Origin of the sequence: Saccharothrix violaceirubra, from assembly GCF_014203755.1 — a bacterium.
Lineage (GTDB): Bacteria > Actinomycetota > Actinomycetes > Mycobacteriales > Pseudonocardiaceae > Actinosynnema > Actinosynnema violaceirubrum.
In genome coordinates, this window is the sequence record NZ_JACHJS010000001.1 from 283,059 (window position 1) to 398,401 (window position 115,343).

Annotated in this window: 102 protein-coding genes and 1 pseudogene (2 of these 103 cut by a window edge); 62 read left to right on the forward strand and 41 right to left on the reverse strand. The window is 71.7% G+C overall.

Features of this window, described 5'->3' with window-relative positions:
* A protein-coding gene (locus F4559_RS01475; RefSeq protein WP_184676539.1) for a hypothetical protein crosses the window boundary here: on the forward strand, positions 1-1,709 show its 3' portion. It extends 1,105 nt beyond the left edge of the window; only the last 1,709 of its 2,814 coding nucleotides appear in the window; its start codon lies beyond the left edge, outside the window; its stop codon occupies positions 1,707-1,709.
* A gap of 2 nt (positions 1,710-1,711) precedes the next feature.
* Complete coding sequence (locus F4559_RS01480; RefSeq protein ID WP_184665784.1) at positions 1,712-2,134, forward strand: hypothetical protein; 423 nt, start codon at positions 1,712-1,714, stop codon at positions 2,132-2,134.
* A 106-nt stretch (positions 2,135-2,240) separates the two neighbouring features.
* Here F4559_RS01480 and F4559_RS01485 read toward each other — a convergent pair whose 3' ends face one another.
* Positions 2,241-3,032: a dienelactone hydrolase family protein gene (locus F4559_RS01485; protein WP_312865428.1), complete on the reverse strand. Its 792-nt coding sequence runs from the start codon at positions 3,030-3,032 to the stop codon at positions 2,241-2,243.
* Positions 3,033-3,165: 133 nt separating this feature from the next.
* On the opposite strand from F4559_RS01485, the gene glmS reads away from it, so the two are divergent.
* Genes glmS through tsaE form a run of 5 tightly spaced genes read left to right on the forward strand, consistent with a single transcriptional unit; the run spans position 3,166 to position 9,142 of the window.
* On the forward strand, positions 3,166-5,028 hold the full coding sequence (glmS, locus tag F4559_RS01490) for a glutamine--fructose-6-phosphate transaminase (isomerizing) (protein ID WP_184665786.1): 1,863 nt from the start codon (positions 3,166-3,168) through the stop codon (positions 5,026-5,028).
* A gap of 15 nt (positions 5,029-5,043) precedes the next feature.
* On the forward strand, positions 5,044-6,438 hold the full coding sequence (locus tag F4559_RS01495) for an NAD(P)H-hydrate dehydratase (RefSeq protein WP_184665787.1): 1,395 nt from the start codon (positions 5,044-5,046) through the stop codon (positions 6,436-6,438).
* Between the two features lie 57 nt (positions 6,439-6,495).
* Positions 6,496-7,599 carry an alanine racemase gene (gene alr, locus F4559_RS01500; protein ID WP_184665788.1) on the forward strand — a complete coding sequence of 368 codons (1,104 nt, stop codon included), beginning with the start codon at positions 6,496-6,498 and terminating at the stop codon, positions 7,597-7,599.
* The gene (locus F4559_RS01505) at positions 7,596-8,681 is read left to right on the forward strand and encodes an alpha/beta fold hydrolase (RefSeq protein WP_184665789.1); all 1,086 of its coding nucleotides are present in this window, start codon (positions 7,596-7,598) and stop codon (positions 8,679-8,681) included. Before alr ends, F4559_RS01505 begins: the two co-directional genes overlap by 4 nt.
* The gene (tsaE, locus tag F4559_RS01510) at positions 8,678-9,142 is read left to right on the forward strand and encodes a tRNA (adenosine(37)-N6)-threonylcarbamoyltransferase complex ATPase subunit type 1 TsaE (RefSeq protein WP_184665790.1); all 465 of its coding nucleotides are present in this window, start codon (positions 8,678-8,680) and stop codon (positions 9,140-9,142) included. The genes F4559_RS01505 and tsaE overlap by 4 nt, the downstream gene beginning before the upstream one ends.
* Here the strand turns inward: tsaE and F4559_RS01515 are convergent.
* The 3 genes from F4559_RS01515 to F4559_RS01525 all read right to left on the reverse strand — a co-directional run bounded on the left by F4559_RS01515 (position 9,123) and on the right by F4559_RS01525 (position 11,244).
* Positions 9,123-10,463, reverse strand: a complete 1,341-nt coding sequence (locus tag F4559_RS01515) for an acyl-CoA synthetase (protein WP_184665791.1) — start codon at positions 10,461-10,463, stop codon at positions 9,123-9,125. The two genes, tsaE and F4559_RS01515, sit on opposite strands and share 20 nt — an antisense overlap.
* Before the next feature lie 113 nt (positions 10,464-10,576).
* Complete coding sequence (locus F4559_RS01520; RefSeq protein ID WP_184665792.1) at positions 10,577-10,885, reverse strand: thioredoxin family protein; 309 nt, start codon at positions 10,883-10,885, stop codon at positions 10,577-10,579.
* Positions 10,873-11,244 (reverse strand): MerR family transcriptional regulator, encoded by a 372-nt coding sequence (locus tag F4559_RS01525; RefSeq protein WP_184665793.1) that lies wholly within the window; start codon positions 11,242-11,244, stop codon positions 10,873-10,875. Before F4559_RS01525 ends, F4559_RS01520 begins: the two co-directional genes overlap by 13 nt.
* A gap of 72 nt (positions 11,245-11,316) precedes the next feature.
* Between F4559_RS01525 and tsaB the strand changes: the two genes are divergently transcribed.
* From tsaB to tsaD, 3 genes are read left to right on the forward strand one after another with little or no spacing between them, the layout of a single operon-like run.
* Positions 11,317-11,985, forward strand: coding sequence for a tRNA (adenosine(37)-N6)-threonylcarbamoyltransferase complex dimerization subunit type 1 TsaB (gene tsaB, locus F4559_RS01530; RefSeq protein WP_184665794.1), 669 nt, complete (start codon positions 11,317-11,319; stop codon positions 11,983-11,985).
* The gene (gene rimI / locus F4559_RS01535) at positions 11,982-12,437 is read left to right on the forward strand and encodes a ribosomal protein S18-alanine N-acetyltransferase (protein ID WP_184665795.1); all 456 of its coding nucleotides are present in this window, start codon (positions 11,982-11,984) and stop codon (positions 12,435-12,437) included. Before tsaB ends, rimI begins: the two co-directional genes overlap by 4 nt.
* Positions 12,430-13,482, forward strand: a complete 1,053-nt coding sequence (gene tsaD / locus F4559_RS01540; protein WP_184665796.1) for a tRNA (adenosine(37)-N6)-threonylcarbamoyltransferase complex transferase subunit TsaD — start codon at positions 12,430-12,432, stop codon at positions 13,480-13,482. Before rimI ends, tsaD begins: the two co-directional genes overlap by 8 nt.
* Here the strand turns inward: tsaD and F4559_RS01545 are convergent.
* Complete coding sequence (locus F4559_RS01545; protein ID WP_184665797.1) at positions 13,470-16,313, reverse strand: ATP-binding protein; 2,844 nt, start codon at positions 16,311-16,313, stop codon at positions 13,470-13,472. The two genes, tsaD and F4559_RS01545, sit on opposite strands and share 13 nt — an antisense overlap.
* Before the next feature lie 73 nt (positions 16,314-16,386).
* On the opposite strand from F4559_RS01545, the gene F4559_RS01550 reads away from it, so the two are divergent.
* From F4559_RS01550 to groL, 4 genes are all read left to right on the forward strand, one after another.
* Positions 16,387-17,247, forward strand: coding sequence for an NAD(P)-dependent oxidoreductase (locus F4559_RS01550; protein ID WP_184665798.1), 861 nt, complete (start codon positions 16,387-16,389; stop codon positions 17,245-17,247).
* 138 nt (positions 17,248-17,385) lie between these two features.
* Positions 17,386-19,170, forward strand: coding sequence for a hypothetical protein (locus F4559_RS01555; RefSeq protein ID WP_184665799.1), 1,785 nt, complete (start codon positions 17,386-17,388; stop codon positions 19,168-19,170).
* Between the two features lie 132 nt (positions 19,171-19,302).
* Entirely contained in the window at positions 19,303-19,596 is a 294-nt protein-coding gene (groES, locus tag F4559_RS01560) for a co-chaperone GroES (RefSeq protein ID WP_184665800.1), read from the forward strand.
* 80 nt (positions 19,597-19,676) lie between these two features.
* Complete coding sequence (gene groL / locus F4559_RS01565) at positions 19,677-21,296, forward strand: chaperonin GroEL (protein WP_184665801.1); 1,620 nt, start codon at positions 19,677-19,679, stop codon at positions 21,294-21,296.
* Between the two features lie 273 nt (positions 21,297-21,569).
* Here groL and F4559_RS01570 read toward each other — a convergent pair whose 3' ends face one another.
* On the reverse strand, positions 21,570-21,866 hold the full coding sequence (locus F4559_RS01570; protein ID WP_281386253.1) for a WhiB family transcriptional regulator: 297 nt from the start codon (positions 21,864-21,866) through the stop codon (positions 21,570-21,572).
* Positions 21,867-23,640: 1,774 nt separating this feature from the next.
* On the opposite strand from F4559_RS01570, the gene F4559_RS01575 reads away from it, so the two are divergent.
* From F4559_RS01575 to F4559_RS01585, 3 genes are all read left to right on the forward strand, one after another.
* The gene (locus F4559_RS01575; RefSeq protein WP_015805222.1) at positions 23,641-24,237 is read left to right on the forward strand and encodes a response regulator transcription factor; all 597 of its coding nucleotides are present in this window, start codon (positions 23,641-23,643) and stop codon (positions 24,235-24,237) included.
* A gap of 226 nt (positions 24,238-24,463) precedes the next feature.
* On the forward strand, positions 24,464-25,036 hold the full coding sequence (locus tag F4559_RS01580; protein WP_184665802.1) for a sigma-70 family RNA polymerase sigma factor: 573 nt from the start codon (positions 24,464-24,466) through the stop codon (positions 25,034-25,036).
* A 1-nt stretch (position 25,037) separates the two neighbouring features.
* A complete protein-coding gene (locus F4559_RS01585; RefSeq protein WP_184665803.1) occupies positions 25,038-25,904 on the forward strand; it encodes an anti-sigma-D factor RsdA in 867 nt (288 codons plus the stop codon).
* An 88-nt stretch (positions 25,905-25,992) separates the two neighbouring features.
* Here the strand turns inward: F4559_RS01585 and F4559_RS01590 are convergent, their stop codons facing one another.
* Positions 25,993-26,442, reverse strand: a complete 450-nt coding sequence (locus tag F4559_RS01590) for a DUF5319 domain-containing protein (RefSeq protein WP_184665804.1) — start codon at positions 26,440-26,442, stop codon at positions 25,993-25,995.
* A 66-nt stretch (positions 26,443-26,508) separates the two neighbouring features.
* On the opposite strand from F4559_RS01590, the gene guaB reads away from it, so the two are divergent.
* The 3 genes from guaB (at position 26,509) to F4559_RS01605 (ending at position 30,058) form a co-directional block, all read left to right on the forward strand.
* Positions 26,509-28,023 carry an IMP dehydrogenase gene (guaB, locus tag F4559_RS01595; RefSeq protein ID WP_184665805.1) on the forward strand — a complete coding sequence of 505 codons (1,515 nt, stop codon included), beginning with the start codon at positions 26,509-26,511 and terminating at the stop codon, positions 28,021-28,023.
* Positions 28,024-28,049: 26 nt separating this feature from the next.
* A complete protein-coding gene (locus tag F4559_RS01600; RefSeq protein WP_184665806.1) occupies positions 28,050-29,183 on the forward strand; it encodes a GuaB3 family IMP dehydrogenase-related protein in 1,134 nt (377 codons plus the stop codon).
* Between the two features lie 290 nt (positions 29,184-29,473).
* The gene (locus F4559_RS01605; protein WP_184665807.1) at positions 29,474-30,058 is read left to right on the forward strand and encodes an RICIN domain-containing protein; all 585 of its coding nucleotides are present in this window, start codon (positions 29,474-29,476) and stop codon (positions 30,056-30,058) included.
* A 152-nt stretch (positions 30,059-30,210) separates the two neighbouring features.
* Here F4559_RS01605 and F4559_RS01610 read toward each other — a convergent pair whose 3' ends face one another.
* Entirely contained in the window at positions 30,211-31,656 is a 1,446-nt protein-coding gene (locus F4559_RS01610; RefSeq protein ID WP_184665808.1) for an aldehyde dehydrogenase family protein, read from the reverse strand.
* 130 nt (positions 31,657-31,786) lie between these two features.
* On the opposite strand from F4559_RS01610, the gene guaA reads away from it, so the two are divergent.
* On the forward strand, positions 31,787-33,346 hold the full coding sequence (gene guaA, locus F4559_RS01615) for a glutamine-hydrolyzing GMP synthase (RefSeq protein WP_184665809.1): 1,560 nt from the start codon (positions 31,787-31,789) through the stop codon (positions 33,344-33,346).
* A 70-nt stretch (positions 33,347-33,416) separates the two neighbouring features.
* On the opposite strand, the gene F4559_RS01620 is transcribed toward guaA, so the two are convergent.
* Both F4559_RS01620 and F4559_RS01625 read right to left on the reverse strand, forming a co-directional pair.
* Positions 33,417-33,614: a hypothetical protein gene (locus tag F4559_RS01620; RefSeq protein ID WP_184665810.1), complete on the reverse strand. Its 198-nt coding sequence runs from the start codon at positions 33,612-33,614 to the stop codon at positions 33,417-33,419.
* Entirely contained in the window at positions 33,607-34,836 is a 1,230-nt protein-coding gene (locus F4559_RS01625; protein WP_312865429.1) for a PspC domain-containing protein, read from the reverse strand. Before F4559_RS01625 ends, F4559_RS01620 begins: the two co-directional genes overlap by 8 nt.
* Before the next feature lie 110 nt (positions 34,837-34,946).
* On the opposite strand from F4559_RS01625, the gene F4559_RS01630 reads away from it, so the two are divergent.
* Both F4559_RS01630 and F4559_RS01635 read left to right on the forward strand, forming a co-directional pair.
* Positions 34,947-36,176 (forward strand): ATP-binding protein, encoded by a 1,230-nt coding sequence (locus F4559_RS01630; protein ID WP_312865430.1) that lies wholly within the window; start codon positions 34,947-34,949, stop codon positions 36,174-36,176.
* The gene (locus F4559_RS01635) at positions 36,173-36,823 is read left to right on the forward strand and encodes a response regulator (protein ID WP_184665812.1); all 651 of its coding nucleotides are present in this window, start codon (positions 36,173-36,175) and stop codon (positions 36,821-36,823) included. The genes F4559_RS01630 and F4559_RS01635 overlap by 4 nt, the downstream gene beginning before the upstream one ends.
* Before the next feature lie 54 nt (positions 36,824-36,877).
* Here F4559_RS01635 and F4559_RS01640 read toward each other — a convergent pair whose 3' ends face one another.
* Both F4559_RS01640 and F4559_RS01645 read right to left on the reverse strand, forming a co-directional pair.
* Positions 36,878-37,285: an SsgA family sporulation/cell division regulator gene (locus F4559_RS01640; protein WP_184665813.1), complete on the reverse strand. Its 408-nt coding sequence runs from the start codon at positions 37,283-37,285 to the stop codon at positions 36,878-36,880.
* Positions 37,286-37,468: 183 nt separating this feature from the next.
* A complete protein-coding gene (locus tag F4559_RS01645; protein ID WP_184665814.1) occupies positions 37,469-38,383 on the reverse strand; it encodes a DMT family transporter in 915 nt (304 codons plus the stop codon).
* A gap of 83 nt (positions 38,384-38,466) precedes the next feature.
* Here F4559_RS01645 and F4559_RS01650 point away from each other — a divergent pair, with 83 nt between their 5' ends.
* Together F4559_RS01650 and F4559_RS01655 are read left to right on the forward strand one after the other, a co-directional pair.
* Positions 38,467-39,387: a LysR family transcriptional regulator gene (locus F4559_RS01650; RefSeq protein WP_184665815.1), complete on the forward strand. Its 921-nt coding sequence runs from the start codon at positions 38,467-38,469 to the stop codon at positions 39,385-39,387.
* Positions 39,388-39,493: 106 nt separating this feature from the next.
* Positions 39,494-40,147, forward strand: coding sequence for a hypothetical protein (locus F4559_RS01655; RefSeq protein WP_184665816.1), 654 nt, complete (start codon positions 39,494-39,496; stop codon positions 40,145-40,147).
* Here the strand turns inward: F4559_RS01655 and F4559_RS01660 are convergent, their stop codons facing one another.
* From F4559_RS01660 to F4559_RS01685, 6 genes are all read right to left on the reverse strand, one after another.
* Positions 40,148-41,731 (reverse strand): serine/threonine-protein kinase, encoded by a 1,584-nt coding sequence (locus tag F4559_RS01660; RefSeq protein WP_184665817.1) that lies wholly within the window; start codon positions 41,729-41,731, stop codon positions 40,148-40,150. It lies immediately after the preceding gene.
* 95 nt (positions 41,732-41,826) lie between these two features.
* Positions 41,827-43,176, reverse strand: coding sequence for a serine/threonine-protein kinase (locus F4559_RS01665; protein WP_184665818.1), 1,350 nt, complete (start codon positions 43,174-43,176; stop codon positions 41,827-41,829).
* A gap of 370 nt (positions 43,177-43,546) precedes the next feature.
* Positions 43,547-44,467: a hypothetical protein gene (locus F4559_RS01670; protein ID WP_184665819.1), complete on the reverse strand. Its 921-nt coding sequence runs from the start codon at positions 44,465-44,467 to the stop codon at positions 43,547-43,549.
* 160 nt (positions 44,468-44,627) lie between these two features.
* On the reverse strand, positions 44,628-45,365 hold the full coding sequence (locus F4559_RS01675; protein ID WP_184665820.1) for a hypothetical protein: 738 nt from the start codon (positions 45,363-45,365) through the stop codon (positions 44,628-44,630).
* 155 nt (positions 45,366-45,520) lie between these two features.
* Positions 45,521-46,435, reverse strand: a complete 915-nt coding sequence (locus F4559_RS01680; protein ID WP_184665821.1) for a hypothetical protein — start codon at positions 46,433-46,435, stop codon at positions 45,521-45,523.
* A 918-nt stretch (positions 46,436-47,353) separates the two neighbouring features.
* The gene (locus tag F4559_RS01685; protein ID WP_184665822.1) at positions 47,354-47,674 is read right to left on the reverse strand and encodes a hypothetical protein; all 321 of its coding nucleotides are present in this window, start codon (positions 47,672-47,674) and stop codon (positions 47,354-47,356) included.
* 70 nt (positions 47,675-47,744) lie between these two features.
* Between F4559_RS01685 and F4559_RS01690 the strand changes: the two genes are divergently transcribed.
* Complete coding sequence (locus tag F4559_RS01690) at positions 47,745-48,794, forward strand: arginase family protein (RefSeq protein WP_184675355.1); 1,050 nt, start codon at positions 47,745-47,747, stop codon at positions 48,792-48,794.
* On the opposite strand, the gene F4559_RS01695 is transcribed toward F4559_RS01690, so the two are convergent.
* Positions 48,791-49,096 carry a chorismate mutase gene (locus F4559_RS01695; RefSeq protein WP_312865431.1) on the reverse strand — a complete coding sequence of 102 codons (306 nt, stop codon included), beginning with the start codon at positions 49,094-49,096 and terminating at the stop codon, positions 48,791-48,793. The genes F4559_RS01690 and F4559_RS01695 overlap by 4 nt on opposite strands.
* 170 nt (positions 49,097-49,266) lie before the next feature.
* Between F4559_RS01695 and pcrA the strand changes: the two genes are divergently transcribed.
* On the forward strand, positions 49,267-51,561 hold the full coding sequence (gene pcrA / locus F4559_RS01700; protein ID WP_184665824.1) for a DNA helicase PcrA: 2,295 nt from the start codon (positions 49,267-49,269) through the stop codon (positions 51,559-51,561).
* Between the two features lie 74 nt (positions 51,562-51,635).
* Here pcrA and F4559_RS01705 read toward each other — a convergent pair whose 3' ends face one another.
* Together F4559_RS01705 and F4559_RS01710 are read right to left on the reverse strand one after the other, a co-directional pair.
* On the reverse strand, positions 51,636-52,985 hold the full coding sequence (locus tag F4559_RS01705; RefSeq protein ID WP_184665825.1) for an MFS transporter: 1,350 nt from the start codon (positions 52,983-52,985) through the stop codon (positions 51,636-51,638).
* A gap of 431 nt (positions 52,986-53,416) precedes the next feature.
* Positions 53,417-54,169 (reverse strand): M23 family metallopeptidase, encoded by a 753-nt coding sequence (locus F4559_RS01710; protein WP_312865432.1) that lies wholly within the window; start codon positions 54,167-54,169, stop codon positions 53,417-53,419.
* A 739-nt stretch (positions 54,170-54,908) separates the two neighbouring features.
* Here F4559_RS01710 and F4559_RS01715 point away from each other — a divergent pair.
* The 10 genes from F4559_RS01715 to F4559_RS01755 all read left to right on the forward strand — a co-directional run bounded on the left by F4559_RS01715 (position 54,909) and on the right by F4559_RS01755 (position 69,894).
* A complete protein-coding gene (locus F4559_RS01715; protein WP_184665827.1) occupies positions 54,909-56,513 on the forward strand; it encodes a hypothetical protein in 1,605 nt (534 codons plus the stop codon).
* Positions 56,514-56,961: 448 nt separating this feature from the next.
* On the forward strand, positions 56,962-58,131 hold the full coding sequence (sucC, locus tag F4559_RS01720) for an ADP-forming succinate--CoA ligase subunit beta (RefSeq protein WP_184665828.1): 1,170 nt from the start codon (positions 56,962-56,964) through the stop codon (positions 58,129-58,131).
* Between the two features lie 2 nt (positions 58,132-58,133).
* Complete coding sequence (gene sucD, locus F4559_RS01725) at positions 58,134-59,024, forward strand: succinate--CoA ligase subunit alpha (protein ID WP_184665829.1); 891 nt, start codon at positions 58,134-58,136, stop codon at positions 59,022-59,024.
* Between the two features lie 167 nt (positions 59,025-59,191).
* Entirely contained in the window at positions 59,192-59,863 is a 672-nt protein-coding gene (locus F4559_RS01730; RefSeq protein ID WP_184665830.1) for a DUF5336 domain-containing protein, read from the forward strand.
* 107 nt (positions 59,864-59,970) lie between these two features.
* A complete protein-coding gene (locus tag F4559_RS01735) occupies positions 59,971-61,530 on the forward strand; it encodes a cell division protein PerM (protein ID WP_184665831.1) in 1,560 nt (519 codons plus the stop codon).
* Positions 61,531-61,586: 56 nt separating this feature from the next.
* Positions 61,587-62,222 carry a phosphoribosylglycinamide formyltransferase gene (purN, locus tag F4559_RS01740; protein ID WP_184675357.1) on the forward strand — a complete coding sequence of 212 codons (636 nt, stop codon included), beginning with the start codon at positions 61,587-61,589 and terminating at the stop codon, positions 62,220-62,222.
* On the forward strand, positions 62,219-63,799 hold the full coding sequence (purH, locus tag F4559_RS01745; protein ID WP_184665832.1) for a bifunctional phosphoribosylaminoimidazolecarboxamide formyltransferase/IMP cyclohydrolase: 1,581 nt from the start codon (positions 62,219-62,221) through the stop codon (positions 63,797-63,799). The genes purN and purH overlap by 4 nt, the downstream gene beginning before the upstream one ends.
* 359 nt (positions 63,800-64,158) lie before the next feature.
* Positions 64,159-65,058 carry a DnaE2-dependent mutagenesis accessory factor ImuA' gene (gene imuA', locus F4559_RS36945; RefSeq protein WP_513851360.1) on the forward strand — a complete coding sequence of 300 codons (900 nt, stop codon included), beginning with the start codon at positions 64,159-64,161 and terminating at the stop codon, positions 65,056-65,058.
* A gap of 40 nt (positions 65,059-65,098) precedes the next feature.
* A complete protein-coding gene (locus F4559_RS01750; RefSeq protein ID WP_312865433.1) occupies positions 65,099-66,631 on the forward strand; it encodes a DNA polymerase Y family protein in 1,533 nt (510 codons plus the stop codon).
* Positions 66,631-69,894, forward strand: a complete 3,264-nt coding sequence (locus tag F4559_RS01755; RefSeq protein ID WP_184665834.1) for an error-prone DNA polymerase — start codon at positions 66,631-66,633, stop codon at positions 69,892-69,894. Before F4559_RS01750 ends, F4559_RS01755 begins: the two co-directional genes overlap by 1 nt.
* Here F4559_RS01755 and F4559_RS01760 read toward each other — a convergent pair.
* Positions 69,871-70,446, reverse strand: coding sequence for a dihydrofolate reductase family protein (locus tag F4559_RS01760; RefSeq protein ID WP_184665835.1), 576 nt, complete (start codon positions 70,444-70,446; stop codon positions 69,871-69,873). The genes F4559_RS01755 and F4559_RS01760 overlap by 24 nt on opposite strands.
* Positions 70,447-70,513: 67 nt before the next feature.
* Between F4559_RS01760 and F4559_RS01765 the strand changes: the two genes are divergently transcribed.
* Positions 70,514-71,071 carry a TetR/AcrR family transcriptional regulator gene (locus F4559_RS01765; RefSeq protein ID WP_184665836.1) on the forward strand — a complete coding sequence of 186 codons (558 nt, stop codon included), beginning with the start codon at positions 70,514-70,516 and terminating at the stop codon, positions 71,069-71,071.
* Here the strand turns inward: F4559_RS01765 and F4559_RS01770 are convergent.
* The 3 genes from F4559_RS01770 to F4559_RS01780 form a co-directional block, all read right to left on the reverse strand.
* Positions 71,068-71,352: a DUF3017 domain-containing protein gene (locus F4559_RS01770; RefSeq protein ID WP_184665837.1), complete on the reverse strand. Its 285-nt coding sequence runs from the start codon at positions 71,350-71,352 to the stop codon at positions 71,068-71,070. The two genes, F4559_RS01765 and F4559_RS01770, sit on opposite strands and share 4 nt — an antisense overlap.
* A gap of 5 nt (positions 71,353-71,357) precedes the next feature.
* Positions 71,358-72,212, reverse strand: a complete 855-nt coding sequence (locus F4559_RS01775) for a bifunctional methylenetetrahydrofolate dehydrogenase/methenyltetrahydrofolate cyclohydrolase (RefSeq protein WP_184665838.1) — start codon at positions 72,210-72,212, stop codon at positions 71,358-71,360.
* Positions 72,213-72,485: 273 nt separating this feature from the next.
* Complete coding sequence (locus tag F4559_RS01780) at positions 72,486-73,676, reverse strand: MFS transporter (RefSeq protein ID WP_312865434.1); 1,191 nt, start codon at positions 73,674-73,676, stop codon at positions 72,486-72,488.
* 109 nt (positions 73,677-73,785) lie between these two features.
* On the opposite strand from F4559_RS01780, the gene F4559_RS01785 reads away from it, so the two are divergent.
* The 6 genes from F4559_RS01785 to F4559_RS36170 all read left to right on the forward strand — a co-directional run bounded on the left by F4559_RS01785 (position 73,786) and on the right by F4559_RS36170 (position 87,657).
* On the forward strand, positions 73,786-74,292 hold the full coding sequence (locus F4559_RS01785) for a YbaB/EbfC family nucleoid-associated protein (RefSeq protein WP_184665839.1): 507 nt from the start codon (positions 73,786-73,788) through the stop codon (positions 74,290-74,292).
* On the forward strand, positions 74,289-74,600 hold the full coding sequence (locus tag F4559_RS01790; RefSeq protein ID WP_184665840.1) for a WXG100 family type VII secretion target: 312 nt from the start codon (positions 74,289-74,291) through the stop codon (positions 74,598-74,600). Before F4559_RS01785 ends, F4559_RS01790 begins: the two co-directional genes overlap by 4 nt.
* 14 nt (positions 74,601-74,614) lie before the next feature.
* Positions 74,615-81,307, forward strand: coding sequence for a WXG100-like domain-containing protein (locus F4559_RS34695; protein WP_184665841.1), 6,693 nt, complete (start codon positions 74,615-74,617; stop codon positions 81,305-81,307).
* A 16-nt stretch (positions 81,308-81,323) separates the two neighbouring features.
* A complete protein-coding gene (locus F4559_RS01800) occupies positions 81,324-81,731 on the forward strand; it encodes a hypothetical protein (protein ID WP_246445041.1) in 408 nt (135 codons plus the stop codon).
* Positions 81,728-83,245, forward strand: coding sequence for a TNT domain-containing protein (locus tag F4559_RS01805; protein ID WP_184665843.1), 1,518 nt, complete (start codon positions 81,728-81,730; stop codon positions 83,243-83,245). Before F4559_RS01800 ends, F4559_RS01805 begins: the two co-directional genes overlap by 4 nt.
* 83 nt (positions 83,246-83,328) lie before the next feature.
* On the forward strand, positions 83,329-87,657 hold the full coding sequence (locus tag F4559_RS36170) for a glycohydrolase toxin TNT-related protein (protein ID WP_312865435.1): 4,329 nt from the start codon (positions 83,329-83,331) through the stop codon (positions 87,655-87,657).
* A 197-nt stretch (positions 87,658-87,854) separates the two neighbouring features.
* On the opposite strand, the gene F4559_RS01815 is transcribed toward F4559_RS36170, so the two are convergent.
* A complete protein-coding gene (locus F4559_RS01815; protein WP_312865436.1) occupies positions 87,855-88,469 on the reverse strand; it encodes a pentapeptide repeat-containing protein in 615 nt (204 codons plus the stop codon).
* 156 nt (positions 88,470-88,625) lie between these two features.
* On the opposite strand from F4559_RS01815, the gene F4559_RS01820 reads away from it, so the two are divergent.
* Together F4559_RS01820 and F4559_RS01825 are read left to right on the forward strand one after the other, a co-directional pair.
* A complete protein-coding gene (locus F4559_RS01820) occupies positions 88,626-89,615 on the forward strand; it encodes a malate dehydrogenase (RefSeq protein ID WP_184665844.1) in 990 nt (329 codons plus the stop codon).
* Positions 89,616-89,678: 63 nt separating this feature from the next.
* A complete protein-coding gene (locus tag F4559_RS01825; protein WP_312865437.1) occupies positions 89,679-90,494 on the forward strand; it encodes an inositol monophosphatase family protein in 816 nt (271 codons plus the stop codon).
* Here F4559_RS01825 and F4559_RS01830 read toward each other — a convergent pair.
* Positions 90,475-91,410, reverse strand: coding sequence for an NAD-dependent epimerase/dehydratase family protein (locus F4559_RS01830; protein ID WP_184665845.1), 936 nt, complete (start codon positions 91,408-91,410; stop codon positions 90,475-90,477). The two genes, F4559_RS01825 and F4559_RS01830, sit on opposite strands and share 20 nt — an antisense overlap.
* Positions 91,411-91,486: 76 nt before the next feature.
* On the opposite strand from F4559_RS01830, the gene F4559_RS01835 reads away from it, so the two are divergent.
* On the forward strand, positions 91,487-92,140 hold the full coding sequence (locus F4559_RS01835) for a TetR/AcrR family transcriptional regulator (RefSeq protein WP_184665846.1): 654 nt from the start codon (positions 91,487-91,489) through the stop codon (positions 92,138-92,140).
* Here F4559_RS01835 and F4559_RS01840 read toward each other — a convergent pair.
* The 6 genes from F4559_RS01840 to F4559_RS01865 form a co-directional block, all read right to left on the reverse strand.
* Complete coding sequence (locus F4559_RS01840; protein WP_184665847.1) at positions 92,107-92,334, reverse strand: DUF1918 domain-containing protein; 228 nt, start codon at positions 92,332-92,334, stop codon at positions 92,107-92,109. The two genes, F4559_RS01835 and F4559_RS01840, sit on opposite strands and share 34 nt — an antisense overlap.
* 68 nt (positions 92,335-92,402) lie before the next feature.
* The gene (locus tag F4559_RS01845; protein ID WP_184665848.1) at positions 92,403-92,798 is read right to left on the reverse strand and encodes a bacteriophage spanin2 family protein; all 396 of its coding nucleotides are present in this window, start codon (positions 92,796-92,798) and stop codon (positions 92,403-92,405) included.
* A gap of 64 nt (positions 92,799-92,862) precedes the next feature.
* On the reverse strand, positions 92,863-93,813 hold the full coding sequence (locus tag F4559_RS01850; RefSeq protein WP_184665849.1) for an ABC transporter ATP-binding protein: 951 nt from the start codon (positions 93,811-93,813) through the stop codon (positions 92,863-92,865).
* Positions 93,810-94,607 (reverse strand): ABC transporter permease, encoded by a 798-nt coding sequence (locus tag F4559_RS01855; RefSeq protein WP_184665850.1) that lies wholly within the window; start codon positions 94,605-94,607, stop codon positions 93,810-93,812. Before F4559_RS01855 ends, F4559_RS01850 begins: the two co-directional genes overlap by 4 nt.
* Positions 94,600-95,379 (reverse strand): ABC transporter permease, encoded by a 780-nt coding sequence (locus F4559_RS01860; protein WP_184665851.1) that lies wholly within the window; start codon positions 95,377-95,379, stop codon positions 94,600-94,602. The genes F4559_RS01855 and F4559_RS01860 overlap by 8 nt, the downstream gene beginning before the upstream one ends.
* 31 nt (positions 95,380-95,410) lie before the next feature.
* Positions 95,411-95,725, reverse strand: a complete 315-nt coding sequence (locus F4559_RS01865; RefSeq protein ID WP_376774618.1) for an ArsR/SmtB family transcription factor — start codon at positions 95,723-95,725, stop codon at positions 95,411-95,413.
* Positions 95,726-95,803: 78 nt separating this feature from the next.
* Here F4559_RS01865 and F4559_RS01870 point away from each other — a divergent pair, with 78 nt between their 5' ends.
* The gene (locus F4559_RS01870) at positions 95,804-97,003 is read left to right on the forward strand and encodes an MFS transporter (protein ID WP_184665853.1); all 1,200 of its coding nucleotides are present in this window, start codon (positions 95,804-95,806) and stop codon (positions 97,001-97,003) included.
* On the opposite strand, the gene F4559_RS01875 is transcribed toward F4559_RS01870, so the two are convergent.
* The 3 genes from F4559_RS01875 to F4559_RS01885 all read right to left on the reverse strand — a co-directional run bounded on the left by F4559_RS01875 (position 96,937) and on the right by F4559_RS01885 (position 100,222).
* Positions 96,937-98,532 (reverse strand): serine/threonine-protein kinase, encoded by a 1,596-nt coding sequence (locus F4559_RS01875; RefSeq protein WP_184665854.1) that lies wholly within the window; start codon positions 98,530-98,532, stop codon positions 96,937-96,939. The genes F4559_RS01870 and F4559_RS01875 overlap by 67 nt on opposite strands.
* A 97-nt stretch (positions 98,533-98,629) precedes the next feature.
* Positions 98,630-99,205, reverse strand: coding sequence for an HhH-GPD-type base excision DNA repair protein (locus F4559_RS01880; protein ID WP_184665855.1), 576 nt, complete (start codon positions 99,203-99,205; stop codon positions 98,630-98,632).
* 36 nt (positions 99,206-99,241) lie between these two features.
* The gene (locus tag F4559_RS01885; RefSeq protein ID WP_221447117.1) at positions 99,242-100,222 is read right to left on the reverse strand and encodes a Fic family protein; all 981 of its coding nucleotides are present in this window, start codon (positions 100,220-100,222) and stop codon (positions 99,242-99,244) included.
* Positions 100,223-100,679: 457 nt separating this feature from the next.
* On the opposite strand from F4559_RS01885, the gene F4559_RS01895 reads away from it, so the two are divergent.
* Positions 100,680-101,729: a type IV toxin-antitoxin system AbiEi family antitoxin gene (locus tag F4559_RS01895; protein WP_184665857.1), complete on the forward strand. Its 1,050-nt coding sequence runs from the start codon at positions 100,680-100,682 to the stop codon at positions 101,727-101,729.
* Entirely contained in the window at positions 101,695-102,519 is an 825-nt protein-coding gene (locus tag F4559_RS01900) for a nucleotidyl transferase AbiEii/AbiGii toxin family protein (protein WP_184665858.1), read from the forward strand. Before F4559_RS01895 ends, F4559_RS01900 begins: the two co-directional genes overlap by 35 nt.
* Positions 102,520-102,627: 108 nt before the next feature.
* On the opposite strand, the gene F4559_RS01905 is transcribed toward F4559_RS01900, so the two are convergent.
* Together F4559_RS01905 and F4559_RS01910 are read right to left on the reverse strand one after the other, a co-directional pair.
* Entirely contained in the window at positions 102,628-103,338 is a 711-nt protein-coding gene (locus F4559_RS01905) for an MFS transporter (protein WP_184665859.1), read from the reverse strand.
* Between the two features lie 137 nt (positions 103,339-103,475).
* Positions 103,476-103,622: a hypothetical protein gene (locus F4559_RS01910; protein WP_184665860.1), complete on the reverse strand. Its 147-nt coding sequence runs from the start codon at positions 103,620-103,622 to the stop codon at positions 103,476-103,478.
* 711 nt (positions 103,623-104,333) lie between these two features.
* Between F4559_RS01910 and F4559_RS01915 the strand changes: the two genes are divergently transcribed.
* Positions 104,334-105,146 (forward strand): ParB N-terminal domain-containing protein, encoded by an 813-nt coding sequence (locus F4559_RS01915; protein ID WP_184665861.1) that lies wholly within the window; start codon positions 104,334-104,336, stop codon positions 105,144-105,146.
* A 74-nt stretch (positions 105,147-105,220) separates the two neighbouring features.
* Here F4559_RS01915 and F4559_RS01920 read toward each other — a convergent pair whose 3' ends face one another.
* Positions 105,221-106,312: a J domain-containing protein gene (locus F4559_RS01920; protein ID WP_184665862.1), complete on the reverse strand. Its 1,092-nt coding sequence runs from the start codon at positions 106,310-106,312 to the stop codon at positions 105,221-105,223.
* A 38-nt stretch (positions 106,313-106,350) separates the two neighbouring features.
* Between F4559_RS01920 and F4559_RS01925 the strand changes: the two are divergent.
* Positions 106,351-106,424 (forward strand): annotated as a pseudogene (locus F4559_RS01925).
* Between the two features lie 3 nt (positions 106,425-106,427).
* On the opposite strand, the gene F4559_RS01930 reads toward F4559_RS01925, so the two are convergent.
* Both F4559_RS01930 and F4559_RS01935 read right to left on the reverse strand, forming a co-directional pair.
* Positions 106,428-106,907: a hypothetical protein gene (locus F4559_RS01930; protein WP_184665863.1), complete on the reverse strand. Its 480-nt coding sequence runs from the start codon at positions 106,905-106,907 to the stop codon at positions 106,428-106,430.
* Positions 106,908-107,006: 99 nt separating this feature from the next.
* Positions 107,007-107,813, reverse strand: coding sequence for a metal-dependent hydrolase (locus F4559_RS01935; RefSeq protein ID WP_184665864.1), 807 nt, complete (start codon positions 107,811-107,813; stop codon positions 107,007-107,009).
* A 137-nt stretch (positions 107,814-107,950) separates the two neighbouring features.
* Between F4559_RS01935 and F4559_RS01940 the strand changes: the two genes are divergently transcribed.
* The 10 genes from F4559_RS01940 to trpS all read left to right on the forward strand — a co-directional run.
* Entirely contained in the window at positions 107,951-109,168 is a 1,218-nt protein-coding gene (locus tag F4559_RS01940) for an NADP-dependent isocitrate dehydrogenase (RefSeq protein WP_184665865.1), read from the forward strand.
* Positions 109,169-109,294: 126 nt separating this feature from the next.
* Complete coding sequence (locus F4559_RS01945) at positions 109,295-109,597, forward strand: SH3 domain-containing protein (protein ID WP_184665866.1); 303 nt, start codon at positions 109,295-109,297, stop codon at positions 109,595-109,597.
* Positions 109,598-109,611: 14 nt separating this feature from the next.
* Positions 109,612-109,827 carry a hypothetical protein gene (locus F4559_RS01950; RefSeq protein ID WP_184665867.1) on the forward strand — a complete coding sequence of 72 codons (216 nt, stop codon included), beginning with the start codon at positions 109,612-109,614 and terminating at the stop codon, positions 109,825-109,827.
* Between the two features lie 10 nt (positions 109,828-109,837).
* Entirely contained in the window at positions 109,838-110,632 is a 795-nt protein-coding gene (locus tag F4559_RS01955; RefSeq protein WP_184665868.1) for an exodeoxyribonuclease III, read from the forward strand.
* A 16-nt stretch (positions 110,633-110,648) separates the two neighbouring features.
* Positions 110,649-110,936 (forward strand): nucleotidyltransferase family protein, encoded by a 288-nt coding sequence (locus tag F4559_RS01960; protein WP_184665869.1) that lies wholly within the window; start codon positions 110,649-110,651, stop codon positions 110,934-110,936.
* A 10-nt stretch (positions 110,937-110,946) separates the two neighbouring features.
* Positions 110,947-111,102, forward strand: a complete 156-nt coding sequence (locus F4559_RS01965) for a hypothetical protein (protein ID WP_184676541.1) — start codon at positions 110,947-110,949, stop codon at positions 111,100-111,102.
* Between the two features lie 73 nt (positions 111,103-111,175).
* Positions 111,176-111,292 carry a HepT-like ribonuclease domain-containing protein gene (locus F4559_RS34705; RefSeq protein ID WP_312865974.1) on the forward strand — a complete coding sequence of 39 codons (117 nt, stop codon included), beginning with the start codon at positions 111,176-111,178 and terminating at the stop codon, positions 111,290-111,292.
* Between the two features lie 104 nt (positions 111,293-111,396).
* Positions 111,397-113,931 carry a bifunctional FO biosynthesis protein CofGH gene (locus F4559_RS01975; RefSeq protein WP_184665870.1) on the forward strand — a complete coding sequence of 845 codons (2,535 nt, stop codon included), beginning with the start codon at positions 111,397-111,399 and terminating at the stop codon, positions 113,929-113,931.
* Between the two features lie 613 nt (positions 113,932-114,544).
* Entirely contained in the window at positions 114,545-114,799 is a 255-nt protein-coding gene (locus F4559_RS01980) for a hypothetical protein (RefSeq protein WP_184665871.1), read from the forward strand.
* 13 nt (positions 114,800-114,812) lie between these two features.
* On the forward strand, positions 114,813-115,343 hold the 5' portion of the coding sequence (trpS, locus tag F4559_RS01985) for a tryptophan--tRNA ligase (protein ID WP_184665872.1). 495 nt of this gene lie beyond the right edge of the window; the window shows 531 of its 1,026 coding nt (coding positions 1-531); it begins with the start codon at positions 114,813-114,815; its stop codon lies beyond the right edge, outside the window.

Genomic DNA, 115,343 nt, shown 5'->3' on the forward strand with positions numbered 1-115,343 from the left:
GCGTGCAGGGCACGTACGACACGATGTTCGGCCAGCTCGACGGCCAGCTCACCGACAAGCCGTTCGGGCAGGTCGGCGACCCGCCGTCGTTCACCGGCGAGCAGGGCGGTCGGGACAAGGTCGACCAGCCGGGTGGCACGTCCGGTACGCCCGGCGGCACGTCCGGTACGCCTGGTGGGGGCGGCACTCCGCCCGGTGGCGGCGGGACCCCGCCCGGTGGCGGCGGCACGCCCGAGGTGCCCAAGATCGAGAACCCGTTGGACAAGGACGGGGACGGGAAGCCGGACGTACCCGGTGACACCGATGGCGACGGCAAGCCCGACGACCTCGACGGTGACGGGAAGCCGGACGACCCGAACGCGGGCAAGCCGGACGGGCTCAAGGGCGAGGAAGAGCCGGAGACCGTCAAGATCCGCAGCGGTGAGAACGAGATCACGGTCACCGAGCCGGACGAGAACGGCCACGTCAAGATCACCGTCGACACGCCGACGAGTGAGCCGAAGACCTACGACGTCGACTTCGGCAAGAACCCGGACGCGCTCAACGCGTTGTTGGGGCAGAACGGTGCGGCTCCGTTGACCGGGACCGTGCCGGGTGGGGCCGCGGCCGGTGGGACCGCGCCGACTCCGGCCGGTGGCCCCGCCTCCGCGGGCGACGGGTCGGTGCCGGTGCAGGCGGGTGCGGACGGCAAGGCGTTGATCGAGCTGGAGGGGTTGTCGATCACCGCCGAGGTCGATCCGCTCACCGGTGAGATCAACCTGACGGTCGACGACGGTGACGGGACGCCCGAGGAGTACGGGGTCGGGTTCGGTGCGGACAAGGCGGACGAGAAGCCCGGTGTGCCGGGTGACGTGACGACCTTGCCCGCGCCGGACGAGGGCTTCCGCGCGTTGCCGGTGGACGAAGGTTTCCACGCGTTGCCGGTGGACGGGCCGGTCGACGGCGGTGTCGGGCCGAGTGGGGCGACGCAGGAGGGTTCCGCGTCGGGTGGGTTCGGCTCGCCGGACGGTGTGACGCAGGGCAGTGCGGTGGCGGACGGTGTGGTCCAGGGTGGGCCCGCGCCGGCGGAGGGGGCGACGCAGGGCAGTGCCGTGTCGGGAGGTGTCGGTACGCCTGCCCAGGGCAGTGCTGTCCCGCCCGCCTGGGGTGTGCCCGTGGCGGATGTGAGTGCGCCCGTCCACGGCGATCAGGGTGCCTGGACCGCGCCGACCGGCGATCGACCGGCTCACGGTGACCACAGCTTCGGTGGACCGGCGCATGCCGGTGTGCCTGGTTCGGGGTGGGCCGCGCCCTCGTTCGACGGGGCGTCCAACGAGGGTGTGACCACCGCGTCGGGTGCGTCGATCCTGGGTGGGAACGGCGGGTTCGACGTCGCGGACTCCGTGCTTGGCGGTTCGGGTACGGACACGCCGTGGAGTGGGTCGGCCGGCGATGCGGACCTGGCGGACACCAACGCGTCCCAGGCCGGTGAAGCCGGGTCGGCGACGTTGCCGAGCATGCAGGACGGCCCTCATCAGACCACCGGTACGGCCGGTGGGGGCATGATGGGCGGCGGGATGATGGGTGGCGGCATGGCCGGGGGCGGGCAGCAGCAGAACGGCGAGTCGGAGCGCAGCCCCAGTCAGTGGCGGACCAGCGGGTCGCTGTTCGACGACGACATGAACCTGAGTCGGGTGCAGGGCGTTCTGGGTGACGAGGGAGGTCGTTGACGGTGAGCGTCATCGAGGTCGACCCGGCGGTGAAGGCGGCTTTCGACGAGCGGCTGGAGGCAGCGCGTCGTGCCAATGCGCAGGTGACCGGGGCCCTTCAGGCCGATCGTGAGCGGTTGGCCGCCGAGGCTCGTGAGCGTGAGGCCCGGTTGGTGGCTGATCGTGAGCGGTTGCGCGAGAAGGCCGAGAAGGTTGTCGCGGAGGGGGACAAGGCTTCTCAGCGGCAGTCGCAGTGGGCGCCGGCTCAGCAGCGTGATGGGGAGTTGGCGTTCGGGCCTGAGGAGGAGGACGACGTTCCTCCTGCTCCTGCTCCTGCTCCTGCTCCGGTTTCGGCTGGTGTGCCGTTGCCGCCGGCCACGCCGCGGCGGCGTTCGGCGCCGGTCGAGGACGATGACGATCTGAGCGGGCAGAGCTGGTTGACCTGAGTTCGAACGCGCGAGTTATGCGTTCAGACACTGCGAGTTGTGCGTTCGGACACCGTGAAATGTGCGTTCGGGCCTGAGGGTGTGGCCGTGCTGGTGGTGTCCCGCTTCAGCGGTGGAGGGTCAAGGGGGCGCCCTTGACCGGGGACGTCAGTAGTTCGTCCCAGCGGTTGTCCTTGGTGAGGATGCGCAGGAGGAAGGCTGTCGCCAGGGACTTCGCCAGGCGCTGTGCCGTGCGTTCGCCCTTGCCGTCCAGCAGCAGTTCGCTCCAGTGGCGGCCTTCCGCGAAGCCCAGGTGGGTGGTTTTCGGCAACGTGCGCAACTGCACCGGGCCGGCCCAGGCGGTCACTATCGCCTCGGCGTGTCCCACGGGTGGGGCGATGCGGTCTTCCGCTGCGGCCAGGTGCAGGCCGGGGACGGTGATCTCGCGGGCTGCGTCCAGTGCCGACGGGTGGGTTTCCGTGACTGCCAGGGTGACCACCGCGCGGACGCGGTCGTCCTCTGCCGCCGCCAGCACCGCCGCGCCGCCGCCCATGGAGTGGCCCGCCACGGCGAGACGGGTCGGGTCGACGCTGATCTCGCCGTCGCCCAGGCGCACGCCCGTGCACACGTCGAGGGTGGTGCGCAGGTTCGTCGCCAGTAGGCGTGCCGACATCAGCGGTCGGGTGGCCGGGGCGGCGGCGACGATTCCCCACGAAGCCAGGTGCCTGAGCAACGCCCGGTAGCGGTTCACGGGTTGGAGCAGGCCGTGGCCGAACGCCACGGCGGGCAGTCCCAGGCCGCGTTCGGGGGTGTAGACGACCCCGGGCAGTCCGGCCACGCCCAGGTCGCCGCGCAGCACCCTGTGCGGTCCGGGCCTGCCGAGCGTGTCGAGGACCTGCTTCGCCGAGTCGCCGCTCACCGGATGAACGGTAGTCGATCGTGGTCGGTGGGCGCACCGGACAATTGGTCTACACCATTCTGGGGGTTGACCAGCGAAAACGTGGCCGGCGCCTCTTTTGGGTGACATCACTGGTCTGGCTACGCTGTGCGTCGTGTGCGGAATCGTGGGATACGTGGGACACCGCTCGGCGCTCGACGTCGTGCTGGACGGGCTCCGACGACTGGAGTACCGGGGTTACGACTCGGCCGGGGTCGCCGTGCTCGACGGCGCGGGCGGGCTGGCCGTCGAACGCAAGGCCGGTCGGCTGGCCAACCTCGAAGCCGTGCTCGACGAGGTCGGTCGCGGTGTCTTCGCCGGCACGGTCGGCATGGGGCACACGAGGTGGGCCACGCACGGTGCGCCCGTCGACCGCAACTCCCACCCGCACCGCGACACCACCGGACGGGTCGCGGTCGTGCACAACGGGATCATCGAGAACTTCGCCGTGCTGCGCGCCGAGTTGGAAGCCCTCGGCATCGAGATGGCCAGCGACACCGACACCGAGACGACCGCACACCTCGTCGCCCTCGCGTACGCCGCCGGCGACACGGCCGGTGACCTCGTCGCGAGCGTCCGCACCGTGGTCCGCCGCCTCGAAGGCGCGTTCACCCTGGTCGTGACCCACGCCGACCAGCCGGACGTCGTGGTCGCCGCCCGCCGCTCGTCGCCGCTGGTGGTCGGCGTCGGCGTCGGCGAGACGTTCCTGGCCTCGGACGTGTCCGCGTTCATCGAGCACACCCGCGAAGCCGTCGAACTCGGCCAGGACCAGGTCGTGGTGATCGACCGCGCCGGGTACACCGTGACCGACTTCGCGGGCGAACCCGTCGAGGTCAAGCCGTTCACGGTCGACTGGGACCTGTCCGCCGCCGAGAAGGGCGGCCACGAGTACTTCATGCTCAAGGAGATCGAGGAGCAGCCCGAAGCACTCGCCAACACGCTGCGCGGCCACTTCCGCGACGGCCGGATCGTCCTCGACGAACAGCGCCTGTCCGACCAGGACCTGCGGGACGTGGACAAGGTCTTCGTCGTCGCGTGCGGCTCGGCCTACCACTCGGGCCTGGTCGCGAAGTACGCCATCGAGCACTGGACGCGGCTGCCCGTCGAGGTCGAACTGGCGTCGGAGTTCCGCTACCGCGACCCGGTGCTCGACCGTGACACGCTCGTCGTCGCCGTCTCCCAGTCGGGCGAGACCGCCGACACGCTGGAGGCCGTGCGCCACGCCCGCGCGCAGAAGGCCCGCGTGCTGGCCGTGTGCAACACCAACGGCGCACAGATCCCGCGCGAGTCCGACGCCGTGCTCTACACGCACGCCGGCCCCGAGATCGGCGTCGCCTCGACCAAGGCGTTCCTCGCCCAGATCGCGGCGAACTACCTGGTCGGCCTTGCCCTGGCGCAGGCGCGCGGCACGAAGTACCCCGACGAGGTCGCCCGTGAGTTCCACGAGCTGGAGGCCATGCCCGACGCCGTCGCACGGGTCCTGGAGAAGGTCGAGGACGTGCGCGCGCTGGCCCGGTCGCTGGCCGACTCGAAGGCCGTGCTGTTCCTCGGTCGCCACGTCGGCTACCCGGTCGCCCTCGAAGGCGCGTTGAAGCTGAAGGAACTCGCGTACATGCACGCCGAGGGCTTCGCGGCGGGCGAGCTGAAGCACGGGCCGATCGCGCTGATCGAGCCGGGCCTGCCGGTCGTGGTCGTGATGCCGTCCCCCAGGGGGCGTGCGGTGCTGCACTCCAAGCTGGTCTCGAACATCTCCGAGATCCAGGCCCGGGGCGCGCGCACGATCGTGATCGCCGAGGAGGGCGACGAGACGGTCCGGCCGTTCGCCGACCACCTGATCGAGGTGCCGGCCGTGCCCACGCTGCTCCAGCCGCTGATCTCGACCGTGCCGTTGCAGGTGCTGGCCGCCGAGATCGCCAAGTCGCGCGGGTACGACGTGGACAAGCCGCGCAACCTGGCCAAGTCCGTGACCGTGGAGTAGGGCAGGCTGGCCGGCGTGCGAGGGATGTGGACCGCGGCCGAGGTCAGGGCCGCCGAGGAACGTGCGCCGGTCGCGGAGTCCGTGCTGATGCGGCGTGCCGCGTTCGGCACGGCGACGGTGGCGCTGTCCATGCTGGACGGACGCCGTCGGGTCGGTCTGCTCGTCGGTGCGGGCAACAACGGCGGTGACGCGTTGTGGGCCGGGTACTTCCTGCGCCGACGCGGCGTGCGCGTGTACGCCGTGCTGCTCGCTCCCGAACGCGCGCATCGGGCCGGGTTGGCGGCGTTCCGCCGGGCCGGTGGTCGGGTCGTGGACCTGCTGCCCGAGGTGGACCTGGTCGTCGACGGGATCGTGGGCCTGTCCGGTCGCGGCGGGTTGCGCCCGGACGCCGTGGCGCACGTCGAGCGCGTGACGGCGCCGATCCTGGCCGTGGACCTGCCGAGCGGGCTCGACGCGGACACCGGTGCCGCGTCGGGCCGGCACGTGCGGGCGGCGGTGACCGTGACGTTCGGGTGCCTCAAACCGGTGCACGCCCTGGCCGACTGCGGTGACGTGCGGCTGGTGGACATCGGGCTGTCGGTGGACTCGCCGTACCTGTCGGAACTGACGTCCGCCGAGATCGGTGCGCTGTGGCCGGTGCCGGGGCGGTCGTCGGACAAGTACACGCAGGGCGTGACCGGGGTGGCGGCCGGGTCGTCGGTGTACCCGGGCGCGGCCGTGCTCGCCACGGGCGCCGCCGTGCTCGGCACGTCGGGCATGGTGCGCTACGCCGGTGCCGCCGCCGAGGCCGTGCGGGCGCGGTGGCCGGAGGCGATCTGCACCGGGTCGATCACGGACGCGGGCCGCGTCCAGGCGTGGGTGGTCGGGCCGGGTCTGGGCACCGGGTCGAGTGCCGAGGCCGCGTTGCGGACCGTGCTCGAAGCGGGGGTGCCGGTGTGCGTCGACGCCGACGCGATCACGCTCCTCGCCACGAACCCGTCCCTGTCCGACGCGCGCGACCCCGCGACGCCGCTGGTGCTGACGCCGCACGACCGCGAGTTCGCACGGCTGGCCGGGGCGGTCGGCGACGACCGGGTCGGTGCCGCGCGGCGGGCCGCCGCGCGGTTCGACGCCGTGGTGCTGCTCAAGGGCCACGCGACCGTGATCGCCGCGCCGGACGGGCGCACGCTGGTCAACCGGGCCGGGTCGTCGTGGGCCGCGACGGCGGGGTCGGGGGACGTGCTGTCGGGGTTGATCGGCGCCCTGCTGGCGTCCGGGACGGACCCGCTCCTGGCCGCGGCCGGCGCCGCCCACGTCCACACGCTGGCCGCCGACCTGGCCGCATCGGGTGCTCCGATCCCGGCTTCGAGCCTGCTGGCGGCCGTGCCCGACGCCGTGCGGACGGTGCGCGCCCTCGTGCCTTCGGAGTAGCGGCGGGTGCGCCGTCAGGGCGGTCGAGGGCCCGCGGTGTGCCAACATGAAGGAGTTATGGCTGCTCACCTTCATGCTGAAGTCCGGGTCGACCTCGATGCCCTGCGGCACAACGTGGGCCTGCTCGCCGCCCTCGCGCCCGGCGCCGCGACCATGGCGGTGGTCAAGGCCGACGGGTACGGGCACGGTGCCGTCGAGGTCGCACGGGCGGCGGTGGCGGCCGGGGCGTCCTGGCTGGGCGCCGCGTCGTTGAGCGAAGCGCTGGTGCTGCGGCGGGCCGGGCTCGAGGTGCCCGTGCTGTGCTGGCTCGACCCGGTCTCCGTGGACTACTCGGCCGGGATTTCGGCCGGGATCGACCTGTCCGTGTCCTCCGTGCGCAGGTTGGAGGCCGTCCAGGCCGCCGCACGGGTGGCCAAGCGGCGGGCCCGCGTGCACCTCAAGATCGACACCGGGTTGTCGCGCAACGGCTGCCGGCCCGAGGACTGGGCCGACCTGGTGCGCAGGGCCGCGAAGGCGCCCGAGGTCGAGGTCGTGGCCGTGTGGTCGCACCTGGCCTGCGCGGACGAGCCCGGCCACCCGGCCAACGACCTCCAGGCCGCGCGGTTCGCCGACGCCTACGCGCAGGCGCGCGACGCCGGGCTGGAGCCCTTGCGGCACCTGTGCAACTCGGCCGGCCTGCTGACGCGACCCGACCTGCACTTCGACATCGTCCGGCCCGGCATCGCCCTGTACGGGCTCGACCCCGTGTCCGGTGCCGTCGACCTGCGGCCGGTCATGTCCTTCCACTCGTCGGTGGCGCTCACCAAACGGGTGTCGGCCGGTGATTCGGTCTCCTACGGTTTCACCTGGACCACCAAGACCGATACGACCGTGGCGCTGGTTCCCGTCGGGTACGCCGACGGCGTGCCGCGCGGGCTGTCCAACCGCATGCACGTCCTGCTGCGCGGGCGCCGGCGCCCGGTGGTCGGACGGGTCTGCATGGACCAGATCGTGGTCGACTGCGGTGACGACGTGGTCGAGGAGGGGGACGAGGTCGTGCTGTTCGGGTCGGGTGAGCGGGGCGAACCCACGGCTCGCGAGTGGGCCGACACGCTGGGGACGATCGACTACGAGATCGTCACCGGCATGTACCGGGCACGCGTGCACCGGACGTTCCGGTGAACGCGGTCTGGAAGACGGTCGGCTGGGTCGGGGGGATCGTCGGTGCGGCGGCCACGGGCGTCGCGGTCGGCGTCGCGGCGCACCACAAGCGGGTGAACCACGATCGCGGGATCGCCGATCCGTACGCCGACGAGCCGTTAGGCCGCCTGGTCCCGTCCCGCGAGTCGACGGTCGCGGCCGACGACGGCGTTCCGCTGTCGGTCGAGGAGGTCGACCCGGAGGCGGGCGACGCCGTGCTGACCGTCGTCTACGTGCACGGGTTCGCGCTCGACCGGCGGTGCTGGCACTTCCAGCGGCGAGACCTCGCCGGACTGGTCGACCCGCCGGTCCGCCAGGTGCTGTACGACCAGCGCGGGCACGGCCGGTCCGGGCAGCCGGGCCCCGAGGGCGGCACGATCGAGCAGTGCGCCGCCGACCTCGACGCGGTGTTGCGCTCCGTCGCGCCGGACGGCCCGTTGGTGCTCGTCGGTCACTCCATGGGCGGAATGACGATCATGGCGCTGGCCGAGCGCCGGCCCGAGCTGTTCGCCGAGCGGGTCCGGGGCGTCGCGCTGGTCGGCACGGCGGCCGGCGCGGTCGGCGGCGCGGGCCTGCCGAAGTCGGTGCTGTCCCGGTACAACCCGGTCACGCTCGGCGTCGGGCGGCTGGCGGGGCTGCAGCCCGGGGTCGTCGAGTGGGTGCGGCGGCGGGCGGACCTGCTGACGTGGAGCGGGATCCGGGCGCTCGCGTTCGGCGACCGCGACGTGGGCGCGTCGCTGGTCGACCTCATGGCCGAGATGATCAACGGCGTGTCGGTGCGCGTGCTCACCGGGTTCCTCGAAACGCTCGGCACGCACGACCGGTATAAAGCTCTCGCCGGTCTGAAGCACTGCGAGGTGCTCGTGATCAGCGGTGACGCCGACCGCCTTACGCCGTTCTCGCACGCCGAGCGGATGGCCGAGGAGATGCCGCACGGCGAACTGGTCCGCGTCGAGGGCGCGGGGCACATGGTCATGTTGGAACGGCCCGGACTGGTGGACGAGCACCTGATCGGGCTGGTTCGGCGCAGCGCCGCCGAACGGGTCGAAGGCGGGCTGCGGTGACGACGAGCGTGGAACTGGCGACCGTGGAGGACACCGAGGAGTTCGGGCGGCGACTGGGCGGTGTGGTCGGCGGCGGCGACCTGCTGCTGCTGTCCGGTCCGCTCGGCGCCGGGAAGACCGCGCTGGTGCGCGGGCTGGCGTCCGGGCTCGGCGTCCTCGGGCGGGTCAGCTCGCCCACGTTCGTGATCGCGCGGGTGCACTCGCCGGCGCCCGGGGGCCGCAGCGTGTCGTTGGTGCACGTGGACGCGTACCGGCTCGGCGACCTCGACGAGCTGGACGACCTCGACCTCGACACCGACCTGGTGGACGCGGTCGTGGCCGTGGAGTGGGGCGAGGGCGCCGCGCGGCTGTCCGACGACCACCTGCTGATCGAGTTGGAGCGCCGGGACGACGACGTCCGCGTCGCCCACCTGCACCCGCACGGCACCTGGGTGGACCGGGTCAGCGCAGTTCGCGCTTGAGGACCTTGCCCATGTCGTTGCGGGGCAACGAGTCCACGAACCGGACCACCCTGGGGCGCTTGTGCGGGGTGAGCAGGCCGGCCACGTGGGAGGCCAGCTCGTCGGCCGTGACGTCCGAGTCCGGGACCACCCAGGCGACGATGCGCTCGCCGAGGTCGTCGTCGGGTTCGCCGGTCACCGCGACCTCCCGGACGGCCGGGTGCTCCAGGAGCGCGTTCTCCACCTCGCCCGCGCCGACGCGGTAGCCGCCGGTCTTGATCAGGTCCGTCGCCTGCCGGCCGACCAGGCGCAGGTAGCCGTCGTCTTCGAGGACGCCCAGGTCGCCGGTGCGGAACCAGCCGGCGCGGAACGCCGCGGCCGTCGCGTCGGGGCGGTTCAGGTACTCCAGGAACAGGTTCGGGCCGCGCACCTCGACCTCGCCGAGGGTGTCGCGCGGTGCCGGGACGCCTTCCTCGGTCACCACGCGGACCTCGACGCCGTCCAGCGGCGGGCCGACGGTCCCGGGCCGACGTTCCCCGCCTGCCCGCACACCGGTGTTCATCAACGTCTCGGTCATGCCGTAGCGCTCGACGACCTCCTGCCCGGTCAGTTCGCGCACGCGTGCGTGGACGGTCGCGGGCAGGGCGGCCGAACCGGAGACCAGGAGCCGGGCGTGGCGGAAACCTCCCGCGTCCCCGGCGGTCAGGCGGTGGTACATGGTCGGCACGCCGAAGAAGACCGTGCCGTCGCCGGCCAGCGCCGCCGAAGCCGCGGCGGCGGAGAACGTGCCCAGGTGGTGCACGGTCCCGCCACGCCGCAGCACGCCGATCACCCCGACGACCAGGCCGTGCACGTGGAACAGCGGCAGGCCGTGGACCACGACGTCGTCGGCGGTCCACTCCCAGGCGGACGCCAGCGCGTCCAGGTTGGACGCCAACGCCCGGTGCGGCAGGACGACGCCCTTGGGCGGGCCGGTCGTGCCCGAGGTGTAGACGATCAACGCCGGGGTCTCGCCGTCGACGGTCGGCAGCGCACCGGGCTCGCCCGCCGGCAGCTCGTCGTCGATCACCAGGTCGGGTGAGCTGTCCGCCAGCACGTGGTCCAGCTCGCGCGACCCCAGCTTGGGGTTCAGCGGCACCACGGCCACGCCCGCCAGCAGCGCGCCGACGATCGCCACGCACGTCCGGGAATCCGGCCGGGCCCACACCGCGACCCGGGAGGCCCCGGCCAGTCCCGCCGCCACCGCCGCCGCCTCGGCGGCCAGTCCGGCGTAGGTCAGCGAACGGTCGGGGAAGCGCAGGGCGGTGCGGTCCGGCGGGGCGGCCAGGGCGGGCAGCAGCATGGGCCAACCTTGTCACCCCGGGTGGTGTCGCGGCCACGGCGGCGCGTGGACGGCCACCCCGGGGCGGCACGGCCACGCCGCTTCGGCCGCGGACCCCCGAGGTCCGGACACCGTCACCCCAGGTGCGGCTCCAACCAGGCCAGCAGCTGGGACTTCGGCCGGGCACCCACGATCTGGGCCACGAGTTCGCCGTCGCGCCACAACTGCATCGTCGGCGCGGACATGACCTTCTGGTCCCGTGCGGTCACCGGGCTCTCGTCCGTGTCGATCTTGTACACGTCCAGGCCCGCCAGTTCCCGGTCGATCTCGTCCAGCACGGGCTCGACCATCCGGCACGGCGGGCACCACGTGGCCGAGAACTCGACCAGGACGGCACCGCCGCCCACGGTCTCGCGGAACGTCTCGTCGTTCAACGTGCGCACGGTCTTCCCCTTCGTTCCGCCTGCTCCAGTTGTGCGCGCACCCGGTCGCGGGCGGCCTCGAGCCTGGTCACGCACTCCTCCAGCTCGGCGAGCTTGCGCCGGTACACCGCGACCGACGCGGGGCACGCGTCGCCGCTGGAGTGCCCGTCGCGCAGGCACTCCACGAACGGCCGGGTGTCCTCCAGCGCGAAGCCGAGTCCGGTGAGCGACCTGATCTCGGCCAGCAGCCGCAGGTCGTCCTCGTCGTACTCGCGCTGTCCCGTGGAGTTCCGCCGCGCGGTCAGCAGGCCGAGCGATTCGTAGTAGCGCAACGCCCGGGTGGTCGTCCCACCCAGCCGAGCCAGTTCCCCGATGCGCACGCTGCCCACCTTCCGGGTTGACGTGGACGTCAACGCAAGTGTCGTACCGGCCCACCCGTACAGTGGACGACTGTGTTTGTGCTCGCTCTGGACACCGCCACCCCCGCCGTGACCGCCGGGGCCGTCGAGCTGACGGCGGACGGGCCGCGCCTGATCGCCCAACGGGTCACGGTCGACCCCAAGGCGCACGGCGAGTTGCTGACACCCCACCTGCTCGAGGCGTTGGCCGAGGCCGGCCTGGTCTTCCCGGACCTGGACGCGATCGTGGTCGGTTCGGGGCCCGGCCCGTTCACCGGTCTGCGGGTCGGCCTGGTCACGGCCGCCGCGCTGGGCCAGGCGCTCAACCGGCCTGTCTACCCGGTGCCCACGACCGACGCGATCGCGCTCGCCGCGCACACCGGTCAGCCGCTGCTCGTGGCCACCGACGCCCGCCGCCGCGAGGTCTACTGGGCGGCGTACGACGCGGCCGGCCGGCGCACCGACGGCCCGCACGTCGAAAGCCCGGCGGACCTGGTGGCCAAGCTGCCCGCGTTGGGCGTCGCGCACGCCACCGGCCAGGGCGCCGAGCTGTACGACCTCGGCCTGCCGGTCCTGGACACCCGCTACCCGACGCCGGACGCCCTGGTGAAGGCCGCCGCCGCGGACCTGCTCGCGGGCGCCCGCCCGGCCGCGCTGACCCCGCTCTACCTGCGCCGGCCCGACGCCGTCGCGCCGACCGGCCGCAAACGGGTGCTGAAGTGACCCCGGTCGTCACCATCGCGCCTCTGCGTGAAGAAGACGTGCCCGAGTGCGTCCGGATCGAGCACGAGTCGTTCCCGGCCGACGACCCGTGGAGCGCCGACGCGTTCCGCGGCGAACTCCGGGCCGGCCACCACTACGTCGGCGCGTACGTGGCCGACGAACTGGTCGGCTACGCGGGCCTGGGCCTGACGGACTTCGAGAGCAGCGTCCACACGATCGCCGTCGACAAGCGGTGGCAGGGCAACGGCATCGGCCGCACGTTGCTGCGCACGCTGCTCGCGGTGGCCGACGAGCGCCGCGTGCCGGTGTTCCTCGAGGTGCGCACGGACAACGTTCCGGCGATCACCCTCTACGTCGCGCACGGCTTCGAGCACCTCGGCCGGCGCCGCCGCTACTACCAGCCGTCGGGTGCCGACGCGTACACGATGGGAAGGCCCGCGAAAAGTGACTGACCGGCTCATCCTGGGATTCGAGTCCTCCTGCGACGAAACCGGCGTCGGCATCGTCCGGCTGGGACCGGACGGCGCGCTGGAGCTGCTCGCCGACGAGGTCGCGTCCAGCGTCGAGGAGCACGCCCGGTTCGGCGGCGTCGTGCCCGAAGTGGCGTCGCGGGCGCACCTGGAGGCCATGGTGCCGACGATGCGCCGGGCGTTGGAGACGTCCGGGGTCGAGCTGTCTGACGTGGACGCGATCGCGGTCACCGCCGGTCCCGGGCTCGCGGGCGCGCTGCTGGTCGGGGTCTCGGCGGCGAAGGCGTACGCGGCGGCGTTGAACAAGCCCCTGTACGGCGTGAACCACCTGGCCGGGCACGTCGCGGCCGACACGCTCCAGCACGGCCCGCTGCCGGCCCGCTGCCTGGCGCTGCTGGTCTCGGGCGGCCACTCGCAGCTACTGCTGATCGAGGGGCTGGCGCACCGGATCACCGAGATCGGGTCCACTGTGGACGACGCGGCGGGCGAGGCGTACGACAAGGTCGCCCGGCTGCTCGACCTGCCGTACCCCGGCGGTCCGCCGATCGACAAGCTCGCCAAGCAGGGCAACGCGTGCGCGATCGCGTTCCCGCGTGGACTGACCGGTCCGCGCGACCCGCGTTACGACTTCTCGTTCTCCGGCTTGAAGACGTCGGTGGCCCGGTGGGTCGAGCGCGCGGAGCGGGCCGGCGAGGAGATCCCGCTGGCCGACGTGGCCGCGTCGTTCCAGGAGGCGGTGGCGGACGTGCTGACCGCGAAGGCGATCCGGGCGTGCAAGGACCTGGAGGTCGACACGCTGGTGATCTCCGGCGGTGTCGCGGCGAACTCGCGGCTGTCGGGCTTGGCGGCCGAGAGGTGCGCCGAGGCCGGGATCGAGCTGCGCGTGCCCCGGCCCCGGTTGTGCACGGACAACGGCGCCATGATCGCGGCGTTGGGCGCGCACCTGGTCGCGGCCGGTGCGGGTCCGTCGCGGTTGGACCTGTCGACGACGCCCGGTCTGCCCGTGTCCACGGTTCAGGTTCCCTGAAGTACGGCTTCGATCCGGTCCACGTCGAACCGTTCGGCCGCGGGCAGCGGGGTGTCCACGGACAGCCGCAGCCGGGTCGCCTCGTCGAGCAGCCGTCGGGCCTCGGCGTGGTCACCGGCCAACGCGTGCGCGCCCGCGAGCCCCTCGCACGCCAACGCGATCGCCCTCGGGTCGCCGATGCGTGACGCCAGGGCGTGCCCTTCGGCGTGCCACGCCGCCGCGCGCTCGGCGTCACCACGCATCTCGGCCACGAACCCGAGTTCGGCCAGGACCAGCGTGCCCGCACTCTCGAACCCCTCGGTGCGGTGCCACGCCAGCACGCGGTGCAGGTGGTGTTCGGCGTCGTCGAGACGCCCTTCGCGCCGGGCGCCCAGGGCGAGTCCCGTCTCGGCGTACATCGTGGCCGGCGTGAACGCGCCCGCGAGCCCTCGGGCCCGCTCGTGGTACTCGCGTCCACGGACGAAATCGCAGGTCAGCAACGCCACGCGGCCCAGCCAGGACAGCGTGAACGACACCTCGGGCCACGACCGCAGCTCCTCGGCGAGCACCAGGCCCTCGCCGTGCACCCGGGCCGCCTCGGGGTAGTCGCCGGCCATGGCCGCGAGCGTGCCGCGCACGAACGTGACCTGGAGCCGGCCCCACCGGTCGCCGGTCCGGTCGAACAGCGTCGACGCCCGGTCCGCGGCGGCCCGCGCGCCGACAAGATCGCCCCGGGCCAGGGACTGGCTGACCACGTCGATGGACGCGGCGGCCACGCCCCAGTCGTCGCCGTGGTCCTCGAACACCCTCAGCGCCCGCTCGGTGAGCGGCTCGGCCGCGGGCATGTCGCCGACCGTGGACAGCACGTAGCCCAGGAACCAGCGCGTGTACGCCTCCTCGACCGGATCGGCGATCTGGTCGACGGTGGCCGGCACGTCCGGCGGCAGCGGGTCTCCCGCGAGCACGCCGAACGCCGCCTCCCACACGATCGCGGCCGGGTCGGCGGACCCCGCCAGCGCCCGGCGGGCCTCGCCGAGCCGGCCGCGCAGGAACCAGTACCAGGTCAGCGCCTTGGCCAGCCGGACCCGTTCGGCGCCGGTGAGCACGTCCAGCGCGGCACGCAGGTTGGCGGTGTCCGCGTCGAGCCGGGCCAGCCGGGCGAGCTGGCCGCCGGCGCGCAGCCCCGGGCGTTCGGCGAGGGCGAGGTGGAACCGGGCGTGGGCGAGCCGGACCGGGTCCTCCTCGCCGGCCTCCCGCAAACGTTCGCGCCCGTAGTGCGTCACGGAGTCGAGCAGCCGGAACCGACCCTCGGCGGCGACCACCAGCGACCGGTCCACGAGCCGGGTCAGCACGTCCAGCGCGTCGTCGCCCGCCACGGCCTCGGCCGCGTCCAACGCCCACCCCTCGTCGTGCACGGCCACACGGCGCAGCACCACGCGTTCCGCGTCGCCGAGCAGGTCCCAGCTCCAGTCCAGCGCGGCCCGCAGCGTGCGGTGGCGTTCGGGCGCGTCCCGGGGGCCGCCCGCGAGCAGCCGGAGCCGGTCGTCGAGCCGGTCGAGCACGCCGCCGGCGCCCAGCGCGCGCACCCGGCGGGCGGCCAGTTCCAGCGCCAGCGGCAGGCCGTCGAGCCGACGGCAGATCGCGGCCACGGTCCCGTCGTCGCCGTCGAGGAACCCGGCGGCCCGTTCGGCGAACAACGCCATCGCGTCCGGCAAGGGCAGCGGGGGCACCACGTACAGCGCCTCGCCCGAGACGCCGAGGGGTTCCTGGCTGGTCGTGAGCACCCGCAGGCCCGGCGCGGCGCGCAACGCCCGGGACACCAGCGTGGCCACCTCGTCGACCACGCGTTCGCAGTTGTCCAGCAGCAGCACGGTCTCCCGGACCCGCAGCGTCTCCGCGACCGCGTCGACCAGGTCGCCCTCGTCCCGCACGCCGAGCACCGCCGCGACGACGGCCGCGACCCGGTCGCCGGTCGCGCCGGACAGGTCGACCAGCCACACGCCGTCCGCCGCCGTCAGGCCGTGGGCGGCGGCCAGCGCGAGCCGGGTCTTCCCCACGCCGCCCGGCCCGGTCAGCGTCACCAGCCGTGCCCGGTCGAGCAGCGTGCGCACGGCCGACACGGCGGAATCCCTTCCCACCAAAGGGGAAACGGGCGCGGGCAGGTTGTGCCTCGGCCGGGCGCCGCGCGTCACGTCGTGGGTCAGCACGGACTGGCGCAGCCGGACCAGTTCGGGGCCGGGCTCCAGGCCCAGTTCGGCGTCGAGCCGGTCGCGCAGGTCGGTGAAGCTCGCCAACGCCTCCACGTGCCTGCCCGACAGGTACAGGGCGCGCATGTGCAGGCCGCGCAGGCGTTCCCGGGTCGGGTGCCGCGCCACCTCGGCGGAAACGTCCACAGTGGACCCGATCGCCAGGTGTGCCGCCGCGCGGTCCTCCACCGCCGCGATCCGCTCATCCTCCAGGTCGTCGCGGTCACCGCGCCACAACGTGACCGCGTCGTCCAGCAGCGCCGCCGCCGCGACCGGGTCGGCCGTGCGCGCCCGGGACACCAGCTCGCGGAACCGCAGCAGGTCCAGCGTGCCCGCGTCGACCCGCAGCGCGTACCCGGCGGCCGAGTACGTCACGAGATCACGCGTGCCCAACGCCCGGCGCAGCTGCGAAACCCTGGTCTGCAACGTGTTGCGCGACCGTTCCCGACCGTCCCACAGCACCTCGACCAGCCGGTCCGCCGACACCGGGCGACCGGCCGCCAGCAGCAGTTCCGCCAGCAGCGCACGGACCTTGGTCTCGGGCACGGCGACGGGCGTGCCGTCGTCGTCCCACACCACGAGCGGACCGAGCACCCCGAATCGCACGCCACCAGCAAACCCGCAGCCGACCCGCAGCGGCAAACGCGAACCTCGTCGCAAGGGACGAGAGAGGACCGACATGACCGACAGCAGGACCCCGTTGACCCTGATCGGACTCGGGCCGATGGGCCAGGGCATGGTGAAGTTGTGGCTCGCCGCGGGCCACGCCGTGACCGTGTGGAACCGGACCCGGTCGCGCGCGGACGACGTGCTCGCGGCCGGCGCGGTGTGGGCGGAGCGGGCCGACGCCGTGGCCGCGAACCGGCTGATCGTGCTCAGCCTCACCGACTACCGGGCCGCCGACGCCGTGCTCGACGGGCTCGACCTGACCGGCAAGGTCGTGGTCAACCTCAGCTCGGACACGCCCGACCGGACCCGCGAGGCCGCCGAGGCGGTCGCCGCCCGCGGCGGCACGCTGCTGGTCGGCGGCTTGATGGTGCCCGCGCCGCTGCTCGGCACGGAGGCCGCGTACGCGTTCTACAGCGGGCCGGAGGACGTGTTCGCCGAGTACCGCGACACGCTGGCGCTGCTCGGCCGTACCGACTACCTCGGCGCCGACCCGGTGCCGGCGCAGCTGCACTACCAGGCGCAGCTCGACCTGTTCCTGACCGTGCTCGCGGGCATGCTGCACGCGTTCGCCCTGGTCGGCACGGCCGGGGTGTCGGCGAAGGACTTCGCACCGTACATGCGCGAAACCCTCGACACGATGTCGTTCTACCTCGACGAGACCGTGACGAGCGTCGACAGCGGGCAACACCCCGGCGACCTCGCGAACATCACGATGATGGGTGCCACGACCGACCACATCGTGGCCGCGAGCGAGGACGCCGGGCTCGACGCGGGCCTGCCGAAGGCGGTCCAGGACCTCTACCACCGGGCGATCGCGGCCGGGCGCGGCGGCGAGAACTGGACCGCCCTGGTCGACCTGATCCGCCGCTGATCCGGTCCGGGTGCGCGGCACCGGCCGCGCACCCGGCGGAACATGAGGTATTAACGCAGGTCCCCGGTACTCCGCCTCCACACGAGGGCAGCCGCCGCTCCCCCGAAAGGTGAGTCCTCAGAAGGTGAGGCACCGGCCATGACCGACGACATCGGCTCCGGCAACCGCAGACTCCTCGACCTCGTCACCCGCAGACAGCGCGCCGTGCTCGACGACCCCACCGCGTTCTTCCCCTGGCGCCGGCCGTGCACCGTGAAGACGCTCCTGGTCACCGACGGCATCCTGGACTTCGGCCTCGGCGACTTCGGGTTGCGCACGTTCGTCGACGTGCTGATCAACGACAAGCGCTCGTACGTCCGCTTCGACCTCACCGTCGCGCACTTGAGCGCGACCGTGTCGAACGCGGCCGTGCTCCAGGGCGTGCCGGGGATCTCCCGAAGCATCAAGGGATTCGTCTTCGACGACCCCGACCACTTCACGCCCGAAACGTACGACGTGGTGTGGCTGTTCGGCTTCGACTCGTTCATCCACGGCGTCGACTACCCCAACCGCACCGCCGACCCGGCCCGCTACCCGGCCACGCGGCTCGGCGACGCCGAACTCGACGCGTTGACCGCCCACGCCAACCGGGGCGGCGGGCTGTTCGGCACCGGCGACCACGGCTCGATCGGCAGCGCGCTGTGCGGCTCGGTCGACCGGCTGCGCGGCCAGCGCCACTGGCAGGACTTCGGCGCGAGCGAGGTCGGCATGACCACCGCCCGGCGCAACGACTCCAACCGGATCGGCCACGACGCGGGCTCGCAGTTCAGCGACCAGAGCGACGACGTGCCCCAGGTGCTCGACCTCAAGCTCTACAGCACCCGAGTCGGCCTGCTGAAGGCCGCGCGCTACCCGCACCCGGTCCTGTGCAGCCGCCTGGGCCGCATCGACGTGTTCCCCGACCACCCGCACGAGGGACAGGTTCGCGTGCCGCCGAACCTCGGCCTGTCGTGTCGGGACGGCAGCCCCGAGTACCCGGACGCCGCCGGCGGCGGCCAGGTCGTGCCTGAGATCGTCGCCACCGGACGGGTGCCGGCCGGCAACACCGCGTCGTCGAACGGTGGGCTCAACCTCAAGACGCCCACCATCGCGCACACGTTCGGGGTCGTGGCCACGTACGACGGTCACCGGGCCGGGGTGGGTCGCGTGGTCACCGACTCCACGTGGCACCACTTCGTGAACGTGAACCTGATCGGCGTGGTCGAGGGCGGCCTGTTCGACGACTTCGTGGGACCCGGCCCGGGGCCGGGCACGCCCGGCACGCACTTCTCCAAGCACATCGGGTTCCTGGCGTCGCCGTCCGGGCGGGCCGCGTTGGACAAGATCCGCGAGTACTACGTCAACGTCGGCGTGTGGCTCGCGCCACCCGCCCGGATCAAGTGCATGAACAGCAGGTTCTGGTGGGAGCTGCTGTGGTCGGACCGGATCGTCGAGGCCACCCTCCAGCGGCCCGACCTGACCCTGGACAAGGTCGCGCTGCCCGAGCTGTTCCACATCGGCGTGCACGCGCGTGACGTGCTCGGCCGGCACGCGGGCGCGTGCCGGACCCTGCACTGGGTGTTCCCGCTGATCGTCGACCTCCAGGTGGAGCTGCGGCCGTGGATCGACCCGTGGTGGCCCGGCGACGACCGGCGCGAGGTCGACCCGCCGCTGCCGTGGCTCGACGTCCAACCGCTCGTGGACGTCGCCGTTGGCGGCGCGCTGGTGGCGTTGCGCGGCGCGTTCCCGCATCCCGGGACGGACGTCGACTTCGACGACAAGGCCCGCGAGGTGGCTTTGAAGGGCGCCCGCACCGCCTACGAGCGGGGGCTGGAGCGGTTCCGGGGTGACCTGAAAGGCGCGCTGCGGTTCACCTTGCCGGGGGAGGAGACGGGGGTTCGTTGAAGCGTTGGCACTCGCATGGGTAGAGTGCCAGATGCACGGCACCAGCGACCGCCCCGACCCCCGCGACGGCGGGGTGGCAGGAGCCGTAAACGCAACCTGCCAACGCTTTCGACGACCGTGGAGGTCAGCCCGGTGAGCGTGAACATCAAGCCGCTCGAAGACAAGATCCTGGTCCAGGCCAGCGAGGCCGAGACCACGACGGCCTCCGGCCTCGTGATCCCGGACACCGCGAAGGAGAAGCCCCAGGAGGGCAAGGTCCTCGCGGTCGGCCCCGGCCGGATCGACGACAAGGGCAACCGCGTGCCGGTCGACGTCGCCGTGGGCGACGTCGTCGTCTACTCCAAGTACGGCGGCACCGAGATCAAGTACAACGGCGAGGAGTACCTGATCCTCTCCGCCCGCGACGTGCTGGCCGTCGTCAACTGACGACCCCGCTGTCATGAGGCGCCCCGGCGGCCCCACCCGGGGTCTTCGGGGCGCTTCCGCTTCCAGGAGAGGCTCACGTAATGCCCAAGCAGATCAGCTTCGACGAGGACGCTCGTCGGGCGCTTGAGCGCGGCGTCAACAAGCTGGCGGACACGGTCAAGGTCACCCTTGGCCCGCGTGGTCGCCACGTCGTGCTCGACAAGAAGTTCGGCGGCCCCACCGTCACCAACGACGGCGTGACCATCGCCCGCGAGATCGAGCTGGACGACGCGTTCGAGAACCTCGGCGCGCAGCTCGCCAAGAGCGTGGCCACCAAGACCAACGACGTGGCCGGCGACGGCACGACGACCGCGACCGTCCTGGCCCAGGCCATGGTCCGCGTCGGCCTGCGCAACGTCGCCGCGGGTGCCAACCCGACGGCGCTGGGCCGGGGCATCCAGTCCGCCGCCGACGCCGTGGTCGAGGCGCTCAAGTCCAAGGCCACCCCGGTCAAGGGCCGCGACAACATCGCCCAGGTCGGCACCGTCTCGTCGCGTGACGAGTCGATCGGCGCCCTGCTCGGCGAGGCCATCGAGAAGGTCGGCGAGGACGGCGTGATCACCGTCGAGGAGTCCTCGACGCTGGCCACCGAACTCGTCGTCACCGAGGGTGTGCAGTTCGACAAGGGCTACATCTCGGCGCACTTCGCGACCGACCTCGAGGCCCAGGAGACGGTGTTCGAGGACGCCCGCATCCTGCTGCACCGCGAGAAGATCTCGGCCCTGGCCGACCTGCTGCCGGTGCTGGAGAAGGTCGCCGAGTCGGGCAAGCCGCTGGTGATCATCGCCGAGGACGTCGAGGGCGAGGCGCTGTCCACCCTGGTCGTGAACGCGCTGCGCAAGACCCTGCGCGTCGTCGCGGTCAAGGCGCCGTACTTCGGCGACCGCCGCAAGGCGTTCCTGGACGACCTCGCGGTCGTCACCGGCGGCCAGGTCATCGCGGCCGAGGTCGGCCTGAAGCTGTCCGAGGCCGGCCTCGACGTGCTGGGCAGCGCCCGGCGCATCGTGGTCTCCAAGGACAACACCACGATCGTCGACGGCGGCGGCACCAAGGCCGACGTCGCGGGTCGCGCGGAGCAGCTGCGCCGCGAGATCGAGGCGACCGACTCCGACTGGGACCGCGAGAAGCTCCAGGAGCGGCTGGCCAAGCTCTCCGGCGGCATCGCGGTGATCAAGGTCGGCGCGGCCACCGAGACCGAACTCAAGGAGCGCAAGCACCGCATCGAGGACGCGGTCGCCGCGACCAAGGCCGCGGTCGAGGAGGGCATCGTGCCCGGCGGCGGTTCCGCGCTGGTGCACGCCGCCAAGGTGCTCGACGGCGGGCTCGGCCTGACCGGCGACGAGGCGACCGGCGTGGCCGTGCTGCGCGAGGCGCTGGGTTCGGCGCTGTTCTGGATCGCCGCGAACGCGGGCCTCGAAGGCGCCGTCGTGGTGAACAAGGTCCGCGAGGGCGACTGGGGCTTCGGCCTCAACGCCGCCACGCTGGTCTACGGCGACCTGCTCGAGGCCGGGATCATCGACCCGGTCAAGGTCACCCGTTCCGCGGTGGCGAACGCCGCCTCGATCGCGCGCATGGTGCTCACCACCGAGAGCGCGGTCGTGGAGAAGAAGGAAGAGGAAGCCCCCGCCGCGGCCGGTCACGGTCACGGCCACGGCCACTGACCCCAGCGGCCAGGGCGGCTCGCATCGCCGGTCCCGGTAGTCCGCTCGACCCGTCGGGGGTGCCGATCCTGGTAGGCGGGTCGTCCGACCTGCCGAAGGTCGGTTTCCCGGTGGGTCGGACGACCCGCCGGCGGTCGGTCGCCCGGATCGCCTGATCCGGGCGGGCAGGCCCCCGGGTCGGCGGGCCACCGGGTACGCGTTCGGGTTCCGACGCGAAGGGGCGGCACGGAGGACTTGTCCTCCGTTGCCGCCCCTTCCGCGTGCCGCCGCTCTTCAGGCCATGGTGAGTTGCCGCTTGCGGGCCTTGATGATGGTGTCGCGTTCGGACTCGGAGAGCCCGCCCCATATTCCGTACGGCTCCTGCACCGCCAACGCGTGCCTTCGGCACATCTCCAGCACCGGACAGGAGAGGCACACGGCCTTGGCCCGTGCTTCCCGCCGTGCGCGTGCCGGTCCGCGTTCACCGTCCGGGTGGAAGAAGAACGCACTGTCCATGCCGCGGCAGGAGCCGCGCATCTGCCAGTCCCACAGATCCGCGTTCGGACCGGGAAGCCTTCGGGTGTCCGCCATCTAGACCGCCTCCTTGGCCCAAGGACCAATACTCCGTTCGGCCTAACGATGATCCACCGTAGAACCGCGTCAAAACTTGTTCAAGGGGGTGCCCGACTGAACCTGGTCAATTCATTCGATGGGTGATCACCCCGAAGTCGCCCGTGACCGGAGGTGAACGGACGAAGCGCCGGCGACCAGGCCCGTCGGCCATGCCGGGGCGTTGTCGCACGACGCGACGGAATCCGTTGCGGCACAAGGTGATCGAGCCCACCGGGCACCACCCGGGGTGGAGCCGCCCGCCATGGTCCCGACGTGGCGCCGGCCGCGACGCGTACCCCTGATCGCCGGTTCCATGCGAACTCTGTGATCACACAACCGGGCGACACCACGAATACGCACCGACGGGCACCGCCGCCCGAAACGCACACCGCGCACGCACCACCGCGCTGAATCTCCGGTACCGGGCCGACGAAGCCCTCACGGGCCCACGAGCCCACCACGCCCCACCCACCGGACCGATCGCGAACAAGATCATCACCGGGCCCGCGACACCGCCGCCCCCCGCCGCCCGTCGACACGCCCCGACCGTGCCGCCCCGACCACGTCGACCGCCTGGACGGCCACGTCGATCGAAAGCCTCGACCCATCCGGGCATCCAGCCGGTCGACCACCGGCAGGCCACCTGGACCGCATCGACCGGCCGCTCCACCGCCGGCCACCTCCACCGGTCCGGAACAGGCCGAGGGGGACCCGGCACGGGCTCCGGGTGCGGTGCCGCCGGGTTCGGCGCGCTGCGTGAGGATGCCGTGGGGCGTGGCAGAGGTGAGTCGCGCCGGGTCCGGTGCGTCGGGGTCCGGCGCTGGGTAGGTCCGGTGCCGGGTAGGGCTGTGCCGGGTGGGTCCTGCGTTGCCGGTCCGGAGTCGTGTGGGCCTGGCGTCGTGGGTGTGGTGCCGGGTGGGCGTCGTGGGTGCGGCGCGGTGAGGGTGTGGCGCGGCGGCTGCCTCCGCACGACATCCCGTCCAGCCGACCCGGTGATCGACCCGCCGCCCGGGCCTTGGGCGCGTGTCGATCGTCCCCACCCCTGACGGCACGGGTTCCGGATTCCTGCGTCGTCCGGCCGAGGGTGATCACCTCCCGAGGACCGGCCGTGCGCGCTCGTCCTATCCACCCCGTGCCCCGCCGTCGAGGCGGGGGTCGGGCCGACGCGCTCCTCGGCCCGACCGCCGACCCGACGGGCGGGTGGTCGGGGTCGTCCCGCACCCGCCGAAGGCGACGTTCCGTCACCATCCGGTGGTCGTGGCGATCCGACCGCCGACGCACCCGCCCGCCCTCGCGGGTGGGCCCCCGGTACGCGACAGACCCTCGCGTCCTGTCCCGTCCCGGGGACCGCGTCGGTGGAGTGGGGGACACTCGAAAGCGGCCGACGGGGCGCGTAGCTGCTAGTATGTGACCTAAATCACACCAACTCCACGGGGCTGTTTTCGTTGTCCCGGCCGGTGGTGTCCGGTGCCTTCACGATCGGCGCAAACCGCAACAGTGCGGGCGGTGAAAAGTTGGCGAACACGGCCGAAACCGCTCTGAGCTGCACGTTACGGAGAGCTGATCCGATCAGCCGACGACCCCGCGCCCGCCGGCCGTCGCCGCCGGCGGCGCTGCTCCGTTCCGGGGAACCCCCGAACGCAGACTCGAAGACGAACTTCTGGACGGATTAAGCACCGGATCGTGTCAAGGTTCGGGCCCCGGCGTCCGATAGGGGAAGTGGAACGTCACTCGGCTGCAGGAAGGAGTCCCCGTGACCACGGTCCTTATTTGCGACGACCGGCGCAGTGTGCGGGAGGGCCTAACCCGTGTGATGTCGGCTGTCCCCGGGGTCAGTCGCATCGACTGCGTAGCGCACGGTGACGAGTTGTTGGCCCGCTTCTCCCGTCAGCCGGTCGACGTTGTGCTGGTGGGAACCCAGCGCGCCGTCCCGACCGGGGTCGAAGCGACCCGTCGACTCGTCTCGGCCAACCCGCAGGCAAACGTCATCGTGTTCGGGGCGCCGGACGACGCGGGCAGCATCGCTGCCGCGATCGCCGGCGGCGCACGCGGTTACCTCCGCTGGGACGCCTCGCGTCCCGAGTTGGTCGCCGCGCTCGCGCACACCCTCGCCAGCACGAGCGTGCCCGCACCTCGTCAGCCCTCCGATCCGGGCGTCCAGCTCACCGAGCGCGAACTCCAGGTTCTGCGCGGGATGAGCCAGGGCAAGAGCAACGGCCAGATCGGCCGCGAGCTCTACCTGTCGGAGGACACCGTCAAGACCCACGCGCGCCGGCTCTTCCGCAAGCTCGGCGTCCGCGACCGCGCCCAGGCCGTCGCGCACGGCTTCCGTCGCGGCCTGGTGTCGTAACCCGCCGCCGATCGGACCCTCCCTGCACCAGCCCGGTGACAGTCGTCGCCGGGCTGGGTCCGTGTCGTCGGCGTGTCGCCAGGTCAGGGGTGGTGCGGGGGACCTGTCGACCACCGGAGGTCGACGCAACCGGTACGGTATTGGTCACCGGTACGGGCGACGTCGGACGTCGACGTGCCGTTCGTTGTCGGTACGCGTACGCGTAACACCAGGGCTGTTGTCTGCGATGACCAACTTGGGGGACGGACTGGACGCCGAAGTGGGCGCAGCCGTCGATGGCGACCGCCACGCGATCGAGAAGCTGCTGGCGTCCATACGCCCCCTGGTGGTGCGGTACTGCCGCGCCCGAGTCGGAAGGCAGGAGAGGTCTTTCGCTTCGGCGGACGACGTGGCCCAGGAGGTGTGTCTCGCGGTGCTGACGGCCTTGCCCAGCTATCGCGACCAGGGTCGGCCCTTCTTGGCGTTCGTGTACGGCATCGCGGCGCACAAGGTGGCCGATGCCCATCGGTCGGCCGCGCGGAACCGGTCGGAGCCGGTTCCGGAGGTGCCGGATGCCCCCGAAACCGAGGCCGGGCCCGAACAGCGCGCCATGCAGGGCGAACTGTCCGGCCGGATGGCCCAACTCCTGAAGATCCTTCCGGAGAAGCAGCGGGAAATCCTGTTGCTTCGAGTGGTCGTCGGTCTGTCGGCCGAAGAGACCGCCGACGCCGTCGGGTCTACGCCGGGTGCGGTCCGGGTCGCGCAACACCGCGCGCTCGCCCGCCTCCGCAAGACCTTGGCGACGGAGGAGGTGGTCTGAAGTGGTCGACCAGCACGGGAAGGGCAACGGCAAAGTCGTGCGCGGACAGGATGAGAGAACCCCGCTCACCCCGGAGGACGAGCCAGGGGACGACCTCGCCGGCATTCGAGCCGACGACGCACTGCTGGACGCGTTGGGCGGACGCGTCGGGGACCAGGACGAGTCGCTCGTCGACGACGAGCTGAACGCACTGCTGCTCGCCTGGCGCCGCGAGGTGCACAGCAAACCGGTCGGCGAACTCGTCGACGTCGACACCGCCGCGGCCACGATCGCCGCGGCCCGGCCCCAGCAACGCGGCCGGCACCGCTTCCTCATCCCCCTCGCCAGCGCGGCGGCGATCCTCGCCATCGCGTTCACCGGCGTCAGCCTGGTCGCGCGCGACGCGCTGCCCGGCGACACGCTGTGGGGGCTGACCAAGGTCCTGTACTCCGAGCACGCGCGGTCCGTGGAGGCCGCCGTCGCGGTGCGCACCGACCTCGACACCGCCCGCGCCGCACTGCGCGACGGTCGGGTCGACGAGGCACGCGACCTGCTCGACAAGGCCGGCGCCTCGCTGCCGTCGATCTCGGCGGACGACGGCAAGGCCGACCTCACCCAGACGCACACGTCGCTGATGCAGGAGCTGACCAGCACTCCGGCGCCGACGAGCACGCCGTCCACCCCGCCGCCCGCGCCGAGCACCACGCTCACCACGACGCCGCCGAAGGTGGAGCCGCAGCCGACGACGATCGAGCCGACAGTGCCGCAGTCCACCACGCCGCCGACGACAACGAACGAGACCACGGTCCCTGCGTTGCCCAGCGGCACGCAGTCCGAGAACGGGGCGCGCAACGAGATCGTGCCCGAGCAGTCGTCCCCGACGAGCTGAACCACGAACGCGAAAGCCCGTCACCTCCGCGGAGGTGACGGGCTTTTGTCGTCAGTGACCGGGCTTACGTGTACTTCGGATCACGTCGTCAGCGCGCGTTCTCGCTCGCGGTGACGCCGTCCGCGTAACCGCGGCAGTACTCCCAGCTCACGTACGCGGCCGGGTCGGGGTCGAACGCGGGCTCGTGCGGGCGCATCCGGCCGTCGGACAGCAGCTGTTCCAGCGACGACCTCAGCAACGCCCAGTCGTGGTAGTGCGGCTCGTCGCACTCACCGCAGTCCACCACGATCCCGCGCACCCCGCGGTGTTCCAGCAGCGCCTGGTAGACGGCGAGGTCGCTGAGGTCCCCGATGAGTTCGGCACGCTCGGTGTCGTCCATCGGCGGGTGGTCGTGGTCGTCGACGGGCTCGCCGAGGGTCCGGGCCGGGTCCTCGGGGTCGCCCGCGAACGGGTCTGGTGGCAACGCGTCGTGCGGCACGACCCCGCACGGTACCGGCAGGACCCCCGACCGCGTCCAGATACCATGGGCTGAACCCATCGCCGCCTGCGGAAAAACCGGCCGCGACGGCGGGATCACCGCACGACGGAAGGCACGCAAGCCCCCATGACCAGCGAGCTGAACGCAGACGGAGTCCCGAGCAAGTTCGCCATGCTGGGACTGACGTTCGACGACGTACTGCTGCTCCCCGCCGAGTCGGAGATCATCCCGAGTGCGGTCGACACCGGCACCCGGCTGACCCGTAACGTCCGCCTCGGCATCCCGCTCGCGTCCGCGGCGATGGACACGGTCACCGAGTCGCGCATGGCCATCGCCATGGCCCGTCAGGGCGGCATCGGCGTGCTGCACCGCAATCTGTCGATCGAGGACCAGGCCCGCCAGGTCGAGACGGTCAAGCGGTCCGAGGCGGGCATGGTGTCCGACCCCGTGACGTGCACGCCCGACGACACGATCAAGCACGTCGACGACCTGTGCGCGCGCTACCGGATCTCCGGCGTGCCGGTGACCGACGACAACGGCCGGCTCGTCGGCATCATCACCAACCGCGACATGCGCTTCGAGGTCGACCACAACCGCCGGGTCAGCGAGGTCATGACCAAGGGCCCGCTGGTCACCGCGCAGGTCGGTGTCTCGGCCGAGGCCGCGCTGGGCCTGCTGCGCCGGCACAAGGTCGAGAAGCTGCCGATCGTGGACGGCGACGGCAAGCTGCGCGGCCTGATCACGGTCAAGGACTTCGTCAAGACCGAGCAGTACCCGAACGCGTCGAAGGACCCGGACGGCCGCCTGCTGTGCGCGGCGGCGATCGGCGTCGGCGAGGACGCGTTCTCCCGGGCCATGGCGCTCGCGGACGTCGGCGTGGACGTGCTCATGGTCGACACCGCGCACGGCCACCAGCGCAACGTGCTGGAGATGGTCGCGCGGATCAAGAAGGAACTCGGCGACGCGGTCGACGTGGTCGGCGGCAACGTGGCCACGCGGGCCGGCGCGCAGGCGCTGGTGGACGCGGGCGCGGACGGCGTGAAGGTCGGCGTCGGCCCCGGCTCGATCTGCACCACGCGCGTGGTCGCGGGCGTGGGCGTGCCACAGATCAGCGCGATCTACGAGGCGAACCTGGCGTGCGACCCGGCCGGTGTGCCGGTGATCGGCGACGGCGGCATCCAGTACTCGGGCGACATCGCCAAGGCCATCGCGGCGGGTGCCGGCGTGGTCATGGTCGGCAGCCTGCTCGCGGGCACGGCCGAGGCGCCGGGCGAGGTCGTGCTGGTCAACGGCAAGCAGTTCAAGACCTACCGGGGCATGGGGTCGCTGGGCGCGCTGCGCGGCCGTGGCGACAACACCAAGTCCTACTCCAAGGACCGCTACTTCCAGGACGACGTGCTGTCCGAGGACAAGCTCGTGCCCGAGGGCATCGAGGGGCGCACGCCGTTCCGCGGCCCGCTCTCGCAGGTCGCGTACCAGCTCGTCGGCGGCCTGCGGATGGCCATGGGCTACACGGGCTCGCGGACCATCGACGAACTGCGGACCAAGCAGCTGGTCCGGATCACGGCGGCGGGGCTGAAGGAGAGCCACCCCCACGACATCACGATGACCGTGGAAGCCCCGAACTACACGAGCCGCTAGCAAAGCTCCACGAGAGGACGAACAAGGTGCGCGATCTGGTCGAGATCGGCATGGGCCGGACCGCGAGGCGGGCCTACGAGCTGGACGACGTCGAGATCATCCCGTCCCGGAGGACCCGCTCCTCCAAGGACGTCTCGACGGCGTGGCAGATCGACGCCTACCGGTTCGAGATCCCGTTGATCACCCACCCGACCGACGCGATCGTGTCGCCGGGCACGGCGGTCGCGATCGGCGAACTGGGCGGCTTGGGCGTCCTCAACGCGGAGGGCCTGTGGGCCCGGCACGGCGACGTGGAAGAGGCGCTGTTCCGCCTGGTGCGCGCGGTGGAGGACACCGACGACCCGGCGGCGCCGGTGCGCGTGCTCCAGGAGTTGCACGCGGCGCCGGTGCGGATGGACCTGATCGCCGAGGCGGTCAAGCAGGTGCGCGAGTCGGGCGTGACGGTCGCGGTGCGGGTCAGCCCGCAGCGGGCGGCCGAGTTCGCGCCGGACCTGCTGGCCGCGGGCGTGGAGATCCTGGTCGTGCAGGGCACGATCATCTCGGCCGAGCACGTGTCCCGGGACGGCGAGCCGCTGAACCTCAAGTCGTTCATCGCCGACCTGGACATCCCGGTGATCGCCGGCGGCGTCGGCGACTACCGCACGGCCATGCACCTGATGCGCACGGGCGCGGCGGGCGTGATCGTCGGTTACGGGTACGCGCCCGGCGTCACGACCACGGACTCGGTGCTGGGCATCGGCGTGCCGATGGCGACCGCGATCGCGGACGCGGCGGCGGCCCGGCGCGACTACCTCGACGAGACCGGCGGCCGGTACGTGCACGTGATCGCCGACGGCGGCGTGCTCACGAGCGGCGACGTGGCCAAGTCGATCGCGTGCGGCGCGGACGCCGTGATGCTCGGCGAGCCGCTCGCGGCGGCGGCCGAGGCGCCCGGCCAGGGCCTGTACTGGACGGCGTCCTCCGCGCACCCGTCGGTGCCACGCAGCCACGTGTCGACGGGCGTGGACCAGGTCGTGGACCTGAGCAGCCTGCTGTTCGGGCCGTCGGTGGACCCGCGCGGCGTGACCAACCTGTTCGGCGCGCTGCGCCGGGCGATGGCCAAGACGGGCTACTCGGACCTCAAGGAGTTCCAGAAGGTCGGGCTCACCATCCGCGGCTGAGCTGGTCGACCAGGGGAAGCTCTCGCTCCGTGACGGGGCGGGAGCTTCTTTCCTTTCCAGTGGGACTACCGCGCCGACCAAGATCGAGTAGTGGCGTCGTGGCATTTCGTGTTTTCTTTGGTACTCACATTGTGGTACCGCGATGTATTGGTTTTCTTCCCTATTGTCCACTCGGTTGGAATAACGATTGATTCCTTGCAATCGGCGTATTCGCCGATGCATGATGGAATAGGTCGCGCCAGGGGGGCTGCGACCGACGACAACAGGGGGACATACCTGTGAAGTCACGAATGATCAAGCTGCTGTCCATGGTCGCCGCGGTGGGTTCGCTCGCCATTCTGGGGGCGACCCAGGCCAGTGCCGCGACGACGGATTCCGGCCCCGCGAAGGCCACCGACGTCAAGGTGAACGGAGACGTCTCGACGCAGGCGTGCTTCGGTCCGTTCAAGATCGTCAACCCGTACAGCAACACCGTGGTCGACATCGACCGCGCGTCGCTCGCGCCCGGTGCGCGGATCACGACGGCCGTCCGCAGCACCAGCGCGAGCCAGCTCTGGTACCGCTGCGACAGCGCCTTCGGCGGCTCGGTGCTCATCTCCGCGCACTCGGGCTACTGCATCGACGCCGCGCTGGTCCCGGGTCAGAACCTGACCCAGGAGTCGTGCGTCGGCGGGTTCGACCAGCGGTTCACCTCGGTGCTCCGGTTCGACGGCTACTACCAGACCGAGAACGTGGGCACCGGTCTCGCGTTCGACACCTGGCAGACCCTCGCGCCGAAGTACCTCGGCCAGGACGTCCGCCAGATCACCAGCCCGCGCCAGGCCTGGTACGCCGAGTACGTGGCCACGCCCGGCACCCTGGCGCCGGTCGCCTGATCCGGTTTCCCCGGAAGGCACCAGGTAATCGCGTGACATGAAAAACCGTGTGGGTGGACCCGGTGCACAGGGTCCGCCCACACGGGTGGTTCCGCTTTCGTGGAGGCGGCCCATTTCCGTGGAGGAAATGGGCCGCCGAGTGGCGCCTGGAATCAGAGTGCGATTCCGGTGAGCACCAGGGTGCGTTCCTCGGTGAAGTCGTCCATCGCGGAACGGACGCCTTCCCGGCCGGTGCCCGAACCCTTGACGCCGCCGTACGGCATCTGGTCCGCGCGATAGGACGGCACGTCGCCGACGATCACGCCGCCGACCTCGAGTTCCGCCGCCGCTTCGAACGCCACGGTGACGTCGCGCGTGAAAATACCCGCCTGCAATCCGAAATCGGTCGCGTTGACCTGGTCGAACGCCTCCTGCACCGAGTCGACCACGGACACCGACAGCACCGGGCCGAAGACCTCCTGGTGCCACACCCGCGCCTGCACCGGCACGTCCTGGAGCAGGGTCGGCGCCACGGTCGCGCCCTCCCGCTGCCCGCCCGTGTGCAGCACCGCGCCCAGGGACACGGCCTCCTGCACCCACTCCTCGACGCGCTTGGCGTTGGCCTCGTCGATCAGCGGCCCGACCTCGACCTCGGGGTCGTGCGGGTCGCCGGTCTTGAGCGCCTTGACCGCCGCGACCAGCTTGGGGATGAACTCGTCCGCGATGTCCCGGTGCACGACGACCCGCTGCACCGCGATGCACGACTGGCCCGCCTGGTAGTTGCCGAACGTCGCGATCCGCGCCGCCGCCCGGTCCAGGTCCGGCCAGTCCGGCAGCACGACCGCCGCCGCGTTGCTGCCCAGCTCCATGAGGACGTGCTTGCCCGGCGCCGCCTCCGTGATCGCCTTGCCGACGCCGGTCGACCCGGTGAACGAGATGATCGGCAGTCGCGGGTCCGTGATCAGCTTGTCCATGTCACGACCGCGCACGGGCAGTACGGAGAACGCGCCCTCGGGCAGGTCGGTCTCGGCGAGCAGTTCGCCCAGCAACAAGGCCGACAGCGGCGTGGCCGACGCGGGCTTCACGATCACCGGCGTGCCCACCGCGAGCGCGGGTGCCACCTTGTGCGCCACGAGGTTGAGCGGGAAGTTGAACGGCGCCACCGCCAGCACCGGTCCGCGCGGCTGGCGGCGGATGATCGCCATCCGGCCCTCGCCGTTCGCGTCGGTGTCCAGGCGCTGCAACTCGCCGACGTAGCGGCGGGCCTCCTCGGCGGCGAAGCGGAACGTGTTCGCGGCCCGGCCCACCTCGGCGTAAGCCCACTTCAGCGGCTTGCCGTTCTCGGCCGTGATGGTCTCGGCGATCTCCTCGACCCGCTCCTCCAGCAGCCGCGCGACCTTCTGCAACGCGGAGGCGCGCACGTGCGCGGGCGTGCGGCGGAACTCCTTGGCCACGGCCGCCGCCGCGGCGATCGCCTGCTCGACCTGCGCCGGTGACGGCACGGCGACCGTGGCGACCTCGGTGTCGTCGAACGGGTGGGTGACGGTGATCGAGCCCTCGCCCTGCTCGGGGCGCCCGGCGATCCAGCAGGGGCGGGGCTGGGGGGTGGTCGCGTCCATGGCCCCCACCGTAGGCCGCGCGCACGGCGGGTGTTATTCGGTGGGCGCACAACTCCGGTGAGCGGCGGCCCCGCCGCGTCTGACATGCTTCACCTGCGCGTATTCGCCCCGACGAGAGGTTTTGACAGCAGTGGCCGACAGCAACAACCGTCCCGTACTGGTCGTGGACTTCGGCGCGCAGTACGCGCAGCTGATCGCCCGCCGGGTGCGTGAGGCTCAGGTGTACTCCGAGGTCGTGCCGCACACCGCGACCGCCGACGAACTGCTGGCCAAGGACCCCGCCGCGATCGTGCTGTCCGGCGGCCCGTCCAGCGTCTACGAACCGGGCGCACCGCAGGTCGACCCCAAGCTGTTCGAGCTGGACGTGCCGGTGTTCGGCATCTGCTACGGCTTCCAGGCCATGGCCCGCGCACTCGGCGGCACGGTCGCGCACACCGGCACCCGGGAGTACGGCCGCACCGAGCTGACCGTCGGCGGCACGGCCGGCGTGCTGCACGACGACCTGCCCGCCGGCCACCCGGTGTGGATGTCGCACGGCGACTGCGTGACCGAGGCGCCCGAGGGCTTCACGGTCACCGCCGGTTCCGAGGGCGCGCCCGTGGCCGCGTTCGAGGACCGCGAACGCCGGTTCGCCGGCGTCCAGTACCACCCGGAGGTCGGCCACTCGCCGCACGGCCAGGAGGTGCTGCGCCGGTTCCTGCACGACATCGCGGGCATCCGTCCCCAGTGGACGACCTCGTCGATCGTCGACGAGCAGGTGGCGCTGATCAAGAAGCAGGTCGGCGACGGCAAGGCCATCTGCGGCCTGTCCGGCGGCGTGGACTCGGCGGTGGCCGCGGCCCTGGTGCAGCGCGCCATCGGCGACCGGTTGACCTGCGTGTTCGTCGACCACGGCCTGCTGCGCGCGGGCGAACGCGCCCAGGTCGAGCGGGACTACGTGGCCGCGACGGGCGTGAAGCTGGTGACCGTGGACGCGCGTGAGCGGTTCCTCGGCGCGCTGGCGGGCGTCACCGACCCCGAGCGGAAGCGCAAGATCATCGGCCGCGAGTTCATCCGCGTGTTCGAGCAGGCCGAACGCGACCTCAAGGCCGAGGGCGACTACCGGTTCCTGGTCCAGGGCACGCTCTACCCGGACGTGGTCGAGTCCGGCGGCGGCGCGGGCACGGCGAACATCAAGTCGCACCACAACGTGGGCGGCCTGCCCGACGACCTCCAGTTCGAGCTGGTCGAGCCGTTGCGCGCGTTGTTCAAGGACGAGGTGCGCCGGGTCGGCACCGAACTGGGCCTGCCCGAGACGATCGTGCAGCGCCAGCCGTTCCCCGGTCCCGGTCTGGGTATCCGGATCATCGGCGAGGTGACCGCCGAGCGCCTGGAGATCCTGCGCAAGGCCGACGCCATCGCCCGCGAGGAGCTGACCTCCGCCGGTCTGGACAACCAGATCTGGCAGTGCCCGGTGGTGCTGCTGGCGGACGTGCGCAGCGTGGGCGTGCAGGGCGACGGCCGCACCTACGGCCACCCGGTCGTGCTGCGGCCGGTGTCCAGCGAGGACGCCATGACCGCGGACTGGACGCGCCTGCCCTACGACGTGCTGGAGCGGATCTCGACCCGGATCACCAACGAGGTGGCCGAGGTCAACCGCGTGGTGCTGGACGTGACGAGCAAGCCGCCGGGCACCATCGAGTGGGAGTGAACGCGGGAAGGGCCGTCCACAGTGTGAACTGGTCCCCGAAAGTTGGACGGCCCTTCTTCCTTCCGCGAGGTCAGCGCTTGCGCCGGGCCGCGCCGGCCAGCAAACCGATGCCGATCACCATCGCACCGCCCGCCAGCAGCCAGCGCACGTCCAGGAACGCCGGCCACGACTTCCCGTCGGAGAGCATGTAGGCGGCGGCGACCAGGGCCGAGACCCCGAACACCAGCCCCACCACGTCGACTCCCCGGTTCGTCTCCACCTCAGCCACGGGTCACCATCACCTCTCCGACGCCGGCACGCACGTCCAGCTCGATCTTGAGTCCGCCGGGACCGTCGGCCCCGCTGTCCACGACCCGCTGTTCGCGGTCCGCGCCGTCCTGCTTGTGGTCCAGGCAGTCGAACGAGCCCAGTTCCGCCGCGCAGGTGACCGTGACGTCCGCGTTCTCGGGCACGAACACCTGCGCCGTCCCGACACCGACCTCGACGGTCGTGCGCACCGACCCGGTCGTCGGCAGCTCCCGCAGGTCCACCACGACCTCGCCCGCGTTCGTGTCGTAGCGGGGCTGCACCTGCTCGATCGACGTGGGCGTGTCCCGGTAGTCGCCGATCCGCTCCGAGCCGAACGACGACCCGTCGATCGACGTCATCCCGACGCCCGCCAGGGCCAGCGGCACGACCAGCCAGATCAGCCCGCGCGCACCGCCCCGGAACGCGCCCACCACCAGGCCCAGGCCCAGCACGGCGACGACGAGGCCGAGCACGTGCGGCGCGGTGAACCACGCCGCCGAGTCCGAGGCGATCGCGGAACCCGCGACCACGAGCATCACCAGGCCGAACGTCACCTTGCCCACCCGCGAGCGGCGCCGGCGTACCGGCGGCGGGGGCGGTTCGTACACCACGGCCGGCGTCGGCTCGGGCAGGTCCCACGCGAACGGCGCCGCGCCGAGCGGGTCCCACGCGGGCGGTCCGGACGGCGTCGCCGTCGGCGGGACGGTGGCGTGCCGATCGGTCCGACCGTCGGCGGACTGGTCCATGGTCACCTCCGGGGTCGGGGCCGGCCGGTTGAGCGCGCCCCGGTTGCGGTGCAGCAGGTAGACGCCGCCGACGGACAGCAGCACGCCGGCCACCATCGTGAAACCGCCGTCGACGAAGAAGCCGGTGGCCGGGAACACCGCCAGGCCGAGCAGGATCGTCAACGGGGTCGGCGTCGAGCTGCGGCCCCGGCCCAGCAGGGCCTCGGCCGGCGACACCTGGTCGTCGCTCTGCGCGAGCCACAACCAGCCCAGCAGGTAGATGAGGAAGCCGGCACCGTTGCACAGCGCCATGGCCACGAACGCGATCCGGACGATCACCGGGTCGATCCGGTACCGCTCACCGATACCCGCGGCGACGCCGGCGATCTTGCGTCCCGCCTGCGGTCGCCTGGGCCGACTGGCCCAGAAGTCCTTGAGCGTCTCCTCGACGCCCGCCGTGCTCAGGTTCCCGCTCACGATGACGAGCATGCTCGCCGCGGGCGCGGCACACATCGGGGAGGCACCCTGAACCGGGCATCGGGTGGAACCCTGATGTAGGGGCTCCCCGTCCGTGTGACCATCTTGGGGTGAGTTCGCAGGTGGAGACGACGCGCCAGTACACACCCGTGCGCCGCCGCCGCACCGGCCGGGTGGTCTCGGGCGTCGCGGGAGGCATCGCCGACCACATCGGCGTCGAGGTGTTCTGGGTCCGCGCGGTGTTCGCGGCGTTGACCGCGTTGAACGGCGTGGGCGTCGTCGCCTACGGCCTGCTGTGGTTGTTCGTGCCGCAGCCGCCGGTCGGCACGCCCGAGAGCACGCCCGAGCCCAAGGAACGCCAGCAGGCGCTCGGCCTGGTCGCGCTGGGCATCGGCGCGGCCGTGCTCACCGGCCTGCTGACCGGTCCGGTCAACGGCTGGATCACCGGGCCGCTGGCCGTCGCCCTGGTCGGCGCGGCCGTGGTGTGGCGCGAGGCGGACGAGGCGCAACGCCGCCGCTGGCGTGACGGCGCCCGTTCGGGCCTGCTCGGCTCGGGGCGTTCGGCGATCATCCGCGTCGGCGCGGGCGTGGCGCTGGTCGCCATCGGCATCGGCGTGCTGCTGATCAACAACTACGGGCTCGACCAGCTCCAGTTCGCCCTGGTGGCCGTGGTCGCCACGCTCGGCGGCGTGGGCGTGCTCACCGTTCCGCTGTGGCTCAAGCTGATCAACGACCTGGGCGAGGAGCGCCGGGTCCGCATCCGCACCGAGGAACGCGCCGAGATCGCCGCCCACCTGCACGACTCCGTGCTCCAGACGTTGGCGTTGATCCAGAAGCAGGCCGAGAACTCCCGTGAGGTCAAGCGCCTCGCGCGCGGCCAGGAACGGCAGTTGCGCGACTGGCTCTACGGCCGTGACGCGGTCGAGGGCGACTCCCGGCCGACCACGGTGTCGGCCGCGGTCGCCAAGGCGGCGGGCGAGGTCGAGGACGCGTTCGCGTTGAGCGTGCAGCAGGTCGTCGTCGGCGACTGCGAACTCGACCACAACCTGGTCGCCCTGATGAACGCCGCCCGCGAGGCCATGGTCAACGCGGCCAAGCACGCGGGCGTGGGCGAGATCAGCGTGTACGCCGAGGTCGAGCCCGAGAAGGTCGCCGTGTTCGTGCGCGACCGCGGCAAGGGCTTCGACCCGGACACCGTCTCCGAGGACCGGCATGGCCTCGCCGACTCCATCCGGGGGAGGATGGACCGGCACGGTGGCGAGGTCAGGCTGCGCACCGCCCCGGGCGAGGGGACGGAAGTGCAGCTGATGATGCCCAGGAGAGCGGAGGCCAGGACATGACGGTCCGGGTGTTCCTCGTCGACGACCACGCGTTGTTCCGGGCGGGTGTCCGCGCGGAACTCGACTCGATCACCGACGAGATCGACGTGGTCGGCGAGGCGGGTTCGGTCGGCGAGGCGGTCGCGGGGATCGGGCACCACCGACCCGACGTGGTGCTGCTCGACGTGCACATGCCCGACGGCGGCGGTGCCGAGGTACTGCGCCAGGTGCGGACGGCGTTGCCCGAGGTGGTGTTCCTGGCCCTGTCGGTGTCCGACGCGGCCGAGGACGTCATCGCGGTGATCCGGGCGGGTGCGCGCGGGTACGTGACGAAGACGATCTCCAGCCAGGAGCTGGTGCGCGCGGTCGTGCGGGTGGCGGAAGGCGACGCGGTGTTCAGCCCGCGCCTGGCGGGCTTCGTCCTGGACGCGTTCGCCGACCGGCCGGGCGCCGCGCCGATCAGCGATCCGGAACTGGACCTGCTGACCCCCCGCGAGCGGGACGTGTTGCGACTGCTGGCGCGCGGTTACGCCTACAAGGAGATCGCGTCCGAGCTGTTCATCTCGGTCAAGACGGTCGAGACGCACGTGTCGAGCGTCCTGCGCAAGACCCAGCTTTCCAACCGCTACGAGTTGTCACGCTGGGCCTCCGACCGTCGTCTGGTCTGAACGGGTCGTCCGGCCCTCGGACCCCCTGCGTGTCCGAGGGTTGGCGGCCGGCGGTCAGTTCGTGACGAGCTTGGCCAGCTCCCGGTCGAAGTCGATCCACAGGTCCTCTTCACCGGGCTGGACGACGTCGTAGGTCATGTCCAGGAACTCGGCGACGGCCTCGGCCTCGGCGGACAGGATCGCGAAGCCGGTGGGCGCGTTCAGCTCGACCAGGACGCGCTCGGCGTCGTCGGCGGCCGGGCGGACGAGGATGTCGCCCTCGCCGGACGGGGTCAGCAGGCCGTCGGCGAGCAGGTCGCGGGCGAAGATCCACTCGACCTTGCCCTGCCCGGTGTGGAACAGGACGGCGACCGCGTACGGGTCCTCGGGCTCATAGTGCAGCTCGGCCTCGACGGGTGTCGGCGCGACGCCGGGCACGAGGAGGTGGAACGTCGTCGTGGTGGTGATGCTCTCGGTGCTCATGTGCTGTGGCCTTCCCGCTCGGACTTCCGCTCTCACGAGAGGAGACGCCCGAGAACGCGGATCGGGACGTGGTTCTGCCGAACACCACGCGATCGGGGGAGGCCCTGCCCTCAAGTACACCCGTTTGCCCAGGTCGCTTGTCTCAGCACGGTTTACCGCCAAGTAACACAGCGTTATCCGGGATCACTTGCGCGTAGTCGCGGGCTCCTCGACCGGGGTGACGGCCGTCGCAGGCTGCCTCCGGGTGAGCGCCACGCCGACCAGGACGACCAGCATGCCGGCCACGACGCGCAGGTTCAGCTCCTCGTCCAGGACCGCCGCGCCCAGCAGCACGGAGACGACCGGGAGCAGGTATCCGACGGTCGTGGCGTTGGTCGGGCCCTCGTCCTCGATCAGCCGGTAGTTGATCATGTACGCGAGGCCCGTGCCGAAGACGCCGAGGATCACCACGGCCAGCACCGACCGCCAGTCCGGGTGCATCGGCTGGAGCCCGCCGACCGGGACGACCACGGCGGTGAGCCCGGTCGCGGCCACGAGCTGCGCGGACGACAGGCCGATCGACGACAGGCCGCGTCCGGACAGCGTGCGGCCGATGTAGGTGTAGGCGACCGCGTACGACGCGGCGGCGGCCAGGCAGGCGAGCGCGCCCCAGCTCGCCAGGCCGCCCTTCTGCCACGGTGCGAAGATCAGCAGCGTGCCGACGAAGCCGAGCAGCAGCCCGGCGAGTCGGACCGGGTTGCGGTTGCGCTCGAAGCCGAGCGCGAGACCCAGGGTCAGCGTCCACAGCGGCGTGGTGGCGTTGAGCACGCCCGCGACCCCCGAGTCGACGCTCTGCTCGCCGATGCCGAACAGCACGAACGGGATCAGGTTGGCGAACAGCGCCGCGACCGCGAGGTGCCCCCACACCCGGCGGTCGCGCGTGAGCCGGTGGCCGCGCGAGTAGGCGAGCGCGACGAGCACCAGCGCGCCCAGGACGGTGCGCCCGAACGCGATCTGCACGGGCGAGAACCCCGTGAGCGCGATCTTGATCCAGAAGTAGCTGGACCCCCACAGCAGGGCGAGTACACCCAATCTGACCAGCGTGCCCCGGTTGTTCACAGGCCTTAGAGTGCGCTACACAAAGCATCAGCACAAGTGAATAGAACTGCATGACAGTTAAGTTCAACTGTAAGGTCGGGCCAATGCTGGACGTACGCCGCCTCCAAGTCCTCCGAGCCGTCGTGACCACCGGTTCCATCACCGCCGCGGCCACGAACCTCGGCTACACCCCGTCCGCCATCAGCCAGCAGGTCGCCGCCCTGGAGAAGCAGGCCGGGCTCGCCCTGCTCGACCGCGTCGGCCGGGGCGTCCGGCCGACGGTCGCGGGCCGGCTGCTCACCGAGCACGCGGGCCGCATCACCGAACGGATCGTCGAGGCCGAAGCCGCCCTCGCCGACCTGCGCGCCGGCCGCACCGGACGGCTGCGCGTCCGCTACTTCGCCACGGCGGGCGCCGCCCTCGTGCCGCCGGCCGTCGCCGCGTTCCGCACCGGGCACCCCGACGTGCAGCTCGACCTCAAGCTCACCGAACCCGACGACCCCATGGTCGAGGTCGAGGCCGGTCGCGCGGACATCGCCGTCGTGATCCCGGTACCCGGCGTCGCCGCACCACGCGGCGTCCACCTGGAACACATGCTCGACGACCCGTACGTCGCCGTGCTGCCGCGTGGGCACGCCCTGGCCCGCAAACGCGTCGTCGACCTGGCCGACCTCGCCGACGAGCCCTGGGTCGACGCGGTCGTGCCGCCCGGACCGTGCCGCGACATCGTGCTCGACGCGTGCGCGGGCGCCGGCTTCAGCCCGAACATCGTCGTCGAGGCCGACGACCACCCGACCGCGCAGGGCTTCGTCGCCGCCGGGCTCGGCGTCACCATCGCGCCCAGGCTCAGCCTCGACGTCGTGCACCACGGCGTGGTCGTGCGCCGCCTGCGGCACCCGGAACCCATGCGGACCATCTGCGTGGCCGTCCGTGACGAGGCCGTCGGATCGCCCGCCGTGACCAGCCTGATCGAGGCGCTGAAGACCGCCGGGAGATCACACGGGCAAGAGCGTCGTTCACCTTGACAGGCGCTTGCTCGTCCCATCGCGTGGTGCGCGCACGATTGCGGCCCACGCGCCGTCGATCACGCGTACAACGAACGGACCCTGTGTACTCGAAAGGCGGCCGACGATGACCACGATCCTGCCGAGCAGCACGTCCACGGCGTTCCGCGCCACCGTCGGCGCGATCTTCGCCCACCACCTCGCCGCGACCGCCCACGCCGTGGAGATCGGCTGCACGGACGGCGACCGCGAAGGCCGCCACGTCGACCCCGCCGGGCCCTACCCGCTGCCCAGCACGTCCACGCTGGACTCCGTGCCTCGGCTGCCGGGCGTGCGGCTCGACGACGGCGAGGCCGACTCGCGGATGCGCGTACTGCTCGCGTCCCTGGAGGAGACGGTCCAGTGCGTCCGCCACGACGTGCAGGTGCGGGCCCAGGACGTGGCCAACCGGTACCACCACGACCAGGACGCGCACGCGTTCCGGATCGACGTCGAGGAGCTGAAGGCGTTCGCCAAGGCCGGCGTCGACCAGGCGCTCGAACGCTGGTTCGCGTCCGTGTCCGACCTCGGCGACCGGTTCCCGCTGGCCCGCGACCGCGTGCTCGTCACGACCCAACGGGTCGGCGGGCTGGTCACCGCGTTCGTGATCGGCTTCGTGAACTTCGCGACCGACCTGGCCAACACCGTGCCCGACCGCGGCGCGCGGGCCTACGAGAAGGTCACCGACTACTTCGAGACCGTCTCGTCCGGCCTGCGGCACGCGTTCCGCGGCCTGCGCTGATCAGACCTGGAGCTTGTCCTGGCGGGAGATGTACAGGGTCGTCGACGCCCACTTGAGGATGAACAGCTTGCGGTCCTTGGTGACCGACTTGTCCTTGTTCGTGACCTCGTAGGTGACGTCGTACGCGTAAGGCCCGTGCATCGCGAGGTTGGTGATCTTGACGCCGGTGACGTCCTTCCAGGACTTCGCGTACGCGTCCTTGCCGCCGATCGCGGACTGCATCTCCGGCGCGAGCCGTTCCCAGCCGTTGTCGACGTCCTGGGGCAGCACCGCGAAGTAGTCCCGGACCGCCTGCTCCTGCTGGTCGGCCGAGGGCTCGGCGGTGATCGTCTGCATCGGCGGCGGGGCCTTCTTCGACGTCGTCGTCACGGACGGCTCGCCGCCGCCGGCCGGCTGGGTCGTCGACGTGTCGGCGCCCGCCTTCGACTCGGGGCCGCCGTCGGACAGCATGCTCGCCAGCAGGATGCCGACCACGGCCGCGCCCGCGATCGCCAGCGCGGTGAACACCGTGGACCGCTTGCCCCGTGCGGGCGGCGCGGCCTTCACGGCCGGGCGCGGCGCCGGCCGGTTCGGCGGTGCCTGTCTCGGCGGCTGGTTCAGGACCGGGTTCGCGGCGACCCGCGTGGCGTTGGGCTGCGGCTTGTTCTGGGCCGGCGGCGGGCCGACCGGACGCGTGGCGGCGGTCTGCGGCGTCGACACGGGCTTGCCCTGCCACGACGGCGGGTGCGTCGGCGGCACGGCCACCGGGAACTCCGGCGCCGACCGGCCCGCCGCGACGGCGGCCAGCGCCTCGCGCGCCTCTGCCATCGTCGGCCGGTCCTCCGGCTCGGCGCGCAGCAGGCGCATCAGCAGCGCGGTCAGCGGACCGGCCTGCTTGGGCGGCTGGACCTTGCCCGCCGCGACCTGGTGCAGCAGCGCGATCGTGTTCTCGTTCAGACCGAACGGCGGCGTGCCCTCGATCGCGGCGTACAGCGTGGAGCCCAGCGAGAACACGTCCGAGGGCGGACCCGGGTCGTAGCCCTTGGCCACCTCGGGCGCCAGGTAGGCGGGTGTGCCCGCGAGCATCCCGGTCGCGGTGACGGTGACGTCGCCGGTCGCCCGCGAGATGCCGAAGTCGGTGATCTTGACCGTGCCGTCGTTGCCCAGCAGCACGTTGCCCGGCTTGATGTCCCGGTGCACGATGCCCGCGTTGTGCGCGGCGGCCAACGCCGAGGCGACCTGGGAGCCGATCGACGCCACGTCGCGCGCGGACAGCGTGCCGCGTTCGGACAGCACGGTCGACAGGCTCTCCGACGGCAGGTACTCCATGACCAGCCACGGCTGGCCGTCGTCCTCCGCCACGTCGTACACGGCGATCGCGTGCGGGTGCTGGAGGCGGGCGGCGATGCGGCCCTCGCGCATGGCGCGGCGCTTCGCCTCGTCGGTGTCCGCTTCGGCCAGGCCGGGCTGCAACAGCAGTTGCTTCACGGCGACAGTGCGGTGCAGGCGCTCGTCGTGTGCCTGCCAGACGATGCCCATCGCTCCGCTGCCGATCCGCCGGCCAAGGCGGTAGCGGCCGGCGACCAGGCGGCCATCGTCGGTCACGGCTGCTCCCAGTGCGGTTGTACGGCTGTGGCGACCAGCCACTTGGACAACAACGGTGCTTCACCCGATCGGGGTTCGCCACCACCTTACGGTGGTCAGCCGTTCCCCTGTACCGGTGTGGTCGTTACCGACGCAGGAGGCACGGTCGTGGTCTGTGTCGGCTTCTGGCTGGTCGTGGTCGGCGGCGGCGTGGTCGTCGTCGTGACCGCACGGGTCGTCGTCGTCGGCTCCTCGGTCGTCTCGACCGTCCGCTCGGTGGTCGGCACCGTCGTGACCGGCGCGGTCGTCGTGGTCGGCACCGCCGTGCTGGACGAGTTGGTCGCCGGCGGCGTCGCCGGGTCCTTCTGCTTGGTGTCGAACACGTCCAGGGCCACCAGCAGGATCGTGATCAGCAGCAGGAGGCCCAGCGTCACGGCCACGATCACCAGCGGCAGGTTGTTCGAGGGTTTTCGCGGCGGCGGCGCGACGACCGGCGGCAGCGCGTCGGCCGTGCGCGGGTGCGTGCGGTTGTTCGGCCGGACCACGTGCGTGCGGTCCGAGTCCAGGACCGTGGTCGCGGTCGCCGGGCCGAGCGGCAGCACGCCCGGCGTGCTCGCCGGGCGCAGACCGGTGAGCGTCGGCGGCCGGCCGTTGGCCACGGCGTTGAGCAGGTCGCGGGCCTGGGCCATGGTCGGGCGGTCGGCCGGGTCGTAGTTGAGCAGCCGCAGCAGGACGTCGGTGAGCGGGCCCTCCTGCGACGGCGGGTTGATCCGGCCGGCGGCGACCGCGTGCAGCACGCCCAGCGTGTTCTCGGACAGGCCGAACGGCGGCTCGCCCTCGTGCGCGGCGTACAGCGTGGAGCCCAGCGAGAACACGTCGGACGCGGCCGACGGGTCCTGGCCGCGGGCGATCTCCGGCGCGAGGTAGGCGGGCGTGCCGGCGATGAGCCCGGTCTTGGTGACCGTGACGTCGTCGCTGGCCCGGGAGATGCCGAAGTCGGTGATCTTGACCAGGCCGCTGTCCGCGAGCAGCACGTTGCCGGGCTTGACGTCGCGGTGCACGATCCCGGCGGCGTGGGCGGCGGCCAGCGCGGCGGCGGCCTGCGCGCCGATCCGGGCGACCTCCAGGTCGTCGAGCGGGCCGTGCTCGGAGAGCGTGTCGGCCAGGCTGTCCGACGGCAGGTACTCCATGACCAGGCACGGAGCGCCGTTCTCCTCGACGACGTCGTAGACCGCGATCGCGTTGGGATGGTGCAGCTTGGCGGCGATCCGGCCCTCACGCATGGCGCGCTGGATGGCCTCGTCCTGCTCGGTGGCGTCGAGGCTGGGCTGGAGCAGCAGTTGCTTGATCGCGACGATGCGGCCGAGCCGTTCGTCCTGGGCACGCCAGACGATGCCCATGGCGCCACTGCCGATCCGGTCGAGGAATCGGTAGCGCTCGGCGATCAGCCGGCCGTCGGTGCTCATCGGACCACCCCGCTGGGACGCTGCGTGACCGGCGCTTGGGCGGCAGGTCTCACGCTCGGGCTCCTCGTCGTGCGGATCGGGGTGGCGCCGGTCGGCGCGCTGGTCTGGACCGGGGCCGGTTATGCCCGCAGAGCCTACCTCGCGGTCCGCTGCCCCATTCGCCCCGTTGCGCAGGTCACGCGAGCGCCGGTCCGCCGGGGAAGGGATACCCGATACCGGCCCGTAAGGTCACCAATTCGGGTGAAGATCGCCAATTTTGCCTCCGTCCGGACCAGTCCGGACGGAGCGGGGGCGCGGGTCGTCCGGTCGTCCCGCGAATGGCCGCGACCCAGGGTTTCCGATCGGTCACCGGGGGTGTCGGCGTCGGGGTTCAGGACGCCGGGGCGAAGAAGTCGAACGCGCCGATCGGGTCGAGCGAGACGCCCAGGACGCTCGTGGGGATCAGCGGCGTGGCGGAGGGTTCCGCGGACGGCGCTGAAGAAGGCTCCGAAGAAGGCGCTGCAGAAGGCACCGAAGGCTCGGTCGACGGCGCCGACGACGGACCGCCGGTCGGGGCATCGGGTGCGGAGGCCGGCGTGGACGAGGCCGTGGTGGTCGGGTTCGCCGGCGGGTCGGTCGTCGTCGGCGTGGTGGTCGTCGGGGCCGTCGTGGACCCGGGTGTCGTCGTGGTCGGCGTCCCGGTGGTCGGGGGCTGCGTGGTGGTCGGCTGCGGCTGCTGGGAGCGCGGCCGGTCGACGGTCTGCCGCGGCTGGTCCTCGACCGTGGTCCCGGTCGTGGTCTCGGCCGTCGTCTCCTCGGTCGTGGTCGACTGCCGGACCTCGGCCGCGAGGTCGTTGCCGATCGTGTTGGTGCCGCGCGCGGCGGGCCGGGTGTCGTAGCGGACCTCGGCGGCCGGGCGCTCGTCGGGCGAGGACAGCCACTGCGAGGCGGCGAACGCGACCGTGCCGCACAGCACCACGCCGCCGCTCGCCAGCGCGACCAGCTTCGGCACGGACATGCCGCCGCCGCGCTCCTCCTCGCCGGCGCGACCTTCGCGGCGCAACAGCTCGGTCACGTGCAGTTCGCGGCCGGACAGTCCACGGCCGGGCAGTTCTCGGCCGGGCAGTTCTCGGCCGGGCAGTTCTCGGCCGGGCAGGTCGGTGCGGGGGGAGGCGATCCTGACGGTGCCGGGCTCGTCGTCCTCGATCCGCGGGATCGGCTGCGTCTCGGCCTCGCGCCGGGCGATGAGGTCCGCGACCGACAGGCGGTCCGTCGACCCGTCCAGCCGACGGCGTTTGTCGTCGTTCGACACCGCAACTCACCCTTCCCGGAGCGAGCCTCGCGCTCACTGACCGGGAACATGGATACCGAATCGTGACCGAATCCGTAACCCCTTTGGCGGAAGTTTCCTTATCAAACGTCGATAAATGGAACTTTCCGTGACTGCAATCGATCCCAGGGGTTACGGACGGTCAGCTTCGCTGGGCGGAGATGACCTCGGTGCCGACGATCCGGGGCGTCGTCGTGTCGGTCAGCCAGAACAACTGCTCGACCCTGATCCAGTCCCCGGATCGGCCCTGCATCGACACCGCCGCGTGCACGGCGCCGTCGGGCCGCAGCGAGGTCGACTCGATGGTGATCGCCTTGATCCCCTCCCACGCCGCGACGAACTCGCCGGGCGAGGTGCCGACCAGGTCGGGCGACAGCAGTCGGGCCGCGGCGGCGGGCTTGGCGGGCAGCAGCTCGTAGAACCGGCGCACGATGTCCACCTGCGGTTTCGATCCGGCGGTCGCCTCGGGCGGCGGGACGACGACGGCCGCCTCGTCGATCCGGAAGTCCGCGAACGGCGCCACGCTCAGGGACGCGGGAGTGCCGCCGAGTTCGGCCCACAGCTTGTCCGGTCGCAGCGCGGGCGCACCGCTGATCGCGACCGGCGACCGCGTCGCCGGGTTCGTCGGACCGGGCTCGCGCCGATGCGCCAGGAAGGTGGCGGCGGCCACCGCGGCGACCAGGACGAACGCGCCCGTGGCGAACCCGGCGGTCCGCGCGGTGCGGTTCGTGGGACGCGAGTGCGGCTCGACGTCCGCCTCGACGGCGGCCGGTCGTCGGACCGGCGCGCGCAGTGACGTGGGCTGCCTGCGGATCAGTTCCGCCACCGAGACCGAGCCGGTACGGCCGTGCCGTCGGCCACCCCGAGTCGTGCGCTGCACGGGCGACTCCTTCGTGCCTGTGTCGTCAGCGAGAAGAGGTACCGTGCGCGGACGCCACAGGGCCAGACCTGTACCGGAGTTCACTCGTTCGTGGCGGCAGGCGGCACGGAAGCATCCCTCGATCGGCGGAAAAACCCGACGAATGCGGGTCACGCTCAGGCGCTGCCCGTGGGCCGTTCGGAGTCGATGAGCGGGTCATCGGTGGAGGTGAAGACCAGCTCGCGCTTTTCCGTGCTGGTGGTCCCGTCCTTGCGGGTCACCTGGAGGGTGGAGACCGTGACGCCCTTGACCGGGTCGACCTCGATCTCGGTGACCTCGATCTGGGAGACGTCCGCGAGCTGCCCGTCGAACAGCGGCTCGGCGACCGACCGGAACACGTCCGAGGTCAGCCCGAGGGCGGTGTCGCGGTCGGTGGCGAGGTCCTCGTAGAAGCGCTCGGTCCGGTGCACGATCGCCGCACCGCCGACCGCCTGCGGGTCCGCGCCGGGCAGTGCGAGCACCTGGGGCGCCGCGGCCTCGACGGGTGCGGACCGCGTCGGTCCGGTCGTCGGCGCCCACCCGGTGCCCGTGACCTCGACCGGTGCGGGCACGGCGAGCACCTGCGGCGCCTGCGGGTCGACGGCCGCCGTCTCCGTCGCCGGACCGGTCAGCACGGGGACGCCGACGGGGTAGCGCGGCGTCGGCATGCCGATCCGTTCGGTGGGCCCGCCGGCCCCGACCAGCTTGGCCGCGACGACCGTCAACCCGATCAGCACGCCCGCCGACGAGAGCACCGCGAACCAGGCGGCCTGCTTCCACGTGCGCGGCGGCGTCACGGACGCGGGCACCAGCCCGATGTTGAAGCACCGCAGCCCGCCGGGTTCGTCGTCGTCGAGCGAGTCGGAGATCCGGGGCAGGGGGGTGGTCTCCTCGGCCGGGTCGGTCACGGGCGCCAGGGGCGTGGTGTCCTCGAAGGGGTCGGGCGGCGGAGGTCCGTCCGGCGACGAGGAGTCGACCCGCCGCCCGCCCGGTCCACGACCCGCGGGACCGACCTTGCCCGTCCGGGGCTTGCGCCGCCCGGACCCGCCCACCGGCTCGCGCCTTTCCCGGTCGGGCTGCCGGCGGTCGGGGTGCTCCCGGTCCTGGACGACCCGCTCGGAAGCGCCCGGCGCGGGGCGTTCGGCCGGAGTCGCACCGGTCCTGTCACGAGAGGACGGGGCGACCCGCTCGGACGACCTCGACCCGGTCCGCGCGCGTTTCCCGGACGGGGTCTGCCCGGCCTGCGTGTGCGTGCTCGCCGCGGCCCGGTCGGGAGGGGACCCCGCTCCGGACGATGTCGGGTCCGTGCGGCGGGCTCCGGTCCGGGTGCCTGTCCGGGGCGAGCGGAGGTCGACCTGCGTGGTCGGCCTGGCCTGGCCGGGCGAAGTCGGGCCGGACCTGCCCCGTGCGGGTGTCCCGGCCGCGGCGGGTCCGACCTGTGTGGGCGCGGTCGTTCCGGCCGGGTCGGGGGGAGGAGGTCCGACTTTCCGGGACGACGTGCGTCCGGTCCCGGCCACCTCGATCGGGGCGGGTGGGGCCTGGTCGGGCGAGGCCGCTCCGACCCGCCCGGGTCGGGCGTTCCGCGCGGAAGGGGCCGGTACCGGGCCGTGTCCGGGGACCGGGTGCGTGTGCTCGCCAGGACCCGGCTCACGGGGTGGCGGTGGGGTCGTGCGGCGATCGCCCGGCCCGGGCTCCCGTCGCGGCGGTGCGACGGGGGGCGGGCGGTAGGGGTCGCGTTGGGCGGGGATGGCCTCGGGTGTGCGCACCCGGCCCGTGTCCGGGTGTGCGGTGTCGCCGCCGGCGGGCGGTGTCACGTTGTGGCGGCGGTGTCGTCCTGACCGTTCCGGTTCCCCGATGACCATGGTTGCGCGGACCCCTCTGCTTCCCGGACGCCCAGCCTAGGTGGCCGCGGCACCCGAATCCGCCCAGGTCAGCCCGGTGACACGAGGTGACACTCGGAAGAGTGAAGTTCAGCCGCCGCTGTTCAGGCGCTTGCGGGCGCTCTGTAGCGAGTTCACGGCCGCGAGGCCGCCGCCTCCCGCGATCAGGGCGCCGATCACGTCCCCGGAGATGCCGGTGCCGGTGGTGAGCAGCCAACCGAAGAGCGCCACGGCGGTCGTCACGCCCGCGACCGTGTACCTGCTGCGCACGTACTGCGCGATGGGCGCACCCGCCGCCGACTTCTTCTTCGCGGCCGAGCCCAGCATGGCCAGGTAGCCGTCGTGCGCGAGCGTCGCCAGCACGCCGATGATTGCGATGAGACCCATGACAAGGCCGACAACTGCTTCCATGACCTCAGTGTGCCCGGCGGCGAAGTCGCTGGACCATCCGTGATCGCCCTGATATGCCCCTGGCGTGGAAATGTTCTGGCACGACGCCTGTCTCGAGCACGACACCGGCACCGGCCTGTGGGAGCTGCCCGGCGAGTGGGACTGGCTCGACGTGCCCGAACCGCACCCGGAGAACGCCGCCCGGCTGCGCACCTTCCGCCACGCCCTGCGCATCGGCCCGATCGCGCCGCACCTCGCGTGGCGCACCGGACGCCTGGCCACGCCCGACGAGTTGGCCCGCGTGCACACCCCCGCCTACCTCGAAGAACTCCGCGAAGCCTGCCACCGGGGCGAACGCGTCGCGCTGGAGACCAACACCGTGGTCGGCCCCGGCTCCTGGGCGGCGATCCTGGCCGCGGCGGGCACGGCCCTGAGCGCGTACGAGTCGTCGGCCCGCCTGGCGTACGCCCTGGTCCGCCCGCCCGGCCACCACGCCCAGCCCGGCCTGCCCGACGGGTACTGCATGGTCAACAACGCCGCCCTGGTCGCGGAGACGGCCCGGCGCGACGGCCGCCGCGTGGCCGTCCTCGACTGGGACGTGCACCACGGCAACGGCACCCAGGAGATCTTCCGGGACACCCCGGAGGTGCTCACCGTCTCCGTCCACATGCGGCACGGCCCGTGGGGCGCCAACCACCGGCAGACCGGCGCCCCGGCCGAGAGCGGCCCGCACAACGTCAACGTCGAGCTGTCCCTGGGCGCCGGCGACCGGGCCTACGAGCGGGCGTTCGACGAGATCGCACTCCCGGCCGTCGCGGAGTTCGGCGCCGACCTGCTGGTCTGCGCCTCGGGGTTCGACGGCTCGGCGTTCGATCCCAACGGCCGGCACAACCTGAGCGGTGCCGGGTACCGCGCGATCGGCCGGCGGGTCGCGTCGCTCGACCTGCCGACCGTCCTCACGCAGGAGGGCGGCTATCTACGCGGTTACGCCGCCCTCTGCCTGCACTCGCTGATCGAGGGCCTGCTCGGGCTCGACCTGCTGGCCGACCCGTTGGCCTACGTACCCGACGACGACGGGCGGACGGAAGCGGACCTCGACCTCGTCCGCGCCGCCCTGAAGCCGTACTGGTCCTTCGCCTAGCGACCCATCGGGCCGCGGCCCATCTTGAGCAGGGCCATCGCCAGCTCACGGCCTTCCGGGCCCAGTTCCCGGTAGCGGTTGAGCACGTCGATCTCGCGGTTGTGCACGATCCGGGTGCCGCCGGCGGCCATGCGCGCGGCGCCGATCAGCCTGGACACCTCGACGCGGCGCTTGACCAGCCGCAACAGCTCGGCGTCGAGGTGGTCGATCTCGGTGCGCAGGTCGTCGATGTCCGGGGCGGTGTCGGTGCTGTTCATGAGGTGTGGCCTCTCTCGGTTCGAGTCCGCCTGCCCCCAGCGCACGAAGCCCCGGGGTCCGAGGACTCCGGGGCTTCGTGGTGGCTTGGCGCGCTAGCGGTCCACGGGAGCCGGAGTCCGGATCCCGTAAAAAAACTCGAAGTTGGCCGCGAGCACCCCGACATCATGCCACAGCTCCCGGAACTGTCGGTGCCACCCGGTAACGTGGACCGACGATGAGCGCCTTGTTCGATCTGCCTTCGAGTCCCCCCGCCTCCCGGTCCGCGCGGCTGCTCGACGACCTCAACCCGGCCCAGCGCCGGGCGGTGGAGCACGCCGGTGCGCCGCTGCTCGTCGTCGCGGGCGCGGGCTCGGGCAAGACGCGCGTGCTCACCCGCCGCATCGCCCATCTCCTCGCCGAACGGGACGTGCACCCCGGCGAGATCATGGCGATCACGTTCACCAACAAGGCCGCCGCCGAGATGAAGGAGCGCGTGGCCGACCTGGTCGGCGCGCGCGCCCGCGCGATGTGGGTGTCGACCTTCCACTCGATGTGCGTGCGCGTCATGCGTCGCGAGGCCAAGACGTTGGGCATGTCGTCCAACTTCTCCATCTACGACTCGGACGACACCCGCCGCCTGATCACGCTGGTGGCCCGCGACCTCGATCTCGACCCCAAGCGCTACCCGGCGCGCACGCTCGCGATCCACATCTCGAACCTCAAGAACGAACTCGTCGACTTCGAGACCGCCGCCGACCGGGCGGCCAACGACCTCGAACGCCGCGTGGCCGAGGTGTACGCGAGCTACCAGCGGCGGCTCACCGAGTCGAACTCGCTGGACTTCGACGACCTGATCATGCGCACGGTCGAGTTGCTCCAGAACCACCCGGACGTGGCCGAGCACTACCACCGCCGCTTCCGGCACGTGCTCGTCGACGAGTACCAGGACACCAACCACGCGCAGTACACGCTGGTCCGCGAGCTGGTCGGCACCGGCGTGGACGGCGTGCCGCCCGCCGAGCTGTGCGTGGTGGGCGACGCGGACCAGTCGATTTACGCGTTCCGCGGCGCCACGATCCGCAACATCGAGGAGTTCGAGCGCGACTACCCGCAGGCGACCACGATCCTGCTGGAGCAGAACTACCGCTCGACGCAGAACATCCTGACCGCGGCCAACGCGGTGATCTCGCGCAACCCCGGCCGCCGGGACAAGCGGCTGTGGAGCGACCTGGGCGAGGGCGAGAAGATCGTCGGCTACGTCGCCGACAACGAGCACGACGAGGCCGCGTTCGTGGCCAACGAGATCGACCGGCTGGTCGACTCGGGCGACGCGACCAACGGCGAGATCGCGGTCTTCTACCGCACGAACAACCAGTCGCGCGTGTTCGAGGAGATCTTCATCCGGCTCGGCCTGCCGTACCGGGTGGTCGGCGGCGTCCGGTTCTACGAGCGGCGCGAGGTGCGCGACGCGCTGGCGTACCTGCGCACGCTGGCCAACCCCGAGGACACGGTGTCGTTGCGCCGCATCCTCAACGTGCCCAAGCGCGGCATCGGCGACCGCGCCGAGGCGTGCGTGTCGACGTACGCCGAGCGTGAGCGGATCAGCTTCGCGAGCGCGCTGCGCGCCGCCGTGGAGGGGCGGGTGCCGCTGCTCAACCCCCGGTCGCAGCGGGCGATCGCCGGGTTCGTGGAGCTGCTGGACGAGCTGGGCGCGCTGGTCGAACGCGGCGACGACGTGGCCGACGTGCTGGAGGCCGTGCTCGACCGGACCGCGTACCGCGCGGAGTTGGAGGCGAGCGAGGACCCGCAGGACCACACCCGCGTGGAGAACCTGAACGAGCTGGTCACCGTGGCCCGCGAGTTCGGCGACCTGGGCGCGGCGACCGAGGACGGCCCGGCCGAGGGCACCTTGGCCGCGTTCCTGGAGCGCGTGGCGCTGGTGGCCGACGCCGACTCGGTACCGGACGCGGAGTCCGACGGTGTGGTCACGTTGATGACCCTGCACACGGCCAAGGGCCTGGAGTACCCGGTGGTGTTCTCGACCGGGTGGGAGGACGGCGTCTTCCCGCACCTGCGGGCGTTGGGCGACCCGACCGAGCTGGCCGAGGAGCGCCGGCTGGCGTACGTGGGCATCACGCGGGCGCAGCAGCGGCTGTACCTCTCCCGTGCGCTCGTGCGGTCGGCGTGGGGGCAGCCCGCGGCCAACCCGGGGTCGCGGTTCCTGGACGAGATCCCGGCCGAGTTGCTGGACTGGCGTCGGGTGGAACCGCGCCGGACCGCGCCGTCCGCGCCCACGTCGTGGGGTCGCCGGTCGGAGTCGCCGCGGCCGGCGCCGTCGAACGCCAACTGGAAGGACACACCCGCCCTGAGCCTGGAGGTGGGCGACCGGGTGAGCCACGACAAGTACGGGCTCGGCCGCGTGGTCGCGGTGGACGGCTCGGGGCCGCGGGCCACCGCGACGATCGACTTCGGTGGCGCGGGCACGGTCCGGTTGATGCTGATCGGCGGCGTGCCGCTGGTGAAGCTCTAGGCGGCACCGGTCGACGGCGCGTCGGGCTCGGTGATCGGTTCGGACCGGGGTTTCGCGGGTGGCGGGCCCGGTGTTCAGCGCGGCCCGGCGGTCCGTCGTCCGGTGCCTCCGGTCGCCACGAGCACGGCGGCGGCCACGGCCGCCCCGATCGACAGGAGCACGGCCAGGCGGTAGCCGTCGAGCCGGGTCGTGCCGAACGCGCTCACGGCCGTCACGCCCGCCACGCCCAGCGCCGCGCCGAACTGGAACGCGGTGTTGAGCAGACCGCCCGCCAGGCCCTGCTCGGCGTCGGGCACGCCGTCGGTCGCGGCGATGGTCAGCGGGCCGTAGGCGAGCGCGAACGCGATGCCGACGAGGACGGCCGAGGGCAGCACGTCCCAGTACGTCCAGTCGGTGTCGGCACGCAGCACCAGCGCGTAGGCCAGGGTGCCGCTCGCCAGGCCCGCGACCGTGACCCGGGTGAGGCCGAACCGGCGGACGAGCCGGGGCGTCAGGGTGGGCGCGAGGACGGCGTCGATGCCCATGATCAGCAGGGCCAGGCCGGTCTGCCACGGGGTCCAGCCCAGTTCGTCCTGGAGGAACAGCACCAGGATGAACTGGAAGCCGAAGAACGACGCCGCGTAGAGCAGGGCGGCGATGTCGACCGACGCCTTGGCGCGCAGCGTGGCGAACCGGACGAGGGGGTCGGGCACGCGGCGTTCCACGACGGCGAACACGCCGAGCAGGACGAGTCCGCCGAGCACGGCCGTGAGGCTCGGGCCTTCCGCGACGCCGTAGACCAGCAGGACCATCGCGGCGGTCACGATCACCGCGCCGACCACGTCGAACCGGCCCGGGGTGCGCCGCTCGGCGCGGGGCAGGGCCTTGATCGCGACGACGAGGATCAGCGCGGCCAGGACGACGGGCGCGAAGAACACCCACCGCCAGCCGAAGCCGGTCAGCAGGCCGCCGACGACCATGCCGAGCGAGAAGCCCGCCGCGCCGGTCGCGCCGTAGACGATCAGGGCCCGGTCGCGGCGCGGTCCGGTGAACGTGGTCGTGATGATCGACAGGCCGGTCGGGGTGAGGAACGCGGCGCTCAGACCCGTGACGAAGCGGGCGACGACGAGCACCACGCCGTCCTGCGCGAACCCGCCGAGCCCGGAGAAGACGACGAACACCGCGAGCCAGAACAGGAAGACGCGGCGTCGGCCGAACCGGTCGGCGGCACGGCCGCCGAGGAGCATGAAGCCGCCGTATCCGAGCACGTAGGCGCTGACGACCCACTGGAGGGCCGTGGGCGCCAGGTCGAGGTCTTCGCGGATGGCGGGCAGCGCGACGGCCGTCATGGAGATGTCGACGCCCTCCAGGAAGATCGCGCCGCACAGGACGAGCAGCAGGCGCCAGTCGCGTCCCGAGAGCCGGTCGACCGCGGGGGTCGTCATGGGTCCTCCTCATTAGAATGCATGTGCATGCATCCTGCGCGGCTCCGAGTGATCCGTGAAGAGGGCATGGATCACAGCCGGGTCGGGAATCGCGCGGACGCCGCCGCGGTTGCCACGGACAGGGGGTCCGATCTTCGCGGATCGGGGCGCAACCCGGGGGTGGGGTGCGCGTCTTTAGGGATGTTCCAAGCGGGGGGAACCGGACGTTCGGGGACGGACGGGCCGCTTGGGGCAGGCCGGTGTCGGGGGCCGGTCTTGCCACAGGGGGGCGAGGGATCGCCGGGGGATTGATCCACAGGGGGAAGGCCGGACCACCCGCTTCCGGGTGGTCCGGCCTTTTCGTGTGCCGTCGGCGCGTTCAGCCGCCGAAACTGTCGTACCCCTGGTGTTACATCGACCCGTCGTGATCGACGGTCGGGGGAGGTGCGATGTCAGACGCTGACGCCGTTCTCGTTGAGCCAGGTCAGCGGGTTGATCTTCTTGCCGCCCGGGTTCCAGACCTCGAAGTGCAGGTGCGGGCCGGTGGAGAAGCCGCGGTTGCCCATGCGGGCGATCTGCTCGCCGGCCTTGACGCGCTGGCCCTGCTGCACCGAGTAGTCGTTCACGTGGCCGTAGACGGTGATCGTGCCGTCGGCGTGCTGCACGCGGACCCAGAGGCCGAAGCCGCTCGCGGGACCGGCCTCGATGACGACGCCGTCGGCCGCGGAGTAGATGGGGGTGCCGATCGGGCCGGCGAGGTCGATGCCGTAGTGCATCTCGCCCCAGCGACCGCCGTAGCCGGAGGTGAACTCGGCGTTCGCCGGGCGCGCGTACTTGGGGCGCTTGGCCTCGGCGTCGGCCGCCTCGCGGTCGGCGGTGATCTTCTGGCTCTTGGTGAGCTTCTGCGCCTCGGCCTGCGCGTCGACGGTCTTGGCGACCGGGACGATCTGCGGGGCGGAGGGCGCCGTGCCACCGACACCGAACGCGGCGGCGCCGTCGGGCGCGCTGTTCGCGAGGGGGGTGACCTCGTCGCCCGAGGAGGACGAACCCAGGGCGTGGAGCGTCTGACCGGCGCCGGCCGCCGCGAAGGCGCCGACGGCGACGGCCGCGACCACGATCCGGCCGCGCAGCGCCGAGGGCGGCGGCGGCAGCCGGTGCGAACTCACTGTTCGCGTCGCGGCACGGTCCACCGCTTCGTCGAGCACGGTGGAACTCGGATGGCCGCCGGGGGAGCGGTGTTGAGACAAAGCCTGGCCTTCCGTCTTCGGGGAGTCCGGGGAGGAACACCGGGCGGGGGATCCCGGTGAGCCAGTCGGGGTACTGACTCGGTGTCCTCGTTGTGACCGGACCGTGACAACGGACCGGGGGACAGTAACGGCGCGGGACCCTTAAGGGCAATCCCCGGGAAAGACGTCCAGTCGATCGCGCTCGGTCGACAGGTTTGACCCCAATGCAGTTACGCGAAGTAATCTTTTGACCGCGAGACCCAGCACGTGCAGGCACTATGGGGTGTAGGACACATACCCTCCAATGGGTGACGGCGATCACTGTGCACGACGGTGGTGCAAACCTGTCGAGAGCAAAACGTGACCTGAATCACGTATCTCGGGCGCAACGACCTGGAATCACCCACCCAGTGGGTAACCCGACCGGCCCAACGGCCGGTCACTAGGGGTGTTCCGCGCCCGCGGGGCCCGACGACAACCCGCGAAACGGGACGGCCCGCCTCCGCCGGACATCCCAGGGGTGCCGCGGTCCTGTCGCGTGCGGTCTTCCGGTCCGCATTCTCTTCTTTGTCCGTAATGTCGGGCCTCTGGAGTCCCTGTCCGATGCCGCTCGCCCGTACCTGCTTGTCCGTCCGGTGGCGAGCGACCGCTCGGGTCCCGGCGGGCGAACGGTCGCCGTGCACCGGTGCACCCGTGCCGCCCTGCTAGCGTCGGTTCGGTGATCGGCACGGACGACGCCAGCACGGCCCTCGACGTGGACCGCGCGGGCGGCACGAGAACCCTGGTCGCCGCCGTACTGGCGGTCGTCGGCGCCGCTCTCACGGCCCTCGGCGGCATGCTCGGCGTGATCGACTCCCCGCCCGCGTTCGCCTCCTGGTGGCTGCTCCTCCTCACGGCCCTGCCGACGGTGGCCGTCGTCGCCCGGTTCCGGGGCGACGACCTCGCCGGTGCGCTGGCCGTCCTGGCCGCGGTCGAGGTCGGTCGGACCCTGGTCGACCTCCAGTTCCTCGTCGACCCGACCATGACCGCCCGGCCCGAGTTGGCCCGCCTCTCCGCCCTGTCCCCGCCGCCGGTCACGGCCGGGTTCTGGGTGGTGGTCGCCGGGCACGCCTGCGTGATCGCCGCCGGGCTGCTCGTGCTCGGCGCGGTGACGACCGAACCCCGCGAGGAGCGGACGCGGTTCGCGCCGCCCGCTTTGGCGGGTGCGGTGGCGGCCGTGGGGCTCGCGATGACGCCGTTCGGTTCCGACGACGCCTTCGTCCCGGTGCGCGCCGCGTTGGACGCGCCCGGTGTCGTCCTCGCGGGCGGGCTGCTGCTCGTGGTGCTGGTGCCGGTCATCGGTGTGGTCGCCGCGTCGTCGGCCCGGCCCGAGGGGCCGTTCGCCGGGTTGGCCGCCGCGCTGGTCGCGCTCGCCCTGCCGCCGCTGGTGTCCGGGTTCGTCGTCGACGGCCTCCATGTCGGCTTCGCTCCTTTCCTTCTTCTTGTCGCCGCCGCGGTGTTCCTCCTGCCGCAACGCCCGGCCGTCGAGCGCGACCTCGCGTTGCCCGGACCCCGTCGGCTGCACGTGGCCGCGGCCGTGCTGGGGCTGCTCGCCGCCGCGGGCGCGGTCGTCGGCGCGCTGACCGACCAGCTCGTCCTGCCCGCCGGGCTGCCGGCCCCGGTCGACTTCGCGTCCCGCCCGCTGTGGCCGGCGGCGGTCCTGGTGGCGACGGGCGCGCTCGTGCTGCTCGGCAACGCCGCCGCGCGTCCCGCGCTGATCGTGTCGCTGGCGGCGGTGCCGTTGGCCGCCGTGCCCGCGCTCGACGCCGTCGCGTCGGCCACCCGGGTGGCGTCGGTCCAGGCCGGTGCGGGCGCGGTGTTCGCGGCCCTGTCGGTCGTGGTGGCCGCCGCCGCGGCGGTGGTCGGCGCGGTGGCCGGTGCGGTCGAGCGCGAGGAGGCCGACGCGTCCGTGCCGCCCGCGCCGTTGCCGTTGCTCGGCCTGGTGCTGATCGGCCTGCTGCTCACGGCCGGCGCGCTGGTCCTGCCGGTCATCGAGGCACCCGGTCTCACGCCGATCGGCGCGTTGTCGGGGCGGATCGGTTCCTGGGGGCTCCTGGCGGCCTTCGTCGCCGTGGCCGCGGCCGGGCTGGTCGCGCTCAAGGCCCGTCCGGCGCGGGCTTCCGCGTTGCTCCTCGGTGCCGCCGGGGTGCTCGTCGTCCGGGTCCTGGAGTACCCGCTCACGTCCGGCCGTGCCGAGTCCGCCGCTCCCGGCCCCGGCTTCTGGCTCGCCCTGGCCGCCGCTGCCGCCTTCCTCGCGTCGTCCGCCGCCACCCGCCGCCGCTGACCCGCTCTTTCGGGTGGTTCCCCGCGCGAGTCCTCCACTCGGACACCGTGAGTCGCACGCCCGGTCGACGAGTCGCGTCCTGAGGTACCGCGAGGCGTGCTCGGCACACCCGGAGGAACCCGGAACCCACACCGGGCTGACACCGCGCGGACACCCGCGAACAAGGCCGCGGACAGGAGCGGGACTCGCGTCCGAGGGCGTCGATCACGGGTCGTGATCGACCTCACCACGTTTGAGACCCACCTCACGGGTATGGCGTGCGTTCGTCTCCGGGCAGGTCGATAGTGTCTTCCCGAGCCGCGTCGCGCCGGTCCGCCCGAGGCCGCACCGGCGTTCCAGGTGATGCCTGGTACGTGCGCGCACCAGGCCCCCGCCTGGAGCGCCGGAGCATTCCGAAGGTCCGCGCGCGAGGACGCGGCGTCCGACACCGACGTCGCAGGAGACCCGAGTGGACCTGTACGAGTACCAGGCGAAGGACCTCTTCGCCGCCCACGACGTCCCGGTACTGCCGGGCGACGTGGCGAGCACCCCCGCCGAGGCCAAGGCCATCGCCGAGCGCTTCGGGCAGACCGTCGTCGTCAAGGCCCAGGTCAAGACCGGTGGCCGCGGCAAGGCGGGTGGCGTCAAGCTCGCCACGACGCCGGACGAGACGCAGGAGAAGGCCGAGGCCATCCTCGGGCTGGACATCAAGGGCCACATCGTGCACCGCGTGCTCGTGACGCCCGCGTCCGACATCGCGGAGGAGTACTACTTCTCCTTCCTCCTCGACCGCGCCAACCGCACCTTCCTGGCCATGGCCAGCGTCGAGGGCGGCATGGACATCGAAGAGGTCGCCGCGACCAAGCCCGAGGCCCTGGCCAAGGTGCCCGTCGACGCGATCAAGGGTGTCGACCGCGCGAAGGCCGACGAGATCGTCGCCGCCGCGAAGTTCCCGGCCGAGGTCGCCGACCAGGTCGCCGACGTCATCGTGCAGCTCTGGGACACGTTCGTGTCCGAGGACGCCACGCTGGTCGAGGTCAACCCGCTCGTCCGCGACCCCGAGGGCAAGATCGTCGCGCTCGACGGCAAGGTCACGCTCGACACCAACGCCGACTTCCGCCACCCCGCCCACGCGGAGCTGGTCGACAAGCAGGCCGAGGACCCCTTGGAGGCGAAGGCCAAGGAGAAGGGCCTCAACTACGTCAAGCTCGAGGGCCAGGTCGGCATCATCGGCAACGGCGCCGGGCTGGTCATGTCCACGCTCGACGTCGTCGCCTACGCGGGCGAGAAGCACAAGGGCGTCAAGCCGGCGAACTTCCTCGACATCGGCGGCGGCGCGTCGGCCGAGGTCATGGCCAACGGCCTGGACATCATCCTGGGCGACCCGGACGTCCGCTCGGTGTTCGTGAACGTCTTCGGCGGCATCACCGCGTGCGACGCCGTGGCCAACGGCATCGTGCAGGCGCTGCAGATCCTGGGCGACAGCGCGACCAAGCCGCTGGTCGTCCGCCTCGACGGCAACAACGTCGAGGAAGGCCGGCGCATCCTGGCCGACGCGAACCACCCGCTCGTGACCGTGGTGGACACTATGGACAACGCGGCCGACAAGGCCGCCGAGCTCGCGGCTGCGGGGGTCTGACGATGGCGATCTTCATCACCAAGGACAGCAAGGTCATCGTCCAGGGCATCACCGGCGCCGAGGGCACCAAGCACACCAAGCGGATGCTGGCGTCGGGCACGAACATCGTCGGTGGCGTGAACCCGCGCAAGGCCGGGCAGAAGGTCGACTTCGACGGCCACGTGCTGCCCGTGTTCGGCACGGTCAAGGAGGCCATCGAAGCCACCGGCGCCGACGTGACCGTGATCTTCGTGCCGCCGGCGTTCGCCAAGGCGGCCGTGATCGAGGCGATCGACTCCGGCATCGGCCTCGCGGTCGTGATCACCGAGGGCATCCCGGTGCACGACACCGCCGCGTTCTGGGCGCACGCCGTCGCGACCGGCAACAAGACCCGGATCATCGGCCCGAACTGCCCCGGTCTGATCAGCCCCGGGCAGTCCAACGCGGGCATCATCCCGGCGGACATCACCGGCCCCGGCAAGATCGGCCTGGTGTCCAAGTCGGGCACGCTGACCTACCAGATGATGTACGAGCTGCGCGACTTCGGGTTCTCCACCGCCATCGGCATCGGCGGCGACCCGATCATCGGCACCACGCACATCGACGCCCTGGCCGCGTTCGAGGCCGACCCCGACACCGTCGCCATCGTCATGATCGGCGAGATCGGCGGCGACGCCGAGGAACGGGCCGCCGCGTACGTGAAGGCCAACGTCACGAAGCCGGTCGTCGGCTACGTCGCGGGCTTCACCGCGCCCGAGGGCAAGACCATGGGCCACGCGGGCGCGATCGTGTCCGGTTCGGCCGGTACCGCGCAGGCGAAGAAGGAGGCCCTCGAGGCCGCCGGCGTCAAGGTCGGCAAGACGCCGTCCGAGACCGCCGCGCTCATGCGGGAGATCATGAAGTCGCTCGGCTGAGCCGGTCCGACGTCGCGTGGAGGCCGTCCCGGTCGGGGCGGCCTCTCCGCGTTTGCCGTACCTGCGGTCGGGGGAACCACCGAGGTCCGGTCGTCGTCGGAGAGTGCACATCGGCTAGCGTTCTGTCGACGCGAGTCAAGCCTGTCGGTATGAGGAGGAACCTCACCATGTCCGTCCCGTACGGCGCCCCTCAGCAGCAGCCGGGTCCGGCGCAGCCGGCGGTCGGCGTGAACCTGAACCTGATCCTCCCGCTGGCGGGTGCGGGTCTGGGCGTCTTCGCCTACCTGCTGTCCTTCGCCGACGACGTGTCGTCGGCCGGGATCGAGTACCTGCTGGCCGCCGCCGCGCTGTCCGGCCTGTCGGTGCTGCCCAAGGCACCCAAGCTGCTCTACGCGGCGGCCGTGTTCGCGCTCGTGCCGTTCCTCGGGCTCATCCAGAACCTGATCAAGAGCGAAGCCGACGTGCAGGGCATGCAGATCGTCATCCTGATCATCGCCCTGCTCCAGACGGCGGCGATCGCGATCGCGCTGCTGCTCGACGCCGAGGTCGTGAAGTTCACGCCCAAGCAGGCGAACGTCTACAACCAGCCCGGTGGCTGGAACCCGCAGTCGGGCGCGTTCCCGCAGCAGCAGGTCCAGCACCCGCAGCACCCGCAGCAGCAGTACGGTCCGCCGTCGGGCCAGTTCAACCAGCCCGTGCAGCCCCAGCAGCCGCAGCAGCCGGGTCAGCCGCAGCCGACCTCCTACCTGTCGCAGCCGGGCCAGTTCGCGCAGCCGCCGCAGGCCGGTCCGCAGCACGGCCAGGGCACGCCGCCCGGCGGTTTCACCCAGCCCAGCTGAGCGGGGATCTTCCGTAGACGAGGGGTGGCGCCGACCTGGCGCCACCCCTCTTCGCGTGCGCGGCGTGCCTCACCCGAACGGCCCATCGCGCCTGACACAGTGGAAAGATGCCGGTGCTGCCCACGACTTCGCACGCTGCCACCGAGTACGCCGTCCGTCCGCCCGAGTTCTCCCGGGCCGAGCGGGTCCGCGTGCTCACGCTCACCGCGGCGGGATCGGTGGTCATCGGCTACGCGGCCGTCGCCGCGCTGCTGGCGCTGGTGTCCTCGACCGCGGCGCACGCGGCGTTCTCCACGACCGGCGTCCTGGCCGCCGCCGCGCCGGGCTGGCTGGCCGCGCACCACGTGCCGCTGCGCTTCGACGGCGGTCAGCTCGGCGTGCTGCCGCTGCTGCCGACCGCGCTGGTGATGCTGCTGGTGCACCGGGCCGCGGCGTCGGCGGCGGACCGGCTCGGCCTGTTCGAACCGTTGCAGGCCCGGGCCGTGGTGCTGGGCATCGCGGGTGCGCACGCGACGGTCGGCGGGCTGATCGCGTTCCTGATGGGCGACGAGGGCGAGGGCGTGCGGGCGACGCCGGCGGTCGCGTTCTTCGGGTGCGCGGCGGTGTCCGGCGTGGCCGCGCTGTCCGGCGTGGCGCAGCGGTGCGGGTTGGTCGACCTGCTCTTCGAACGGGTGGACCCGGTGGCGCGGCGTGGGCTGCGCGCGGCGGCCCTCGGGTTGTCCGCGCTGGTCGCGGCCGGTGCGCTGATGTTCGCCGTGGGGCTGCTGGTGTCGTGGTCGACGACGAGCCTGCTGTTCGACGGGACGGTCGGCACCGGGCTCGGACTGTTCCTGCTGTGCCTGGCGTACCTGCCGAACGCGCTGGTCGGGGCGGTGTCGTTCGTCGTGGGCTCGGGGTTCTCGATCGGGGTCGTGCAGGTGGGGCCGCTGTCGTCGACCGGCGGGCCGGTGCCGGCCGTGCCGCTGCTGGCCGCGTTGCCCGAGCAGCACGTCGCGGTCCTGCCGCTGGTGCTGATCCTGCCGGGCGCGGTCGGGGTGCTGGTGGGGTGGTCGTTGCGGGACGCGGCCGGGCGGCCGGCGGCGCGGGCACGGGCCGTGCTGGTCGCGGCGGTGGCGTCGGCGGTGGTCGTGCTGGTGCTCGCGGCGGTGGCGGGCGGTGCGCTCGGCGGTGGCGTGTTCAACCCGGTGACGATCCCGGCGGGGTTGCTGGCGTTGCTCACGTTCGGGTGGGTCCTGGTACCGGGCGGGATCGTGGCGTGGTTCGCCGGGCCGAAGGCCGGTGCCGAGGTGGAGCCCGACTCCGGGACCGCTGCCGCCGTCGTGGAACCGGACGCCGACTCCGACTCCGACGAGCCCGCCGACGAGGACCTGCCCGAGCCCGTCGCCGAAGAGGACGAGCCGGAAGCCGAGGACGACGCCGACTCTGACTCCGAGGACGATCTCGACGACGACCCGGAGGACCACCCCGACGGTGATCTCACCGGCGAGTCCGACGATCCCGAGGATCTCGACGACGAGTCCGATCCGGACTTCGTCGACGAGGAGGACCTCGACGACTACTTCGACCGGGATGCCGACGACGAGGCCGTGACCACCGACCCGGACGCCCACCCGGACACCGACACCGACACGGAGAGCGAGGAGGACCTGCCCGGCAAGCGCGACTAGGCACCGCCTAGGCTGCTCCTGAGCTGCTGTGACAGTCAATCGGCAAGGAGAGCACGCTGAGCGCCGCGACCACACTCCGGCTTCCCGTCCCCACGCGCGTGGTGGTCCTCGTCTCCGGTTCCGGCACCCTGCTCCAGGCCGTGCTGGACGCCGCCGCCGCTCCCGACTACCCGGTCGAGGTGGTCGCCGTCGGTGCCGACCGCACCGGCATCGCGGGTCTCGACCGGGCCGAGCGCGCCGGTGTCCCCACGTTCGCCGTGCGGTTGCGCGACCACGCCGACCGCGCCGCGTGGGACACCGCCCTGGCCGACGCGGTCGCCGCGCACGAGCCCGACCTGGTGGTGTCCGCCGGGTTCATGAAGATCCTCGGACCGTCCTTCCTGGACCGCTTCGGCGGTCGGATGGTCAACACCCACCCCGCGCTGCTGCCCGCCTTTCCCGGTGCGCACGGCGTCCGCGACGCGCTCGACTACGGCGTGAAGGCGACGGGCGCGACCGTGCACCTGGTCGACGCCGGGGTGGACACCGGGCCGATCCTGGCCCAGGAGGCGGTCGTCGTCGACCCCGACGACGACGTGGACAGCCTGCACGAACGCATCAAAGTGGTGGAGCGGCGGTTGCTCGTCGACGTGCTCGCCCGCCTGGCCCGCGAGGGCTGCACCGTTGACGGACGAAAGGTGAGCATTCCGTGACCACTCCTGCGCAGCGGCGGCCGGTTCGTCGGGCCCTGATCGGGGTCTCCGACAAAGCGGGCCTGCTGGAACTGGCCGGGGGCCTGCACGCGGCCGGCGTCGAGATCGTGTCGACCGGCGGGACGGCCAAGGCCCTGGCGCAGGCGGGCATCCCGGTGACCCCGGTCGAGTCCGTGACCGGGTTCCCCGAGGCGCTCGACGGCCGGGTCAAGACGCTGCACCCCGGCGTGCACGCGGGCCTGCTCGCCGACCTGCGCAAGCCGTCGCACGTCGAGCAGCTCGCCGACCTGGGCATCGCGCCGTTCGACCTGCTCGTGGTGAACCTCTATCCGTTCGCGCGGACCGTGGCGTCGGGTGCCGGGCCGGACGAGTGCGTCGAGCAGATCGACATCGGCGGTCCGGCCATGGTGCGGGCTTCGGCGAAGAACCACGCGTCGGTGGCCGTGGTCGTCGACCCGAGCCGGTACACGTGGGTGCTGGAGCAGGTGACGGCCGGCGGGTTCACGCTCGCGGACCGGCAGGCGCTGGCGGTGGACGCGTTCCGGCACACCGCGTCGTACGACGTGGCCGTGGCGTCGTGGCTGGGCAGCGTGGTCGCGCCCGACGACGACGGCTCGGGCTTCCCCGGCTGGGTCGGTGCGACGTGGGATCGCGGCCAGGTGCTGCGCTACGGCGAGAACCCGCACCAGAAGGCCGCGATCTACCGGGCCGACGGGCGTTCGGGCCTTGCTTCGGCGACCCAGTTGCACGGCAAGGAGATGTCGTACAACAACTACGTGGACGCGGATGCCGCTTGGCGTGCCGCGTGGGACCACGTCGACCCGTGCGTCGCGATCATCAAGCACGCCAACCCGTGCGGCATCGCGGTGTCCACGCTCAAGGGCGACGCCGCGATCGCGGACGCGCACCGCAAGGCGCACGCGTGCGACCCGGTGAGCGCGTTCGGCGGCGTGATCGCGGTGAACCGCGAGGTGACCGTCGAGCTGGCCGAGCAGGTCGCGGAGATCTTCACCGAGGTCGTCGTGGCACCGTCCTACGCGGACGGTGCGGTGGACGTGTTGGCGCGCAAGAAGAACGTGCGGCTGCTCGTGGCCGAGCCGCCGGTGCGCGGCGGTACCGAGCTGCGTCCGGTGTCGGGCGGACTGCTCGTGCAGACCGTGGACACGATCGAGGCGCCCGGCGACGACCCGGCCGCGTGGACGTTGGCGTGCGGCGAGGCGCTGGACGAGGCGGGTCTGGCGGACCTCGCGTTCGTGTGGCGCGCGGTGCGCGCGGTGAAGTCGAACGCGATCCTGCTGGCGTCGGACGGCGCGACCGTCGGCGCGGGCATGGGGCAGGTCAACCGCGTGGACGCGGCCCGGCTGGCGGTGGCCCGTGCGGGTGACCGCGCGCGTGGCTCGGTGGCGGCGTCGGACGCGTTCTTCCCGTTCCCGGACGGTCTCGAGGTGCTCGTCCAGGCCGGTGTGCGGGCGATCGTGCAGCCGGGCGGTTCGGTGCGCGACGCCGAGGTGCTGGCGGCGGCCGAGGCGACGGGTGCGACCGTGTACCTGACCGGGACCAGGCATTTCGCCCACTGATCATCGTTCGTGGCCCGGGGGTCGTGCGGCACGTCCGCACGACCCCCGGGCTTTGTCGTTCACCCGATCCAGGGCATTGACACCGGGGTGGCCCCGGACGATAAGATCAAGCCATCGTTCGAACAGATGTTCGAGTTCGAGTGAGACAGGTCGCCGGACTTCCCACGGCGGTCCGCGCACAGGGGTGCGCGCGGATTCGTGGGAGGAGGGTTCCGGTGCGGGGTTCGACAACGGCGACGGTGGCCGCGCTCGGGGTAGGCGCGGCCGGCGAGTCGACCTCGGCACCCACCCGTGTCCTGCCGGTTCGCGGGGAACTGGCGGGACTCCTCCCGTGGGGCGGCCTGCGACGTGGCAGCACGGTGTCGGTTCGCGCGTCGGCATCGTTGCTGCTCACGTTGATCGCCGCGGCGACGGCGGAAGGGTCGTGGGCGGTCGTCGCCGGGCTGCCGCGGTGTGGGGCACTCGCGGCGGTCGAGGTGGGGGTGGCCGTCCATCGACTCGCTCTCGTGCCCCGGCCGGGTCGGGACCGGGGTGAGGTCGACCGGACCGTGGCGGCGCTGCTGGACGGGTTCGACATCGTGGCGGTGGCGACGCCGGTGAGTGCCGCGTCGGCCCGCAAGCTGTCGAACCGCGCTCGGGTGCGCAAGGCGGTCCTGGTCCCTTTCGGTCTGGACTGGCCCGGCGCCGACGTCGAGCTGACCCCTTCTTTCGGCCCGTGGAACGGACTTTCCCCGGACGGCGGCACACCTCTGCGCACGCGCACCTTGACCGTGCACGCGACCGGCCGAGGCGCCGCCGCCCGCCCCCGGTCCACCACGTTCCCCCTCTTACTCCGCACGCGAGTCCTCCACCCGGACACCCTGAAAGTGCCTCGCCCACACAAACGCGCGAGTTATACGTTCAGGCACCACGAAATGTGCACTCGGACACCACGAGTTGTGCGTTCAGGCACCGCGAATCATGCACTCGGGGCATGCCTGCCTGAAGCCTGTGGCCCGCAAGGAGGGGAACACCTCCGCGTCAGCCCACGGACCCGCGAGGACGGGTCCCGGCCGCGACCCCTGGCCAGGACCTTCACTCGCCGGCCGCTGCACCCCGAACGCGCGAGTCCTCCACTCGGGCACCCTGAAATACGCACTCGGGCAGTGCGAGATGGGGCGGTCCGGGGTTCGGCTTCGCGCGAGTCATGCGTTCGGACACCGCGAGTTGTGCGTTCAGAGCCGCGGATCGCGGCGTTCAGGAATCTCTATCGGGTGTGAACCTCGATCAGGCGCGTTCCGGCGCGCTTCACGGCTACAGGTGGTGGGTGTGCGAACGTTGGTCGTCCGGTGTCCCGACTGGGCGGTGGTGGCGGCTGCCGCGGAAAGCGGGGTGTCACCGCACGTCCCCGCCGCCGTGATCCGCAACGGCGAGGTGGCGTCCTGTTCCGCCGTGGCCCGCACCGAAGGGGTCTTCGTCGGCCAACGACGCCGGGCCGCCCAGGGCCGTTGTCCCGAACTCGTCGTCTTCGAGCACGACGGCGAACGCGACGCCCGCGTCTTCGAACCCGTCGCGATCGCCGTGGAGGAGATCACGCCGGGCATCGAGGTGGTCCGCCCCGGCGTGGTGGCGGTGGCCGCCCAAGGACCCGTCGCCTACTACGGGTCGGCCGCCGCCGCGGCCGAGCGGATCGTCGACCACGTCGCCGGACGGGCCGGGGTCGAGGCGTCGGTGGGCATGGCCGACGGGGTGTTCGCGGCCACCCTGGCGGCCCGGCGCGGTCGGCTCGTGGCCGACACCGCCGCCTTCCTGTCCGAATTGGACGTCCGCGAACTCGGCCGCCCCGCGTTGGTGGACCTGTTGCGGCGCATGGGTTTGCGCACGCTCGGCGCGTTCGCCGCGATCTCCGAACGTCACGTCGCCGGCCGGTTCGGCAAGGACGCCGTGTTCGCGCACCGGCTCGCCCGGGGCCTGGAGGAACGGCCGCCCTCCCGTCGGACCCCGGCGGTCGACCCGGCTGTCGAACTCGTCCTCGACCCACCGGTCGACCGGGTCGACGCCGCCGCTTTCGCCGCGCGCACGCTGGCCGAACGCCTGCACACCGGCCTGTCCGCCCGAGGTTTCGCGTGCACCCGGCTGGCGATCGAGGCGACGACCACGACCGGCGAGCACCGCCGCCGGGTGTGGCGCTGCGCCGACCCGTTGACCGCCCAGGGCATCGCCGACCGGGTGCGGTGGCAGCTCGACGGGTGGCTCACCGGCGCCGTCCTCACCGGCCCGGTCGAGGTGGTCCGCCTCGACCCCGAGGAGCTGGTCGACGGCGACGCGCTTCAGCTCGGCCTGTGGGGCGGGCAGGGCGAGGCGGCGGACCGGGCCGCACGGGCGATGGTCCACGTCCAGGGCCTGCTCGGCCCGGACGCCGTGGTCACGCCAGTGCTCGGCGGCGGTCGCGGCCCGGTCGAGCGGGTCCGTTGGGTGCCGTGGGGCGACGAACGCGTCCCGGCCGACGACCCGACCGCGCCCTGGCCGGGACGGCTGCCCGCGCCGTCCCCCGCGACCGTGTTCGACCGGCCCGATCCGGTCGCCCTGCTCGACGAGCACGGCGCCGACGTCGTGGTCACCGGCCACGCCGAACTGGTCGCCCGGCCGCACCGGATCGTGCACGCTGGACGCGGGCGTCAGGTCGTCGGCTGGGCCGGGCCGTGGCCGGTCGACGAGCGCTGGTGGGACGAGACCGGCGCGGTCCGGGCGGCCCGCCTCCAGGTGCTCGGCACGGCACCCGACGGTTCGGAGCTGGCCTACCTGCTGATCCGCAGCGGCGGCCGGTGGGCGGTGGAAGGCGTGTACGACTAGTGGGGTGGAACAACCCGCCGGTGCGGTGGTCGGACCTGGAACGGGCACTGTCCGGCCGACCCTGGCCGGCCGACGGCGGCGACGGTCCGGCGTGGACGCGGCGGCGGGAGCGGTACGAGTCGGATTTCACGGTCAAGCTGGACGAGCTGGCCGCGACCCGTGAACGCGTGCCCTACGTGGAACTGCACTGCCACTCCAACTTCAGCTTCCTCGACGGCGCCGCCCACCCCGAGGAACTCGTCGAGACGGCCCAGCAGCTCGGCTTGGACGCGATCGCGATCACCGACCACGACGGCATGTACGGCGTGGTCCGCTTCGCGGAGGCCGCACGCGAACTGGGCATGCGCACGGTTTTCGGCACGGAACTGACGCTGCGGGCCGAGGAGCGCACGGGCACGCCCGACCCCGGCGGCGAACACCTGCTGCTCCTCGCCGCGGACGTCGAGGGCTACCACGCCCTGTGCCGCACCGTCACCAGCGGTCAGCTGCACCCCGACGCCGAGAAGGGCCGTCCGGTCTACGACCTCGACCAGGTCGTGGAGGACACCCGTGACCGGTGCGTCGTGCTCACGGGGTGCCGCAAGGGCGCGGTCCGGCGGGCGTTGACGGACAGCCCCGCCAAAGCCTTCGAGCAGCTCGGCCTCCTGATCGACCGGTACGGCCGCGACCGCGTCCACGTCGAACTCACCGATCACGGCCTGCCCGAGGACGGCGTGCGCAACGACCTGCTTTGGGGCATGGCACACGACCTCGGCCTGCCCGTCGTGGCCACGAACGCCGTGCACTACGCCGTGCCCGCACGCGGCCGGCTCGCGGCGGTGATGGCTGCCGTGCGGGCGAGGCGTCCGCTCGACGAGCTGACCGGCTGGTTGCCGCCCGGTCGGACGGCGTGCCTGCGGTCGGGCGAGGACATGTACCGGCGGTTCGCCCGTTTCCCGGGCGCGGTGCACAGGGCCGCGGTGCTGGGCCTGCGGTGTTCGTTCGACCTGGAGCTGATCGCGCCGAAGCTGCCGCCGTTCGACGTTCCCGAGGGGCACGACGAGGACAGCTACCTGCGCCACCTCACGCGTGAAGGCGCGAGACGTCGTTACGGCGACTACGCACGTGCCCACGACCAGGTCGAGCACGAGCTGGCGGTGATCACGAAGCTGGGTTTCCCGGGCTATTTCCTGGTCGTGCACGACATCGTGGACTTTTGCCGGCGCAACGGGATCCTGTGCCAGGGCCGGGGTTCGGCGGCGAACTCGGCGGTCTGCTACGCGTTGGGGATCACGAACGTGGACGCGGTCCGGTTCGGGCTGCTCTTCGAGCGGTTCCTGGCCCCGGCCCGGGACGGGCCGCCGGACATCGACCTCGACATCGAGTCCGACCGGCGCGAGGAGGTGATCCAGTACGTCTACCGCCGGTACGGCCGGCGGCACGCCGCGCAGGTCGCGAACGTGATCACCTACCGGGGCCGGTCGGCGATCCGGGACGTGGCGCGGGCGTTGGGGCACGCGCCCGGACAACTGGACGCGTGGAGCCGGCAGGTCGACCGGTGGGGTCCGCTGCGGTCGGCCGACGGCCTCGACATCCCGGCGCCCGTGCTGGAACTGGCCGCGAGCCTGGAGAACGCGCCGCGCCACCTGGGCATCCACTCCGGCGGCATGGTCATCTGCGACCGGCCGGTCAGCGAGGTGTGCCCGGTGGAGAAGGCACGGATGGTCGACCGGACCGTGCTCCAGTGGGACAAGGACGACTGCGCGGCGGTCGGGCTGGTGAAGTTCGACCTGCTCGGTCTGGGCATGTTGTCGGCGTTGCACTACGCCATCGACCTGGTGCGCGAGTACGCCGGCGTCGAGGTCGACATGGGCGCGTTGGACCTGGCGGACCGGCGCGTCTACGAGATGCTGCAAAAGGCGGACTCGGTCGGCGTGTTCCAGGTCGAGAGCCGTGCGCAGATGGCCACGTTGCCGCGCCTGAAGCCCCGCGGGTTCTACGACCTGGTGGTGGAGGTGGCGTTGATCCGCCCCGGCCCGATCCAGGGCGGTTCGGTGCACCCGTACATCCGGCGGCGGAACGGAGACCCCTGGGAGCACGACCACCCGCTGCTCAAGCGGGCTTTGGACAAGACGTTGGGCGTGCCGCTGTTCCAGGAGCAGCTCATGCAGATCGCCGTGGACGTCGCCGATTTCAGTCCGGCCGAGGCCGACGAACTGCGCCGGGCCATGGGCGCCAAGCGGTCGACGCACCGGATGGAACGCCTGCGCGACCGGTTCCACGCGGGCGCCGTGGCCAAGGGCGTCACGCCGGACGTGGCCGACCGGATCTACGCGAAGCTGTTGGCGTTCGCCAACTTCGGCTTCCCCGAGAGCCACGCGTTGAGCTTCGCCCACCTGGTGTTCGTCAGTGCCTGGTTCAAGCTGTATCACCCGGCGGCGTTCTGCGCGGCCCTGCTGCGTGCCCAGCCGATGGGGTTCTACTCGCCGCAGTCGCTGGTCGCCGACGCGCGGCGGCACGGCGTGCGGGTGCTCGGACCGGACGTCAACGCGAGCCGTGCGCACGCCTCGGTGGCCGACGTCGACGGTGAAGCGGCGGTGCGCATCGGGCTGGCGGGCGTGCGCACGATCGGGGAGCGGGACGCCGAGCGCATCGCCGCCCTGTCGCCGTTCACCGATCCCGAGGATTTCGGCGTCCGGACCGGGTTCCTGACGACGGCGCAGGTCGAGGCGTTGGCGACGGCGGGCGCGTTCGGCTGCTTCGGGGTGGGGCGGCGGGCCGCGCTGTGGTCGGCGGGCGTGGTTGCCGCGTTGCGCCCGGACCGGTTGCCGGGCACGGCGGTGGGCGTGGACGCGCCCGTGCTGCCGGGCATGGACGAGGTCGAGTTGGCCGTCGCGGACGTGTGGGCCACGGGCCTGTCGCCGGACAGCTTCCCGACGCAGTTCGTGCGGGAGCGGCTGGCCGGGTTGGGTGCGGTGCCCGTGGCCGGGTTGGCGGACGTCGCGGACGGCACGCGCGTGCTCGTCGGCGGTGCGGTGACCCACCGGCAGCGCCCGGCGACGGCCGGTGGGGTCACGTTCCTCAACATCGAGGACGAGAGCGGCATGCTCAACGTCGTGTGCACACCCGGGTTGTGGGCGCGGTACCGGAAGGTCGCGCTGGCCAGTCCGGCGTTGCTGGTCCGGGGCGTGCTGGAGAGCGCGGAGGGCGTGATCAGCCTGCGCGCCGACCGGTTGCAGCACCTGGACCTGCGCATACCGTCACGATCCCGCGACTTCCGCTGACCGGGCGTAGGTGGAGAACACCACGCCGGTGTCGAACGACCTGGTCGACGTGAGCGTGAACCGGGGCACGCCCGGCACGTCGTCGAACAGCGGGATGCCCCGACCGAGCACGATCGGGTGGATCTTCAGCCGGAGTTCGTCGATCTCGGCGGCGAGGGCGCTCGCCAGCTTCCCGCCGCCGCAGAGCCAGATGTCCTTGCCGTCCTGGGCTTTCAGGGCGCGCACCGGGTCGACGGTGTCGATCACCTCGACGTCGTCGGGCGTGCCGGTGAGCGTGGACGACACGACGAACTGCCGCAGGTGGGCGTAGGGGCTCGGCAGTCCGCCGGGCACCTGGTAGGTGGCGCGGCCCATGAGAACGGTGTCGAAATGCCGGTTGGGTACGCCGTCGAGACCGAGGTACGGGCGGGCCGCGGTCGGGAGGGCCTCGGGGTACTCGGCGGTCAGCCACCCGGCGTGGTCGCCTTCGAACAGGAATGAGTCGAAGCCGCCGTCGACGTCGGCGATGAAGCCGTCGAGCGTGACGGCGACGTAGTAGACGAGCTTTCGCATGGTGCCTCCTCGGTGAACCACGACGACTGTAGTACTATGCCTGTAGTGGTTGTCAAGGGAGGTCGCTGTGGTCAGGAACGCGGAACGGCGGGTGGCGCTGGTCGACGCCGCGATCGAGGTGCTCGCCCGGGAAGGCGCGCGCGGGCTCACGTTCCGCGCCGTCGACCAGGAAGCGGCCGTGCCCACCGGTACGGCCTCGAACTACTTCCCGAACCGGGATGTGCTGCTGCACCAGGTCGCCGAACGCGTCCACGTGCGACTCACGCCCGACCCGGCGGCGGTCGTGGAAGCGTTGAGCGCGCCACGCGACCACGCGCTCGTCCGACGTTTCATGCGCGAACTGCTCGACCGCATGCGTCGGGAACGCACCGGCTACCTGGCCGTGCTCGAACTGAGGTTGGAGGCCACGCGACGGCCCGAACTGCGCGCGTCGCTGACACGCACGATGAGCGTGACCCTGGAGGAGAACTTCCGGTTCCACGCCGAGGCCGGACTACCCGGCGACCGCGCCGGATTCGAGGTGCTCTACCTGGCCATGACCGGGCTGCTGCTGGAGCACCTGACGTTGCCCGACGTGCTCGCCGACGTGGAAGGGCTGGTGGACGCGATGGTCGACCGGCTCTAGCGGTTGAACGGCCCGCCGATGATCGTCATCGCCACGACGATCACGGCGATACCCAGGCCCGAGTACAGCAACGCGTCGATGCCCCGCCCCCGGACCGCGATCAACCCGGCCTGCTCGTCGGACACCAGCAGCCGCAGCACGGCCGCGATCAACAACGCGAGTCCGATCAGGACCACGCCTTCGCGCCAGTAGTACTGGCCGATCCGTACGAGACCGAGCACGACGACCGCGAGCACCAGCCCGAACGGCAGGTGCCGGCTCGCCGCCGTGCGTTCGGACATCGCCTTCACCGGGCCAGACCTCGTTCCGCCGCCTCGACCGTGTTGGTCAGCAACATGGCGATCGTCATCGGCCCGGCACCGCCGGGGATCGGCGCGAGGAACCCGGCGACCTCGGCGACGTCCGGGTGCACGTCCCCGACCAGACCCGCCTCGGTGCGCGTGATGCCCACGTCGACCACGGCCGCACCCGGCTTGACCATGTCGGCCGTGATGAGACCGGGACTGCCCGCCCCGGCGACCACGATGTCCGCCCGGCGTACCTCGGCGGCGAGGTCCTTCGTGCCGGTGTGGCACAGCGTCACGGTGGCGTTCTCGGAACGGCGGGTGAGCAACAACCCGATCGGGCGCCCGACCGTCACACCACGCCCGACGACGGTGACGTTCGCACCGGCCAGCGGCACGTCGTAGCGCCGCAGCAGTTCGACCACACCACGCGGGGTGGCCGGCAGCGGGGCTTCGTCACCGAGCACGAGTTTGCCGAGGTTGACCGGGTGCAGCCCGTCCCCGTCCTTGGCCGGGTCGATGCGCTCCAGGATGGCGTTCGCGTCGAGGTGGCGCGGCAACGGGAGCTGGACGATGTAGGCGGTGCAGGCCGGGTCCGCGTTCAACTCGTCGATGACGGCTTCGAGCTGGGCCTGCGTCGTGTCGGCGGGTAGATCACGCCGAATGGAGGTGATGCCGACCTTCGCACACGCGGCGTGCTTGCCCTTGACGTACGAGTGCGATCCAGGGTCATCCCCCACGAGCACGGTCGCGAGACCGGGCGTCACACCCCGCTCCACCAGCGCGGCAACCCGCGCACGCAGACCGTCGAAGATCGAGTCCCGCGTAGCCCTGCCGTTGAGGATCGTCGCCGTCACACCCCCATCTTGTCACCCCGCCCCAAACCACCGCGCGACGACGTAGTCAACGTCAAGCCCCCAAAAGCCCGACAACCGCGGAACACGACACACCCGCACCCACCACCCCGGGGATCCAAGCCCCGAACGCACGACGCCCAACTTTCGGCGCCCCAACGCACACCTCACGATTCCACCGCACCCCGACCGCACAACTCACGGTGCCTGAACGCACAACTCGTGGTGCCTGGACGTATAACTCGCGCGAACCACGAGCCCGAAGAAGACCCGCGATCAGCGGGGCACGTGGACCGCCGAAGCGGCCACCGTCCCGAGAAGAGCCAACCCGCCCGCCGCGGCAGCCGCCGCGGCCGGACCGGGCCCGTCGATCAACCGCCCGATCCACGGCAGCACCAACGCCGGCCCGGCCGTCGTGAACGTCGCCATCCACCCGAAAGCCTCGGCCTTGCGCCCCTCCGGAGCCAACGCCCCGATCCGACTGTTGTTGGCCGCGATGGTCGGCGCGATCGTCAACCCGCCGATCACCAGCACCACCCCGACCGACCAGGGCGACAACCCGACGACCGGCGGCAACACCGGCACCAGCGCCAACAACCCCAACGACATGGCGAACATCCGCCGCGCGAACCGCATGGGCCCCGTCCACCCGCCCGTGACCAGCCCGCCCACCACCGACCCGACACCCCACACCGCCGCCAGCGCACCGGCCAACGCGGGCACCCCGCCGTCCCGCGCCAAGGCGACGATCACCATGTCGATCGACACCAGCGACGCCACGATCGCCCCGGCCGCCAGGAACGACAACGCCAGCGACCGGTCCCGGAGCAGCGCCGGACCTCCGTGCGCGCGCTCGTGCGGCACGGGTCGGTCGATCCCGGCCCGGCGTAAAGCACGCAGGAACCCGAGCGCCCCCACCACGGCGGTCACCCCCGCGCCCCACAACGCGATCTCCGGACTCGCCACGGCGACCACGGCCGCCGCCGCTGCCGGACCGATCACGTAGGTCAACTCCTGCGTCGAAGCCTCCACCGTGAACACGGCGTTCAACGTCGGACCGGACGCCAGCCGCTGGAACCCCGCCCGGCTGAGCTGCGTGACCGGCGGCGTCGACACGCCGACCAGGAACGCGACCACCACCGCCACCGGCCACGCCGACGCGGGCAGCAGCACCGGCACCAGGCCCAGCGCGGTGATCCCCACGGCGTAACCCGACACCGTCGCGAGCAGCAGGGGCGTCGCCGGCTTCCGGTCCGCTGCGCGACCCCGCAGCGGGCTCGCCACGCCCATGCCCAAGGTCATCGCACCGCCGACCACGCCCGCCAGCGCGTACGAATCCGTCCACCCCACTACCAGGAACGCCACCGCCAAGGGCACTGTCGGCAGGTGCAACCGCCCGGCGAGCGCCCAGCACAGCAGGGCGGTCAGGCCGGGGATCGCGGCGAGTTCCCGGTAGGGACGGAGCACGGTGACCACTGTGCCCGAGGGGTCCGACAATTCACGGTCGATTCCACCGGAACCCGAAAGCCTCGGTTAGCGTCTGCACCTCACGTACGGCGCGACCGAGGGGACGACTGTGACCGATCCGAGCGGCCGGCGGGCCGAGCTGGAGGCACGCAACGCCGCCATGCGCGAACAGGTCGACACGCTCCTCGGCGAGCTGCGTGAGAAGACCGCACAACTGCGCGAGACGCAGGAGCGCGCGTTGGCCGTGACCGCGAGCGCGGTGTCCAAGGACGGGACGGTGAAAGCGTCGGTCGACGCGTCGGGCGCGTTGACCTCGCTGGAGTTCGCGCCGAGCGCGTTCGACCGCCACCAGACCCCGGACAAGCTGGCCCGACTGGCGACCGAGACGGTCCGGCAGGCCATCGCCAAGGCACGCACCGAGGTGGAGGAGACGCTGGCCGACGCGCGCACCGGCCCGTCGCTCGACCTGTCGGAACTGCTGCCCGGCGTGCCGCCGCTGAGCGAACTGGTGCCCAAGCCGCCCGTCGTGGCCGATCCGCCCGCGACGACCCGGCGTCCCGCACCGCGTGACGACGACCAGGAGGGCGAGAGCTTCATGGACAGGAGCGGCTGGTGACCGGCTTCGGCGTCGACGTTTCCGGCCTTCGTCAGGGCGGCACGCAGTTCGGCGCCGCGGGCGACTCGCTCGACGGCGTCCTGCGCACGCTGGACTCCGCGCTGTCCGCCGAGGGCCAGTGCTGGGGCAACGACGAGTCGGGCCAGGCATTCGCCAAGGAGTACGTGCCGAACTCGAAGGCCACGTTGGAGGCGTTCGGCAGCCTCGCCACGGCTTTGGCGGAGATCCGCGGCGCGGTCGACCAGACCGCCGACGCCTACGAGGGCTCGGACCACGGCAACGCGTCCGGCTTCACCCGGACTTACTGAGGGGCTGGCAAGCGGTGGGCATCGAGATCCCGAGCGAGGTCACGTGGCTCTTCCCGATCGTGGTCGGGCAGAGCTGGCCGGAGGGCGACGAGACGGCGCTGAGGCGCATGGCCGATGCCTATCGCACCGCCGCACAGGGCGTGAAGTCCGTGCTCGACGAGGCGAACGGCGCCGCGTCGACCGTGATGTCGAGCCAGACCGGTGAAGCGGTCAAGGCGTTCGAGGGGTACTGGAAGAAGTTCGCCGACGGCGACGACTCGTACCTGCCGAAGTTGCAGAAGATCTGCGAGCAGCTCGCGGAGAGTTGCGACAACACGGCGTTGGAGGTCGAGTACACCAAGCTGTCGATCATCGCGTCGCTGATCGCGCTGGCGATCGAGATCGCGGCGCTGGTGGCGGCGGCGTTCGGCACGTTCGGCGCGTCCACCGCCGGCATCCCGATCGCGCAGCAGGCGACCAGGCTGATCGTGCAGTTCACGTTCCGGCAGCTGATCATCGCGATCCTGAAGGAGGTCGCGATCTCGGTCGGCATCGACGCGGCCATCCAGGGCATCCAGATGCTGTCCGGCGAGCGCAAGAACTGGGACTGGGGCAAGACCGGCGAGGCGGCCGTGTCCGGCGCGGTGTCGGGTCTGGTCGGCGGCGTGTCGGGCGGCCTGAAGTTCCAGGGCGGCGGCCTGGCCGGGCAGATGGCCGTCGGTGCGACGCGCGGTGCCGTGGAAGGTGCCGTGTCGACGGTCGGCACGGCGGCCGTCATGGGCCAGGACATCAGCGCCAAGGACGTGCTGCTGGGTGCGACGTCCGGTGCGGTGTCCGGTGGCATCGGCGGTGCCAAGGACGGCATCACGGTCGAGGCGCCGCACGTGACGCCCGGCGGTCCGGGCGGCGGACCCCCCGACCTGACGCCACCCGCCGGCGGCCCGCCGACCGGTGGTCCCCCGGGGGCCGCTCCCACCGGCGGCCCGACGGGATCGGGTCCCACCGGAACCGGCCCGACCGGAACCGGCCCGACGGGAGCGGGTCCGACCGGCTCCGCTCCGACCGGAGCCGGGCCGGGTGGCGGTCCGTCCGGTCCGACCGTGAACCGCGACGGCCTGAACCGGCCGCGTGGCACGGACACCACCACTGCCTCGTCGGTGGCGGCTCCGCCCGCTCCCGGCCCGTCGGTGTCGATGCCGCCCCCGGTCGGCGGCGACCACTCCTCCGGTGGCCCGACGTCCTCGCCGGGAGGATTCACCGGAGCCCCGACCTCGAACGGCCCGCTGCCGACCTCGACGACCCCGTCGTCGGGCGGTTCGTCGATCGGCAACCGCCTGGGCGCACCGACGACCGGGGGTCCGACGCCCGGTGGGCCGACCGCGACGCCGGGGCACGGTGGCACCTCGCCGGGAACCCCCGCCGCGGGCAGGACTCCCACCGCCACACCGGGTTTCGGCCCGGGATCGTCCGGAAGCCACCCGACACCGGGTGCGTCCGGCGGCCACGGCACCACTTCGGGCACGGGCGCCACGCACTCGACACCGGGGTCGACCGGCGCGACCCCCGGCGGCCACCCGACTCCGGGCGGCGCGGGCACGACGCCGGGCCACGGCTCGACTCCGGGCACAGGTTCGTTGCCCGGCAACGGTTCCACGCCCGGTACGTCCGCTCCCGGTGGTCCGACGTCGGGCACCGGCCCGAACCCCGGTAGCGGGGCGACTCCCACCGCCGGTTCGACGCCGGGTGCCCACTCGACTCCCGGTTCCGGACTTCCCGGTTCCGGCGTGCCGGGCGCCGGCCCGGCCGGGTCGGGTCTGCCGGGCTCAGGCCCGGTGGGTTCCGGTGCGCCCGGTTCGGGCCCGATCGGTTCCGGCGTGCCGGGTGCGGGCCCGGCCGGCTCGGGTCTTCCTGGTTCCGGCCCGGTGGGTTCCGGTCTGCCGGGTGCCGGTTCGGCGGGTTCGGGTCTTCCTGGTTCCGGCCCCGTCGGGTCGGGTGTGCCGGGTTCGGGTCCGGTCGGGTCCGGTCTTCCTGGTTCGGGTCCGGTCGGTTCAGGTGTGCCCGGTTCCGGTCCGGTGGGTTCCGGCTTGCCTGGCACCGGTCCCGTCGGGTCGGGCCTTCCGGGGACCGGTCCGGTCGGTTCGGGTGTGCCGGGTTCGGGTCCGGTCGGGTCGGGTGTGCCGGGGGTCGGTCCGACGGGCTCGGGTCTGCCCGGCCCTGGTCCGGTCGGTCCGGGGGCCGGGCCGCACGGTGGTGGTCCGGCTCCGCACCTGTCCGGTGGTGCTCCGGGCGCTGGGTCGCACTCGGGTCCCGCTTCGGGGACCGGTCCCATGGGTGGCGGTGGAGGGTTCGCGCCGCCTCCCGGTGGTGGTGCACCCGGTGGTGGTGGCGGGGGACTCGGCGGGGGCCGTCCGTCGGCGCCCACGGCGAGCGGCTACTTCTCGGACGACCACTCGTCCGGTGTGCGCGGGACCGACGCGGTGAGCGCCAGTTCCGTGACCGGTGCGCCGGTCGAGGCCTACGCGAATCCGTCGTACCAGCCGACGCCCGACCAGCGGTCGGCGATCCCGCAGCAGCCGACGGGTTTCGGTCCCCAGCAGGGGTTCGGCCCGCAGCAGGGCTACACGCCGCCGCCCGGTTCGTCCGCACCCGCCCACCAGGCCCCGCCCGGGGGCCAACCGCCCCGCCCGGACGCGGCACCGCGTCCGACGAGGCCCGACGCCCCCTTCGCCCGCGGCCCCGAAGCCTTGGCCCGGCCCGACGCACCGCGTCCCTCCGACGGCCGCCCGACGGACACCCGTCCCGGCTCGCCCGCCGGACGCGGCCCCGACGCACCGGCCCCACGCGGCTCGGAACCACGCGGCTCGGAACCACGCTGGGAGGCACCCGGCGGCCGTGGCACGGAGTCCCCGGCCTCGCGCGGCGCCGAGCCACGCTGGGAACCACCCGCCGCTCGCGGCACGGAGTCCCCGACCCCACGCGTTGCCGAGCCCGCGAGGCCCGACGCCCCCGCGTCCCGCGGCACCGATCCGACCCGGCCCGACGGTCCGGCCACTCGTGGCACCGACGCCCCGACACCGACCGACGGCCCCGCTTCACGCGGCACGGAACCCGGTGCGGAGTCCCCGGTGTCGCGTGGCACGGACCCGACCCGGCCCGACGGCCCGGTCGCCCGCGGCACGGACACGCCGGCTCCGGCCGACGGTCCGGCCTCGCGTGGCACCGAGCCGCCGACCACCGGTGACGCGCGGCCGGACGCCACGCCGACCGACGCTACGCCGGTCGACTCGACCCCGGTCGACTCGACCCCCGCCGACACGTCGACCGATCCGGCACCCGGGACCACCGACCCCGCCGATCGCGTGCCCGCGGACTCCGGCCCGACCGACCCGGGCACCGAAACCCCCGACAAGATCGGGGCACCGGGAGACGAGCACACCCCGGCGGCCTCCCACGAGTGGCCCACCGACCCCGGAACCACCGACCCGGGAACCACCGACACCGCTCCGGCCGACTCGACCCCGTCCGACGCCGATCCCTTCCCCCACAAGGGCCCCTGGAACAACCCGGCCGGTGTGGTGGAGGGGTTCTCGCACGACGGCCCCTACCATTCGGTGCACGACTCGACCGGTCCGACGGACCGCGAGGTCGGCACCTACGACCAGCGCGCCGCGGCGATCATCGAGCCCACTTACCAGCCCTACGGCCCCTACGGCTCCTACGAGCCGTTCATCCAGGCCCACTCCAGGCCCGACGGCTCCATCGCCTGGCCGCCCAACCAGGGCGCGGGCGGTCCCCGGGTCGTCGTCGAACTCCCGGCGGGCACGGTGCTCGACCGGTTCGGCAGTCCGATGGGCGACTTCCTCAGCCCGTTGCGCCCGGACGGTCAGGCGTACGGCTTCGGCGAGCGGGCGATCATGCCCGACAGCATGGGCAAGGGCTACCACGTCTACGTGCTCGACCGGCCGCTCATGGTCGAGCTGGCCCCCGTCGCCCCGGCGTTCGACCAGACCGGCGGCGCGCGCCAGCTCCAGCCGGTCGCGCACCCGGACCTGGTGGACCCGGCCACCGGGAACATGTCGGTCCAGCACCTGATCGACCTCGGTCACCTGCACGAGGTCGACGTGCCGCCCGCCGACGGCCGGGTGCTGCCGCCCGACTTCGGCACGTTCGACGAGAACGGCAACGTCCGCACGCCCGACACCGTCACCGTCGACGACGCCCGCGACGGTGCGTTCGACGACTACACCCCGACCACGAACGACGCTTCGAACCTCACCCCCAACCCGGATCTGGGCCCGGTCGCGCACCGGGGTCCGATCCCGCTCGGCGAGGTGTCCCAACGCGTCGACCAGGCCATCCGCAACAGCACGCCCACGGACGCGGGCGTCGCCCTGCACACCGAGCAGCGCCTGCGCGACCTGAGCGCACGCATCCCGCAGAGCGGCGACCACGTCGTCCTCGACGTGCACACCGACGGCGACGGCGTGCGCATCGGCGACACGCACTACACCCGCCCCGAACTGGTCGAACTGATCAACAACCACCCGGACCTCGCCGGGCGGCCGATCATGTTCGTCGGCTGCGAGGCCGGTGTCGGCGGCGAGAACAGCCTGGCCTCCTACGTGGCCCGGGAGACCGGTCAGCAGGTCGTCGCGCCGGACAACCTCGCGTGGTCCGACCCGGACGGCAACGTCTACTCCAGCTCCCGTGACGGCGCCGGCCCCACGCTCCCGCCCGACGGCGGCTGGCACGCGTTCGACCCGGACGGCACGATCACGCCCACCGGCGAGAACGGCATGCCCCCCGGCCACGAGCCGACGGGCGACCTCGGCGACGAGAGCGCCCACCGGGGCCGCGAGCACCTCGAACCGCAGGTGCAGACGCAGTGGGAGGAACCGACCACCACGCACCGCGAGTCGGTCACGTTGCCCGAGGGCCAGTCCTACTTCGAGGGCCGCGACCTGCCCCGCGACACCAGCGTGGAGGTCCGCGACCCCGACGGCCGGGTCCGCTCGGTCGTCCACGTCGACGCGGACGGCAACGTCTCGGTCGACGCCCGGGCCACCAACACCCGCGAGAACCCCGAGGTGGCCCGGCCGTACCCGAACGCGGACTACCGCGTCGAGATCGGCAACCGCAACGACGCGTTCGTGGCCAACGCCGACGGCACGATGCGCACCTGGACCGACGAGATCAAGGTCGGCGGGCGGACCGTCGAGGTCGAGCGCCGGGTGATCGTCGACGAGGTGCCCGAGCCCGCCAACGGCCGGCAGACCATCGACCGCGACCACCCCATGGCGCCCCGGCCGGGCGAGGCGTTCGTCGCCCGCACCGACCTCCCGGCCGATACGCGCATGGAGGTGTACGACACCGAGGGCAACTACCGCGGCACGGTCCAGACCGGCGCCGACGGCCGCCCGCGCTGGGTCGCCGCACCCGACTTCTGGGGCACGGCCGACGAACCGCACCGCAACCCCGAGACCACGCACGTGATCGAGGGCGCCAACTACAACATCGACCGCGGCCCGCTGCACCAGGAGTTCCGCACCGACGAGCACGGCAACCCGCAGGACGCCGCGCCCAACGTCGCGCCGCGGTTCGAGAACACCCGCACGGTCGACGGTCTGCGGCAGAACGAGCCGTTCAGCCGGCCCGGCCAGGTGCACGACCGCAGCACCGAGTACACGGTCTCCGACGAGCACGGCCAGCCGCGCGGTCGCGTGATCACCGACGAGAACGGCCTGGTGGTCTACGAGGAGACGTTCTCCGGCCAGCGCAGCCGGGCCAACGCGGAGATCACCGCCGCGCCCCCGACCGCGGTCGTCACCTCCGACGGCTTCTACGGCCTGGACCGGGGCGACGCGACCAGTCCGGTGCCGACCTGGCCGACGCCTGTGGGCGAGGTCCACCTGGGCATCGAGGTCGTCCGGGACGAGAACGGCCGCAACGTCCCCACGGTCCGCGTCCTGGACGGCGACACGTCGGGGTGGACGCCCGAGCAGCGTGCCGCCGTGGAACGCCCTTACGACAACTCGAACCCGTTCTCCGGCCGCGAGGACCTGCCGCCCGGCACCCGGTTCGTGCTGGAGGACCGGCAGGGCAACGGCTACAGCACGATCCAGACCGGCGACGACGGCGTGCCGTCCCACGTGCACACCTTCCGCCCGTTCAGCGCGGACATGAACACGCCGCTGCCCAACGCGACGGTCAGCGCGGACAACGGCATGTGGACCGGCCGCACCGACGGGCTGGGCGAGACCACCGCGACCACGGGCCGTCCCGACTTCAACTCGGGCGGTCACATCCGGCGCGACGAGACCGCGCAGCGCAACGTCGGCGACCACGGCGAGGTGTCCGTCGACCCGGAGACCGGCAAGAAGACCAAGCTCTCCGACGGTGGCCACCACGGCGGCAACGAGATGGGCTTCCCCGGCGAGGAGATCAACCAGTCCAGCCAGCAGCGCGACGAGAACCAGGGCAACCGGCGGCCGGCGTTCGCCACCGACGAGACCTGGTACGCGATGGAACGGGACCGTGCGCGGTTCGTGGCCGAGGGTCTCGGTACGGTCGAGTCCGTCGACACGTTCGCGTTGCGCGACCCGGGTCAGCGGCACCCGCACACCTACCAGACCCGCTGGCGCGTGACGTTGCCGGACGGCACCACGAGGAATTACTTCAGGAGCTACCCGAATGAGCACAACGCGGCCCTCTGGCCCAGCGACTTCTGATCGCCACGACGAGTTGTTGCAGCGCATCGGGAACCTGCTGCTCGACGTCGCGCCGCCGGACTTCCGGCGGGTCGACCTGCTGGTGCGGCTGACCGTGGGCGTGCAGGACGCGGAGCTGACCGTGTACCGGCAGGACGGCACGAGCCTCGCCGCCGACCTGCCCGACGGTCTGCTCGCCGCGTTCACCGAGATGCGGCAGGTGCTCTACCGGCCCGGTCGCGGGGCGTGGTTCTCGGCGCGTTGCGTCGTGAACGCGCCCGCGCGCATCGACATCACCTACAACGTCGACCACGACCCGAAGTTCGTCCCGGAGATCCCCGCCGAGCACTTCGCGCGCGACCTCGAGGTCTTCCCGCGCGACGAGGCGTTCACGCCGGACTGGCTGCGGCGCAAGCTCGCGGGTGCAGAGGAGCAGAACGCATGACCGCGCCCGAACCGGTCCTGTCGATCGAGGACCAGAACGCGATCCTGGGCTCGGTGACCACGTTGCTGGTGCAGCGGTTGCCGGGCGACTGGGAGCAGCTGTGGGTCGACTTCCGGATGATGGGCCGCCACCTGGAGGTCGACGCCAACGGCGTCACGATCTTCGGCCGCGCGTTCGCGTGGGAGCTGCCCGAGGAGGCGCTGCCGTTCTTCGTGCAGCTCCGCGACGGCATGGCCACGAGCACGCGTGGCACGTGGTACTCGCTGAAGTTCCACCTGGTGCACCCGGACACGTACTCGGCCGAGTTCAACCGCGACGTCGACCCGGAGTGGACGCACCGCCCGCTGGAGCGGCACTACCTGGAGGAGCTGGACGCCTACCCGCGGCCGGCCGAGGCGATCCCGGACTGGCTGCGCACGCGCGCCGGCCTGGAGGCGCCGACGTCCGCGCTCTTCCTGGCGCCGGTGTTCGACGGTCTCGACGAGCAGGGCGCGCCGGTCTTCCAGCGGCCGGGCGTGCACCCGCAGGAACTCGACGACGTGCTGGCGTACCTGGAGAACGCGCCGGTCGTGCTGGCCGCGCGCAGCTACGGGCAGGACGCGCTCAAGCCGGACGCGGCGCCGGCCGTGCCGCTGACGTTCCACACCGACGGCACGTGGGTGTGGCCCGGTGGCGTCGCGTACTACCTGCGCACGCATGCCGTCGCGCCCGTGCCGCAGCTCGTGCAGCACATCCGCGACAACGACTACCACGTGCCCGAGGTCGACGACGACACGCAGAAGGCCGCCGCGGCCCTGGCCACCGGCCAGGCCGAGGGCGCGCCGTTGCCGCCGTTCACGCCGCGCGTGATCGACGAGAGCGACCGGCGGGTGTTGGAGAAGCTGCGTGAGCGGCTCGTGGCGTACGGCGTCGACGAGAACGAGTACGGCATCCTCGAACCCCGGCTGGACGCCCTGGTCGTCGAGCCCGCGCCCGGTCCGGAGGGCTGGCAGGTCCAGTTCTGGGACTCCAGCCGCGGTCCGCAGGGGCGTCCGCGGGTGTACCCGCACGCGGTCGACGCCGCCAAGGTGCTGCTCGCCGAACTGCTGTGGAGCCGGGAGCCCGTGCGGCGCGACGCCACGCCGACCGCCGGCATCCCCGTGCGGCCGGTCGTGGACATCCAGCCGTTGCCCGACGAGCCGCCGCTGTCGTTGTTCCGGGACCGCGAACCCGTGCTGCTCGAAGCCGGCGTCGAACTGGACCGGTTCGGTTCGGAGGAGGGCAATCTCACGTACGCGGCGGGCACGATGTTCGGCAACCGGTCGCTCCCACCGGATTGGCTGAACCGCCGCTACCACGTGTACCGCGTGCAACGCCCGGTGCCCGCGCTCAAGGGTGTCGCGGTCCCGTGGTTCGGGCAGGTCGGCGGCGGAACCGGGTATTTCCTGAACCGACCGGTCCGCGACCTGCTCGCGGACGGCAGCCTGGTCGAGGTGTCCGAAGCGACGACGCAACCACCGGCACCGAGGGTCTGACCTCGATCGCGTGGCGTGGTTAGTCCTTTCGGCGTAGCGGGGGTCGGTGCGGGCACCCTGTGTCGCAGGGGAAGATGGTGGACGTGTCGGAGCCGAAGCCGTTGAACCCCACCGAGCAGGATGCGCTGGTCAAGCAGATCGGCTTGACGCTCATGCGCGCCGCGCCGGCCGACTGGGCGCACGTGACGGCCGAGTACCGGGCGACGGGCCGGTACTTCGAGCTGTCCGCCGAGGTTCGGGCCGCGGACGGCGTCGTGCGCGCGTGGACGCCACCGCAGGAGGTGGCGGGCCTGTTCGCCCGGCTGCGCACCGGCATGTACCGCCAGGGGCGCGGGTCGTGGTCGAACGCCCGCTACCGGCTCGACCACCCGTCGAGCTACAACCTGGACTTCGACCGCGCCGAGCCGTCGTGGCAGAACCCGCCGCCGCCCCAGGCGTACGTCGACGAGATGCGGTTCTTCCCGCGCACCGACGAGAACGTGCCGGAGTGGCTGCGTCACCGGCTGTCGTCCGTGCCGCGCGGCCACCGCACGGCACGGGTGTTCGACGGCGCCGGGCCCGGCGGGCGGCCGTCGGTCAACCGGCCCGTGGTGCCCGAGCCGGAGCGCGAGCGGCTGCTCGCCTACCTCGACGGCGCGCCGGTGATCGTCGCCGGTCGCGGTTACGACGCCGACGTGCTGGCCGACGGCAACCCGTCCGTCGTGCCGGTGGCGTTCCAGACCGACGGGCAGTGGATCTGGCCGGCGGCGGTGGGTTACTACCTGCGCACGTACGGCATCCCGCCCGAGGCGGAACTGGTGGAGCGGGCGCGGTCGGCCGACTTCGTGCCGCCGGAGGTGTCCGAGGAGGCCAGGGTCGCCGCCGCCGCGCACCTGGGTGCGCCGGTCGCGGCCCGCGACACCCCGCTGCCCCGCCCGCCGGCCGCGTCGGTCGACCCCGGCGAGGAGGTGACCAGGAGCCTGGGCGAGTTCGTGCCGCAGCGCATCGAGTTCGACCAGGACGGCCCGCCGTACCGGGTGACCTTCGCCGAGGACGGCACGGTCGTGGACGAGCGCTACCGTCGTGAGTCCTATGTGGACGGAATGGACCTGTTCGCGCCCGCCCAGTACGACCAGGACGCCGGCGACACGCAGGCCTGGGACCCGTTCGCCGACGACACCGCGACGCCCGCCGAGCAGCCCCCGGCCGACCCCGTGCCGTTCGCGGAGACGGCCGCGTTCGAGGTCGGCCGCGACTACGCCGACCCCGTCCCGCACGACGAACGCCGGGTCAACGGCCACGACCCCCTGACCCACACCGCCCCGTTCGACCCGTTGGCCGACGACGAGGACGAGTTGGCGGACGTCCCCACCACCTCCGCGCCGACCGAGTTCTTCGAGGCTCCCGCCGGGCCGGACCACGCCGACGAGGGCCGGTCGTTCGACGACCACCCGGACTCGACTCCCGGCGGCGCCGACCGGCCACCGCTCCCGGAGGCCGACCACCCGCACGGGTTCGACCCCCGTGCGGACCAGGGCCCCTTCGACGAGCCCGCGGGCGCCGACACCGGCCGGGTCGACGGTGTCGAGCAGCACGCCGCGTTCGACGACCACGGCGACCAGGCCCACGGGTTCACCGATCACGCCGCGTTCGACGACCCGGCCGCGGACCGAGGTCGCTTCGACGGGCCCCCGACCACCGAGCGGGCTCACGGGTTCGACGGCCCGACCGAGGCCGGCCAGGCCCTCGGGTTCGCGGACCACACCACCCCCGACCGGAACGACGGCTTCGACCGGGACCACGGTTTCGACCGGGCCGCGGGTTCCGAGGCACACCGTGCCGACGGCTTCCAGGACCGGCCGGAGCCCGGTTCCGGTTTCACCGACCACCCGGCGCCCGACGCGGACCGACCGCACGGTTTCGACACCGACCACGGTTCCGGGACGGCGTTCGACGGCCGTCCGGTCGCGGACGGGTTCGAGGTCCGGCCGGAGTCCGGCGAGGACGACGGCTTCGGCGACCCGGAGAACGCGCACGGGTTCGACGACCGGGACAGGCGGTACACGACCGACGAGTCCCCCGTGGACGAAACCGGCCGGTTCGACGACCACCCGGCCGACGCGGACCACGGGCACCCGGCCCACCCCGGCGGGTTCGAGGACCACCTGGTGTCCCGCGCCGAACAGGCCCGCCGCTTCGAGGAACACCTCGAAGCCCAAGCCGCCCGCTTCGACGACCACCCCGAGTCGACCGTCGAGCAGACCGCACCGATCGACGACCGCCGCAGGTTCGCCGACCCGGACCACGTCCCGACGTTCGCGGACGACGAGACCGGCCCGTTCGACCAGATCCGCCCCGACAGCCCGGACCCGCGCACCCACCCGGAGCAGGCGGACGACCGACGTCGCCCCCAGCCCTTCGAACAGCACCACGCCGAGGCCCATCCGCGCGTCTTCGACGAGCCCGGCTTCGCCTCCCGGACCGACTTCGGCCACCAGGCACCGGACCACGACGCCCGGACGCCCGAAGGCACCGACCCGACCCACCGGACCCGACCGGACCACTTCGCCGAGTCCGACCACCACCCCACGTTCGCCCCCGCCGACACGACCCCGGAATCCGGCCACGACACGCCCCCGGACCACGCCGCTCCCGATCACTACGCCGCTCCCGGCCACCTCGCGGACCCGGACCACCGGATGCGTCCCGACCACGGCCTGACGGCGGACCACCTCGCGGCCCCGGCCGATCCCGGCCGCACCCCGGACCAGGCACCTCCCGCGTACGGCTCGGACCAGGGCCTCCGCAGCCGTGACACCGGCCAGGACCCGCACGGCCAAGACTCGGGCCAGGATCCCCACCGTCACGCCACGGCGCAGAACGGCCGCGTCCAGCACGACAGCGGCACCGCGACCCCCGATCTCCACGGCCCGGGTCCCGACCAGACCCAGGTCGACCTCAGCGTGCCCCCGGCCTTCCGATCCAGGTCCGGTCGCGGCCAGGGCACGGACGCTCGCGTCCAGGACGGCCCCGGCATCGGCCCGGACCCCCACCGGCAGCACGGCCTCGACACGCCTCCGTCCCACTTCACCCACGCCGGTCCCGACCGCCCGGCCCAGTCCGGCCACGACGCACCCCCGGCCCACTTCGCCCAGACCGGTCCCGACCACCCGGCCCGGTCCGGCCACGGCGTGGACCACCTCGGGCAGGCCGGCCACCGCACCGGCCCGGAGTACCAGGCGGGCCAGGGCATCGGGTCCGACCACGCCGCGACGCACCACACCGGGAGCCACCCCGCCGTCGACACTCCTCCCGGGCCCGATCCGGTGGTGGCCGACCACCTGGGCGCCAACTCCTTCGGCGTCGACCAGGCCGGTCCGACCGCTGTCGGCGCCGACCACACGGACACCGACCCGGTGGTCCAGGCGGCACCCCGGGACGGCCGACCGCAGTCCGACCACACCACCCCGCGTCCCGGCATTCCCGCCGCACCTGCCGTCCCGATGCCTGCCGCGGCCCCCTCGATTCCCGGCCAGTCCGACCGCCGCCCCGCGACCGACCAGGGCCGTCCGGACACCCCGACCGCGCCGGAACCCGAGCAGGCCCGGCAGAACCAGGCCGAGGAACCGGCGGAACCCCGCCAGGTCACCCCCGAGGAGGAGCGCGAGATCGCGGGCCTCCGCCGGGCTCTCGACGACCTGGGCGTGCCGCACGCCGCGTACCGCATCGGCGGCGACCCGGTCGACCGGACGTGGCTGCTGCGCGTGGCGGGCCGCTCCTGGGAGGTCTGCCGGGTGGAGGCCGGCCAGGTCGACCCGGTCCGGTTCGACCGGGTGGAGGACGCCGCCTCGTACCTGATCGGCCGCCTGGTGCTGGCCGGCCGCCGACTGCCCCGCCCGCAGTACGCGCCGCAACGCCCACCGAACGGCTTCCGCGAGAGCCGCCCGATGCCGCCACGCCCCGCCGAACAGCCCCAGCAGCAACCCGTCCAGCAGCAACCGGTCCAGCAGCAAACCGTGCAGGTGCCACCGCCCGTGCCCCAGCAGGCACAGGTGGCGGACAACAAGCCCGCCGTACGCACGTGGCCGATCAACCCGCTGACCGGCGAACCGCCACTGACCCTGTTCCGCCAGAAGAAGATGGTGGAACTGGCCGCCGGCACCGAGATCGACCGCTTCGGCGACGGCGCGGGCAACCTGGTGTACGCCGCCGGCACCCCGTTCGAGGAACGGTCACTGGTCCCGTCGTGGATCAGCCGCCCGTACCGCGTGTACCGCCTGCGCCGGCAGGTCGAGGTGCTGACCGGCGTGGCCGTGCCGTGGTTCGAACAGCCCGGCGGCGGCACGGCCTACCTGATGCCCAAGTCGATCGACGACATGCTCGCCGACGGCATCCTCGTGGAGGTGGCCAACCAGGAGGCCCCCACCCGCTGACCCCAAGACGGAACGACCGACGACCCACGTGCCACCCAAAGGCACGTGGGTCGTCGGGTCCCGTCCACAAAGCACCGGCCGACCCCCGGACCACCCATGCCCGAACGCACATTTCGCGGTGCCTGAACGCACAACTCGCGGTGTCTGAACGTATAACTCGCGCGTTGGCGAGTGCGCGGTGGCGACCGCGAGAAGACTCAACCGACCTGGAGACCGTGCGCGGCGGCGAACGCCACCGCCGTGTCCAGATCCACCCGGGCCCCCGCCAGATCCGCCCCGATCAACGTCCGCGCGTCCAGCCGCGCCCCCCGCAGATCCGCCCCCTTCAGGTTCGTCTCCAGCAATCGCGCCCCCGTCAACTCCGCCCCCGACAGATTCGCCCCCGACAGATCGGCTCCGGCCAGGTTGGCCTCCCGCAACCGCGCACCCCGGAGATCGATCCCGGGCAGCCGCGCACCGGTCCACCCCACCAGGGTGAGATCGGTCTCCTCGAACGTGACAGGCCGCATCCCGCACTCCACGAAGACCGACCCCAACAACGTGCACGACGTGAACGACGCCGAGGACAGCACCGCCCGCTCGAACCGGCACGAGCGGAACGCCGACGTCCGGTGCGCCGACTCACCCAGATCGGCCCGGTCGAAGACGCACTCGGTGAACGTGCACCCCACCGTCACCAGCCCACGCAGGTCCGCATCGGAGAAATCACACCGCACGAACGAGCGCCCCTCCCACTCCTGCCCGTACAGGACCGCGTCCGTGTAGTCCTCGTCGTACTCGGCGTCGTCGCGTCCCTCACCGATGATGTCCACTGTCACACCTTGTCATCGTTCGCCAGTTGGTAACCTCCGACCTGCCGGGCGACCCCGCCCGGTGCGCGGTCCCGGAGTAGAGACCGCCGCTGACAGGTCAGTCCTGCCTAGTGGTCGTGCCCGAGGATCGAAGCCAATCGTCATTCGGGAAGGCTCATGACCCGCACGCCCGTGAATGTGACCGTGACCGGTGCCGCCGGACAGATCGGCTACGCACTGCTGTTCCGCATCGCCTCCGGCCAGCTGCTCGGTGCCGACGTGCCCGTGCGCCTGCGCCTCCTGGAGATCCCGCAGGCGGTCAAGGCCGCCGAGGGCACCGCGATGGAGCTGGACGACTGCGCGTTCCCGCTGCTGTCCGGCATCGACATCACCGACGACGCCAAGACCGCCTTCGACGGCGTCAACGTGGCCCTGCTCGTCGGCGCCCGTCCCCGCACGAAGGGCATGGAGCGCGGTGACCTGCTCCAGGCCAACGGCGGCATCTTCAAGCCGCAGGGCGAGGCCATCAACGCGGGCGCGGCGGACGACGTGCGCGTGCTGGTCGTCGGCAACCCGGCCAACACCAACGCCCTCATCGCCCAGCAGCACGCGCCGGACGTGCCGGCCGGCCGCTTCACCGCGATGACCCGGCTCGACCACAACCGCGCCCTCTCGCAGCTCGCGAAGAAGCTGGGCGTGTCGGTCACCGACATCAAGAAGCTGACGATCTGGGGCAACCACTCGGCCACCCAGTACCCCGACCTGTTCCACGCCGAGGTCAACGGCCAGAACGCCGCGCAGGCGGTCAACGACCAGAAGTGGCTGGAAGACGACTTCATCCCGACCGTCGCCAAGCGCGGTGCGGCGATCATCGAGGCGCGGGGCGCGTCCTCGGCGGCGTCGGCGGCGAACGCGGCCATCGACCACATCCACGACTGGGTCAACGGCACCGCCGAGGGCGACTGGGTCTCGATGGCGATCCCGTCGGACGGCTCGTACGGCGTGCCCGAGGGCATCATCTCGTCGTTCCCGGTCACCGTGACCGACGGCGAGTACGAGATCGTGCAGGGCCTGGAGATCGACGAGTTCTCCCGGGCCCGCATCGACGCCTCCGTGGCCGAGCTGGTCGAGGAGCGCGACGCGGTCAAGGCCCTGGGCCTGATCTGATCGACCGCCGGTCGGAGGGGCCCGTCCCCCTCCGACCGGCCAAGATCGTGGCAGGGTGGGCTGGTGACCAAGAACCCGTGGCCCGTCCCCGAACCCCAGGTCTCGCACGACGTCCACCCCGCGTTGGCGGCGACCGCGCGCGCGGCGGCCCGGGCCTACCAGGAGGCCCGCCAGCTGCACGCCCGCTCGGAACTGCGGGAAGAGGTCGCCCAGGGCGCGGACGGCACGCCGACGATGCGCGTGGACGCGATCGTGGAGGAGGCCGTCGCCACCGCCGCCCGCCGGGTCGGCGTCAACCTCCTGTCGGAGGAGGCCGGTTTCCTGGACCACGGTTCGGCGGTCACGCTCGTGGTGGACCCGGTGGACGGTTCGGCGAACGCCGCGCTCGGCGTGCCGCTGTCCTGCTTCTCCGGTGCCGTGGTCGTCGACGACCGGCCGGTGGAAGCGCTCACGGTCTGGTTCGACACCGGCCGTAGCTGGTGGGCGAAGGCCGGTGAGCCCACGCCGTTCCGCACGTCCCGGCGCACGAGTCTCGACGGCGCGGCGGTCTGCCTGATGCGCCCCAAGCGCGGGTCGACGGACGCCTGGCTGCGGGTCGCGGACCGCGCCGACCGCATCCGCGTGCTGTGCACGACCTGCCTGGAGACGATGCTGGTCGCGGAGGGCGCGGTCGACGCGTTCGCCGACACCGGCTCGGACACGCACCGGCTCATGGACCTGATCGCCGCGTCGGTGATCGTCCCGGCCGCCGGTGGCGCGCTGGTCGACCTCGACGGCCGGCCGCTGGTCTTCGACGTCGACCTGAGCCGGCGCTGGTCGGGGATCGCGGCGGCGACCCCTCAGCTCGCGGACGAGTTGATCACGACGATTCTCGGCTGAGGGCGGCCCCGACCCCGAGGTCCCGGTACCACTCGGCGGTGCGGCGGATCGCCTCCTCGTGCGGCGTCACCGCGAACGGACCGAAGTCGGTCTCGAACGCCGAGTGGTCCACCACCCACGGCCGGGTCCGCTGGTGCGCGAGTTCGCCCGCGCCGCGCAGCCGCTTCTCGAACAGCGCGCCGACGGTGAGCGCGATCTCGGGCAGCCGCAACGGCGTCCGCTCGCTCCCGATCACCTTCCGGGCCAGGTCGGCGAACGCCCGCACGGTCAGCGTCGGCGCGGCGGGCACGTGCCAGGTCCCGTCCCGGTCGCCGTCGCCGAGCGTGATCTGGGCCGCGGCCGTGTCGCCGAGGTAGGCGAAGGTGTGCGGCACGTCCAACGGTCCGAACCACATCGGACGTCGGCCCGCCGTCATCGGTCGAAGGATCAGCTCGCCCACGAGCGAGGACACGCCGCCCGGTCCGTAGTAGTCACTGGACCGCCCGATCGCGTAACGCACACCCGAGGAACGCAACGTCGCGCCGAGTGCGCTCCGCAGCTTTTCCTTGACCCCCAAGGGCTTTTCGGGGGTCGTCTCGCGCAGCGGCCCCGACACCGGTCCGTACGCGTAGAGGTTGTCCGCGAACACCAGCCGGGCGCCGGTGTCGTGGGCCGCCGCGATCGCGTTGTCCAGCATCGTCGGCAACGTCGTGGTCCATTCCGTGTAGGGCACGTTCGCGGCCAGGTGCAGCACGGAGGCACCCTGTGCCGCCCGCACCGTCGACTCCCGCGACAGCAGGTCGGCCCGCACGCCTTCGGCACCCGCCGGGGCACCGCCCGAACGGCTGACGGCGCGCACGTCCCGTCCCGCCTCGGCGAGCTGCCGGGCGATCTCGTGGCCGATACCCCTGCTCGCGCCGAGCACCACGACCGTCATCCGAACCTCCAGTGAGAGCCTCTCGCTTCTGTTAGAAGTTCTAACACAAGTTAGAGTGCGCAACAAGGAGGTGGCCGTGACGACGAGGCGTGAGCGGTACCGCGAGGAGACCCGGGACGAGGTCAAGCGCATCGCGCTGGGGCAACTGGCCGAACACGGCCCGGAGGGGATCTCGGTCAACGCGATCGCCAAGCGCATGGGCGTGACCGGACCCGCGCTCTACCGGTACTTCAAGGGGCGCGACGCGCTGCTCGACGCGTTGATCAGGGACGCGTGGGCCGACCTCGGCACCGCGGTCGAGACCGACGCCGACGCGAGCCGGCACCGGCCGACCGCGGACCGGGTGCTGTCCTTCGGCGCGGCGTTCCGGGACTGGGCACTGGCCCAGCCGCACCGCTACCTGCTGTTGTTCGGCACGCCCGTGCCCGGCTACCACGCGCCGCCGGACACCATCGCCGCCGCGCACCGCACGATGAGCGCGTTCATCGCCGTCCTGCGTGACGGGGTCCAGGACGGCGGCGTCCGGCCCGCCGGACTCGACGAGCAGCTCATGGGCTGGGCCGATGCGCGCGGCGAGGACGAGGTACCCGCCGCCGTGCTGCTGACGGCCGTGCGGGCGTTCACCAGGCTGCACGGCGTGCTCAGCCTGGAGGTCACCGGCCAGTTCGGACCGGTGGGTGTCGACCCGGCGCTGCTCTACCGCGCCGAGCTGGAGTCCCTCCTGACCTGACGCGGCAGGTCTTCGGGGTGCCGGACCAGGCTGTCCGGGCCGGGGTAGACCAGACCCTCGTGCCCGTCGTCGAACCGGACCAGGTACGGGGGAGAACCTGCCGAGCCGCGAACCTCGATGATCTCGCCGACCTGTTCGGCGAGTCCGGCTTTACGGCTGTGGATGTGCAACAAGTCGCCGACTATCGCTTGCATTCGCCTGACACCTCCATGCGTCCGCGCAGGGGCCGGTTCCGAACGTACCGGCCCCACCGCGTCCGCGCTCAGGCGCAGGCTTTGGAAAGTGCGTTGAACTGGTCCAGCTTCTTCTGCGACCACTCGGCGATGGACGCCGGGCTCAGGTCCTGGACCGTCACCTGGCTCATCGTCGTCGACACGCCGGTGATCGCGTCCTTGAGCGTGGTGTCGCCGGCCTTGGCCGCCAGCGCGTTCAGCTCCTCGGCCTTCTTCTGCGTCTCCTCGACGGCCTTCTGCGGGTCGGTCGCGTCCGGCGTGAACCCGGCCAGCTTCAACGCCTCGACGCACAGCGTGACCTTGTCCGCCGCGTTGCCGACCTGGTTCGCCGTGTCCGACGCCTGCTGGACCGCCTCGCACCCGCTGATCGCGCCGGCGAGCCCGAGCGCGAGCAGGATGGTGGCTACCGGACGACCTGCGCGCATGGCGGGCTCCCGTTCATCGTTGACCGTTTCGCCCGACTCTACCGATGCGCGTAAGGCTCGTGGCCTAACGACGCGCGTACAACTCGCGCACGACGTCGTCGATCTCCGGCTCCGCCACGGCGACGTCGTGCACGTCGACCCGTGCCGCGACCGCCGCGATCAACGCCGCCGCCGTGGTCTCGGCCCGGCGGAACGCGATGCGCAGCCGCAGGCCCTCGGCCCGTACGGACACCACGCCGGGCAGGTCGGCCACCGACGGGCCCGGCCGTTCCAGGTCCACGACCAGGGTGCGCTCCGGCGCGACCTCGGTCCGCAGCCGGTCCAGCGGCCCGTCCACGAGCACCGTGCCCCGGTCGATCACGACCAGGCGCGGGCACAGCCGCTCGATGTCGTCGAGGTCGTGCGTGGTCAGCAGCAACGTGGTGCCGCGCCGGGTGTTCAGCTCGGCGAGGAACTCGCGCAGCTTCTCCTTGGACTCCAGGTCGAGCCCGATCGTCGGCTCGTCGAGCACGAGCAGGTCGGGCGCGTGCAGCAGCGCGGCCGTGACCTCGCCGCGCATCCGCTGGCCGAGCGAGAGCTGGCGGACCGGCGTGTCCAGGAACGCGGCCAGCCCGAGCAGGTCGACGCACTCGTGGAGCCTGCGCGCGTGGTCGGCGGCCGGCACCCGGTAGACCGACCGCAGCAGGTCGAAGCTGTCCCGCAGCGGCAGGTCCCACCAGAGCTGGCTGCGTTGCCCGAACACCACGCCGATGCGCCGGGCGAGCGCGCGCCGGTCGCGGCTGGGGTCCACGCCCGCCACGCGCACGTGCCCGGCCGTGGGCACGAGGATGCCGGTCAGCATCTTGATCGTCGTGGACTTGCCGGCGCCGTTGGGTCCGACGTAGCCGACGGCCTCGCCGGCCGCGATGTCGAACGACACGTCGGCGACGGCCGTGACCACGCGCTTCTCCCGGCGGAACCGGCCGCTCTTGGCCCGGACGACGAACTCCCGGCGCAGGTCGCGCACCTCGATCATGATCCAGTCCCTCGGTAGTGCCGGACGGCGAAGCGCCACACCAGGCCGGCCAGCGACGCGGCCACGAGCGCGACGAGCGGCGAGATCCAGCCCAGGAAAGCCGGTCCGCCCAACGGGTCCGCGCGGTCGAGCAGGGCCAGCGCGGGGTAGTAGGCGACGAACGCGCCGCCCGCGACGTAGCCCAGGAACCAGCGGATCCACCCGCTGTAGGCGCTGACCGGGTAGGACGTGAACGCGTTGTTGCCGTAGGTCACCGTGGCCGACAGTTCGCGCCCCTCCACCAGCCAGAAGCACACCGACCCGGCCGCGACCCACACCGACGCGAAGATCACCGCACCCGCCGCGGGCGTCACGGTGATCAGCGCGACGGTCGCCGGCGACCACGCGATGTCGTTGTGCCACAAGGCGAACACGAGCATGCCCAGCGCCGAGAGGATGCGCCCCACCCGGCGGATCTGGAACTCGGACACCACGATCTGCCCGAGCGTGCCCAGCGGACGCAGCAACAACGTGTCGAACGAGCCGGTGCGCACGTGGTTGGGCAGCTCGTCGATCTGGCCCACGAACAGGTCGGCGAGCGCGAACGACAACCCGGCGAACGAGTAGACCAGCAGCACCTCGGTGACGGCGAACCCGCCGAGCGCGTCGACCCGCGTGAACATCACCAGGATCAGCACCAGCTCGGCGAACTGGCCGACGGCCTGGCCCAGGCACTGGATCAGGAACGAGCGCCGGTACGCGAGCTGGCCGCGCAGTCGCGCGCCGACCAGCCGGAGGTAGGTCCGGTCAGCCACCCTGGACCACCACCCGGCGTACCGCGCGGGCGAGCACCAGGCGGCCGAGCAGGATCAGCGCGACGGCCCAGAACACCTGGTGTGCCAACGTGATCCACTGTGGACCGTGGCCGAGGTAGACGTCCACGGGCGCTTGGAGGGTCGACGGGAACGGCGTGCACCACAGCAGGGTCCGCGCCCAGTCCGGGAAGAACGCCAGCGGCAGGCCGAGCCCGCACATGACCCAGACCAGGGCGTTGTAGAGGCTCATGATGCCCCGGTTGTCGAGCAGCCAGAACGTGGACAGGTTGACCAGGAACCGCACGCCGAAGCTCACCGTGAGCGAGAGGGCGAGGCTGAGCGCGAACAGCGGCCAGGTGCCGGCGTCGGGCCAGTGGAACGGGAAGAACACCGCGCCGACCGCGGTGGGCGGCACGAACCGGATCAGCGCGGTGAACCCGGCCCGGCCGACGTCCTGCGCGTACAGGGCGGCCTGCAGGTCCCAGGGGCGGTACAGGTCGACCACGACGTCGCCGGAGCGGACGCGTTCGCCCAGTTCGGTGTCGCCCCAGAGGTTGATGAATCCGATGATCCCCTGGCCGAGCCACACGTAGCTGACCGCGGCGGGCACGTCGTAGCCGGCGACCGTGCCGGCCGAGGACACGACCGCGACGAGGATGGCCGTGCGCAGGAACCCGAACACGACGTTCGCGGCCACGCCCGCGAGCATCGCCTGGCGGTAGGTGGAGTGGCGGCGGAACCCGGCCGCCGCGAGCCGGGCGTACAGGCGCACGGATTACAACCTAGGCAGGCCGGCAACCGATTTAGCGGCGGGCGGCGAGCACCCCGTCGAGCAGGCCCGGGAACAGGGCGTCGAGGTCGGCGCGGCGCAGCGTGCTGATCCGCGACGTGCCCTTGGGCGTGACCTCGACGACGCCCGCCTCGCGCAGCGTGCGCACGTGGTGGGTGAGCGTCGACGCGCCGACGCCCAGGTCGAGCGTGCCGCACGAGATGCCCTCGGTGCGCTCGGCAAGGGCGCGCACGATCTTGAGCCGCACGGGGTCGGCGAGGGCGTTGAGCACGGTCGAGATCTCGATCTCGGTGCGGTCCGGCTGCGGCAGTGCGCTCATGCCGCCCATATTACGATACAGGTCGAACTTTCATGGATATCGTAGTACGGTCCACATCGAAATATAGTCGGCCTCCGGGGGAGTCCCATGTCCGCCCGTACCACCCTGCTGGCGTTCGGCGCGTTCACCGTCGGCACCAGCGGCTACATCGTGGCCGGCGTCCTGCCGGCGGTCAGCGCGGAACTGCACGTCTCCCACGCCACGGCGGGACAGCTGCTGACCGCGTTCGCCATCGCCTACGCCGTGTCCTCGCCCGTGCTCGCCGCCCTCACCGGGCGGTGGGAACGGCGCACGCTGCTCGTCGCCGCACTCCTGGTGTCGGCCCTGGGCAACGCTTTCGCGGCCATCGCGCCGAACTACCCGCTGCTGCTGGTCGCCCGGGTGATCAGCGCGTTCGGCGCGGCCGTGTTCACACCCGGCGCCACACTCGTGGCCACCGTGCTCAGCCCGCCCGAACGCCGGGGACGGGCGGTGGCACTGGTGTTCGGCGGGCTCACCGCGGCGCTGATCGTGGGCGTGCCGGCGGGCAACCTGCTCGGCGGCACGCTGGGTTACCGGGGTGTGTTCGCCCTGATCGCGGTCGTGTCGGTGCTCGCGGCCGTTGCCGTCCGGCAGTGGTTGCCGCGCGTGGACGCACCGCCGGTCGTCGGCCTGCGCGCCCGTTTCGCACCGGCGGCGGACCGGCGGGTGCTCGGCGTGCTGGGCGTGACCGTGCTCGTGTGCGTCGCGGTGTTCTCGGTGTTCAACTTCATCGCGCCGCTGCTGCACGCGACGGCCGGGCTCGACGGTGCGGTGGTCGGCGGCGTGCTCGTGGCCTACGGGCTGGGCGCGGCGTTCGGCAACTGGGGCGCGGGCGTGCTCGCCGACCGGGTCGACACGCGGCGGCTGCTGGTGACGTTGCTGAGCCTGTTCGTCGTGGTGCTGGCGACGTTGCCGCTGACCATGACGTCGGTGTTCACGTCGGCCGTCGTGCTGTTCGTGTGGGGTGCGCTGACGTGGTCGGCCAACCCGCCGATCCAGAGCTGGCTGATCCGCCTGGCACCGGCCGACGCCGGGCTGCTGCTGTCGCTCAACGCGTCCGCGATCTACCTGGGCGTGGGGCTGTCGGGCGTGGTCGGCGGCGTCGTGATCAGCTGGGTCGGGCTGGGACCGTTGGCGCCCATCGCGGCCGTGCTCGGCGTCGTGGCGCTGGGTCTGCTGCTGGTCGCGTTGAAGCCCGCTCAGGAACCGAACGCGCTCGTGGTGACCTCGCCGGCGTCGGGCTCGCTCGCCAGGCAGTGGAAGTAGTTGCGGTCGCCGTCGGCGAACCCGACGGCGGTGATCGTCCACGTCGAGGTGTCCACGTTCGGGCGGGTGTTGGCCTTCATCGCCGCGGCCGTGCAGATGCCCACGACCTCGGGGGCCTTGGCCAGGTCGTCGCTGTCGACCTTGGGGATCGCGCCGGACAGCCAGCCGCCGGAGAACGCCTCCCAGTAGTGCTCGATCGAGCAGTCGCCGGCGCGGCGCGCGGTCGAGGCCTGGCCGCCCGTGCTGTTGATGCCGTGGTAGCAGGTGGGTTCGGCGATGCACATGCCCGTCGCGCACTCCTTGAGGCGGGGCGGGGGCGTTTTGTCCGCGGCCTTGGTCGTGGTGCCGGCCGAGGTCGTGGAGTTGGCGGCGTTCTTCTTGCCGTTGTTGTTGTGGCGCACGACAAGCCACGTGCCCACCGCGAGGGCCACGACGAGGAGCGCGGCACCCGCGACCAGTGCCGGGTTGCGTCGGCGTGGGGCCTGCGTGACGTACTGCGGCGGCGGCCCGGACTGGTACTGCGGTCCCGAGTGGTGGGGCTGGTTCGGTACCTGAGGTTGGTTCGGCACTCCCTGCTGGTTCGGTAGTCCGGGGTGGCTCTGGTTGCCCGGGTGGTTCCGGGGAACCGACTGGTACGGGGCGCCCGGGTGGTTCTGGGGTACCCGGGGGCCCGGCTGGTACGGCGGACCCGGTGGGGGCGGGGGTCCGCCGTACTGGACCTGGGGTGTACTCGACGCCGCGTCGAGTTCGTCCCGCAGCCGGGCCGCACTGGCCGTCCGGCTGGTGGCCTCGGGGTCGAGCGCCCGGACGAGCACGGCGTGCAGGTCGGCGGGCACTCCGGCGACCGGCGGCACGGGGGAGCGCAGCACGACGCCGAGGTGGTCGAACGACTCGATCGGCCACGGCACCGGTCGCGGCGGCTTGCCCGCGAGCAGGTCGTACAGGGTCGCGGCCAGCGAGTAGACGTCGGCGGCGGCCGAGGGCTGGGCCATGGCGAACGCCTCGGGCGGCGCGTAGCTGGGGCTGAGGGCGTCGCGGGTGACCGTCGAGCTGCCTTCGGCGTCGAGCAGCGCGGCCAGGCCGAAGTCCGCGAGTTTGGCCGTGCCGTAGCGGTCGAGCAGGATGTTGCCGGGTTTGATGTCGCGGTGCAGGACGCCTTCGGCGTGGGCCGCGGCCAACGCGTCGGCGAGCTGGACGCCGAGCTTGCGCACCCGGTCGGCCGGCAGCGGGCCTTCCCGGCGGGCGAGGTCGGAGAGCGAGCCGCCGGTGCACAGCTCCATGACGAGGTAGGGCGTGCCCTGCGGCGTGAAGTTGGCGTCGTGCACGGACACCACGTGGGGGTGTCCGGACAACCGCGCGGCGGCGTGCGCCTCACGCAGGAACCGCCGCCGGTCACGTTCCGTCTGGAGCACGCGGTTGTCGATCTTCACCGCGACCTCGCGGTCCAGTTGAACCTGACGCGCCCGGTAGACGGTGGCGAACCCACCCTGTCCCAGGGGCGTGAGGTCGACGAGTCCCGGCAGCTGCACGCCGGGACTCTAACCCGTTCGTGTGGGTCAGCCGAGGAGGACGTCGATACTCGCCGTCACCGAACGAATCGATCTTTTCCACCACGCGAACAGCTCGCTAGCCCTTTGCGGCGGCCTTCGCGGCCTTCTTGAAGTCCCGGACCTCGAGGAGTGTGGCCTGGTCCACCACGTCGGCGACACTGCGCCGCGACCCCTCGTCCCCGTAGGCACCGGCCGCCTCCCGCCACCCCTCGGGCCGGACGCCGAGCTGCTTGCCGAGCAGGGCGAGGAAGATGCGGGCCTTCTGATCGCCGTAACCGGGAAGCTCCTTGAGCCTCTTGAGGACCGCCTTGCCGTCCGGCTCGTCCCGCGTCCAGATCGCTTCGGCGTCCCCGTCGTAGTGCTCGATGAGGTACCGGGCCAACGCCTGGAGCCGCTTGCCCATGGAGCCGGGGAACCGGTGGACGGCCGGCACCTCGGCCATGACGGCGCCGAAGTCGCCCTCCTCGGCCTCCGCGATCTTGTGGACGCTCAGCTCCCCGCCCATGCGGTCGGCGATCACCTTCGGGCCCTTGAACGCCTTCTCCATCGGGATCTGCTGGTCCAGCAACATTCCGAAGAGGAGGGCGAGCGGACTGCTGGAGAGCAGCTCGTCCGCTTCCTGGTCCTGCGCAAGGCACAGCTTCGTGCTCATGGGCGACATGGTGGCACGCGTTGGTCGCGTTTGCTGTCAGGTGGCGGGTCCGTTGAGGCGGCGGTGGCGGTTCTGGCGGTATTCGTCGACCCAGTTCCTGCTGCTTCGCCACAGGCCGTCGTCGCCCTTGATCGCCCGTAGTCGTCCTCGCATGGAGGCCACTCGGAGTGCGTTCTCGGTCAGGTCCTCGGTGGCCAGGGCGACGAGCGGCACAAGCTTCACCGGGCCGGCCACCGCCGGGATGACGAACTTGTACAGGTTGGCGGTGACACTGCGGGCGATGAGTTCGCCCAGTGGGCCGTATTCGCGGCGGTCCGCGCGTCTCATCGCCTGGAGATACTTGTCGCGGTCCCTCTTGAAGATGATCGCGGGCGGGTAGCCGAGGCGGCCGAGCAACAGGTTGAGGACCAGACGGCCGGCCCGCCCGTTGCCGTCCAGGAACGGGTGGATCTGTTCCAGGGAATTGTGGGCTCGTGCCAGCGACTCCGGTAGAGGTTCATCACCGAGGTCGCGCAGCTTGGCGGTCTCGTCGACCCAGCCGCGCATCAGGTGATCGACATCAGTCCACGACGGCGGCTTCATGCCTCCGGGGAACGCCGCGATCTCATGTCGGCGAAAACTTCCGGGGCTCTCGACGTCGGTCGCGTGCGGGTGGGGGTCGATGGTCCACACCGGGGTCATGCAGAGGTGGTGGACGTGGCGGACCTCCTGCAACGAGATGAGTTCGCCCGTCTGCCAGTCGCCGGGATCGAGGGCTTGTCCGTAAACCCAGCGGGCCGCGTCGGCGTAGCCGCGTACCTCCATGTAGTCACGGAGTGGCTTCGCGCCCACCGCGCGGCCCTCGTCCAGGAGCCGTTCGACTTCTTGCAGGACGAGAGTGTTGCCTTCGAGCGCGGTGCTGTTGTGGGCTTCCTGGTGCCAGATGTTGGACCAGATGTCCTCGGCTTCGGCGGGGGCGGGCAGGCCACCGAGCCGTTCCCGAAGCTCGGCGACTGCCTCGTCCAGCCGTTGGTACACGGCCGCTCGTGATGGGCGCCCTGCCATGCGAGTCCTCTTAGTTGTTCGGATCAAGCTCGTCGAACTGTACCGAACAACTAGAGGAAGTTGTTCGCGACCCGTCGAGTGAATCGAACCGAACAACTGGCCGGTGGAAGTAGTGGCTTTCGAGGCGGTCGAGAGCCTGCCCCGGGTGTCATGCATCAAGCGGTGTGCTGGTCCGGCAACACCCCCAGAAGCAGTGCCGACGGGCTGGTCGACAGGAGTTCGTCGGCGTCCGGGTCCTGGGCGAGGCACAGCTTCGGGCTCATGATGGCCAGAGTTGCGCACAGGTCGTGCCTCCGAGAGGTAAGTGCACGGCGTTGGGCGATGCATCGGATGTGGGCATGGCGTGACCTGGCTCTCATCGGTACGTGGGTGTCCACGCGTCGAGTGGGAAGAACTTGCTGTTGGTGGCCCTGGTGTTCAAAATTGGTACATGTTCAACGAAAATGAACACGGAAGAAAATTGAACGAGTCCACCCGGTTGAGCGAGCTGCGGGCGTGGCTGAGCCCGTTGGGTCTCAAGGTCGACATGGAGCCGGGTGGGCATGCCTCGGATCATCGGATCGACATGGTGGTCCGTGTCAGTCGGGCCTCGGGTGCCGCTCGGACGTACGCCGTCGAGATCAAGCGGGATGTGCCACCCGCGATGGCGACGGCCCTCCATCCGCATGCTTCCTTGCCCACATTGGTCGTCGCCCGCTGGATCACCGAGCAAGCTGCCGGTCTGATGCGCGAGCGGGGAATCGACTACGTCGACGAGGCAGGCAATGCCCACATCGCCTGGGGGGATGTGCTCGTTGACGTCCGAGGACGCCGCAAGACCGGCAGTCGTGGCGGAGGTTCCTTGCCGCGCGGGACCAAGGCGTTCAGCCGCGCAGGTTTGCAGGTCGGGTTCGTCCTGCTCAGCTGGCCGTCTATGGCCGGCGCCCCGCTGCGTGCGCTCGCGAGCGCGAGCGGGGTCTCGCTCGGTACGGCTCAGGCGGCGGTCGAAGACCTCGCCAAGGCGGGCTACCTGTACGAGGTGGCGGACAAGCGCCAACTCGGAAGGGCAGGAGAACTGCTGAACCGATGGTCGGAGGCGTATTCGACAAGGCTCTCGCCGACACTGTCCCTTGGGGACTTCGCGGGCTCCGACATCTCATGGTGGCGAGGTTCGGAGGACGAGCTGACGCGGATCGACGTGCAGGTAGGAGGGGAAGCCGGTGCGAGCGTTCTCGACCCGCACCTGATCCCCGCCACTCTCACGCTCTACGCCGAAGATCGGCCACGCTCGCTGATCGGCGAACACCGACTGACGCTTGCCGGCGAAGTGGGCAATGTCCACATGCGACGACGGTTCTGGACCATGCCGCGACAGTCGTGGATCGTGCCTCCCACGTTGATCTACGCTGACCTCCTCGCTTCTGGTGACTCACGCCAACGTGAGCACGCCGACAGGATCAGGATCAGTGACGATCGACTTGCGGGCCTCGACCGAATATGAGGTTCTACGGGCCGCCAAGGTACTGGCCCGAATCGACGAAGCGGCACGCCAGGCGTGGGTCCACTACTTGGTCGTGGGTGCCACCGCCCGCTCGCTCATATCGTTCGACCTGTCGGGAAGGAGTCCGGGCCGCCAGACCCGGGACATCGACATCGCGGCCATGGTCGACTCCTGGGAGGAGTTCGACAGTCTGGTGCGGACACTTGCCCGGTGCGGCAACAGCGTGCACAAATTCGTCGTCGAGGGCACCGAGGTCGATGTAGTCCCCTACGGCGGCATCGAAAGACGGGACCGGACGATCGTCTGGCCTGATGATCACGCGATGAACGTCCTCGGCTTCCGTGAAGCGGTCGAGACCGCGCGGACGGTGTTCTTGCCGGACGGCGCCATCGTCAAGATCCCGTCCATCCCGGCACTCGCGCTTCTGAAGATCTTCGCTTGGCGGGATCGTCATCGCGATGACACGCGCGACGCGCTCGACTTGGCGACGATGATCGAGTGGTACTCGTCCGGAAAGTACTTCGACGCACTCTACGGTGAGAACGTCCACGCGCTGGAGAAGTTCGACTACGATCCGCTGCCGGCCGGAGCGTGGCTTCTGGGGGCACACATATCGGCGTTGCTCGATGACGACGGCGTCGCCGCGCTACTGCTCATTCTGGACGACCGTGAGTTGACGGGCCGATTGGCGGCGGACATGCGCTCGCCTCGTTCCAGGATTGTGGTGGAGGCTGTGGGTAGAGGCGTTCACGATGCCGTCGACGACGCCAGGAAATTGCAATCCGACTGATCGAGTCGGTCGTCCGATGGGTATCTGAATGGCGGTTGGCGTGCGGTGCGGCCATCTCGATCGACCGGTCGCGCCGACAGCAAGGCTCGGGGCGGTGGCGTCCGTGGTTTACGCCTGACCCGTGAAAATGGATTTCGGGGCGGTGAAGGAGGGTTGCAGGGTGATTTGCAGTTCACCCGTCTCCGCGGTCACCGAGTACGCGGCCTCATAGGTGTACGTCTTTCCCGGGAGGATCGTCGTCGCTTCGAAACCGCCGCCGCAGCCGCCGTCGGTATCGAAGATCTGCTCCGCCCTCTTCCCGTTGAACTGCGCGTCCGAGCCCACGGTCAGGGTCGCGGTGTCGAACGGTTTGTCGGTGCCGTTCAGCACGGTCACCGTGATCTTCGTGGCACGCGCCACGTTCGGCGGCTGGGCGTACTCGCCCGGCGTGCACGCGATCGGGGTGGCGATCTCCACGGCCAGGCCGTCGTCCCACGTGTGCCGCTGACCCCAGCTCAACGGCGTGACCTGCGGGCTGGTCGTGCCTTGCACGATCTCGTCCAGCTTCTCCACGAAGGTGCTCTGCACGGAGACCGTGACCACGATCGCACCCACGCACAGAATCGTGCCGATCGCGGCCAGGATCTTTTTCGTGCCGAAGAACGCGATGACGCCCAGGATCACGCCGACGCCCGCCGCGATGGCGGTCAGGTTGTTGAAGAAGATGATCGGCGAACCCATGAGTCCGACGATGCCGAGGATCAGGGCGGTCCACGCCAGGGCTCCGAAGCGCTGCGGTCGGGTGACGACCGGGACCTGGTTATCGTGCAATTGGGTCATGGCGCACTTCCTCGGGCGATGTGGTTTTACCCGGGAATCGCCTGTGCGTGGATCAAGCGTTAGCGGAACGTCGGGAACTCACACCTTCGGGCGGTTTTTGGTAACGCGGCCCACGGGAACGACATGGTCCAACAGCGTCAAGTACGCATTTTGTCTACTGTGGACGGGTCGACCGCGAGCCATTCGCCGATCTCGCGCACGAACTGGCCCGGCGTCATCGGCGGCACCACGGCGTGCGACGGCAAGGTCGTGGCGGACCTCGGCGCGGTCGGCTTCATTCGCACGCGGTCCAGGCTCGACCCGGGCTGCCGGACGTCGCGGCTTCCAGTTCGTACTTGCGGATCACCGCCGCCGCGATCCACTCGTCCTCCTCGCGTCCGGGAGGACTGACGCTGCCACCACGGCCGCCCTTGCTCTCGGCCTCACGTGGGCAGTAGAAGCGCGTCGGGCCCGTGATGTCGGCGAGGTCGTCGATGCGGAACCCGGGCGCTGCTCCGAGGGCTGGAGGAGCGGAGCGCGTAAGTGGCGATGTGGATCAATGGGTCGGTGCCTGGCAAACGTCACCGTCGGGGTTGCGACGGCTTGACTGTCGAGGTCGCGATCGTTCCCGACCCCGTGAGCACCAGCTGGCGGCATGCGGTTGGTCGCCGAGGTCGTCCGCGTCCGCCCGATGGCGCCCGCCGCCGCCAGGGGGCGGCAGCGTGACACGCAAAGGTGCGCAATGTGCGGTGAGCGGATCGCGAGGTCGCATCAGATTTGCTCATCGGCGCGGCGCTATGCAGCGGTATTCCATTTGAAAAGGACTGTAGTGCAGCGGCTGTGGATGCATAATTGTATGCCGTCGTCTGCCCTGCGATCGGGACTGAGGTCGTGTGATAGATTCCTGCTCGGCCGATGGGAGGCAATGCATGGCTGGCATTGCTGCTCCCCGGTCCCCTGATCAACCATGGAGGTCGGTATTGAACGTGCGTACACCATCGAGTGCTGTCCGCTTCGTGGTCGAGTTGGTCACCCCGGAGCGCGCGCATGCTGATTTACGGAACGGGCGTCCGAACAATCGAAAGATTTCACGGGCGACTGTGGCCGGGTATGTGCGGGCGATGCAGCACGGCGAGTGGAGGTCTGACAACGGCGTCGCCATCAAGTACAACCAGGATGGCCTGCTGATCGACGGACAGCATCGGTTGAGTGCTGTCTGTGAGTATGGCGAGCCCGTGGAGATGCTGGTTGCCTACAATGTTCCGGACGAGGCCATGGCTACCATCGACTACGGTCGAGGTAGGACGATCGCGGACCTTCTGACCATTGAGAGCAAGACCGATCACAGTGTTGTGGTCGCGGCTGTGGCCAGGCGTGTTTACGCCTGGAAAAGCGGAAAGTTCATGCAGCTCAGTGGATTCAAGTTCACCCCGCTCGACAATCGTCGAGTGCTCGGGGAGAATCCGGAAATTATGGACGCCGTGCAGTTTTCGCGTCTGCCCGACATGGAGCAGATGCGAGCTACGCTCACGACGTCGTCTCGTGCGGCGTTTCTCAGCTGGTTGCTCAGGGCTGTCGACCGTGAGCAGGCGGAGGATTTCTTGCTGAAACTCTCCACCGGCGAGGGGCTGCGCAAGTTGCAGCCCATCTACGCGCTTCGCGAGGCTTTGCTGCGGTCGGAACGGGCAGGCCGGTCCAGAGCAGCGGAATGGCAGCAGGTCTACCTCGTCATTGCCGGATGGAATCACCACCGTCGCGGCACCGAATGCAAGCTGATCAAGATGCCCGTGGGGCTCCTCACCAACGAACAAATGCCAAAGCCGATCTGACCCCGAAGAACATGGCGGTGCGCATGGCTGGTCGCGCACCGCCATGTTCATTTAATTCTGGCACACTTCGAGTGTCATTGCCAATCGGCTTCCGCCGTGGGCATTTCTCGGCCGGTGCGGCCCACCGGCACAACGTGGTCCAACAGCGTCAGGTACGCATTTCTGTCCACTGTGGACGGATCGACCGCGAGCCATTCGCCGATCTCCCGCACGAACTGCCCCGGCGTCATCGGCGGCACCACGGCGTCCGACGGCTCGGTGGTCGTCACGTGCCCGGCCCGGCTCGGGTACACCACGGCGGCCGTCCGGATGTCCAGCCACGGCAACAACTTCCGGTACAGGGCCAGGCCGCGCGGCAACCTCGTGCCGCCACCGCGGAACGGGTGGTCGTTGCGCCACACCGTGCCGTCGTCCTCGGCCTCGTAGTGGCCCGGCAGCCACGACTTCGACTCGATCAGCACCAGCCGCCGGCCGCACAGCACCGCGTGGTCCACGTCGGCGAACACCGAACCCGGCCACGCGAGGCCGTGGAACACGCGCACGCCCGGCAGGTGCGACAGGTACTCGGCGATCAACGCCGCCGTGAGCCGCTCGGGGTGCCGGGGATCCGGCGTGCCGTGCGTCCGCACGGTGTCCACGGCCGACGCGAACGCCTGGTCGGAGCCCAGCGCCCGCAGGTGCCGCCGCACCAACCGGAACGTCGCGAACGCCGCCCCGGCCACCAGCACCAGCCAGAGGGTCAGCGTCAACGGCGAGAAATCCACCGTCATGATCGGCAGCAGGAGGAAGAACCAGCCGCACACCGCGAACAACGCCGGAGCATGTCCTGGTCCGGTCACCGGTGCGTAGCGGACCCGCTGTCGGGGGTCCACGGTGCGCCACCACGGTAAGCGCCGGATGTCGACGACCGGCTTCGGCGGCACGAAGTGCGGATCGTCGCCCAACTCCCGTCTGCTCCACGACGGCCGCCACGTCCGGTCGTAGTGCCGGCGCCGGGTCGTGTCGCGCAGCGTGTCGTACGCGTCCTGCAACACGCGGAACGTGTCGGAGTCGCCGCCCGCGTCGGGGTGCATGACCTTGGCCAGCGCCCGATAGGCGGTTTTGATCTCCGCGGGGGACGCGTCGCGCTCCACTCCGAGGAGTTCGTAGAAGTCGACCCCGCGCACTCGACAGACCTTATCGGTCACTGGATATGGTGACACCGAGCCGGGTAGCGCAGTGGTTGTCGCGCCCTACACCACGTGGGGGAGGACGTCGGTTCGAATCCGACCCCGGCTCGCACTAGCGGCAGTCGAGCACGAGTTTCCCGTTCACGAACGACGGCCGCAGCTCGCCGCGCGCGTCGACGCTCTTGATCCCGTGCGGCAGCACCTCTTCGATCGCGCTGAACGCCAGGATGTCCGACACGCCGTACCGCCCGTGCAACGCCCGCTGGCCGGGGAACCGCAGGGCCCGACCCTCGCGGCGGTAGCGGTGCGCGATCGCGGCCCGCAGTGCTCCCCGGTTGAGTGACACCGGTCCGGCGAGGCGTTGCAACGTTCCGTTATGCGCGGCGACGCCGTAGCCGCGTTCGATCAGCGTCGAGACGATGTTCTCGGACGGATCGTCGGCGAACCGGAACGACAGCGCGTAGTGCTCCTCGACGCGGTGCACGCACACCACGTTCGCGTGGAACAGCAACGAGCCGTGCAGGGCCAGGGCGGTGTCGTCGGCGGTCGCGGCGTCCGCGTGCCAGGCGTCAAGGCCGAGCCAGGTGGTCATTCGGCGGGTTCCTCCTCGACGCGAGCCGGCGCGGGAATCCGACGCAGGCTAGTCCGATCGGGTGATCTCGCGGTAGCCGCCGAATGGCCGCCGTGTGAACTAGATCGGCAGGAGATCGATTCCGTCCAGGAACGGCAGCGCGCCCGCCTGCTGCAAGGCCGCCGCCGACAGCCACACGGACAGGGCCGTGACCACCGGGCCGACGATCGACATCTCCACGCGCCCGCCGGTCTGCATCCGCATGATCTTGGGCGGCGCGACCGGGAACCAGGTCTTGCCGCCGATCGGCACCGGCCACAGGATCGGGCAGCCCTGCTCGGTGATCGCGTCGCCGAGGAAGTGCGCCACGCACCCGACGCCGACCGCCACGCCGCACGCCGCCGCGCTCGCGGGCGTCTGCGCGGTCCACGCCACGCACAGCACGGTCACGCCCGCCGACACGCCCGTGATCATCAGGGCGTCCTTCTTCGGGTTCCAGTCGTTCATGATCCCGCGCACGGCCAGGCCCGCGAACACGAACATCAGCGCGGGCAGCGCCCACTTCTGCGACTGCTGCACGACCGCGGTCGTGACCAGGGCCGCGATCACCGCGAACACCAGCGTGTGGGTCAGCCCCCGGTGCCCGCCGTCGCGCTTCGAGTCCTTCTTCGTCCGGGTCGTGCGGTAGACGAGCTTGCTGGTGGTGTTGATCAACGTCGACGCCGCCGAGCTGACCGGCCCGAACGTCCGCGAGATCGTGGACGACGGGTGGTCGAGGTCGGGCAGCAGGGCCGCGCCCGTGGCCAGCACGGCGCCGACGACCCAGCTCTGCGGGGTGAGCTGCCCGATGGGATGGTTGTCCGCGAGTGCGGTCACCGCCGCCCAGGCGAGCAGACCGCTCATGGCGTGCGTTGGTCCGGTCGACATGGTCCCCCTCCAAGATCGTGTGACGGAGGGTAGGCCACCGTGTCGTCGATCCCTATTCACCAGGGGCGGCGCACGGTCCGGCGGGCGTAGCAGTACGCTTGTCTTGCTTGCATTGTCGCGAGAGGAGCGCCCGGGTTATGGGCAAGATCAAGGTTCAGGGGAAGGTCGTCGAACTCGACGGCGACGAGATGACCCGGATCATCTGGCAGTTCATCAAGGACAAGCTGATCCACCCGTACCTGGACGTCGACCTCGAGTACTACGACCTGGGCATCGAGCACCGGGACGCCACCGACGACCAGGTCACGATCGACGCCGCCCACGCCATCAAGCAGCACGGCGTCGGCGTGAAGTGCGCCACGATCACCCCCGACGAGGCGCGGGTCGAGGAGTTCGGCCTGAAGAAGATGTGGGTCTCGCCCAACGGCACGATCCGCAACATCCTCGGCGGCGTGGTGTTCCGCGAGCCGATCATCATCTCCAACATCCCACGGCTGGTGCCGGGCTGGACCAAGCCGATCATCATCGGCCGTCATGCCCACGGCGACCAGTACAAGGCCACCAACTTCAAGGTGCCGGGCGCGGGCAGGCTCACCATCACCTTCACGCCCGAGGACGGCTCCGCGCCGATCGAGCACGTCGTGGCCAACTACGGCCCCGACGGCGGCGTGGCGCTGGGCATGTACAACTTCAACAAGTCGATCGAGGACTTCGCGCGGGCTTCGTTCTCCTACGGCCTGCAGCGCAACTACCCGGTCTACATGTCGACCAAGAACACGATCCTCAAGGCGTACGACGGTGCGTTCAAGGACATCTTCCAGAAGGTGTTCGAAGAGGAGTTCAAGGCGCAGTTCGACGCCGCCGGCCTGACCTACGAGCACCGGCTGATCGACGACATGGTCGCCGCCGCGCTCAAGTGGGAGGGCGGCTACGTCTGGGCGTGCAAGAACTACGACGGCGACGTGCAGTCCGACACGGTCGCGCAGGGCTTCGGCTCGCTGGGCCTGATGACGTCCGTGCTCATGACGCCGGACGGCTCGACCGTCGAGGCCGAGGCGGCGCACGGCACCGTGACCCGGCACTACCGCCAGCACCAGGCGGGCAAGCCGACCTCCACCAACCCGATCGCGTCGATCTACGCGTGGACGGGCGGCCTCAAGCACCGCGGCAAGCTGGACTCGACCCCCGAGGTCACCGGCTTCGCCGAGACGCTGGAGCGCGTGATCATCGAGACCGTCGAGAGCGGCGCGATGACCAAGGACCTCGCGGCGCTCGTCGGCCCGGAGCAGGAGTGGCTGACCACCGAGGCGTTCCTCGGGACGCTGGACGAGAACCTGCGCAAGGCCGCCGGCTGAGCTTGATTTCTTCGACGAAAGGGACCGCTCACGGGCGGTCCCTTTCGCTTGTCGGTGGTCACCCGTCGGGTGCGCATACCGGGTGATCGCCTTCCAGGGTGCGGTTTCGTGGGCGAACCTGCACCCATGTTCGGAATTCCCACCCGCGGGCTCCTGGTGATCGGCGTGCTGGGCACGGCGGGACTGCTCTACCTGGGCAAGGGCGTCGAGTCGACGCCGCGCGAGGCCGCGTCGTGCCGGGTCGCGGTCGTGGCCGACGTGCTCAACGTGCGGTCCGGTCCGTCCGACGCCCAGCCCGTGGTCGCCACGCTGCGCCGGGACGCGGTCGTGGCCGCCGAGCGGCAGGTCGTCGACGGGTTCCGGCTGCTCGGCGACGGTCGGTGGGTGAAGGACGAGTACGTCCTGCCCACGTCCGACAGTGCGTGCTGAGGCACCATGTGGCCATGTTCTTCAAGTGGCCTTTCGGTCGCGGTAACAAGATCACCACGTGCGCGTGCGTGCCCGAGTGGCCCGGACTCGTCGCCGAGCAGGCCGGCCACCACGTGACGGGCGTGCCCTCGCCCGAGGGCAGCAGTCCGATGGTGATGATGTTGGGCCTGGTCGCGCACTGCACGGGCTGCGGCGCGCGGTACCCGCACGGCTGGCGGGTGGCCGACTAGGCTGCGGTGCGTGCTCACCGTGTCGACCGTGAACGTGAACGGCCTGCGTGCGGCTGCCAAGAAGGGTTACCTGGAGTGGCTGTCCGCGACGGCCGCCGACGTGGTGTGCCTCCAGGAGGTCCGCGCGTCACCCGACCAGTTGCCCGAAGAGGTGCGCGCGCCGCAGGGGTGGCACATGGCGCAGGCGTACTCGGACGTCAAGGGCCGCAACGGCGTGGCCGTGCTGACGCGTGAGGAGCCCCAGGCCGTGCGCGTCGGCTTCGGCGTGGCCGAGTTCGAGCACTCCGGGCGGTACGTGGAGGTCGAGCTGGCGGACGTCGTCGTGGCCAGCCTGTACCTGCCCAGCGGCGACGTGGGCACCCCGCGCCAGGACGAGAAGGACCGGTTCATGGCCGCGTTCCTGCCGTACCTGGTCGAGCTGCGGGAGAAGGCGGCGGCCGACGGGCGCGAGGTGCTGGTGTGCGGCGACTGGAACATCGCCCACCGGCCCGAGGACCTCAAGTCGTGGAAGACCAACCAGAAGTCGTCGGGCTTCCTGCCGTACGAGCGCGAGTGGCTGGGCAGCGTGTACGACGAGGCCGAGTACGTCGACGTGGTGCGCGCCCTGCACCCGTCGGGTCCGGGCCCTTACACCTGGTGGTCGTACCGGGGCAAGGCGTACGACAACGACTCCGGGTGGCGCATCGACCTCCACGTGGCCACGGCGGGCCTGGCCGCCCGCGCGACCGGCGCCGTGGTCGAGCGCGCCGCCACGTACGGCGAACGCTGGTCCGACCACGCCCCCGTGACGGTGACCTACGCCTGAGCAGGAGGTTCCCGGGATGCACGAACTCATCGAGGCCAGGCGGCACGAGATCGTGGAGTTGCGCCGCGAAGTGGGTGTGCGGCGCCTTGCGGTGTTCGGCTCGGCGGTCGACGGTTCGTTCGACGTGACGTCCAGTGACGTGGACGTCACGGTCGAGTTCGCCGTCCGGCCGGGGTTCGACCACGTCGGCAACTACTTCTCGCTGAAGGAAGGGCTGGAGGCGATCTTCGGGCGGCCGGTCGACCTGGTCGGCGAATCGGGCATCCGCAACCCGTACTTCAGGCAGCGGGTGCGGGAGACCTAGGAGCCGCTGTATGCGGCGTGACCCGCGCGTCTACCTCTGGGATGCCCTGAACGCGGCGGACCTGCTGACGCGGTTCAGCGGCGGCAAGACCTTCGAGGACTACCGGCCGATCCGATGGTCGGCTCGGCGGTGGAACGGCAATTCGAGATCATCGGCGAGGCGCTGAACAAGCTCTCGAAGGTCGACGCCGAACTCGCGTCGGCCATCCCGACCTCGGACGCATCGTCGCGTTCCGCAACATCCTCAGCCACGGCTACGCCACGGTCGACGACGCGTTGGTGTGGCAGGTGCTCACCGGGAACCTGCCGGCGTTGGAGCGGACGCTTCGGGCGTTGCTCGCGGAACGCGACGCGTAGCCCCGGGCTTCGGGGTACCGCAGTGGTCCGGTGGTGCTAGGGGAGGACCACCGGGTGGGAGAACACAGGCCGGTCGGGAATGTGAGCGGCCTAAGGTCGTTGTTGTGGCAGTGGACATCTCGATCACTCCTCCGGAATCCCAGCCCTCCCCGGCGGCCATGCGGCGGGCGTTGCGCCGGGCCGCGGACGGGGCCGTCCTCGACCTGACCGAGGCGTCCGTGCTGCTGCACGCGCGCGGCGACGACCTCGACGCCCTGCTCGCCGCCGCCGGCCGGGTGCGCGACGCCCACCTGCTGGCCGAAGGCCGCCCCGGCGTCGTGACCTACAGCCGCAACGCGTTCATCCCCCTCACCCGGCTGTGTCGCGACCGGTGCCACTACTGCACGTTCGCGACCGTGCCCCACCGGCTGCCCGCCGCCTTCCTCGAACGCGACGAGGTCCTGGAGATCGCCCGCGCCGCCGCGGCGGCCGGGTGCAAGGAGGCCCTGTTCACGCTCGGCGACCGACCCGAGGAGCGGTGGCCCCAGGCGCGCGAGTGGCTGGAGGCGCGCGGCTACTCGTCGACGCTCGACTACGTGCGGGCGTGCGCGATCGCCGTCCTGGAGGAGACCGGCCTGCTGCCGCACCTCAACCCGGGCGTGCTGAGCTGGGAGGAGTTCCAGCGGCTGCGGCCCGTCGCGGCCAGCATGGGCATGATGCTGGAGACCACGGCCGAGCGGCTGTGGAGCGAGCAGGGCGGCCCGCACTACGGCAGCCCCGACAAGGAACCCGCCGTCCGCCTGCGCGTGCTGACCGACGCGGGACGGGTGAACGTGCCGTTCACGACCGGGGTGCTGATCGGGATCGGCGAGACGCTCACCGAGCGTGCCGACTCGTTGCTGGCCATGCGCGGCATCGCCCGCCAGTACGGGCACATCCAGGAAGTGATCATCCAGAACTTCCGGGCCAAGCCGGACACCGCCATGCGCGGCATGCCCGACGCCGACCTCCGCGACCTGGCCGCCACGATCGCCGTCGCACGGCTGGTCATGCCGTCGTCCACGAGTGTGCAGGCGCCGCCCAACCTCGTCGGCGACGAGTACGGGCTGATGCTGCGCGCGGGCATCGACGACTGGGGCGGCGTGTCGCCCGTGACGCCCGACCACGTGAACCCCGAACGGCCGTGGCCGCAGGTGGACGTGCTCACCGAGGCCACCGCCGCGGCGGGCTTCGAGCTGCGGGAACGCCTGGCCGTCTACCCGCGCTACGTGCGGGCCACCGCCGGCCAGTGGATCGACACCCGTCTGACCACGCACGTCGCCGCGCTCGCCTCGGCGGACGGTCTGGCGGTGCCCGACGCGCCGGTCGTCGGCCGCGAGTGGCAGGAGCCCGACGGCGGCCTGGACACGTACGGGCGGGCGGACCTGCACGCGTCCATCGACACCGAGGGCCGGACGGACGACCGGCGGTCCGACTTCGACTCCGTGTACGGCGACTGGTCGTCGCTGAGCGTGCCCGCCGCCGTGTCGCGGCTGCCCGAGGACACCGCGCGGGCGTTGCGGCTGGCCGCCGACGCGCCGGAGCGGCTGCTGGCCGACACCGACGCGTCGATGGCGTTGCTGACCGCCGACGGCGAGGCGCTGGAGACGATGGCACGCCTGGCCGACGACCTGCGGCGGGACGTGGTGGGCGACGACGTCACGTACGTCGTCAACCGCAACATCAACTTCTCGAACGTCTGCTACGTGGGCTGCCGGTTCTGCGCGTTCGCCCAGCGCGAGCGGGATGCCGACGCGTTCCGGCTGTCGGTCGACGAGGTCGCGGACCGGGCGCGGGAGGCGTGGGACGCGGGCGCCACCGAGGTCTGCATGCAGGGCGGCATCGACCCGAAGCTGCCGGTCACGTACTACGCGGACGTCGTGCGGGCGATCAAGGCGCGGGTGCCGGGCATGCACGTGCACGCGTTCAGCCCGATGGAGATCGTGTCGGCGGCGGCCAAGGCGGGCGTGAGCGTGCGCGAGTGGCTGGCCGACCTGGCGGCGGCGGGGCTGGACACCATCCCGGGCACGGCGGCCGAGATCCTCGACGACGACGTGCGCTGGGTGTTGACCAAGGGCAAGCTGCCGGCCGCCACGTGGCTGGAGGTCGTGGAGACGGCGCACACGCTGGGCATCCGGTCGTCGTCGACGATGATGTACGGGCACGTCGACCACCCCGGTCACTGGCTCGGGCACTTCCGGACGCTGGCGGCGTTGCAGGACCGCACGGGCGGGCTGACCGAGTTCGTGGGGCTGCCGTTCGTGCACCGGAACGCGCCGATCTACCTGGCGGGTGTCGCCCGTCCGGGGCCGACTCGGCGGGACAACCGGGCGATCCACGCGTTCGCTCGACTGGCTTTGCACGGCCGGGTGTCCAACGTCCAGGTGTCGTGGGTGAAGCTCGGTGACGAGGGGACGGCCGAGGTGCTGCGGGGCGGTGCGAACGACCTGGGCGGCACGTTGATGGAGGAGACCATCAGCCGGATGGCCGGGTCCGAGCACGGCAGCAACCGCACCGTGGCCCAGCTCCACGCCACGGCCGCTTTGGCCGGACGTCCCGCGCGTGAGCGCACCACGACGTACGCCACCCCCACCCGCGAGTCCTCCACTCAGACACCCTGAACTACGCGCTCAGGCCCCTCCTTCCGGGTGCCCGTGCTCCCGCCACCGCGCGAGTTATGCGTTCGGACACCGCGAGTTGTGCGTTCAGGCACCGCGAAATGTGCACTCGGCACCTGTCGGCGGTGCCGGTACGGGTCGACGCAGGTGGAAGGGCGGTACGCGTCGGGGCGGGTGTCAGGTCGATGCGCCGCCCCCAGGGCGTCTCGCGTACCGCGATCCGCGTGCACATGGCCCGGGTGCATGCACGTGCGACCTACGGGTGCCCGAACGCACGACTCGCGGTGCCCGAACGCACGACTCGCGGTGCCTGAACGCACGACTCGCGGTGTCCGAACGCATAACTCGCACGTGGGTGGCTGGGCGTGTGGGGGCGGGAGGGAGGTCACCCGAAAGAAGGGGGTCTGAGCGCGTGTTTCGGGGTGCCTGGGTGGAGGACTCGCGGGCGGAACGGACCCCGGAAGGATCATGGCGTGGGGGCGTGGCTAGTCTGCGGCGGGTCGCGAAAATCACTCAAGGGCACACAAAAGTCCTCCAGCTTCGATATGTTCGCGGCCGTCCGTCAACCAGGTTCACCCCGTAGTGGCGGCCTGGTGTGGGTAGGGAGGCTCGGCAGGTGCGCGGTCGCGGTGCGGTACTGGGTCTGGTCCTGGGCACGACGTCGACACTGGTCGTCGAAGGTGTCGCCGGAGCGGCCGACGGCGTGGTCGCCGCCGGTTCCCTGTCCATGAACGCGCCGGTCGGCATCGGTGCCGTCGCGCTGGGAGTGCTCGGCCTGATCACGGGCCTGGTCCGCCGGCGCAAGGTCAAGCCCGAGCCGACCGCGCAGAACCGCCGGGTCGAGCCGGAGCCCGCCGCCAACCGGGCCTGACCGCCCTGGGAGGATGACGTCCGTGTCCGCACCCACTGAGGCGCCCCGCCCCCGCGTCCTGTCCGGCATCCAGCCGACGGCCGCGTCGTTCCACCTCGGCAACTACCTGGGCGCCCTCCGGCAGTGGGTCGCGTTGCAGGAGACGCACGACGCGTTCTACTTCATCGCCGACCTGCACGCGATCACCGTCGAACAGGACCCCAAGGTCCTGCGGCACAACACGCGTGTGTCGGCGGCGCAGCTGCTCGCCCTGGGCCTCGACCCGGACCGCTCGACGCTGTTCGTCCAGTCCCAGGTCCCCGAGCACGCCCAGCTGAGCTGGCTCATGCAGTGCCTGACCGGGTTCGGCGAGGCGTCGCGCATGACGCAGTTCAAGGACAAGTCGGCCCGCCAGGAGTCCCAGGTCGGCGTCGGCCTGTTCACGTACCCGATCATGCAGGCCGCCGACATCCTCCTCTACCAGGCGCACTACGTGCCGGTGGGCGAGGACCAGCGCCAGCACCTCGAACTCACCCGCGACCTGGCCACGCGGTTCAACTCGCGC

Excerpts from the sequence above, each read along its gene's own strand:
- alr (WP_184665788.1), top strand. The coding sequence starts at position 6,496 with ATGGCTGCTCACCTTCATGCTGAAGTCCGGGTCGACCTCGATGCCCTG.
- F4559_RS01515 (WP_184665791.1), bottom strand. The coding sequence starts at position 10,463 with ATGCTGCTGCCCGCCCTGGCCGCCCCGCCGGACCGCACCGCCCTGCGC.
- F4559_RS01550 (WP_184665798.1), top strand. The coding sequence starts at position 16,387 with ATGACCGACAGCAGGACCCCGTTGACCCTGATCGGACTCGGGCCGATG.
- F4559_RS01555 (WP_184665799.1), top strand. The coding sequence starts at position 17,386 with ATGACCGACGACATCGGCTCCGGCAACCGCAGACTCCTCGACCTCGTC.
- groL (WP_184665801.1), top strand. The coding sequence starts at position 19,677 with ATGCCCAAGCAGATCAGCTTCGACGAGGACGCTCGTCGGGCGCTTGAG.
- F4559_RS01570 (WP_281386253.1), bottom strand. The coding sequence starts at position 21,866 with ATGGCGGACACCCGAAGGCTTCCCGGTCCGAACGCGGATCTGTGGGAC.
- F4559_RS01580 (WP_184665802.1), top strand. The coding sequence starts at position 24,464 with ATGACCAACTTGGGGGACGGACTGGACGCCGAAGTGGGCGCAGCCGTC.
- F4559_RS01590 (WP_184665804.1), bottom strand. The coding sequence starts at position 26,442 with ATGGGTTCAGCCCATGGTATCTGGACGCGGTCGGGGGTCCTGCCGGTA.
- guaB (WP_184665805.1), top strand. The coding sequence starts at position 26,509 with ATGACCAGCGAGCTGAACGCAGACGGAGTCCCGAGCAAGTTCGCCATG.
- F4559_RS01605 (WP_184665807.1), top strand. The coding sequence starts at position 29,474 with ATGATCAAGCTGCTGTCCATGGTCGCCGCGGTGGGTTCGCTCGCCATT.
- F4559_RS01610 (WP_184665808.1), bottom strand. The coding sequence starts at position 31,656 with ATGGACGCGACCACCCCCCAGCCCCGCCCCTGCTGGATCGCCGGGCGC.
- F4559_RS01635 (WP_184665812.1), top strand. The coding sequence starts at position 36,173 with ATGACGGTCCGGGTGTTCCTCGTCGACGACCACGCGTTGTTCCGGGCG.
- F4559_RS01640 (WP_184665813.1), bottom strand. The coding sequence starts at position 37,285 with ATGAGCACCGAGAGCATCACCACCACGACGACGTTCCACCTCCTCGTG.
- F4559_RS01650 (WP_184665815.1), top strand. The coding sequence starts at position 38,467 with ATGCTGGACGTACGCCGCCTCCAAGTCCTCCGAGCCGTCGTGACCACC.
- F4559_RS01655 (WP_184665816.1), top strand. The coding sequence starts at position 39,494 with ATGACCACGATCCTGCCGAGCAGCACGTCCACGGCGTTCCGCGCCACC.
- F4559_RS01665 (WP_184665818.1), bottom strand. The coding sequence starts at position 43,176 with ATGAGCACCGACGGCCGGCTGATCGCCGAGCGCTACCGATTCCTCGAC.
- F4559_RS01685 (WP_184665822.1), bottom strand. The coding sequence starts at position 47,674 with ATGGAAGCAGTTGTCGGCCTTGTCATGGGTCTCATCGCAATCATCGGC.
- F4559_RS01690 (WP_184675355.1), top strand. The coding sequence starts at position 47,745 with ATGTTCTGGCACGACGCCTGTCTCGAGCACGACACCGGCACCGGCCTG.
- pcrA (WP_184665824.1), top strand. The coding sequence starts at position 49,267 with ATGAGCGCCTTGTTCGATCTGCCTTCGAGTCCCCCCGCCTCCCGGTCC.
- F4559_RS01705 (WP_184665825.1), bottom strand. The coding sequence starts at position 52,985 with ATGACGACCCCCGCGGTCGACCGGCTCTCGGGACGCGACTGGCGCCTG.
- sucD (WP_184665829.1), top strand. The coding sequence starts at position 58,134 with ATGGCGATCTTCATCACCAAGGACAGCAAGGTCATCGTCCAGGGCATC.
- F4559_RS01730 (WP_184665830.1), top strand. The coding sequence starts at position 59,192 with ATGTCCGTCCCGTACGGCGCCCCTCAGCAGCAGCCGGGTCCGGCGCAG.
- F4559_RS01735 (WP_184665831.1), top strand. The coding sequence starts at position 59,971 with ATGCCGGTGCTGCCCACGACTTCGCACGCTGCCACCGAGTACGCCGTC.
- F4559_RS01760 (WP_184665835.1), bottom strand. The coding sequence starts at position 70,446 with ATGCGAAAGCTCGTCTACTACGTCGCCGTCACGCTCGACGGCTTCATC.
- F4559_RS01770 (WP_184665837.1), bottom strand. The coding sequence starts at position 71,352 with ATGTCCGAACGCACGGCGGCGAGCCGGCACCTGCCGTTCGGGCTGGTG.
- F4559_RS01805 (WP_184665843.1), top strand. The coding sequence starts at position 81,728 with ATGACCGCGCCCGAACCGGTCCTGTCGATCGAGGACCAGAACGCGATC.
- F4559_RS01820 (WP_184665844.1), top strand. The coding sequence starts at position 88,626 with ATGACCCGCACGCCCGTGAATGTGACCGTGACCGGTGCCGCCGGACAG.
- F4559_RS01830 (WP_184665845.1), bottom strand. The coding sequence starts at position 91,410 with ATGACGGTCGTGGTGCTCGGCGCGAGCAGGGGTATCGGCCACGAGATC.
- F4559_RS01840 (WP_184665847.1), bottom strand. The coding sequence starts at position 92,334 with ATGCAAGCGATAGTCGGCGACTTGTTGCACATCCACAGCCGTAAAGCC.
- F4559_RS01845 (WP_184665848.1), bottom strand. The coding sequence starts at position 92,798 with ATGCGCGCAGGTCGTCCGGTAGCCACCATCCTGCTCGCGCTCGGGCTC.
- F4559_RS01850 (WP_184665849.1), bottom strand. The coding sequence starts at position 93,813 with ATGATCGAGGTGCGCGACCTGCGCCGGGAGTTCGTCGTCCGGGCCAAG.
- F4559_RS01865 (WP_376774618.1), bottom strand. The coding sequence starts at position 95,725 with ATGGGCGGCATGAGCGCACTGCCGCAGCCGGACCGCACCGAGATCGAG.
- F4559_RS01870 (WP_184665853.1), top strand. The coding sequence starts at position 95,804 with ATGTCCGCCCGTACCACCCTGCTGGCGTTCGGCGCGTTCACCGTCGGC.
- F4559_RS01880 (WP_184665855.1), bottom strand. The coding sequence starts at position 99,205 with ATGAGCACGAAGCTGTGCCTTGCGCAGGACCAGGAAGCGGACGAGCTG.
- F4559_RS01895 (WP_184665857.1), top strand. The coding sequence starts at position 100,680 with ATGTTCAACGAAAATGAACACGGAAGAAAATTGAACGAGTCCACCCGG.
- F4559_RS01905 (WP_184665859.1), bottom strand. The coding sequence starts at position 103,338 with ATGACCCAATTGCACGATAACCAGGTCCCGGTCGTCACCCGACCGCAG.
- F4559_RS01930 (WP_184665863.1), bottom strand. The coding sequence starts at position 106,907 with ATGACCACCTGGCTCGGCCTTGACGCCTGGCACGCGGACGCCGCGACC.
- F4559_RS01935 (WP_184665864.1), bottom strand. The coding sequence starts at position 107,813 with ATGTCGACCGGACCAACGCACGCCATGAGCGGTCTGCTCGCCTGGGCG.
- F4559_RS01940 (WP_184665865.1), top strand. The coding sequence starts at position 107,951 with ATGGGCAAGATCAAGGTTCAGGGGAAGGTCGTCGAACTCGACGGCGAC.
- F4559_RS01945 (WP_184665866.1), top strand. The coding sequence starts at position 109,295 with ATGTTCGGAATTCCCACCCGCGGGCTCCTGGTGATCGGCGTGCTGGGC.
- F4559_RS01950 (WP_184665867.1), top strand. The coding sequence starts at position 109,612 with ATGTTCTTCAAGTGGCCTTTCGGTCGCGGTAACAAGATCACCACGTGC.
- F4559_RS01960 (WP_184665869.1), top strand. The coding sequence starts at position 110,649 with ATGCACGAACTCATCGAGGCCAGGCGGCACGAGATCGTGGAGTTGCGC.
- F4559_RS01965 (WP_184676541.1), top strand. The coding sequence starts at position 110,947 with ATGCGGCGTGACCCGCGCGTCTACCTCTGGGATGCCCTGAACGCGGCG.